At 41.5% G+C, this 115,343-nt stretch carries 97 protein-coding genes (1 of these 97 cut by a window edge); 37 read left to right on the top strand and 60 right to left on the bottom strand.

What is annotated here, in order from left to right:
• From CDH51_RS03615 to CDH51_RS03565, 11 genes are all read right to left on the bottom strand, one after another.
• A protein-coding gene (locus tag CDH51_RS03615; RefSeq protein ID WP_100627287.1) for an efflux RND transporter permease subunit crosses the window boundary here: on the bottom strand, positions 1-3,415 show its 5' portion. It extends 419 nt beyond the left edge of the window; the window shows 3,415 of its 3,834 coding nt (coding positions 1-3,415); its start codon is at positions 3,413-3,415; its stop codon lies off the left edge, out of view.
• Between the two features lie 80 nt (positions 3,416-3,495).
• On the bottom strand, positions 3,496-3,900 hold the full coding sequence (locus CDH51_RS03610; protein WP_157807033.1) for an HYC_CC_PP family protein: 405 nt from the start codon (positions 3,898-3,900) through the stop codon (positions 3,496-3,498).
• A gap of 65 nt (positions 3,901-3,965) precedes the next feature.
• Entirely contained in the window at positions 3,966-4,181 is a 216-nt protein-coding gene (locus CDH51_RS03605) for a heavy-metal-associated domain-containing protein (RefSeq protein WP_100627285.1), read from the bottom strand.
• A gap of 110 nt (positions 4,182-4,291) precedes the next feature.
• The gene (locus CDH51_RS03600) at positions 4,292-5,281 is read right to left on the bottom strand and encodes a Kelch repeat-containing protein (protein ID WP_100627284.1); all 990 of its coding nucleotides are present in this window, start codon (positions 5,279-5,281) and stop codon (positions 4,292-4,294) included.
• 81 nt (positions 5,282-5,362) lie between these two features.
• A complete protein-coding gene (locus CDH51_RS03595) occupies positions 5,363-6,214 on the bottom strand; it encodes a prephenate dehydrogenase (protein ID WP_100627283.1) in 852 nt (283 codons plus the stop codon).
• 6 nt (positions 6,215-6,220) lie between these two features.
• Positions 6,221-7,363, bottom strand: a complete 1,143-nt coding sequence (locus tag CDH51_RS03590; RefSeq protein ID WP_100627282.1) for a pyridoxal phosphate-dependent aminotransferase — start codon at positions 7,361-7,363, stop codon at positions 6,221-6,223.
• Positions 7,360-8,184 carry a prephenate dehydratase gene (locus tag CDH51_RS03585; RefSeq protein ID WP_100627281.1) on the bottom strand — a complete coding sequence of 275 codons (825 nt, stop codon included), beginning with the start codon at positions 8,182-8,184 and terminating at the stop codon, positions 7,360-7,362. Before CDH51_RS03585 ends, CDH51_RS03590 begins: the two co-directional genes overlap by 4 nt.
• Positions 8,181-9,404 carry a 3-phosphoshikimate 1-carboxyvinyltransferase gene (locus CDH51_RS03580; protein WP_100627280.1) on the bottom strand — a complete coding sequence of 408 codons (1,224 nt, stop codon included), beginning with the start codon at positions 9,402-9,404 and terminating at the stop codon, positions 8,181-8,183. Before CDH51_RS03580 ends, CDH51_RS03585 begins: the two co-directional genes overlap by 4 nt.
• A gap of 13 nt (positions 9,405-9,417) precedes the next feature.
• Positions 9,418-10,452 (bottom strand): 3-dehydroquinate synthase, encoded by a 1,035-nt coding sequence (aroB, locus tag CDH51_RS03575; RefSeq protein ID WP_100627279.1) that lies wholly within the window; start codon positions 10,450-10,452, stop codon positions 9,418-9,420.
• A gap of 77 nt (positions 10,453-10,529) precedes the next feature.
• Positions 10,530-11,630, bottom strand: a complete 1,101-nt coding sequence (locus tag CDH51_RS03570) for a chorismate mutase (protein ID WP_100627278.1) — start codon at positions 11,628-11,630, stop codon at positions 10,530-10,532.
• A 385-nt stretch (positions 11,631-12,015) separates the two neighbouring features.
• On the bottom strand, positions 12,016-13,083 hold the full coding sequence (locus CDH51_RS03565; protein WP_232724733.1) for a bifunctional 3-deoxy-7-phosphoheptulonate synthase/chorismate mutase type II: 1,068 nt from the start codon (positions 13,081-13,083) through the stop codon (positions 12,016-12,018).
• A gap of 155 nt (positions 13,084-13,238) precedes the next feature.
• On the opposite strand from CDH51_RS03565, the gene CDH51_RS03560 reads away from it, so the two are divergent.
• From CDH51_RS03560 to CDH51_RS03545, 4 genes are all read left to right on the top strand, one after another.
• On the top strand, positions 13,239-14,414 hold the full coding sequence (locus tag CDH51_RS03560) for a proline dehydrogenase family protein (RefSeq protein ID WP_100627276.1): 1,176 nt from the start codon (positions 13,239-13,241) through the stop codon (positions 14,412-14,414).
• A gap of 66 nt (positions 14,415-14,480) precedes the next feature.
• Positions 14,481-16,187 carry a lysine--tRNA ligase gene (gene lysS / locus CDH51_RS03555; RefSeq protein ID WP_100627275.1) on the top strand — a complete coding sequence of 569 codons (1,707 nt, stop codon included), beginning with the start codon at positions 14,481-14,483 and terminating at the stop codon, positions 16,185-16,187.
• A 190-nt stretch (positions 16,188-16,377) separates the two neighbouring features.
• Positions 16,378-16,920: an ECF-type sigma factor gene (locus CDH51_RS03550; RefSeq protein WP_100627274.1), complete on the top strand. Its 543-nt coding sequence runs from the start codon at positions 16,378-16,380 to the stop codon at positions 16,918-16,920.
• Between the two features lie 98 nt (positions 16,921-17,018).
• The gene (locus CDH51_RS03545; protein WP_100627273.1) at positions 17,019-19,619 is read left to right on the top strand and encodes a serine/threonine-protein kinase; all 2,601 of its coding nucleotides are present in this window, start codon (positions 17,019-17,021) and stop codon (positions 19,617-19,619) included.
• A gap of 24 nt (positions 19,620-19,643) precedes the next feature.
• On the opposite strand, the gene CDH51_RS03540 is transcribed toward CDH51_RS03545, so the two are convergent.
• From CDH51_RS03540 to CDH51_RS03530, 3 genes are all read right to left on the bottom strand, one after another.
• On the bottom strand, positions 19,644-21,179 hold the full coding sequence (locus tag CDH51_RS03540) for a thiol-activated cytolysin family protein (RefSeq protein WP_100627272.1): 1,536 nt from the start codon (positions 21,177-21,179) through the stop codon (positions 19,644-19,646).
• A gap of 132 nt (positions 21,180-21,311) precedes the next feature.
• Entirely contained in the window at positions 21,312-22,076 is a 765-nt protein-coding gene (locus CDH51_RS03535) for an NYN domain-containing protein (protein WP_100627271.1), read from the bottom strand.
• 59 nt (positions 22,077-22,135) lie between these two features.
• On the bottom strand, positions 22,136-23,023 hold the full coding sequence (locus tag CDH51_RS03530) for a dienelactone hydrolase family protein (RefSeq protein WP_100627270.1): 888 nt from the start codon (positions 23,021-23,023) through the stop codon (positions 22,136-22,138).
• Between the two features lie 297 nt (positions 23,024-23,320).
• Between CDH51_RS03530 and CDH51_RS03525 the strand changes: the two genes are divergently transcribed.
• Positions 23,321-23,887: a Pycsar system effector family protein gene (locus CDH51_RS03525; protein WP_100627803.1), complete on the top strand. Its 567-nt coding sequence runs from the start codon at positions 23,321-23,323 to the stop codon at positions 23,885-23,887.
• Between the two features lie 11 nt (positions 23,888-23,898).
• Here CDH51_RS03525 and CDH51_RS03520 read toward each other — a convergent pair whose 3' ends face one another.
• The 7 genes from CDH51_RS03520 to CDH51_RS03485 all read right to left on the bottom strand — a co-directional run bounded on the left by CDH51_RS03520 (position 23,899) and on the right by CDH51_RS03485 (position 30,886).
• A complete protein-coding gene (locus CDH51_RS03520; RefSeq protein WP_100627269.1) occupies positions 23,899-24,144 on the bottom strand; it encodes a hypothetical protein in 246 nt (81 codons plus the stop codon).
• 53 nt (positions 24,145-24,197) lie between these two features.
• The gene (gene msrB / locus CDH51_RS03515; protein ID WP_024282099.1) at positions 24,198-24,614 is read right to left on the bottom strand and encodes a peptide-methionine (R)-S-oxide reductase MsrB; all 417 of its coding nucleotides are present in this window, start codon (positions 24,612-24,614) and stop codon (positions 24,198-24,200) included.
• 396 nt (positions 24,615-25,010) lie between these two features.
• Positions 25,011-25,295, bottom strand: coding sequence for a class I tRNA ligase family protein (locus CDH51_RS03505; protein WP_100627267.1), 285 nt, complete (start codon positions 25,293-25,295; stop codon positions 25,011-25,013).
• A 201-nt stretch (positions 25,296-25,496) separates the two neighbouring features.
• Complete coding sequence (locus CDH51_RS03500) at positions 25,497-27,872, bottom strand: penicillin acylase family protein (protein ID WP_100627266.1); 2,376 nt, start codon at positions 27,870-27,872, stop codon at positions 25,497-25,499.
• A gap of 61 nt (positions 27,873-27,933) precedes the next feature.
• Complete coding sequence (locus CDH51_RS03495; RefSeq protein WP_100627265.1) at positions 27,934-29,118, bottom strand: aspartate aminotransferase family protein; 1,185 nt, start codon at positions 29,116-29,118, stop codon at positions 27,934-27,936.
• A 9-nt stretch (positions 29,119-29,127) separates the two neighbouring features.
• Positions 29,128-30,024, bottom strand: coding sequence for a class I SAM-dependent methyltransferase (locus CDH51_RS03490; protein ID WP_100627264.1), 897 nt, complete (start codon positions 30,022-30,024; stop codon positions 29,128-29,130).
• A gap of 34 nt (positions 30,025-30,058) precedes the next feature.
• The gene (locus CDH51_RS03485) at positions 30,059-30,886 is read right to left on the bottom strand and encodes an SDR family NAD(P)-dependent oxidoreductase (RefSeq protein ID WP_100627263.1); all 828 of its coding nucleotides are present in this window, start codon (positions 30,884-30,886) and stop codon (positions 30,059-30,061) included.
• A gap of 152 nt (positions 30,887-31,038) precedes the next feature.
• On the opposite strand from CDH51_RS03485, the gene CDH51_RS03480 reads away from it, so the two are divergent.
• The 3 genes from CDH51_RS03480 (at position 31,039) to CDH51_RS03470 (ending at position 33,290) form a co-directional block, all read left to right on the top strand.
• On the top strand, positions 31,039-31,881 hold the full coding sequence (locus CDH51_RS03480) for a 1-acyl-sn-glycerol-3-phosphate acyltransferase (RefSeq protein WP_100627262.1): 843 nt from the start codon (positions 31,039-31,041) through the stop codon (positions 31,879-31,881).
• Between the two features lie 76 nt (positions 31,882-31,957).
• Entirely contained in the window at positions 31,958-32,923 is a 966-nt protein-coding gene (locus tag CDH51_RS03475; protein WP_100627261.1) for a GNAT family N-acetyltransferase, read from the top strand.
• The gene (locus tag CDH51_RS03470; protein WP_100627260.1) at positions 32,916-33,290 is read left to right on the top strand and encodes a CoA-binding protein; all 375 of its coding nucleotides are present in this window, start codon (positions 32,916-32,918) and stop codon (positions 33,288-33,290) included. Before CDH51_RS03475 ends, CDH51_RS03470 begins: the two co-directional genes overlap by 8 nt.
• Here CDH51_RS03470 and CDH51_RS03465 read toward each other — a convergent pair.
• The 3 genes from CDH51_RS03465 to CDH51_RS03455 are packed head-to-tail and all read right to left on the bottom strand — an operon-like array spanning position 33,271 to position 36,076.
• Positions 33,271-34,155, bottom strand: a complete 885-nt coding sequence (locus CDH51_RS03465) for a Brp/Blh family beta-carotene 15,15'-dioxygenase (RefSeq protein ID WP_100627259.1) — start codon at positions 34,153-34,155, stop codon at positions 33,271-33,273. The two genes, CDH51_RS03470 and CDH51_RS03465, sit on opposite strands and share 20 nt — an antisense overlap.
• Positions 34,142-35,281 carry a lycopene cyclase family protein gene (locus CDH51_RS03460; RefSeq protein WP_100627258.1) on the bottom strand — a complete coding sequence of 380 codons (1,140 nt, stop codon included), beginning with the start codon at positions 35,279-35,281 and terminating at the stop codon, positions 34,142-34,144. The genes CDH51_RS03465 and CDH51_RS03460 overlap by 14 nt, the downstream gene beginning before the upstream one ends.
• A gap of 45 nt (positions 35,282-35,326) precedes the next feature.
• Positions 35,327-36,076 carry a bacteriorhodopsin-like gene (locus CDH51_RS03455; RefSeq protein WP_100627257.1) on the bottom strand — a complete coding sequence of 250 codons (750 nt, stop codon included), beginning with the start codon at positions 36,074-36,076 and terminating at the stop codon, positions 35,327-35,329.
• Between the two features lie 342 nt (positions 36,077-36,418).
• Between CDH51_RS03455 and gyrB the strand changes: the two genes are divergently transcribed.
• Both gyrB and ppk1 read left to right on the top strand, forming a co-directional pair.
• Entirely contained in the window at positions 36,419-38,377 is a 1,959-nt protein-coding gene (gene gyrB / locus CDH51_RS03450; RefSeq protein ID WP_100627802.1) for a DNA topoisomerase (ATP-hydrolyzing) subunit B, read from the top strand.
• 160 nt (positions 38,378-38,537) lie between these two features.
• Entirely contained in the window at positions 38,538-40,676 is a 2,139-nt protein-coding gene (ppk1, locus tag CDH51_RS03445; protein ID WP_100627256.1) for a polyphosphate kinase 1, read from the top strand.
• 32 nt (positions 40,677-40,708) lie between these two features.
• Here the strand turns inward: ppk1 and CDH51_RS03440 are convergent, their stop codons facing one another.
• Positions 40,709-40,984: a DUF202 domain-containing protein gene (locus CDH51_RS03440; protein ID WP_026945946.1), complete on the bottom strand. Its 276-nt coding sequence runs from the start codon at positions 40,982-40,984 to the stop codon at positions 40,709-40,711.
• Between the two features lie 40 nt (positions 40,985-41,024).
• Between CDH51_RS03440 and CDH51_RS03435 the strand changes: the two genes are divergently transcribed.
• Positions 41,025-41,909 (top strand): DUF3078 domain-containing protein, encoded by an 885-nt coding sequence (locus tag CDH51_RS03435; protein ID WP_100627255.1) that lies wholly within the window; start codon positions 41,025-41,027, stop codon positions 41,907-41,909.
• Between the two features lie 339 nt (positions 41,910-42,248).
• Here CDH51_RS03435 and accC read toward each other — a convergent pair whose 3' ends face one another.
• The 7 genes from accC to pdxA form a co-directional block, all read right to left on the bottom strand.
• Positions 42,249-43,598 (bottom strand): acetyl-CoA carboxylase biotin carboxylase subunit, encoded by a 1,350-nt coding sequence (gene accC, locus CDH51_RS03430; protein ID WP_026945944.1) that lies wholly within the window; start codon positions 43,596-43,598, stop codon positions 42,249-42,251.
• 24 nt (positions 43,599-43,622) lie between these two features.
• Positions 43,623-44,096, bottom strand: a complete 474-nt coding sequence (gene accB, locus CDH51_RS03425; RefSeq protein WP_100627254.1) for an acetyl-CoA carboxylase biotin carboxyl carrier protein — start codon at positions 44,094-44,096, stop codon at positions 43,623-43,625.
• 161 nt (positions 44,097-44,257) lie between these two features.
• On the bottom strand, positions 44,258-44,821 hold the full coding sequence (gene efp / locus CDH51_RS03420; protein ID WP_024282118.1) for an elongation factor P: 564 nt from the start codon (positions 44,819-44,821) through the stop codon (positions 44,258-44,260).
• 30 nt (positions 44,822-44,851) lie between these two features.
• On the bottom strand, positions 44,852-45,850 hold the full coding sequence (locus tag CDH51_RS03415) for a beta-ketoacyl-ACP synthase III (RefSeq protein WP_100627253.1): 999 nt from the start codon (positions 45,848-45,850) through the stop codon (positions 44,852-44,854).
• 217 nt (positions 45,851-46,067) lie between these two features.
• Positions 46,068-46,259, bottom strand: coding sequence for a 50S ribosomal protein L32 (rpmF, locus tag CDH51_RS03410; RefSeq protein WP_024282120.1), 192 nt, complete (start codon positions 46,257-46,259; stop codon positions 46,068-46,070).
• 24 nt (positions 46,260-46,283) lie between these two features.
• Entirely contained in the window at positions 46,284-46,838 is a 555-nt protein-coding gene (locus CDH51_RS03405) for a YceD family protein (protein ID WP_100627252.1), read from the bottom strand.
• A 98-nt stretch (positions 46,839-46,936) separates the two neighbouring features.
• Positions 46,937-47,971 carry a 4-hydroxythreonine-4-phosphate dehydrogenase PdxA gene (pdxA, locus tag CDH51_RS03400; RefSeq protein WP_100627251.1) on the bottom strand — a complete coding sequence of 345 codons (1,035 nt, stop codon included), beginning with the start codon at positions 47,969-47,971 and terminating at the stop codon, positions 46,937-46,939.
• A gap of 108 nt (positions 47,972-48,079) precedes the next feature.
• On the opposite strand from pdxA, the gene rsmA reads away from it, so the two are divergent.
• From rsmA to CDH51_RS03365, 7 genes are all read left to right on the top strand, one after another.
• Complete coding sequence (gene rsmA / locus CDH51_RS03395) at positions 48,080-48,865, top strand: 16S rRNA (adenine(1518)-N(6)/adenine(1519)-N(6))-dimethyltransferase RsmA (RefSeq protein WP_100627250.1); 786 nt, start codon at positions 48,080-48,082, stop codon at positions 48,863-48,865.
• Positions 48,852-50,219, top strand: a complete 1,368-nt coding sequence (mgtE, locus tag CDH51_RS03390; protein WP_026945938.1) for a magnesium transporter — start codon at positions 48,852-48,854, stop codon at positions 50,217-50,219. Before rsmA ends, mgtE begins: the two co-directional genes overlap by 14 nt.
• Position 50,220: 1 nt before the next feature.
• Complete coding sequence (locus tag CDH51_RS03385) at positions 50,221-51,150, top strand: 2-hydroxyacid dehydrogenase (protein WP_100627249.1); 930 nt, start codon at positions 50,221-50,223, stop codon at positions 51,148-51,150.
• A gap of 154 nt (positions 51,151-51,304) precedes the next feature.
• Positions 51,305-51,778 (top strand): transcription elongation factor GreA, encoded by a 474-nt coding sequence (gene greA / locus CDH51_RS03380; protein WP_024282126.1) that lies wholly within the window; start codon positions 51,305-51,307, stop codon positions 51,776-51,778.
• A gap of 68 nt (positions 51,779-51,846) precedes the next feature.
• On the top strand, positions 51,847-52,245 hold the full coding sequence (locus CDH51_RS03375; protein WP_100627248.1) for an HIT family protein: 399 nt from the start codon (positions 51,847-51,849) through the stop codon (positions 52,243-52,245).
• A gap of 92 nt (positions 52,246-52,337) precedes the next feature.
• Positions 52,338-54,029: a GMC oxidoreductase gene (locus CDH51_RS03370; RefSeq protein WP_100627247.1), complete on the top strand. Its 1,692-nt coding sequence runs from the start codon at positions 52,338-52,340 to the stop codon at positions 54,027-54,029.
• Between the two features lie 126 nt (positions 54,030-54,155).
• Positions 54,156-55,442: a prolyl oligopeptidase family serine peptidase gene (locus tag CDH51_RS03365; protein WP_100627246.1), complete on the top strand. Its 1,287-nt coding sequence runs from the start codon at positions 54,156-54,158 to the stop codon at positions 55,440-55,442.
• 41 nt (positions 55,443-55,483) lie between these two features.
• Here CDH51_RS03365 and CDH51_RS03360 read toward each other — a convergent pair whose 3' ends face one another.
• On the bottom strand, positions 55,484-55,837 hold the full coding sequence (locus tag CDH51_RS03360; RefSeq protein WP_100627245.1) for a DUF805 domain-containing protein: 354 nt from the start codon (positions 55,835-55,837) through the stop codon (positions 55,484-55,486).
• Between the two features lie 66 nt (positions 55,838-55,903).
• Between CDH51_RS03360 and CDH51_RS03355 the strand changes: the two genes are divergently transcribed.
• Positions 55,904-56,971 (top strand): acyl-CoA dehydrogenase family protein, encoded by a 1,068-nt coding sequence (locus CDH51_RS03355; RefSeq protein WP_100627244.1) that lies wholly within the window; start codon positions 55,904-55,906, stop codon positions 56,969-56,971.
• A 44-nt stretch (positions 56,972-57,015) separates the two neighbouring features.
• On the opposite strand, the gene cas6 is transcribed toward CDH51_RS03355, so the two are convergent.
• The 5 genes from cas6 to CDH51_RS03330 form a co-directional block, all read right to left on the bottom strand.
• The gene (gene cas6, locus CDH51_RS03350; RefSeq protein WP_100627243.1) at positions 57,016-57,909 is read right to left on the bottom strand and encodes a CRISPR-associated endoribonuclease Cas6; all 894 of its coding nucleotides are present in this window, start codon (positions 57,907-57,909) and stop codon (positions 57,016-57,018) included.
• 97 nt (positions 57,910-58,006) lie between these two features.
• Positions 58,007-59,104: a redox-regulated ATPase YchF gene (gene ychF, locus CDH51_RS03345; RefSeq protein ID WP_100627242.1), complete on the bottom strand. Its 1,098-nt coding sequence runs from the start codon at positions 59,102-59,104 to the stop codon at positions 58,007-58,009.
• A 5-nt stretch (positions 59,105-59,109) separates the two neighbouring features.
• Positions 59,110-60,198: an AI-2E family transporter gene (locus CDH51_RS03340; protein ID WP_100627241.1), complete on the bottom strand. Its 1,089-nt coding sequence runs from the start codon at positions 60,196-60,198 to the stop codon at positions 59,110-59,112.
• Between the two features lie 70 nt (positions 60,199-60,268).
• Positions 60,269-60,598, bottom strand: coding sequence for a DUF3276 family protein (locus CDH51_RS03335; RefSeq protein ID WP_100627240.1), 330 nt, complete (start codon positions 60,596-60,598; stop codon positions 60,269-60,271).
• A gap of 165 nt (positions 60,599-60,763) precedes the next feature.
• Positions 60,764-61,111, bottom strand: coding sequence for a 4Fe-4S dicluster domain-containing protein (locus CDH51_RS03330; RefSeq protein ID WP_100627239.1), 348 nt, complete (start codon positions 61,109-61,111; stop codon positions 60,764-60,766).
• A gap of 120 nt (positions 61,112-61,231) precedes the next feature.
• Between CDH51_RS03330 and CDH51_RS03325 the strand changes: the two genes are divergently transcribed.
• Positions 61,232-62,248, top strand: coding sequence for an acyl-CoA reductase (locus CDH51_RS03325; RefSeq protein WP_317045922.1), 1,017 nt, complete (start codon positions 61,232-61,234; stop codon positions 62,246-62,248).
• Between the two features lie 6 nt (positions 62,249-62,254).
• On the opposite strand, the gene CDH51_RS03320 is transcribed toward CDH51_RS03325, so the two are convergent.
• A complete protein-coding gene (locus CDH51_RS03320) occupies positions 62,255-64,006 on the bottom strand; it encodes a sensor histidine kinase (RefSeq protein WP_100627238.1) in 1,752 nt (583 codons plus the stop codon).
• A 96-nt stretch (positions 64,007-64,102) separates the two neighbouring features.
• On the opposite strand from CDH51_RS03320, the gene CDH51_RS03315 reads away from it, so the two are divergent.
• The 5 genes from CDH51_RS03315 (at position 64,103) to CDH51_RS03295 (ending at position 72,207) form a co-directional block, all read left to right on the top strand.
• A complete protein-coding gene (locus CDH51_RS03315; RefSeq protein WP_157807032.1) occupies positions 64,103-65,413 on the top strand; it encodes a TIGR00366 family protein in 1,311 nt (436 codons plus the stop codon).
• Positions 65,414-65,559: 146 nt separating this feature from the next.
• Positions 65,560-67,824, top strand: coding sequence for an aconitate hydratase (locus CDH51_RS03310; protein WP_100627236.1), 2,265 nt, complete (start codon positions 65,560-65,562; stop codon positions 67,822-67,824).
• Positions 67,825-67,891: 67 nt separating this feature from the next.
• The gene (locus tag CDH51_RS03305; protein ID WP_100627235.1) at positions 67,892-68,482 is read left to right on the top strand and encodes a hypothetical protein; all 591 of its coding nucleotides are present in this window, start codon (positions 67,892-67,894) and stop codon (positions 68,480-68,482) included.
• Complete coding sequence (locus CDH51_RS03300) at positions 68,482-69,165, top strand: DUF2490 domain-containing protein (RefSeq protein ID WP_100627234.1); 684 nt, start codon at positions 68,482-68,484, stop codon at positions 69,163-69,165. The genes CDH51_RS03305 and CDH51_RS03300 overlap by 1 nt, the downstream gene beginning before the upstream one ends.
• A 129-nt stretch (positions 69,166-69,294) precedes the next feature.
• A complete protein-coding gene (locus tag CDH51_RS03295) occupies positions 69,295-72,207 on the top strand; it encodes an ATP-binding protein (protein ID WP_100627233.1) in 2,913 nt (970 codons plus the stop codon).
• Here CDH51_RS03295 and CDH51_RS03290 read toward each other — a convergent pair.
• The 8 genes from CDH51_RS03290 to CDH51_RS03255 form a co-directional block, all read right to left on the bottom strand.
• Positions 72,198-73,127: a tetratricopeptide repeat protein gene (locus tag CDH51_RS03290; protein WP_100627800.1), complete on the bottom strand. Its 930-nt coding sequence runs from the start codon at positions 73,125-73,127 to the stop codon at positions 72,198-72,200. The genes CDH51_RS03295 and CDH51_RS03290 overlap by 10 nt on opposite strands.
• A complete protein-coding gene (locus CDH51_RS03285) occupies positions 73,108-74,217 on the bottom strand; it encodes an AI-2E family transporter (protein ID WP_100627232.1) in 1,110 nt (369 codons plus the stop codon). The genes CDH51_RS03290 and CDH51_RS03285 overlap by 20 nt, the downstream gene beginning before the upstream one ends.
• A 19-nt stretch (positions 74,218-74,236) precedes the next feature.
• Positions 74,237-76,267 carry a M3 family metallopeptidase gene (locus CDH51_RS03280; RefSeq protein ID WP_100627799.1) on the bottom strand — a complete coding sequence of 677 codons (2,031 nt, stop codon included), beginning with the start codon at positions 76,265-76,267 and terminating at the stop codon, positions 74,237-74,239.
• A gap of 23 nt (positions 76,268-76,290) precedes the next feature.
• Entirely contained in the window at positions 76,291-77,664 is a 1,374-nt protein-coding gene (locus CDH51_RS03275) for a tetratricopeptide repeat-containing protein (RefSeq protein WP_100627231.1), read from the bottom strand.
• 98 nt (positions 77,665-77,762) lie between these two features.
• Complete coding sequence (locus CDH51_RS03270; RefSeq protein WP_100627798.1) at positions 77,763-80,180, bottom strand: zinc-dependent metalloprotease; 2,418 nt, start codon at positions 80,178-80,180, stop codon at positions 77,763-77,765.
• A 67-nt stretch (positions 80,181-80,247) separates the two neighbouring features.
• On the bottom strand, positions 80,248-82,353 hold the full coding sequence (locus CDH51_RS03265; protein ID WP_100627230.1) for a helix-hairpin-helix domain-containing protein: 2,106 nt from the start codon (positions 82,351-82,353) through the stop codon (positions 80,248-80,250).
• Entirely contained in the window at positions 82,341-83,159 is an 819-nt protein-coding gene (locus CDH51_RS03260) for a PorV/PorQ family protein (protein WP_100627229.1), read from the bottom strand. Before CDH51_RS03260 ends, CDH51_RS03265 begins: the two co-directional genes overlap by 13 nt.
• 83 nt (positions 83,160-83,242) lie before the next feature.
• A complete protein-coding gene (locus CDH51_RS03255; RefSeq protein ID WP_100627228.1) occupies positions 83,243-84,652 on the bottom strand; it encodes a POTRA domain-containing protein in 1,410 nt (469 codons plus the stop codon).
• 91 nt (positions 84,653-84,743) lie between these two features.
• Here CDH51_RS03255 and yidD point away from each other — a divergent pair, with 91 nt between their 5' ends.
• Positions 84,744-84,968: a membrane protein insertion efficiency factor YidD gene (gene yidD, locus CDH51_RS03250; protein WP_026945913.1), complete on the top strand. Its 225-nt coding sequence runs from the start codon at positions 84,744-84,746 to the stop codon at positions 84,966-84,968.
• On the opposite strand, the gene CDH51_RS03245 is transcribed toward yidD, so the two are convergent.
• The 5 genes from CDH51_RS03245 to CDH51_RS03225 are packed head-to-tail and all read right to left on the bottom strand — an operon-like array spanning position 84,950 to position 90,183.
• Positions 84,950-86,071, bottom strand: coding sequence for a prolipoprotein diacylglyceryl transferase (locus CDH51_RS03245; protein WP_100627227.1), 1,122 nt, complete (start codon positions 86,069-86,071; stop codon positions 84,950-84,952). The two genes, yidD and CDH51_RS03245, sit on opposite strands and share 19 nt — an antisense overlap.
• A 6-nt stretch (positions 86,072-86,077) precedes the next feature.
• Positions 86,078-87,910, bottom strand: a complete 1,833-nt coding sequence (gene nadE, locus CDH51_RS03240) for an NAD(+) synthase (protein WP_100627226.1) — start codon at positions 87,908-87,910, stop codon at positions 86,078-86,080.
• Positions 87,911-87,928: 18 nt separating this feature from the next.
• Complete coding sequence (gene rnc / locus CDH51_RS03235; protein ID WP_232724732.1) at positions 87,929-88,669, bottom strand: ribonuclease III; 741 nt, start codon at positions 88,667-88,669, stop codon at positions 87,929-87,931.
• A gap of 7 nt (positions 88,670-88,676) precedes the next feature.
• Positions 88,677-89,927, bottom strand: coding sequence for a beta-ketoacyl-ACP synthase II (fabF, locus tag CDH51_RS03230; RefSeq protein WP_026945909.1), 1,251 nt, complete (start codon positions 89,925-89,927; stop codon positions 88,677-88,679).
• A 19-nt stretch (positions 89,928-89,946) separates the two neighbouring features.
• Complete coding sequence (locus tag CDH51_RS03225) at positions 89,947-90,183, bottom strand: acyl carrier protein (RefSeq protein WP_024282156.1); 237 nt, start codon at positions 90,181-90,183, stop codon at positions 89,947-89,949.
• 319 nt (positions 90,184-90,502) lie between these two features.
• Between CDH51_RS03225 and CDH51_RS03220 the strand changes: the two genes are divergently transcribed.
• The 6 genes from CDH51_RS03220 to CDH51_RS03190 all read left to right on the top strand — a co-directional run bounded on the left by CDH51_RS03220 (position 90,503) and on the right by CDH51_RS03190 (position 97,549).
• Positions 90,503-90,931 carry an IPExxxVDY family protein gene (locus CDH51_RS03220; RefSeq protein WP_024282157.1) on the top strand — a complete coding sequence of 143 codons (429 nt, stop codon included), beginning with the start codon at positions 90,503-90,505 and terminating at the stop codon, positions 90,929-90,931.
• A 2-nt stretch (positions 90,932-90,933) separates the two neighbouring features.
• Positions 90,934-92,358: a pyruvate kinase gene (gene pyk / locus CDH51_RS03215; RefSeq protein WP_100627225.1), complete on the top strand. Its 1,425-nt coding sequence runs from the start codon at positions 90,934-90,936 to the stop codon at positions 92,356-92,358.
• Positions 92,359-92,549: 191 nt separating this feature from the next.
• The gene (locus CDH51_RS20270; protein WP_232724731.1) at positions 92,550-95,306 is read left to right on the top strand and encodes a fasciclin domain-containing protein; all 2,757 of its coding nucleotides are present in this window, start codon (positions 92,550-92,552) and stop codon (positions 95,304-95,306) included.
• A gap of 93 nt (positions 95,307-95,399) precedes the next feature.
• Complete coding sequence (locus CDH51_RS03200) at positions 95,400-96,428, top strand: sensor histidine kinase (protein ID WP_100627224.1); 1,029 nt, start codon at positions 95,400-95,402, stop codon at positions 96,426-96,428.
• Positions 96,403-97,176 carry a LytR/AlgR family response regulator transcription factor gene (locus CDH51_RS03195; protein WP_100627223.1) on the top strand — a complete coding sequence of 258 codons (774 nt, stop codon included), beginning with the start codon at positions 96,403-96,405 and terminating at the stop codon, positions 97,174-97,176. The genes CDH51_RS03200 and CDH51_RS03195 overlap by 26 nt, the downstream gene beginning before the upstream one ends.
• A gap of 1 nt (position 97,177) precedes the next feature.
• On the top strand, positions 97,178-97,549 hold the full coding sequence (locus tag CDH51_RS03190) for a hypothetical protein (protein ID WP_026945905.1): 372 nt from the start codon (positions 97,178-97,180) through the stop codon (positions 97,547-97,549).
• Here CDH51_RS03190 and CDH51_RS03185 read toward each other — a convergent pair.
• The 5 genes from CDH51_RS03185 to CDH51_RS03165 are packed head-to-tail and all read right to left on the bottom strand — an operon-like array spanning position 97,539 to position 101,294.
• Positions 97,539-99,071, bottom strand: a complete 1,533-nt coding sequence (locus CDH51_RS03185; RefSeq protein WP_232724730.1) for an NFACT RNA binding domain-containing protein — start codon at positions 99,069-99,071, stop codon at positions 97,539-97,541. The two genes, CDH51_RS03190 and CDH51_RS03185, sit on opposite strands and share 11 nt — an antisense overlap.
• Positions 99,072-99,124: 53 nt before the next feature.
• The gene (locus tag CDH51_RS03180; RefSeq protein ID WP_100627220.1) at positions 99,125-99,889 is read right to left on the bottom strand and encodes an MBL fold metallo-hydrolase; all 765 of its coding nucleotides are present in this window, start codon (positions 99,887-99,889) and stop codon (positions 99,125-99,127) included.
• Entirely contained in the window at positions 99,886-100,164 is a 279-nt protein-coding gene (locus CDH51_RS03175; protein ID WP_026945902.1) for a hypothetical protein, read from the bottom strand. Before CDH51_RS03175 ends, CDH51_RS03180 begins: the two co-directional genes overlap by 4 nt.
• Positions 100,165-100,542 carry a response regulator gene (locus CDH51_RS03170; protein ID WP_024282166.1) on the bottom strand — a complete coding sequence of 126 codons (378 nt, stop codon included), beginning with the start codon at positions 100,540-100,542 and terminating at the stop codon, positions 100,165-100,167. It lies immediately after the preceding gene.
• Positions 100,539-101,294, bottom strand: a complete 756-nt coding sequence (locus CDH51_RS03165; RefSeq protein WP_100627219.1) for a response regulator — start codon at positions 101,292-101,294, stop codon at positions 100,539-100,541. The genes CDH51_RS03170 and CDH51_RS03165 overlap by 4 nt, the downstream gene beginning before the upstream one ends.
• Positions 101,295-101,339: 45 nt before the next feature.
• Here CDH51_RS03165 and miaA point away from each other — a divergent pair, with 45 nt between their 5' ends.
• Positions 101,340-102,257 carry a tRNA (adenosine(37)-N6)-dimethylallyltransferase MiaA gene (gene miaA / locus CDH51_RS03160; protein WP_100627218.1) on the top strand — a complete coding sequence of 306 codons (918 nt, stop codon included), beginning with the start codon at positions 101,340-101,342 and terminating at the stop codon, positions 102,255-102,257.
• Here miaA and CDH51_RS03155 read toward each other — a convergent pair.
• Both CDH51_RS03155 and pfkA read right to left on the bottom strand, forming a co-directional pair.
• The gene (locus tag CDH51_RS03155) at positions 102,235-102,570 is read right to left on the bottom strand and encodes a LemA family protein (RefSeq protein ID WP_100627217.1); all 336 of its coding nucleotides are present in this window, start codon (positions 102,568-102,570) and stop codon (positions 102,235-102,237) included. The two genes, miaA and CDH51_RS03155, sit on opposite strands and share 23 nt — an antisense overlap.
• A gap of 1 nt (position 102,571) precedes the next feature.
• Positions 102,572-103,546 carry a 6-phosphofructokinase gene (pfkA, locus tag CDH51_RS03150; RefSeq protein ID WP_100627216.1) on the bottom strand — a complete coding sequence of 325 codons (975 nt, stop codon included), beginning with the start codon at positions 103,544-103,546 and terminating at the stop codon, positions 102,572-102,574.
• 116 nt (positions 103,547-103,662) lie between these two features.
• Here pfkA and CDH51_RS03145 point away from each other — a divergent pair, with 116 nt between their 5' ends.
• Positions 103,663-104,553, top strand: a complete 891-nt coding sequence (locus tag CDH51_RS03145; protein WP_100627215.1) for an aldo/keto reductase — start codon at positions 103,663-103,665, stop codon at positions 104,551-104,553.
• 1,521 nt (positions 104,554-106,074) lie between these two features.
• Here the strand turns inward: CDH51_RS03145 and CDH51_RS03140 are convergent.
• The gene (locus CDH51_RS03140; protein ID WP_317045921.1) at positions 106,075-107,208 is read right to left on the bottom strand and encodes an alanine racemase; all 1,134 of its coding nucleotides are present in this window, start codon (positions 107,206-107,208) and stop codon (positions 106,075-106,077) included.
• Positions 107,209-107,837: 629 nt separating this feature from the next.
• On the opposite strand from CDH51_RS03140, the gene CDH51_RS03130 reads away from it, so the two are divergent.
• From CDH51_RS03130 to CDH51_RS03120, 3 genes are all read left to right on the top strand, one after another.
• Positions 107,838-110,015, top strand: a complete 2,178-nt coding sequence (locus CDH51_RS03130; protein WP_100627212.1) for an acylase — start codon at positions 107,838-107,840, stop codon at positions 110,013-110,015.
• 959 nt (positions 110,016-110,974) lie between these two features.
• A complete protein-coding gene (locus CDH51_RS03125; RefSeq protein WP_100627211.1) occupies positions 110,975-111,796 on the top strand; it encodes a polysaccharide biosynthesis/export family protein in 822 nt (273 codons plus the stop codon).
• Positions 111,796-114,237, top strand: coding sequence for a GumC family protein (locus CDH51_RS03120; protein ID WP_100627210.1), 2,442 nt, complete (start codon positions 111,796-111,798; stop codon positions 114,235-114,237). The genes CDH51_RS03125 and CDH51_RS03120 overlap by 1 nt, the downstream gene beginning before the upstream one ends.
• The last annotated feature ends 1,106 nt before the right edge of the window (positions 114,238-115,343 follow it).

Genomic DNA, 115,343 nt, shown 5'->3' with positions numbered 1-115,343 from the left:
GATTGATATCGCCAAGATTTAGGTCCAAGAACCAATTTTGACCGAACAGCCAAATCATCAAGAACCCACCTGAGAAGGCCATTGCCACGCCGGAGAAAACCATCAGAGCAGTGGAAGCTCTCTTAAACTGGAAATAGAGAATCAAAAAGATTAAGATGAGCGAAAGTGGAACTACGATAGAAAGTCGTTTTTCAGCCCGAACCTGATTTTCATAATTTCCGGAGAATTCAAATCGAACTCCGGGTGGAACTACCAATTCTCCAGAATCAATCTTTTGCTTCAAATATTTTTGTGCGTCTTCTACCACATTGACTTCTGCAAAACCGGTTTTTTTATCTAGTAGTACATAGCCAACGAGAAAGCTGTTTTCACCTCGGATCATATCGGGTCCTTTTCGGAAAGTGATTTCGGCTAATTGCTCAAGGGGTATGAAGCTTCCTGATGGAGTGGGAATTAATATTTCATGTAAAGCCTCCGGATTGTCGCGGTACTCACGAGCATAGCGGACTCGAATCGGATAGCGCTCTCTACCTTCCACTATGGTGCTTAAGATTTTACCTCCAATGGCTGATTCGATGAACTCTTGCACATCGGCTACATTCATTCCAAATCGGGCTATCTCCTTTCTGTTTATATCAATTTCGAGGTAAGGTTTTCCCACAATTCGGTCTGCGAATACTGACTCTGACTTTACAGAAGGAACCTCTTTCAGGTAGTTTTCTAACTTTAGACCAAATGATTCAATAGTCTCTAAATCAGGTCCATAAACCTTGATTCCGATTGGAGCACGCATCCCGGTTTGAAGCATCACAAGCCGGGTTTCAATAGGTTGAAGTTTTGGTGCTGAGGTGACGCCTGGTAGTTTGGTGACCCGTACTATTTCATTCCAAATGTCATCTGGACTTTTGATCTCCTTTCTCCACTGCCTGAAATACTTTCCGCTTGGATCAGGGATCAACAGCTTGGAATCTATGCTAGAAGGTTCATTGGAGTCTGGATCATAGCTAAGACCATTTTCCAAAACAAAGTGCCCTTTTTCATTCGTCTGGAATCTTTGTCTGTATCCGTTTTCATCAATTAAGTATTCGCTTTTGTAATTGATGACATTCTCAAACATGGATAAGGGAGCAGGATCGATGGCGGTTTCTGCTCTACCAGCCTTTCCCACCACCAAATCCACTTCTGGGATAGCCGTGACCAGCATATCGAGTTTCTGAAGGGTTTCGAGGTTTTCTTCAACTCCAGCATGAGGCATGGACGTAGGCATGAGTAAAAACGATCCCTCGTCCAATGCTGGCATAAATTCTTCACCTAAACCTGGAAAAGTATGAATCATTGAACTCCAGACATTAGTCGTCCGAATATTCCAACCCAATGCGTCAAACGTTCGTGGGATGAAACCGAATACTTGACTAAAGCCCAACCAAATACTGGCTCCTAAAAGGATGATGATTGCAGGAAAGATCAAAAACTGCTTTTTATGCGAAAGACACCAGCTTAGAATTTTTGGATAGACCTGGATAAACAGCCTAAATCCACCCAAGACAAGGATTAGTAGAACTCCTATAAAAGTGAAATTAGCAAAGGAGCTAAGCCCTACCCCCAAGGGCATCCAGTAAGTAGTCAGTAGCCAGGAAACAGCTAGGACTGTAATGCCTATCAGAATCCAATCCCTTTTAGTCTCAAGTTGCTTCGGAAAATAGTATAGGAGTAAATTGGCTGTTCCAAAGGCCAATAAAACCCAGCCAGCCCAAGCCCATACCCAAATCAAAACACTTAATCCCAAAATGATCAAAAGACCATTTCCAAAAAGGTTCCACCTTTTGCTGAGTGCATTCTTGCCAAATACCCAATGCGCTAAGGCAGGCATAATCAGCAAAGTGAAAATCAAGGCTGCAACCAATGCAAAGGTTTTGGTGTAGGCTAGGGGACCAAATAATTTCCCCTCAGCTGCTTGAAGAGTGAAAACTGGAAGAAAACTGATGATAGTGGTACTGACCGCTGTAATAATTGCTGAAGAAACTTCAGTAGTAGCTGTGAAAATCGTTTTAAGCTTAGACTCACTCTCAGGGGCTTGATCAAGTTTTTGAAGAATGTTTTCGCTGAGGATAATCCCCAAATCAACCATGGTGCCTATGGCTATGGCAATGCCTGAAAGAGCCACAATGTTGGCGTCAACACCTGTGTACTTCATCATGATAAAGCACATCAGCACTGCTAAGGGGAGAAGTGCGGAAATTAATAGCGAGGCCCGTAAGTTGTACACCATCACCACCACTACGATGATGGTGATCAATATTTGAAGGGAAATTGCTTCTGAAAGCGTACCGAGTGTTTCATAGATCAATTCTGACCGATCGTAAAAAGGGACGATGGTGACCTTAGAAAGCCGACCATCGTCAAGCGTTTTGGAGGGTAGGCCATCTGAGAGTTTGTCGATTTCAGCTTTTACTGATTCGATGACTGCCAAAGGATTCTCTCCATATCGGGCAATGACTACACCCCCAACTGCCTCAGCGCCCGATTTGTCCAAAATCCCTCCCATATTTCTTGGCTGAGGACCAATATTGACTTTGGCCACGTCTCGAATGCGGATGGGGGTATTGTTTGTGGTTTTGACGACAGCTTGGTCGAGATCGCTCAGTTCCTCTACGTAGCCTAGTCCTCTGATAAAATAATCTACCCGATTCACCTCGATGGTATTTGCAGAGACATCGATATTGGATTGTCGGACTGCATTCATCACATCGAGCAAGCTTACCTGATAGGCTTTCAGCGCTGTAGGATCAATATCTATTTGGTATTCTTTGATATAGCCTCCCACTGATGCTACTTCCGCTACTCCAGAAACCGCAGAAAGCGAATAGCGAACAAAATAATCCTGTATACTTCGCAATTCATGTAGATCCCAACCGCCCGATGGGTTACCATTTTCATCCCTACCTTCCAGTGTATACCAAAAGACCTGCCCTAGTGCAGTGGCATCTGGACCCAGTTTAGGCTGAACACCCTCAGGAAGAAGCCCTGCAGGGAGGGCATTTAGTTTTTCGAGGACTCTCGACCTACTCCAGTAAAATTCGATATCCTCCTCAAAAATGATATAGATACTCGAAAAGCCGAATGCTGAGCTAGATCGAACACTTTTTACCCCCGGCAATCCTAGCAGGGAAGTTGTTAGTGGGTAGGTGATTTGATCTTCCACATCCTGCGGTGATCTACCCATCCATTCGGTAAATACGATTTGTTGGTTTTCGCCAATATCTGGAATCGCATCCACAGGTACTGGGTCCTGAGGAAGGAAATTGATATTCCAATTGAAAGGGGCGACAACGAGTCCCCAGGCGATTATAATGATCAGGAAAATAAACGTAACTAGTTTATTTTCAAGAAAATACTTGATGATTTTGTTTAGCATGATTCATTCCTTTAGAAAAAAGAAAAAGGTGCACAAAACAGTAGTTTTGTGAGAACAGCAAAATGCTGAAGGAATGAATTCTAGATTAAGAAAACTTGGTGTAGGATGTGTAGGGAAGTGGGTAAGGGCGGACTCTCAAAATAAACAATAGCCGACAAAGGAGCCTCAAAAAAGTCTAGACCTAATAGGAATACAGGTATGAAAGCGACCAAAAAATTAATTTCAAATTTTAAGTCTGCTTTTTGAATTGAAAAATCATCTTCAACCTGAAGCTTTTCGATTACGTTTTCGCAACAAGTTTCAGGATCTTCAGAGGAAGACTCTTCCGATGATTTCGGCATATTCATACCACAATCCAGATGTTTCGGAGAAATACCGATTTCACTTTCTACCGCATGCCCCATGCATAGATGAGTAGTCTTCGCCACTCCAATGGTGGAAAAAAGTACTACAAGAGAAAGCGCTATGGATACAATTCTTTTCAAGAATTCAAAAATACGGTTTTTTCTGAAATAGGTTTATATCACTTAAAATTGATGAGATCAAAGCCTTAAGATTCAAGAGGTTTGGCAATAAAACCTGCCTTAAGCACAGTTTTGAAAACTTCCTCATGGGTAATACTTTCGGAATTGACAGTGAGGATGCGGTCATCGCTATTTAAATCTACCTCCCAGGATTCGATTTTTGTTTCCTCATCAAGCTTTGGGCTTACTTTGGAGAGGCAGTTATTACAGTTGATATTGGTTTTGAATTTGAGTGTTTTCATTTTGGTTATTTTAATGCTTAGAAAATGGCATTAGTCACGAAATTGTTCCCGGTAATCATTTTACTTGTTCGAGTTTTTGGAAGAAAAGAAATGTAAAACCTTATTCATGGTTAATTTGATTCCTTTATTGCTTTTTCCCAGTCGATCATTTCGATCGTATTGAGTTCTGGACCTCCGCCACGATTGGCAGATCCCGCAGCTACATAGATTTTTCCTTCCCAAAATACCACTCCAGTACCATGCCTGCCTTGATTCAATTTTGGGAGAAGTTTCCAAGTATGATTTCTAGTATCCAAGACTTCAACTTCTGCGTGGGCTGATTCCTGCATAGCACTTTCTCCATTCAAAATGACCAAGTAGGGGCCAATTCCCAAGTTGGAATTTCCAGCTCTTGGAGTAGGGAGGGTGGTATCAATGGTCTCCCATTTTCCAGTTTCAAAATCAAAGTAATCGATTTCTTCGATGGTGGTTTCCAAAACCTTGCCTACCGCTGCATGGGATGTTCGACCTCCTGCGAGATATAATCTATTTCCAACTATCGCCGCACTGACGTGGTCACGTGCTCGCGGAGCATCGGGAAGTTTTTCCCAAGTACCCTTCGCGGGATCCAAGACATCAAACCAAGGAACAAATCCATCGTAGTGTCCATCTTGTATGCCGCCGACTAAATAGATTTTCCCTTCTCTGACCGCTACCCCTGCTGAGCCTCTAACGCGTCCTGCGGGTAATTCAGGTCCTTTTCTCCAATTTTTCGTTTTAGGATTGAAAATCCAAGCATGAGTAATGGGTGGTTCGTGGGGATAATTCCCGGTCATGGCTCCCAAAACCCAGATTTCATCTTCAAAGCTTGCAGCCTGAAAATGGCTTATTTCCATAGGGGCATCTGCTATTTGGCTCCAGGTGGAGGTATTAGGATCAAATTCATCCACTGATCGATCACCGCGGCCTCCTAAAGCATAAAATTTACCATTGCATTCCACAAAGGAATTTTCATGCCGTTTCATGGCATTCCCTTTGGCTTGGATTTCTTTCCAGGTCTCTTGAGCAAGCGTGACATAGCCAAAAGAAAATAAGAGAAGGACGAATAGAGCGGTTTTCATAGGATTTTGTTTTCGGTAGAGAATAGATTATTCAAAAATTGAATAAATAATTGAAAATCAGTTTTTAAAGCCCATTTTTCCTTATCCTCGACCCAAGTCTAAGATGTTTCGAATTTTATTGATATCTGCCAATTCTTGGTGGATTTTTTCACCATCACTCTTTGCGATCAAATCACGGATACTGGAGAGATTGGAGATGTAGCCATCCAGTGCTTGGAGGATATTCTCCTTATTTTCTGTCAAAATTGGAGCCCACATGGATGGGCTGGATTTTGCCAATCGAACAGTCGAAGCAAAGCCAGAACCCGCCATATCAAAGATATTCCGATCATCTTCCATTTTTTGAAGGACAGTCTTTCCAAGCATAAAGGAACTCACATGGGACAGGTGAGAGACAAACGCCAAATGACGATCATGCTCTTCCGGATCCATGAAGCGTAATTTCATGTTCAAGGCCTCAAAAAGCTGGTAGGCTTTTTCTTTTAGGTGAAGATCGGTTTTGTCCATTTCACAAAGAATCATGACTTTCCCGTCTAGCAATTCTGCAAAAGCTGCTTTTGGTCCACTGTACTCGGTACCTGCTATAGGGTGGCCGGCAAGGTATTGCTTACGCTTCGAATGGTTTCCTGCGCGAGCGCAAAGATTACTTTTGGTGGATCCTAAATCGATTACAAGCGTATTTTCACCGATTTCATTAAGTGTTTTTTCCAGAATATCTCCTAAGCTATCGGCAGGAGTAGCTAAAAGAATAATATCCGTATCCGGATCTGGGTTTTCTTTTGCTTCGGTAATGATTCCCAAAACCTCGGCATCCTTGAGGTTTTTCTTAGAAATATCGAATCCAGTAATAGTCAATTCAGGGAACTTTCGACGGGCAGCTAGCCCAAAAGAACCTCCCAAAAGGCCCAATCCGATAATGTGAATCTTGTTCATAAATCTTTAATTTTTTAATCGTTTAATAGCTTCCAATATTTTGAATTCAGGTAGGCAAAGCGAAATTCGAACGTGATTTTTACCTTCTTCTCCGAAAATCTCCCCGGGGGTGATGAATATATTTTTTTCATATAAAAGCCAATCTACAAGCTCTTGAGCTGATTTGTTAGCTGGTAATTTTCCCCAAACGAAAAGACCTGAACGATCTTTAGAGAAATCCAAATCGAGAAGCGTTGCCAAGTCCCAGGCTAATTTTCTTCGCTTTTCATACTCCTCATTGATATCTGAAAACCAATTTTTGCCTAGCCTCAATGCCTCAACAGCCCCACGTTGAATTCCTAAAAACATCCCGGAATCCATATTGGACTTGATTCGGGTGATTGCTTTGATCCAATTTTCCTGACCTAGGACCATTCCAACACGCCATCCAGGAATATTGAAAGTTTTGCTCAGTGAGTTTAATTCTAGTGCAACTTCCTCCGCACCTTCAATTGAAAAGATGCTGATGGGTTCCGGATTCAGAATATGGCTGTAGGGATTGTCATTGACCAAAATGAGATCATGTTTTTTAGCAAAGTCGACGAGTTTCTGAAAGAGTACCTTGCTACCTCTATGCCCGGTAGGCATGTGAGGATAATTCACCCAAAGAATTTTCACTTTGCTCAAGTCCTGTTTTTCCAAAAGATCAAAATCCGGAGAGCCATCAGATAGCAGGGGATAGCTGATTGCCTTGCAGTCAAGTAATTCGGTCACGGACCGGTAAGTAGGGTACCCGGGATTTGGAATCAATACTTCATCACTGGGGTTCAGAAAAGCCATACTGACATGCATGATGCCTTCTTTGGAGCCCATGAGAGGAAGAATTTGCTGATCCGGATTTAGGGAAACTCCAAATTCCTTTTCATAGTATTCAGCCATTGCAACTCTCAATTCTGGGATTCCCTGATAAGATTGATATCCGTGGGAATTGCCATGATTGGCTGTATTTTGTAGGGCCTGAATCACCGAAGCTGGTGGAGAAAGGTCTGGGCTTCCGATTCCCAGATTAATGATCGGTTTTCCCGAAGCTATGAGCTGATTGACCTCTCGTAATTTTGCCGAAAAGTAGTACTCTTTAGCCTCTTCCGTGCGCTTTGCAAATCCCTTCATGCTTTTCGGTTATGGTATTCACCCAATATTTTCAACTCTCCAAATTCTGCTTTCGCTACCCGCATGGCCTCGTGGTAGTCATGGTAATTGTCAAAAACCAAATCAATAAAAAAAGCATATTCCCAAGGCTTTTCGATGACAGGAATCGATTGAATCTTACTCAAATCTAAGTGTAAATTGCTGAAATGCGTGAGTAACCTGGCCAAACTACCAGCCTTATTTTGAATGGTAATTTTAATGGATGCCTTATTGGGCGTTTGATCCTTTGGTTGAGCAGTTTTTCCTAGAAAAATGAATCGGGTAAAATTGCTCTTGACCGACTGGATATCACTCACCAAAACCTCCAAATTGTAGATTTCTGCTGCTATTTCGCTGGCTATGGCTGCTACTCCCTTTAGTTTTTGCTCCGAAATACGCTTCGCCACTGTAGCTGTATCGATGTCGTCGATACGTTTGATTTGAGGATAATGGTTTAGAAAAGCTTTGCATTGGAGCAAAGCCATGGGATGAGAACGAACCTCATGAATATCCTCTATTTTTTGACCTGGCAAGACCATGAATTGATGAGAAATTGAGAGGTAGTATTCTCCAATAATTTTCAGTCCATAGCGGTCTATAAGGTCATAATTTGGCAGAATGGCTCCGGCAATGGAGTTTTCAATAGCCATGACACCCACCGTAGCTTCTTCATTGAATACAGCTTTAGCTACTTCCTCAAAGGTCGAAAAGGTTAAAATCTCAGCTTCTCTGCCATACTCTTGAATCGCCACTTGGTGGTGGAAAGAACCTGGAATTCCCTGGATAGCAATCATTTGCTTCATGACTTCTGCATTTGAATACCCAAAGACTCGCAGTGATCCCAGAAGCTTGGGTAGGACTTATTGACCACGGATGGATCCTCCATTTTGACCTTGGTTTTGGTCAAAAGCGGCATGAATGCCATGGCCATTCGGTGGTCATCATAGGTGTGAATCTGAACTTCGCTTGGCATCGTGACCGATGGAATCACTTCGAAAATATCCGGCTCTACTTCCTTAAGTTCAGCATTGAATTTTGCCAGCTCTTCCTGTAAAGCAAAAATGCGATCTGTTTCCTTGATTCGAAGACTTTCGAGTCCGGTGAATTTCACCTTTTGACCAATGATCGCACAGGTAACTGCTACTGTTTGGGCTAGGTCCGGACAGTGAGTGAAATCAATATGAGAAATGCCTTTAACTTGCTGTTTTTCAATTAAAAGACCGCCTTCTTTGAAAGTGCTTTTGATGCCAAAATTCTCCATAATCCTTACGATTTCGGAATCACCCTGCAGGCTATCTTCTTTTAGTCCCTTTAGGAAAAAAGTGCCTTCATCAGCACAAGCCAAAAGACTAAACCAATAGCTCGCTCCTGACCAGTCGCTTTCCACTGAAAAGGTACCGGATTGGTATTTTTGAGGCTTTACGCTAATCAAATTGTCTTCCCAAGAATGCGACACACCGAATTTCTCCATGAGTTGAAGTGTCATTTCGATATAGGTGCGACTTCCAACTTTTCCTTGCAATTCAATCTCCAAGCCCAAAGGAAGAGTGGGAGCTATCATCAGCATGGCTGAGATATACTGACTGGAAACATCCCCCCGGATTTTTACCCTATTCTGGCTTTGTTCTTTCATGCCATGAATTGCGAGAGGCGGAAAGCCCTCTTCATTCATATAATGGATTTCAGCACCAATGCTTCGCAGTGCCTCAACCAAAATCCCGATGGGTCGCTGACACATTCTCGGAGTTCCGGTCATGACTTTATTCTGGTTGGTTGCTGCGGCGAAAGCGGTTAAGAATCGCATGGTGGTACCTGCATCCAATACATCAAAAATAGGAGGATTGGTCTGAAGAAGTCGGATCATAGTCTGGGTATCCCGAGCTTCTGCTAGATTATGAATTTGATTCTGACCTTCGGTCAAAGCGTCAATAATTAAGACTCTGTTTGATTCACTTTTTGAGGAAGGAAGGGGAATTTCCTTTGCTTCGAAGCGGGCTTTTTGCCCAAGTTCGAGTATTTCCATTGGGGGATTTTCGTTATAGGGATTGATAAAAAGAAAGGGCCTCAGCAATCTCCTTCTGGCTCGCAGGAATATTGTATTGGCACTTACCTATTTGGTCAAGAAGGGAGAAAAGAATGGTTTTTCCTTCATTTTTTTTGTCCTGCAGACAGAGATTGACAATTGATTCCAGCTCATTATCCAGAATTTCTGTCTTGCCATAGACTTGTAGAATAGTCTTTACGATAGTGTCAAGTTCGCTCTGATTCAAGCCACATTTCTGTTGGGACAGCCAAGCCTCGCAGATCATGCCTGCTGCAATGGCTTCACCATGAAGCAAATGCTTTTCCGAATCGAGGTAGAAGGTTTCCATTGCATGGCCTATGGTATGTCCGAAGTTTAGGATTTTTCTAAAACCACTCTCCTTTGGATCTGTGTGGACCACGTATTTTTTGATTTGAATCGAATGCTCAATGAGCTCCTTCCAATCATTTTTCTCCCAATTTTCAAAATCAAGCTTTTCAAAATAGGACTTGTCTTGAATCAGTCCATGCTTAATGACTTCAGCAAAGCCCGATCTAAGTTCTCTTTCAGGAAGAGTTTTAAGAAATTCAGGTGCAATCAAGACCATTTCGGGTTCATTGAATACCCCGAGGTGGTTTTTCAAGCCCTGGAAATCCACCCCAAGCTTGCCACCTACGCTTGCATCGACTTGAGATAGTAGGGTAGTAGGGACAGTGATGAAACGAATGCCTCTTTTGTAGATACTGGCACAGAAACCACCCATATCACCGATCACTCCACCGCCCAGGTTGATCATGATGGCCTTTCGGTCTAGACCGGCTGCAGTCATCTCCTTCCAGATCAACGAGCAGGTTTTAAGGGTTTTATGCTTCTCACCCTGAGGTACTGTGAAGTGATAGAAATCATCACCCAAAACCTCAGCAATGGCGGGAAAACACATTTTTTTAGTGTTTTCATCACTTAGGAGGAATATGGACGAGTGAGAAAGATTGGCTAACCTACTTCGTAATTCAAAAGCTATATTTTGAGTAATATGGACTGGATTCACAAACCTGAATTTTGTATAAAGTTAGCTGAAAGCAGAAAAAGGAATAATTATTCTATTCCTTTTTCCAGAATTTCCTTTTAGGCTTTTTTTACTGCGTCGGCTTCTCGAAGTTGTTTTTCTTGACGCTTCACTGATTCTTCATGAATCGAATAAAGCAATTCTTTCATGAATTTCTCACTGAGATTTTTCTTCACACCTTTTTGGGTACGGCTTTCCATCACATCTTTCCATCTTCCTGATTGGAATACGGTCAAATGATGCTGTCTCTTGTGCTCTCCGATCTGATCGATCACTGCAAAACGCTCCTGAAGCACATCCAAAAGTTGGTCATCCAGGTGGTCAACTGCACGGCGAAGATCTTCCAATCGCTCATCCGGCTTCATGTTTTCGAGCGGCTCCTTGAAATCAATCGAGTTGAGTATCTCGCGCAAAGCTTTTGGAGTCACCTGCTGCTTGGCATCAGACCAGGCATTATCTGGATCGTGATGAGTCTCTATCATCAGTCCATCCAAACCAAAGTTCATAGCTCGCTGAGAAATATCCAAGATTCCGTCTCTTTTTCCTACGATATGAGAAGGGTCATTGATGACTTCCATTCCTGTCCAAACTCGCTTCAAGTGAATAGGCATGGACCAGTTTGGCTTATTTCTGAATCTTTTGTCATAAGCATCTGAAAATCCCCGGTGGATTGCTGCTAGTTTGTCCAAACCAACTGCATGCATTCTTTCCAATGCACCTATCCAAAGGTCCAAATCAGGGTTCATAGGGTTTTTTACCATCACTGGTACATCAGATCCTCTGAGAGCTTCAGCAATTTCCTGAACAGCAAAAGGATTGACAGTTGTCCGGGCACCAATCCAAACCACATCTACTCCGTGCTTAAGAGCAAGTTCTGCATGAGCTGCATTTCCTACCTCAACGGTAATTGGGATATTCAAGTGATGTCTCACGATTTCCATCCACTTCAGGCCTTCTTCTCCGATTCCTTCAAAAGAACCTGGACGCGTACGCGGCTTCCAAATACCAGCCCTGAAAAGTTGTGGTACTGCATTCTCTGCTTTCATTTCCAGGCAGATTTTTTCGATTTGTTCTGGACTTTCGGCAGAGCAAGGGCCTGCAATGATCAGTGGGGTGGTCAATCCTAGTCCCCAATCTTTGATTTGTTTGTGTGGTTTCATACGTCTGAGCGTTTAAATGAAAAAAGCCCGACTCTTTCGAATCGGGCTTTTGTGTTTTTATATTTTGTTAGTTTTTGACTGGACAATACACAGCTCCGATTCGATTTTGCATTCGAAAGTAAAAGTAAAAGAAAGTAAAATAGATCGTTGCTGTTATTAACATGCCGTAAATGTATTCATAGACTTTTTAAATGCAAAATAATTTTTTGGTAAAATTTTACTGAATTGATAAAAAGAAGGCCGGTTTTTTTTAAATATTTTAAATAGAGCTGATTTTGATTTAGGTTTTAGAATTAATTATATATTAAACAGAAATTTTTAAAATAAAATTTTGAGAAAAATATTTTCTAAAGCAGGAAAGATTTTAGTGTGAGCTTTAGTCCATTTATTCAGAATCCAAAATCTCAGTTTGTTTTCGAATTGACTCCTGATGTAATAATCCGAAGATTTCCTGAATCAAATCTTTATTCAATCCCAATGGCTTGCCCCATTCAGGTCTAGATTCGAAAATCTCTTTCCATCGATCCAACTGAAGGACTGCTACATTATTGAGCTTTTTGTATTCCCCGATCTTCTCTACCAATTCGAATCTTCTATGCAAAGCTTCCAACAAATCATGGTCGGCTTGATCAATTTGCTGACGGATTTCCTCTAGTTGGGATTTCATCTTTTGACCTTCAAACTTCACCTTTCTAGTCTTAAGCTCAGATAGCATCTTTTTTAGATCAGCTGGAGTGAGTTGTTGCTGAGCATCCGACCAAGCATTATCAGGGTCGATATGACTTTCTATCATCAAGCCATCAAAATTCAAGTCTAGGGCTTTCTGTGCAATCAATGGTACTAGCTCTCTTTTTCCTGAAATATGGCTCGGGTCATTGATCATCATGATCTCTGGAAAATGAGTGCGAAACTCAATCGGTATCTGCCATAGAGGCGAATTGCGGTGAATGGTATCCCTAAAATTGCTGAAACCTCTATGAATCACTGCTAGGTCGGTAATACCCGCTTTTTGGAATCTTTCTACGGCGCCCATCCAAAGGCTAAGGTCTGCATTGACGGGATTTTTGATCATCACTGGCTTTCCTGTTCCTTTTAGGCTATCCGCAATCTCCTGTACCGTAAATGGGTTGACCGTGGATCTTGCACCTATCCAATAGATATCAATGTCGTATTTCAAAGCTTCCTCGACGTGTTCAGCTGAGGCGACCTCAATAGCAAATTTGACAGGATATTTGCTTTTTACTTCCTGAATCCAAGGCAATGCAATAGATCCGAGCCCTTCGAAACTTCCTGGTCTGGTTCTGGGCTTCCATACACCCCCACGGATGATTTCGATGCCCTGGTCTACCAATTGACTTACTGTCTCCTCAAGTTGATTGGGTGATTCGATACTACAAGGCCCTGAAATAATGAGCGGATTTTTATGGTTTTTCTTATTAAAGAGTTTTTTCAAAATCAAATGGATTAATAATTCCTAAATCTCTTTTTTGGTCTCAATTACGCCTGCAATTTCTATAATTTTTTGCTGCCAAGACTCTTCTCATATTTCCTAACAAAAAGGAAGTCAAAGCTGTTTTTTTGATATCTTTGCGACTTAATTTGCGCTGTATGGCAGTGAAACCCAAAATTTCTTTTGAGAATCTAGAAGTTGCCTTTGCATCCAAGACTGATGCTGAGCTTCGAAAAATGTATTTGATTTTTGCTACCCTGAATAATAATCTGATTTCAGATTTGGGGGTTGGCTTGGCAAACTTGGCCTTCAAGCTGAAGTTGCCGATCAAAGGCATCATGAAAAAGACTATGTTTGGACATTTCTGCGGTGGAGAGACCATCGACGAAACCATATTGGCTTGTCAAAAACTAGCTGATTATGGAGTTCAGGCAATTTTGGATCTATCGGTGGAAGGGAAAGGAGATGAGGAAAGTTTTGAAAAGACGACGGAGGAAATTTACCAAACCATGCTAAAATCAGCAGAGACGGATTACATGCCGTTTGGGGTTTTCAAAACGACAGGTTTGGGGGATTTTCACATCATGGAAAAAATCCAGGCCGGTCAGAAACTAACTCAAGCTGAAGAAAAGGCATTCGATCGAGTAAAAGAAAGAGTGGACCGTCTTTGCAAAGCTGCTCATGACCTCGGTATTCGGGTCATGGTGGATGCTGAGGAGTCTTGGTTTCAGGATGTTATTGATGATTTGGCTTATGAAGCAATGGAAAAATATAACAAGGAGCGCTGTGTGGTATACAATACCTATCAAATGTATCGACATGATTCCTTGGCAAGGCTGATGAAGGCGCATCAAGTAGCTCAGGAGAAAGGCTACCTATTCGGAGCAAAACCTGTAAGAGGTGCCTACATGGAAAAAGAGCGGGAGCGAGCCGAAGAAATGGGCTACCCTGATCCAATTCAGCCAAACAAAGCTGCTACTGATCGAGATTATGATGCAGCAATTAGATTCTGTGTGGAAAACGGAATTTATTTAGTCTGTGCCTCTCATAATGAGAAAAGTAACCTGGAGCTAACCGAGCTTATGGAGGAGTTTGGTTTAGATCCTCAGGATAGGAGAGTGTTTTTTTCTCAATTGTACGGGATGAGTGATAATATTTCATTCAATCTGGCCAAGGCAGGATATAATGTAGTGAAATATGTTCCCTATGGACCTGTGGAGAAAGTCATGCCTTACCTCACCCGCCGCGCTGCTGAGAATACTTCCATTGCAGGACAGAGCAGTAGGGAGTTTGAATTGGTGAAGCGGGAAATGAAGCGTAGGAAGGGCGATTGATAGCGTAAAAGTAGAAAGCCCAAAAAAGTAAATAGTGAGTAGTAATCAGAACTATAGATTGATAAAATGCAAGTATTGAGCGAACAGGAAATAGAGCGTCGTAGAGACCGGGAAGAGCTAATGAAACTGGGATTGAATCCCTATCCAGCGGAGGCTTTTCCAATCAATGTGACCGCAGAAGACATCCATCAAAATTACGAGAATCGAAAAAACGACTATAAGAATATTTCCATCGCTGGACGCTTGATGTCAAGACGAATTATGGGTTCGGCATCTTTTGCTGAGATTCAAGATTCGACTGGTCGTCTACAGATCTATGTAAGACGGGATGATATTTGCCCGGAGGATGATAAGACGCTTTACAATTCAGTCTTTAAAAAGCTCCTGGGAATCGGAGATTTCATCGGAGTCAAAGGATATATTTTTACCACGCAGACAGGGGAGATTTCTCTGCATGTAACTGAGCTTAAGGTGCTTTCTAAGGCAGTTAAGCCACTTCCAGTAGTGAAAAGAGACGAAGAGGGGAATATCTATGATGGATTTACTGACCCTGAACTTCGCTACAGACAGCGCTATGTGGATCTTACCGTCAACCCTGAGGTAAAGAAGACTTTTGTCACACGCTCCAAGATCATTTCTACCATGCGTCGGTACTTCGATGATCATGGTTGGTTAGAGGTGGAGACGCCTATTCTTCAGGCAGTTCACGGTGGGGCGGCAGCACGTCCTTTCCAGACTCATCACAATACCTTGGACATGCCTCTGTTTTTGCGCATCGCTAATGAATTGTACTTGAAGCGATTGATCGTAGGAGGTTTTGATGGGGTCTATGAATTTGGGAAAATGTTCCGAAATGAAGGGATGGACCGAACTCATAATCCTGAATTCACTTCGATGGAAATCTATGTGGCTTACAAGGATTATATCTGGATGATGGAGATGGTAGAAGAGCTGATCGAAAAAGTCACGGAGACCATTCACGAGGATACGAAAGTCAAGGTAGGAGAGCATATTATTGATTTTGCAGGACCTTATCGACGCTTGACTATGTATGATTCTATCAAGGAATATGCAGGTATAGATGTGAGTCAGATGGATGAGCAGGAACTTCGTGAAGTTTGTAAAAAATTGGCTATCGAGGTGGATGATTCGATGGGTAAAGGAAAATTGATCGATGAGATTTTTGGAGCAAAAGTCGAAGCTCATTTGATTCAGCCTACTTACATCACTGATTACCCGATCGAAATGACGCCATTGGCCAAGAAGCACCGTACCGAGGAAGGTTTAGTGGAGCGTTTTGAGCTTTTTGTCAATGGAAAAGAAATAGCTAATGCCTACACAGAGCTGAATGATCCGATCGATCAGCGGGAGCGTTTTGAAGATCAGCTGAAGCTGGCAGCTCGTGGAGATGATGAGGCGATGGCCATGGATGAGGATTTCTTGAGAGCTTTGGAGTATGGGATGCCTCCTACCTCTGGTCTGGGAATAGGAATTGACCGTTTGACCATGCTACTCACGAATAATTTCACGATTCAGGAAGTGCTTTTCTTCCCTCAAATGAGACCTGAAAAGAAAGCAGTTGCGTTGTCCGAGGAGGAGAAAATTGTATTCGAATTGATCAGTAAAAGTAGCCCGGCAAACCTTTTGGATATCAAAGAAGAGGCCGGTCTTAGCAATAAAAAGTGGGACGTCTCTATGAAAGGGCTCACCAAAAAAGGTGTCGTCAAGGTGACCAAAGAAGGTGAAACCCTTACTATCGAAGTAGTGGATTAAACCCTATTTATTTCAAACAATTAATAAGGTGAAAGATGATCAAATGTCTTTCACCTTTATTTTTTTCAGCAATACTTTTTGAATAATTAAGCAGATCCAAGAATAGTATAATTTTATTAAAATAATTTATTGATTTTTAGGCTTTTACATGCTTGAGTATTATTTTTCCTAAGCAAAAAAACTTTTGAATATGCGTGAAGTGATGATGACAGGAATGGGACCTGGAAATTTTTCGGCCATTCGTTCCCAGTTCCTGAGATGTTATGATGAATTATCGAAGATGGCAAGGCAAAAACTCCGGTCTGAGTATCAGTCTAGCACCTTGGATACAGCAGCCTTGGTTCATGAAGCTTATCTCAAAATGGACGGTAATCAGAAAGGTTACGCCGATAAAAACCATTTTCTGGCGATAGCCGCCATCGTGATGAGGAGGTTTTTGGTAGATTATGCCAGGCAAAAAAAGCGACAGAAGCGGGGTGGAGATCAGATACAGCTTACATACGGCTCTGCTAATCAGGCTGTCATGACCTCTCCAGAGGAAGTTTTGCAACTAAATGACGCTCTGAATAGACTTAAAGCTTTGAATAATCGGCATTGCCGGGTAGTAGAGTTCCATTTTTTCGGTGGCTACAAACACGAAGAAATTGCTGAGATGATGGGAGTATCGATTGATACAGTGAGAAGAGATTGGCGCCTTGCAAAAGCTTGGCTTAGTAAGGAGTTGAAAAACTGAATCGGTTTGGACTAGGAGAATAAACTTAGATTCTGTATAAAACTCCTTTTTAAAACCTGTACCTATTTGTCAAATGAATTTTTTAAAAAGTAAATAGCATGAAGAGAGGAGATGGAAAGTGGGAAGAGGTTTCAGGACTTTTTCATGAATTAACTGAGCTGTCCGAAACTGATAGAAAAGCTCGACTCCAAGAAATTGCTGAAAAGAATCCTGCTCTTTATGATCAGCTTACCGATTTGCTTGAAGCTGATTTAGAATCCCATCCTATTTTCAAGGCAGGTACAGGTAGTGTGTTTTCTATATTGGAAAACGATCACGAGCTCATTAATGAATCAATTGGTCCTTTTCAACTCAAGGAACTGGTTGGTCAGGGAGCTATGGGGACCGTATTCAAAGGTATTCGGGTGGATGGTCAGTTTGATCAGGTGGTGGCAATCAAATTGATGAAGCCATTGATGATCAATCCTGCCTATCGTAGTTTTTTCGATCGGGAGAGACAAATTCTAGCTAAGCTGAATCATCCCAATATTGCCAGACTATATGATGGAGGTTTCACTGAAGATGAAAGACCTTTTTTCACCATGGAGTGGGTCTCGGGAAATAATCTTTTGGATTACTGTAGGATTCATAACCATGGGCTCATTGAGCGATTGAAACTTTTCGGGCAGGTATGTCAAGCAGTGCAGTATGCCCATCAATCTATGATCGCTCATCTCGATATTAAGCCCCAAAATATTATTGTCAATCAGGATGGACAAGTCAAGCTGCTTGACTTTGGCGTATCTCAAATGCTGGAAGAAGGAAATGAGCAGGAGGGGAGTTTTACCTTAGCCTATGCATCTCCAGAGCAGATTGAAAGAGATCACCCAAATACCGTTTCGGATATTTATTCTTTGGGAGTTGTTTTATTTGAGTTGCTATGTGGCTATCATCCATTCAAAAAATATTTCGAAGACCCTACTGCATTAAAAGAAGCAGTGCTTGAAGGAAATAGAGCAAGTTTTAGACTTTTACTGGAATTTGGATCGGTTGCCTTTGCAGATGATCTGTCATTGATTTGCATTAAGGCGATGGAAAAGTATCCGGATGATCGCTATGCTTCTGTCGATGAGCTTGTCAGGGATTTGGAAAATTTTGAGCAAACCTATCCCATTCTTGCACACCCGGAGGATTGGACCTATCGTGCCAAAAAATACATTCGAAGAAATCGCACTATTCTAGCGGTGGTCAATTCTGCGGCGTTATTATTAGTGGCTCTTGGGCTATTTTATACTTTTCAATTAAGAGAGCAGCGAAATATCGCTTTAGCAGAGGCCAAACGGGCTAATCAGATCACTAATTTGATCACGGATGTTTTTTCGTCAGCAGACCCCAATATCGGAGGTGCTGATACTATTACGGCAGTTCAGCTTTTGGATGAGGGATTGAAAAATCTGGAAAAAAATCTTGGAGACGATCCAGCCCTATTTGCTGATATGCTTCTCCGCTTGGGGCCAGTATATTTGAGCTTGGGCCAATACGACAAGGCTAAGAATTCGATCGATGAGGCCTATCAAATCAATTTGAGCCAAGAAGGGACCTCAGTGGAAATCTTGGCAAGGAATGAGGTGTTGAAATCAAGCTCTCATTTTATGTTTGGCAAACTGGATTCGGCTGTTCTTTTTTCAGAAAAAGCTATCCAACGGCTTACTGATGCAGGAATAAATGAGGGTGAGTTATTGGCAAGTGCCTTACTGGAACTCGGAACTGTCTGCTATGATATTACCGATTATTCACGGGCGGATTCCGCCTTGACAGCAGGTTTACGCTTATCTAGATTAGCAGACCCAACTCCTAATGTCGAATTGGCCACTTTGCTCCATATGAAAGGTGCTACAGCCCGAAAACTAGACAGATTTGATTCAGCCAAAAAATACCTGACTGAATCCCTGGAGATGAAAAGGCAGCTTTTTGACGAGCCTCACCTGGAAATAGCCTATGCCTATAACTATTTTGGGAGTTTTTATCAGGACATGGACGATTATGAACAGGCGCTGGATTATGTCAAAAAATCTTTGGAACAAAGAGAGGCCATTCTAGGAATGTATCATGTAGAAACGGTAGCCAGTATGGGTAATCTGGCCAGGACTTATATAGGTCTTGGAAATCCTGAAGAAGCTATTCCTGTCTATCAATCGACAATCGTGGTTATTGACTCCATTTTTGGCAGATCTCACTACTACTATGGGGCACTACATGGGAGTTTGGGAAATGCGTATTATGCAGCTGGAGATTTGAAAAATGCCCGTGAAGTTTATGAAACCAGCTTGGAGATATTTGACGAATTGCTATCTGATAAAGACCCCCGGAAGGCTAGCCCAAGGCAGAGATTAGGAAAAATCGCAATGGATGAGGGGCGCTTTCAGGATGCCAGATTGTACTACGCCGAAAGTCTTGAAATCAGAGAAAAACTTCTTCCTCAAGGTGATATTCAAATCGCCCAAAGCCAACAAGCTCTTGGTGGGTGCTTGCTAGCGATGGGAGATTTTTCTACCGCCATAGAATATCTGGAAAAAGCTCTGGAGACTGCCAATCAGAATCCGGATGAGAATCAAAATTTGATCAATCAGTTGAACTCTTCATTGGCAGAAGCTTTTGATATTTCCGGGAATCCGGAAAAAGCTTCTTTCTATGCTTCCTCAATAGAACAAGGGAATTAGGCGGACCAATTCCCTATCTTTATTTTAACAGTTGACCTGATTGAGTACGATCTGGGTACAAAAGTTCCTTGCGGTCGTTTCCAGACATACCTGTGTTGGCTTATTGTAAATCCGGTCTCCTAGGAATTTCCAGGCGAACCCATCTTGTACCTCGACAGTCAATCGGATATCATATGCTCCTGCAGGTACTTCTTTCACCACTTTTCTGTTTTGTACAATTTCACCACTGCTGATAGCCTTGTTGGAGGGCACTCCATTTACCATAATTTTATAGGTAACAGTAAACCGGACATCTATTCCGCAGATACCGCTTCGGTTATTTAGTGAGATTTCTCTGGCTGGATGTTTCTTCTCCTCACAGGTTTGGACATCATATTCGGTTGTATATCCCAATTTTGCCGTGGTATTGTCTTTCAGATAGTGAAGTTTGTAGGAGATGGGTACACCTGGGTTGTTTCTTGAATAGACCGCGTTTTCACCCTTGATGATGTATTCCAAATCCGCGAAATTTTTGGCACTCACGGCTTCGGAAGCCACAGAAGCATTACCTCCAATAGTGACTACGGTGATGTTGGAGGTATTGAGGATGGCTTTGTATTTGGCTTCTATTGTGCCAGACACTTGGGTCAACCCTGTAGCATAATTTAACGCGCCCTCCAATTCAGCAGAGGTAGCACTGGTGGTTGTGGTCATTCGAAACATGATGATCCGACCGTAATTGACCGCCTGCACATAGGCTGGGGGAGAATCCGGCCCAAATTTTTGTTCGATTTCGGTGATGCTAGCATCCGGCCCGAATACTTGTCCAGGACTGGTAGGAGGATCCATGGTCACGGAATAGAAAACTTGCTTGAAGGACATCATGGCTACTCGTTCGGTGTTGGTGGACTGAAAGTTGAACTGGGTCTCTACATCTCCGCGAGCCCATTCCACATTCAGCCCTATATCCATACTTACCTGTCGGCTACTGTAGGATGTTCTGGCTATGTAGCTGGAATTGGCTGCATTGACATATCCTTCTTGATAGGCATTAGCATTCCACCATTCAAGTGCCTCGTCGATTTTTGTTTGTACCCCTGAGTTTGATGGATTTTCGACATTCAGAGAACCATTTTCCCCCATTCCCGGTAGGTCAATTCTTAAAGTCATGGGAGCGCGGTCAACCGCAGCAGGTGTAGGCAAACCGCCTAGCGTGGCTTCATCTGCGATAACTAAGGCACCTGGGTAGATGATCCCGTTTGTTGGCCTAAGAATGGCGATGTCCTCGAAGTTGTTCTTGAGATCATACTTGACCGTTCTGCACTCGAGAGTTCCTCCGGGAATAGCCGAGGAGTTGACCCGGTTGCTGATTTCTGTGCGCTGCGAGCCACCAGAGATATTTTGAACGTTTAAGAGACTATTATTATCAGCGGACATATTCCTCAAATAGTCGGTAATTGATTCTGCGTCAGGAGATATAAGGATAGGATCTTCACCGCCTCCTATATCACAGGCTGTAAAACTTAAGGTAAGTGCGAAGGCCAAAATCACCTTCAATTTGTTTTGAAATAATGCTTTCATGGCGTATAGATTTTTGGTTGTATATCTATAGGCGACAAAAGCGTAGGAAAGTGGTAACGGGATTTCGAAGAAAAATTGACTTTTTTTGAAAAAGTGCTCTATGAGGCTAGAAACCCACTATTTTCTTTTAAATTATTTCAACTTTACGAGTGGATAATTCAAACCATTGACCTCATTTCTGACCACGGTGTACTTATTCAGGCTCTTGAAAAGCTCAGTCAGGTTTCGAAAACCAAAGGTTCTTGGGTCAAAACTGGGGTCTATTTTACGAAGGGATGCTCCGATTTTAGCAATGTGAATTTCCTCCTCTTCATCGCTGGCCGAAATATCAAAGGCACGGTCAATCAAATGTAAATCCAGTTTGGGGTAGGGTCGTTTTGATTTTTTAGGAGTGGATGATTTGACGACATTAGCTCTATCGGTTTTCTTATCATCCTTGATTTCCTCAGCTTCATCTTCTTCACCCAGGTTTTCAGCAAATGTGAAAATCTCACAGGACTGAACAAAAGCCAATGGAGTGATCCGTCGACCTATTCCCATCACAAACATTCCTTCCTCCCGAATCCGCTTCGCCAAGCCAGTATAATCTGAGTCAGAGGATACAATACAGAATCCGTCCACTGAATTGCCATGAAGAATATCCATGGCATCAATAATCAATGAGCTGTCGGTGGAGTTTTTGCCAGTGGTATAGGCAAACTTTTGAATTGGATTGAAGGAGTATTGATTGATTACCTCCTTCCATCCGTTCATGTGCGGAGTGGTCCAATCTCCGTAAATTCGTCGAATGGTCGCTTTGCCGTATTTTGAAACTTCATCCAAGATTTCCTTGACTAGCTTGGCAGAAGCATTATCTCCATCAATCAAGACAGCCAAATTGAATTTTTTTTCTTGCATAAGATTAAGTTACTGATTTAATAAAGAAGGGGCTGAATCGCCCCTTTCATTCTTAGAGTTTATTTAAGATTTTCTTTGAAAAAGGCAATTGTACGCTCCCAAGCTAGATTTGCAGCTTTTTCATCATAGCGAGGAGTGGTATTGTTGTGAAATCCATGGTTGACGCCATCATACATATGCATCACATAATCTACCCCATTCGCCTTTAGCGCTTCTTCATAGGCTGGCCAGCCAGCATTGACCCGTTCATCAAGGCTTGCATACTGAATCATCAAAGGTGCTTTGATTTGAGCTGCTTCTTCCGCAGAAGGTTGACCTCCATAGAAGGGAACAGCTGCTTTGAGGTCAGGAAGCCTCACTGCCATCATATTCGATATCCAGCCACCGAAACAAAAGCCAACTACACCAACATTGCCATTGCAATCCGGATGGTTTTTCAAATACTCAAATGCCGCAATAAAATCCTCTAGCATTTCATCACGAGATCTTTCCCGCTGCATGGTTCTACCTTCATCATCATTGCCTGGATATCCACCCAAAGGCCAAAGCGCATCGGGAGCAATTGAAATAAAACCTGCTACTGCACATCGACGTCCCACATCTTCAATGTAAGGATTGAGTCCTCTATTTTCATGAACTACTACGATACCGGGAAATTTACCGCTTCCCGCAGGCTTAGAAAGTAAACCTCGAATTTCACCTCCGCCTTTTGGCGAATTATAAAAAACATAGTCTGAGCTTTGCATTCGCTCATCAGAAGGCTCCACCGTGGCAGTAGTCATATAATCAGGCATCATGGTACTCATGAGTGTGGTCAGCGTGATTCCCCCTACGGCATAGGCCGATAATTTTTCCATGAATGTCCTCCTGTCTAGCTGGTTATGAGCATAGTAGTCATAGAGGTCGTAGACTTCCTGCGGAATATCTTCTTTGTTGAGTTTTTTCATTGGATATAGTGGTTATTTGTAGCTAATAAAATTCCTTAAGTTTTTAAATCATCACCCTGTAGGAAGATTAATTCCTTGGTTCAGTTTCATTTTTTTGAGAAAATAGCTTAAATCTTTGAATTAATTAAGGGAAATTCTATCGACGGATAAATTCTATTCTGAAGCATGGGCTCTTTTAGAATCTTGGAAATACGATCACCTTTCCCCAAATATTCAATAGAATTCCTTGAATACTTTTATGAGAAGATGAACCTAGCTTGTCTGAATTTTATTAATTTGACCAATAAAATTTCTTTTATGGAAGAACAGGTTCCGAAGATCAAGCTAAAAGACAAAACCAGCCGTGAAAGGCAGACTTTTTTCAGAGTTACCTTCAATACCAATTCACAGTTGCTCAAAATTGCCGATAACAAGGCCAATATCGTCATTAGTATCAATGCGCTGGTTATTTCATCCATGGTGGCCTTAGTAGGTTACGGATCCGTATCGAATCAACTCGATATGCAGAATTTCATGATGCTTACCCCCATTATTTTATTTGTCTTGATGTGTTTGATCTCCACCATTTTGGCAGTCCAGGCAGCCAAACCAAAAATCGTCGGAAAGTCCGATAACTTGACTATAGAAAATAGGTCTTTGATATTTTTCGGGTCAGTCTCGCATTTCAGTAAGGACGAGTATATCCAAAAAATTCACGATGCGATGGCTTCACGTGATGCGATCATGGACCAAATGTCATCATCACTGTACTATCAAAGTCTCGTTTTGAATCAAAAATATAGACTCCTTAGTAGAGCCTATCAGGTGTTTATGCTGGGATTGACCATTGGCGTTTTGGCTTTTATTATCCAATTGGTCTATTGATCAAAGGAAAATTATTTTTTCTTGGTTTGTTTAGCTCTCGCTTTTGCACGCTCAATGGTATTCTTTCGATATTCTTCATCTTCATAATACCTTTTTCGGCTTTTGCTTAAGGTGTATTCCTTGTATTCAGAGTCTTTCTGATACTTTTCCCGATAACGTTTTCTTGTCTTCTCCCTGAATTCAGCGTCCTCTTCGTACCGTTTTTTAGCTCGGGCTAGAATCTTCTCTTTATTTTTCAAATAATATTCGGATGGCATAGTGCAATGCGTCGTTTTTAAAAAAATTAAAAAATAAAAATTTCACTCAAAAATCAACTTCCTTTAAAATCCATACTTCTGGAATTGATGCAGTAGCGAATACCTCCTTGATCTTTTGGACCATCAGGGAATCGATGTCCCAAATGCGAACCACAATTGCCACAAAGTATTTCCTCGCGAACCATGAAATGGGAATAATCCATCTGAACATCAATTGCCTCTGGTCTGACGGGTTCCGTAAAGCTAGGCCAGCCACAGCCGCTATCGTATTTTTTTGAAGAATGAAAAATCTCATTTCCGCATGCCTTGCATTCATAAATGCCAGTGTCATGATTGAGATAATATTCTCCTGTAAATGGCCTTTCTGTCCCTTTTTCGATCAGAATATGATAGGATTCTGAATCCAATTTTTGACGCAATTCTTCTTCAGAAAGCTTTACTGGATAGTTTTTTTTATTTTGATTCTTCATATGATAAAAACAAGTTAGGGGTCGCTTAGTTTGAAATCGTTTTATTTTTTGGGTTAATTCCTAGATAAAAGACGATTGTTCCAAGAAAATAACAAAAGATATCCCAAAAATCTCTAGTGTAAGTATCCGAATAAGCTGGTAAAAACCACTCAAATGCAACTGAGACGTATAAAAATCCGACGATCACTTGAGTCTTGGTAAATCGAAAATTGTCTTTCTTTGGATGAATCCATTGGAAAATCTGCAAAGTTAATCCCAAGATCACAGGCATCGCTAATAGGTCATCTAGATATGAGTATAGAAAGAGGAAGCTCTCAAATGACCAGTATTCCACTGCTTGATTGATCCAAAAAATCAGGCAGCATGTGATAAAAATCGGGTTTTTGAAGATGCGCATTATCCGGGTAAAGCCGCAATAAGCCAAAGAATAAATGTCATGATAGCCATAAAAACCGTATAGAATCCATTTCCTACTTTTTTGAAAAACTTGACCAAGGATGTATCAGATTCTTTGATGTAAAACATCCACTCTTCCTCATTCTTTTTCTTTTCGTCCTTTCTGACTTTATCTCTTTTTACTTCTACGGGACTTAGGTTTTTGCCACAGTGATCACAGGTGTCATCAATATTTTGATTCCACTCAGACCAATTTCCGCAGTATGGGCATTTTTTCTGTCCCATTCGAATTTTGTTTTATACTGTGTCGATTGCCTCAAGAATGGTTTTACTGGCAATACGATTTTTTCCTTCGATTATCAATGGAGAAGGGGCTCATCATATCGAATGACCACAAAATATAAACCAATCATTGTATGCCCCCCAATTATCTTACCTATTCTATGCTCTTCTTCTCAATTCACAAACAGGATAAGCAAGGGAAGGTTATCTCGGTGTCAAAATCAGAGCATCTTTAGCACTTTCAACTATTTCATTTTTGTCCATTAATTGATAGCGGTATTTTCCTTTTGTATAGAGGGAAGCCTGATCCCGGTAGTGTTTGCTGAATCTATTCCCACTTTGACCTGTAGGCAATACCGAAAGCGAGCGATCTACATCCATGAAGTCTAGCAAAATCCGCATAGCCGGTCCCGATGTCACTTTGTAAATACCTTCTCCATTGAGTTTAAATGCCAACTTATTTACTGATTCGTCATTTGCAGGAACTGGGTCAGTTTTTACATTGAAAATCTTGTCCAGTGGTTTTTGGCTACCTAAAGGATGTGGATGCTCCAATATCACTGCTTTTTCCCAATCCCAGGAATTTATGTTGTCCCCAAACTGGGCTTCTAGCTCTTGCAGGGTGATTTTAAGGCTCTCTGAAAAAATTTGAGATGCATTTTCTTTTTCGGGAGTGTTTACCTTATCCCACCAAGGATGGTCAAAGTTTCGAATGAAAGGCAAATTTGAACGGATCATGACAAAGGACCCTAAATAACTTTCGAAAGCTTCCTTTCCAAGCTCATCTTCCATAGCCAATCTCAAAACATGATAAAGCCATTTGTAATAAATGGTAGGAATAGAGGAGCTGAGTTCATGATTTCCATCCCAGTTTTCCAACAAGCTTTTGACCCGTTCTTTCCCTTCAAAATCAAAATCGGGAATTTGACTTAACATGATTTTGGCAATCTGGGCATGATCGGTATTCACTACCTCAAGTTGAATCGCTTTCATTTCTTGGATAGTCCATTCATCCTTGGAATTGATTGCATCTGCAATTCGCTTCCAGCGTTCTCCCGGGAAATAATATCCTGGAAAAAGTATGCCGTTTTGAAGTGTGTCGGGCTGATTATTTGCAGAGGCCACAAAACCCGATGGAGGGTTGATACTCATTGGGTTCAAACTGAATGGATACCATCCTTGCGGTATGCTTTCAGGATCAGAACCATCAGCAAAAATTTTTGAATGGACCTTTTCAGACCGGATAGGTAACTTCCCCGCTGCCCACCAGGCAATATTCCCAAGACTATCGCCATACATGATATTTAGCCCCGGAGCATGTATCAGAGATGCAGCGGCTGTCATATCCTCCAAGTCCTGTGCGTGGTTGATTTTGTAGATGGCTTCCAAAGCACGGGTTGGTTCCATCGTGTATACCCACCAGCTGCTTACAGGATTATCGGTCAAAGAGGCAATTTCAGGTACTACAGAATTTACGATAGGTCCATGAATGGTCTCTTTTATTTCAATTTCTACCGGGTCCTGACCTTTAACAGAAATTACATCTTTTCGCACGCTGAAGGGTAGAGCTTCATCGCCAAATTGATATTCATTCGAATTAGTCGGATTCAATTTGATTTCAAAAAAGTCTTGATCATCATTTTCAAACATCGTCAGTCCTACGCTGTGATGCCTGCTATGACCTACCAATCCAAAAGGAACTCCGGCTAAATGGTTTCCATAAAAACTGAATCCGGGATACTCTAAATGCGCTTCATACCAAACGGAGGGAGATGAAAATCCAATGTGAGTATCATTGGCAAAAATGACTTTTCCGCTCTTGGTTTTGCTCCCGGAAACTACCCATCCGTTAGATCCTTCCAATAAAGGGACAGGTAACTTTTCCAGTAGGCTGCTTAAACTTCCATTAGAGATGCTGTCGGGATAAAAGTTTGGGATGAAATGATGCTCGGGTAAAGTCTCTATCGAGAGAGCTTCCAGATACTCCTGTCCCAATTCACGACTCATTTTGGTGATAAGTGGATCGGTTTTTAGAGCCATTCCAAATGTAAAGGACATATAGCCAACGATTCCATGAATATCATTGAGGGTGAATTCTCTCGGTTTTTCTCCAAGTAGTAAGAATTCTATCGGTAAAGTGCCATTTTGAATAAATTCATTAACTCCGGCTATGTAGGCTTCAGTGGCATTTTTCCATGGAGAATCTGCTTGGGAATTCCAGAATTCTGTGGATGTTTGGGCATGTTCTGGAATACCGAGTGTTCTGAAAAATTGATCAATTTCGACCACATCGGGACCGAGAAACTCAGCCAAAGTTCCAGTGCCTACTCTTCGCATCATTTCTAATTGGAAAAGTCTATCCTGTGCATGCAGGTATCCTAAAGCCCGATAGGCATCCGATGCGTTCGAGGCATAAATATGCGGTACACCATACTCATCAAAATAAGCGGTGGTTTCCTCTGACAGTCCATTGATTTCAATTTCCCCCTTATATTGAGGCGAGTGGAAGAAGATAAAAACCAGAAGCCCCAAGGCAAGAATTAACACTAAGCCTCCCAAAAAGGCACCGACCTTTCTCATAGTAATCAAAGTTTTTAGAGGGTTCTAATTAAGAAAAAAATGATCAGTTTTTCGGCTATGATCAACTCAATTCTTCCACCGCTTGAAGAATAATTTTACAGGCATTCCGAATTTCTTCTTCAGTTATGACCAAGGGCGGAGCAATTCGCATGGAATCATCACAGAAGAGAAACCAGTCCGTGATTACACCGAGTTCTATCGCTCGGTCAATGATAGGCTTCAATACCTCGAAGGATTCAAATTCCACAGCCATCATCAGGCCTTTATTCCGAATACCTTTGATCTTTGGATGTACCAAAAGCTTTTTAAATAGATTCGCTTTTTCTTCTACTTGATCTATGAGCTTTTCTTCCTGCAAAATCTGAATAGTTGCTAGAGAAGCTGCTGCACTGACAGGATGTCCTCCAAAAGTGGTGATGTGACCGAGAAGTGGGTTGTTTTTGAAGGCGGCCATAATTTTCTGATTGGCTATGAAGGCCCCAATTGGCATTCCTCCTCCCATTCCCTTTGCGCAGACTACCATATCGGGTACTATTTCGAAATGTTCAAAAGCCCAAAACTTACCTGTTCTACCGAACCCTGCCTGAATTTCATCCAAAACCAACAAAGTTCCCGTTTCATCACATCGTTTTCTAAGCGCCTGAAAGTATTCTTTGCATGCCACTCTGATTCCCGCTTCTCCCTGAATCGTTTCTACAAAAACGGCTGCTGTTTTTTCAGTAATCCGATCGAGATGAGAATAAGCACCATACACGATATTGCTGATACCAGGAAGTAGGGGACGATAAGCTCTTTTGAAAATCTCATTGCCGCCAATACTCAATGCACCGTGAGAGCTTCCGTGATAAGCATTCACACAGGAGATCAGTTCTGAGCGTCCCGTATATCTCTTGGCTAATTTCATCGCCCCTTCAATCGCCTCCGAACCACTGTTGACCAAATACACATTGTTCAAGTGATCTGGAAGGGTATCACAGAGGGCCTTTGCTAGAAGTGTCTGCGGACTTTGGACATACTCCCCATACACCATAAGGTGGAGGTACTTGTCCAATTGTCCCTGAATAGCTTGAAGAACCTTGGGATGGCGATGGCCTACATTGCTGACACCAATTCCTGAGATCAAATCAATATATTTCCTGTCCTCAGGACCGTATAGGTAGATCCCTTCAGCTTTTTCTACTTCTATCAAAAGCGGAAAATCCGTGGTTTGGGCTAGATGACTAAGAAATAGTTGGCGGTGATTCATAGATGATAATTAGAAACTTCTAAAGCGGTAGAAAACGCCAAGCGGAAGTCTTTTGCCAAAGGAGTCCTTGAGAAAGAGCTCTCCGTGTTCGGCATTTTTAATGTTTTTGAAATTTGATTGAACCAGATTTACAGCAATCAGGGAGGAGAAGCTCAGTGAATACATGTTCAGAAGCAAGAAGTTGTTCACAGGATCCAATATTTCCGAGCAGATTTTCAGCATCTCATTGATCTGCTCCTCCAAAATCCATTTTTCTCCATCGGGTCCACGGCCATAGGCAGGTGGGTCAAGAATAATTCCTTGATAGATATTTCCTCTTCTTGCTTCTCTTTTGATAAATTTCAATGCATCATCCACAATCCAACGAATTCCATCAAGGCCAGATGCCTCCATATTGTGTCGGGACCAAGTCACAACTTGTTTGACAGAATCCAAGTGCGTGACATCAGCTCCTGCTGCCTTTGCTGCTACTGATGCAGCACCGGTGTAGGCAAATAGGTTCAACACCTTTGGTTTTTCTCCAGGAAATGACTGAATACTCTCATACAAGTAATCCCAATTGACTGCCTGCTCTGGAAATAGCCCAATGTGCTTGAAAGAAGTCTGAGCCAGATTTAATTTCAAGTCTAAGCCTTGCTGATTTTTATAATTAATCTGCCAGTTGTGAGGCATTTTTTTCAGTTGCTGCCAACTTCCTTTTTCAGGATTGTTTTTCTCTTTGGCAAAATGAGCATGGGCCTGCTTTTTCCATTCAGAATCAGGCAAGCTTTTGTCCCAAATGGCCTGAGGCTCTGGCCGGCTTAAGATAAAATCTCCAAAGCGTTCCAGTTTTTCGAACCCACCGGTATCTATCAATTCGTAATCATTCCAAGCTCCTGGGCTAAGGGAAAGTATTCGTTCTTCCATGTTTTGTCAAAATCTGAGGACAAAAGTAAGGGTTTTAGATCAGTCCCAACTTTTCGAGGGTCTTTTCACTGAATTCCCAGAGCTCTTCGGCATTGCTAGCGCTAAGACCTGCAGAATTCGGACTCTTCAGTTTCTTCCTCACGTAATAGCCTCCATTTTTTAATTTTGTAGAATCAGTTTTTGCCAGGAAAAGGGAGTTTTCGGCCCCTTTCTGTGCTGAGATAAAAAACAACTGTGTGGCCCGAATAATTGCTTTTGTAATAGGATCCGTCTCTGACCCAAAGGCTGTTTTTACCGCGCCGGGATGGAGACTAAAAGCCGTAATTCCTTCTTTTCCATATCGCTTGGCCAGCTCTTTTGCCATCAAAATATTGTATAGTTTGGCTTCTCCATAAGCTGTGATGGTACTGCTTACACTTGAAAGTCCAATATCATTGGATCTGAATTTCCCCAAGCGGTGTGCTTCAGAGCTCACCTGAATGACTTTTGCTTTTCCTTTGATAAGGGAGGGGAGAAGCTGATGAGTTAGCAAGAAATGACCCAAATGATTGACAGTAAAAGTCATGTCCAGACCCTTGTTATTTTTCTTTCCTCCAGGAAACATCCCACCTGCATTATTGATCATCAAATCGATCTTTGGAAAGTCCTTGTTGATTTTTTGGCTTGCTGCCTTCACCGATTCGAGGTCCGCAAGGTCAAATTCATAAAGTTTGAATTTTTCACGATTTGGAAATTTGGCGAGTTTGGATTCAGCCTTCTCTAAATTGCGCACCGGCAGGATAAACACTTCAGAATGGTCAAGTAGACCTTTTAGCGTTTCGAATCCTATGCCTGAAGTGCTTCCTGTTAGTACTGTGATCATATTAGTTTTCAATTTGATAAAAAATACTCATTTGGTACTCAATTAGATGAATGAAGCTTAGGCTAATATTGTTTTGGCTATGCTTATTTTTTAAATGAGAAATTGTATTTTTCCAACTGACCAACTCTTAAATCCCGCTAATTCTAAAATTCATGTCGAAAAAATTCATCGATATCGAGAAGGCTATTCATTCCAAAAATCCAAAACTCCTCAAGTGGATGCCGGGCTTTTTACTTTCTTATATCAAAAATGTCACGCATGAATCTTGGATGAATTCAGTCATGGCCCGTATCGGACATCTCAAAGGGCTAGATTTTGTAGATGCACTGGTCAAAGAGTTTGAGCTGGATGTGGAGCTGAAGGGTGCTGAGAAGATTCCCAAATCAGGAGGGATTATCATAGCTGCCAACCATCCCCTTGGTGGGATGGACGGGATAGCACTGATGCATGCCATCGGGAGACATCGGAAGGATTTTAGGTTTTTGGTCAATGACCTACTCATGACTTTTGATAATTTTGACCCTTTATTTATTCCTGTAAATAAGCACGGGCGGAATTCGGCAGATACCATGAAGAAAATCGATGAAGCCTATTCGGGAGATGGCGTGGTTTTGATTTTTCCGGCAGGCTTAGTCTCCAGAAAGTCAGATGAAGGAGTGAGGGATTTGACTTGGAGAAAGAGTTTTGTCAACAAGGCGAAAAAGAATAAGAAAAACATTATTCTTTGTTTTATTGAAGGTAAAAATTCTAAATTCTTTTATAATCTCGCGAGTTGGCGAAAAAAACTGGGGATAAAAGCTAATTTAGAAATGTTTTATTTGCCTGATGAAATGTATAAACAGCGAGGTCAGAAAGTGACGATCCATTTGGGTGATGTGGTTTCTTTCACGGAGTTGTCGGATGAACATTCAGATATTTATTGGGCAGGAGATTTAAAGAAAAGGGTGTACCAAATCGGAGAAGGTAAAAATCACCACGCGAAGCAAAAAAGCTAGATATTAACAGCTTGCTTCAAATTAGTAGACGACGGTTTGAAAATGAATTTACAAACAGGTGAAACTGGAGCAAAAAATGAGTAAGGAAGAAGCGATTATTCCTGCAGTAGATAAGGATATTTTGAAGTCAGAGCTTAGCCCTGATCGGTTTTTACGATATACCAACAATGGAAATAATCTAGTCTATCTAGTCAATCATCATAATTCGCCCAATGTGGTGCGAGAAATAGGACGATTGCGTGAACTTACTTTTCGAACAGCAGGAGGAGGGACAGGAAAGAGTCTAGACTTGGATGAAAATGATATTTGTCCTAATTGCTACGAGCAACTGATTACCTGGAACCCTGAAGATGAGGAAATCGTCGCAGGTTATCGGCTGATTCATTGCAAAAACGCCGTTTCCGAAGGTGGGAATATCAATCTGTCGACATTCCACCTTTTTGACTTTTCAGATGAATTTGTGAAAAATTACCTGCCCTACACCATTGAATTAGGAAGGTCGTTTGTGCAGCCTAAATACCAACCCAGCATCGATAATCGCAAAGGGATATTCAGTTTGGATAATCTTTGGGATGGGCTAGGAGGGGTCGTGCTACTGCATCCTGATGTCAAATATCTATTTGGTAAGGTGACCATGTATCCCCATTACCACAGGGAGGCGAGAGATTTGTTGCTTGTTTTTCTGAATCATTATTTTCCGGATAAAAACAACCTGGTCAACCCAAAGAAGGAAAAGACACTTACCTGCGATACTCATATTGGTACAGATCCTGATCCATTCAATGGATTGGGTTACAAGGAAGGCTACAAGTTGTTGAATTCACGAGTCCGGTCTTATGGAGAAAATATTCCCCCTTTGATCAATACCTATATGAATCTTTCTCCCACCATGATGACATTTGGTACGGCGTTGAATGATGAGTTTGGGGAAGTCGAGGAGACCGGTATTTTGATTACTTTGGATGATATCTACGAGTCCAAAAAGCATAGACACATGGATACATTCGAGCGGGATCGAGAATTTGGATCAAGAGATGTCTGAAAAGAAAATTACATTAATCGTTGGCGCCACGACCAATCCCTCTCGATATGCTTATTCGGCAGCCCAGCTTTTTTATGAAAAAGGAATTGAGTTTATCCCCATTGGAATCAAATCGGGTCAGGTATTTGGAAAGGAAATTCTAGACCTTCGTAAAAAACCATCTTTAAACGAGATCCATACTATCACATTATACATTGGTCCTCAAAATCAGGGCGAATGGATAGATTATTTGATATCATTGAAACCGCAGCGTATCATTTTTAATCCAGGAACAGAGAATAGGGATTTCGCCCAAAAGGCAAAAAATGAAGGGATTGAAGTTTTATTTGCCTGTAATCTCGTGATGCTTAGTACCGGGCAGTTTTGAATTTTTTGATGAAGTGATCCATGTAAAATACATGGGGAAAAGAGATTAAGGAGATCAAAATAAAAAACAGGAGCAAAAGCTCACTTTGATCCAAGAATCGCATTCCAAAGAGCAATAAACCGGAAATTCCAACTAGGCTTAAAAGGGTGAAGGGAATTAATTGTTTGGCGAATTTGAGTAGACTATTGTATTGGGGAAAGCGGTTTAAGAATTCGTATTCTAGTCTCATACTTGGTAAGGCATGCCAAAACCCAAAGTAGACTACGAAACTGATAAATAGTGGAGCCATGTAAAGAAGCGGAGCCAAAATGACAAGGTCTACTAAGCTTTCGAATTTAATTTTTCGGAAAGTCCAATATTCGATACCTATTGTCAAACTCAGGGAAACTCCCATTACCACAAATGAATAAGTTTCCAGAAAGGACACATCGACGATGGGGTCCAAAATGAAAGTTGTCATTTGAAAATCCCCAAATAAGATTACCGAAAGGAAAAAAGATCCTCGAGTGATGAATAACATTTTACTTCGAACATCCGAATTTTCAATTTTCAGAAAATGTGTTTGACCGAAATGGTAAGCCGAGAAGGCAAGAAAAATCACGAGTGCTACTTGTGGTAGAAAGTACCAAACGACTAGATAAGCACCAATTAGTGACAAATAACGAACTAGAAAAACAATCAAACCCTTAAAATCAATCGTTGGTTGGGAGGTTAAGTGATCAATGGCTCCATGTGGGATTCCAACGAATAATAAAACCAAGCCTGCAAATCCAAACTCGATATATTGTGGTAATTCTGGGATCAGTGAAAAGCCCAAACAAACCACCAATCCCAATATTTTGAACAAAGACTCAGTGCTTTTCATAGTACCAGAGGCTTTTTAGGTAAGGGGCAAATCGTACTTTTCGTAGGAGGTTGATTTCCTCCCAAAATGAGGTTTTGGCTTGAAGGAAGCGAAGGACATTTTCTGTGGAATTGACAGTAAATAAGTCAAAGAAGACGTTTTCCAGTTGCTCGGGCCATTTTTTTGCAATGTTTAGCAGGATGTTGTCGTAGAAAAAATGCCTGCTGGGAATTGATTTTTTAGAAAGTGCTAAGTCTAATTCCAGCTCATTGACGAGCTTTTGGCAATGTTCCTGGATAAATTGAAAAGTATAACCAGTGGAAGGTCTTGACCAGCCTGCTCGTGTCCCGATGGGAATCCATCTTTCATGAGTCTGAACAGTTTTATACTGTGTGCTCATGGGGATCGCTCCGGTCTCTTCAAAGTATACCGAATAATCCACGTTTTGAAGGTGCTTTTCTAAATATGAATCAAGAGAAGCCTTAAGGTTTTCTTTAGGAATAGCTTCCTCCGAATAGGCTGTATATTCTACCAAGGCATGCTTGGAGTCGTAGGGTAAAATGTATCCGAACGAGAAGTTTTTTTGATCCTGTGGTAAAATATCCATCAGGGTGACAGCAGAATCATCGAAGAAAGGTTGTTCCGTTTTTATTTTCCAACCGACAAATTGCTGCTTAAGGATTTTTTGATTTTGGAAGTCACCTTCTTCCAACCTTGAGTCTAGTAAATAATCACAAGTGAATGATTCTCCTGAATCTGTTTCGATCTCAAAATTTTGAGAAGTAGGGGAGATATTTGTGATTTTTTCTTCTAGGAAAGTGATAGAAGGGATACTAGAGAAATAAGCTTTCAGCTCTTTGAAAAAATTGCCAGCCTCAATGTGGTAATAATTTAATTCACCTAGTGGAAGTGTCAATTTGCTTCCATTTTTGGAGAGGTTTAGCTTGTTCCAAAATTTGGTTTCGGATTCAGGCTGGATTTCAAGTGGGCTTTTTGCCCAATAGCACCATGTTTTGTTTGGGAAGTTATCGCCCATGGGATCGATGACCAAAATTCGCTTTGACTTCAATTTACTTTTCGAAAGGTAAAAGAGCATGCTGTATGCTGCGCAACCTCCTCCGGCAAATATGTAGTCGTAGTGAACCATAGTGCATAAATTAGCCTCTCCCCGTGAAGGGAGAGGCGAATCTGATTAAGCAGTGGCAGTTTTGTTTTTAGATGATTCAGTAATAGCTACGTAGTAGATCACTAAGCCAAATCCGATTTTGTTGATAGCATCGGCAAGGTTGTAGAATAGGTCAATTGAACTTACTTCAAAAGCACCTGAAAGTAGGTTGCCAGGAAGTACCATGTATCCGATTGGATAGATAGACCATCCTAGTGTGATGAAGATCTTCAACAAGAACATTGCTCTTCCCATTGCAGGGCTGTCGCTTTCTTTTGCAAGCTTGGCAACGTCACCAGCGAATACTTCATAAACGATGTACAAATAACCTAAAGTGGAAATAATACCCCACATGATGTTACTGTCAATTCCTGAAGTTTCTCCAATGTAACCAGTCACAAGCATTACTAAAGAAGCAATGATCAATTTGAAAAGCGTGCTTCCTTTTGCTCCAAATGGCTTGGTAAGTAGGTAAAACTCAACGCACATCAATGGAACAGTCAGAGTCCAGTCAACATAACGGAAAGCTGTCGGACTAGAACCAGTCTGCAGGTAAAAGTCCCGCATGTAGTAATAGTGTACAGCCGCAATTCCGGTGATTAGGCCGGAAACCAATAGAGAAGTTTTCCACTTCCCATCTACAGAACCTCTCTCAACAAAGAAGAATACTGAGGAGGCAAACATGGCCATGTAACCAATAAAGAAGGTGATGGCGATCGGGTCTGAATTGATGATCTTGTCAAGACCGATCAACTCTGCTGCTAAGGTGATGTTCATTTGGTTATTATTAAGTTTGGTTAAATGATTTTAGATGTAAAAGATTTTAGAATTAAATTTGTTTAATCTTTAATACTAAAAATTGAACAAAAAGGTATAAGTGGTTCAAAAACAGGTATTAAATGATTATTATCAAGTATCAACAGGTGTAAAAAAATGTGATAAAATGGTTTAATTCAGAATATTATTTTGAATATTTGTTTAAATTCAGAATCAGGCCTAATCTGAAATGGAGTCTACATATTGCGTGCTCAACTCAGAATTTTTGCTTATCTTGCCGAATCATTTGAAACTTAAAAAATCACCGATTAAGCCTATTTGAAGGCTTTTTTTTCAAAAAATATGAGCGAAGAAAATGCGAAGAAACCGTCCGAATACGGTGCGAGTAACATCCAGGTTTTAGAAGGTCTTGAAGCAGTAAGGAAACGTCCAGCAATGTATATCGGAGATGTTGGCATCAAAGGACTTCATCATTTGATTTGGGAAGTTGTAGACAATTCAGTCGATGAGGCACTTGCAGGACATTGTGATACCATTAAGGTGACAGTCCATGAGGATAATTCGATTACCGTGGAGGACAATGGTCGGGGCATTCCTACCGATATGCACGAGAAAGAAAAGCGTTCTGCTTTGGAGGTTGTTTTGACAGTCCTTCACGCTGGAGGTAAGTTTGATAAAGACACTTACAAGGTATCAGGTGGTTTGCACGGTGTGGGTGTATCCTGTGTGAATGCACTTTCTACCGATTTGAAAGCTACGGTACATAGAAATGGAGTCATTTTTGAGCAGGAATTCAAAATTGGTGTTCCTCAGTACCCCGCTCGAGAAATAGGGAAAACGGAAAAGCGAGGAACTATCATTCATTTCAAACCTGATGATAGTATTTTCACTGTCACAGAGTTTCGCTATGAGACCATAGCAACCCGTCTTCGGGAAATGGCTTTTTTGAATGCAGGTATCCGCATATTTTTGACTGATCTTCGGGAGATTGAAGAGGATGGTAAGCCAAAGTCTGATGAATTTTATTCAGAAGGCGGACTCGTTGAATTTGTTCAATATCTGGATGAGACTAAGGAGAAAATTATTTCTGAGCCGATTTACATCGAATCACTAGATCAGGATGTACCGGTTCAAGTGGCAATGAGCTACAATAATTCTTACAGTGAAAATGTAGTTTCCTACGTCAATACGATTAATACTTACGAAGGAGGTACACATGTCACAGGTTTCCGAAGAGCGCTTACACGAACGCTGAAATCCTACGCAGACAAGTCCGGAATGCTTGATAAGCTTAAAATTGAGATTTCCGGAGATGACTTTAGAGAGGGATTGACTGCGGTCATTTCCGTTAAAGTAGCTGAGCCTCAATTTGAAGGTCAGACTAAAACTAAACTTGGTAACTCCGATGTAGTTGGAGCGGTTGATTCTGCAGTATCGGAAACCCTTCAATTTTGGCTCGAAGAGCATCCTAAAGAGGCCAAAACCATTGTAGGTAAGGTGATTTTGGCAGCTCAAGCCCGTCATGCTGCTCGAAAGGCCCGGGAGATGGTGCAGCGAAAGAATGTCCTTGGCGGCGGTGGTCTACCTGGTAAGCTAGCGGATTGTGCCAATAGTGATCCAACCGTATGTGAACTTTATCTAGTGGAGGGAGACTCTGCAGGTGGGTCTGCCAAGCAAGGTCGTGATCGTGACTTCCAAGCGATCTTACCGCTGAAAGGTAAAATCCTTAATGTGGAGAAAGCTCATGAGCACAAAATCTACGATAACGACGAAATCAAGAATATTCTCACCGCATTGGGCGTGAAATTCGGAACCGCTGATGATGATAAAGAATTAGATCTTTCTGGTCTTAGATATCATAAAATCATTATCATGACGGATGCTGATATTGACGGTTCACACATCCGAACCCTGATTTTGACGCTGTTTTTCCGGTACATGAGAAACCTCATCGAGAATGGGTACGTGTACATCGCATTGCCTCCTTTGTATCTTTTGAAGCGGGGTAAGGATGAGCGCTACTGCTGGACCGAAGAGGAAAGAAAGACTCTGATTGCCGATATGGCAAAAGACGGGAAAGAGGATAGTGTCAATATTCAAAGATATAAGGGTCTTGGAGAGATGAATCCTGAACAACTTTGGACCACTACCATGGATCCTAATATGCGGACCATCAAGCAGGTGACTATTGACTCTGCGGCAGAAGCAGATCACTTATTCAGTATGTTGATGGGTGATGAAGTAGCCCCAAGGAGGGAATTCATCGAACGAAACGCCAAGTATGCGAAGATCGATACTTAAAACATCGCAGAAGGGCTCCATCAGAGCCCTTTTTTGTTAATGATTAAATAAACAAGGCCCTATTATAGAATTATTATTTTTAAGCTCTTGCCAATTATCAATATTTATTTGTGGATAAATTTGGGGAGGAAAGGGCCTATCATCAAAAAATCAGTAAAAAATGAAACAAGCAGTCCGAGAGCGATTTGATTCAGTGATTCACAAAAGTGATTTGATCAGTAGAGATTTAAGCTGGATGAAATTTAATGACCGAGTATTGGATCAGTCTAAAAAAGATCATCGCTCGATTTTCGAAAAGCTCAAGTTTCTGGCCATTACTGCATCAAACTTGGATGAGTTTTTTATGATCCGAGTAGGGTCACTTTACAACTACCTCGATTATGACAAAGAGCGGATTGATTACTCTGGATTAAGGGAAGAGCCTTTTAAAGCTACCTTGATGGAAGAATGTCAAAACTTTCATCATGCCCAGCACGAGCATTTTCTCAATTCTATCTTGCCAGCCTTGCCCAATGAAGGCATCGCTTTATGCAATACATCTAAACTTACTGACGGTGAGCGAAAGAAGGTGAAGCAATATTTTGACCGGGCGATTTATCCGATGTTGACCCCAATGGTTTATGACGGGTATCGTACTTTTCCGATCTTGATGAATAAGCTGTTGATCTTTGGGGTCGTGACTACTACGCCCGGCGAAAGGAAGGACATGCGTAAACTTTCCTTTGTTCAGATCCCTGCTAATATTCCAAGATTCTTTGAAGTGGAGCGGGGGAATACCTTGTTTTTGGTGCCTATTGAAGAAGTGATTCGTGAAAATATCGTTTCCCTATTTCGAAATGTGGACATTCAGTCTATCAGCCTTTTCAGAATTACCCGAAATGGTGACTTTACTCTTGAAGAGAGTGAGGACATGGATGCCAATTTTCTCGAAGAGGTGAAGCGAAAGCTGATGGAGCGAAAGACTGGTCGAGTGGTGAAGATTGAAATCGAAGAAGGCTACAGTAAATGGATGCTGAATTCTCTTCTGGAGCGGTGGAAATTAGGCTCAGACTCTGTTTTTCATGTCAAGCGCGAAAGCATGATCGATTTCACCGGGCTTTGGCAAATTGTAGGAAACAAGCAGTTTCGTGACCGATTGCCACAGATGCCGGCTCCAGTAAAGCCTTTATCTTACCAAGATGAAGGAAACGCAGATATATTCGATACGCTGAAGGAGAAAGATATACTGCTTCATCATCCATACAACAACATTGATTCAATTCTTGATCTGATCGAAAAGGCAGCGGATGATCCAGGGGTGATGGCTATCAAAATGACTATTTATCGCTTAGCTAAGGATAGTCAGATTACTAAAGCCTTACTAAGAGCAGCCGAAAATGGAAAACACGTTTCTGTGCTTTTTGAAGTGAAGGCTAGATTTGATGAGGAGAATAATATCCGGGAGGCCAAAAGACTTCAGAAAGCCGGTTGTTTTGTGATTTATGGAATTACTCACCTTAAAACACATACCAAGCTACTCTTGATAGTCAAAAAGGATGGGGAAAAAATCACAAGGTTTGTTCATTTGGGTTCGGGTAATTACAATGAGGATACTGCTAGACTTTATACAGACATTGGGCTATTGACCACAAATGAGGTCTTGGCAAATGATGTGTCTGAGTTTTTTAATGTAATCACGGGACATTCGATGCCGACCAACTATCAAAACCTGATCACGGCGCCGAGAGATATGCGAAATCAGCTCATCCACTTCATAGAGCAGGAAGCAGAAAATGCTCGAAATGGATTGCCAGCGGGAATATTTATCAAAGTGAATTCCTTGGAAGATTCAGAGACGATTTATGCGCTATACAGAGCTTCTCAATCTGGAGTGACAGTGAAGCTAGTCGTACGAGGAATCTGCTGCCTCAGACCAGGTAGGGTAGGACTTAGTGAAAATATTGAGGTGATATCCATCGTTGGGGATTTCTTGGAGCACTCTAGGATTTACCATTTTCATAATAATGGAAATACCAGAACCTATGCCGGTAGTGCAGATATGATGGTGCGGAGTTTTGATAAGCGTCTTGAGAGTCTTTTCAAAGTAGAATCTCCTCTCTTGGAAAAGCAACTGATGAATATTTTGGCTTTCAACCTTCGAGATAATTTTAATGCTTACGTAATGCAGGAAGACGGGTCTTACATTGCTAAGAAACCGGAGGGAGACGAAGAGGTCTTTAATGTTCACAAGGAGTTTTTCAACTTGGATCCTGAAAAAGTGATGCAAGTCGAACTGATTCCTACTTACAGCAATCAATAAAAATGAAAACCGCGTTTCCTCGCGGTTTTTTTTTACATTTTTTGATAGTGACCCTTTTGTAGTCTCTTTTTTACCTTGAAATAATTCACTATCCCCACGAGAAGAAATATGATGCTTAAGGCAAAAGCTAAATAGCCCAAATTTCTTACATGGTCCAATTCCTTCACTTGGAAAAGGGCCGTGCCGGAGACAAGGAAGTATAGGGCCGTTCGAATGTAGGATAAAAGCGTCCGATCATTGGCTAAGGTTGTTCGCTGTCTTGCTAAAAAATCTCTGACTATCAGCTCATTTTCCTTTTCATTTTCCATATTTTTGAAGCTTGATTTAATATTTTAAAGAATAAATACTATGAAACGACTATTTACCCTTTTCATTTTCTGTTTTTCATCGAGCCTATTGTTTGCCCAGGAAGAAACACCCAAAGATACCACCTATTGGTTAAAAGAGATCGCAGGCGGTATCAATTTGAACCAAGGCTCATTTAGTAGTAACTGGACCGGTGGTGGTGTCAATTCCGTGGCTTTGGGCTTTTACCTGAATGGAAGGGCAAATTATAAAAAAGATAAGTGGACCTGGGACAATACAATGGATTTCATCTATGGTATCGTCAAAAATCAAGATGAGGATGCAAGAAAGTCTAATGACCGGATTTTTCTAGACTCCAAAGTAGGTTACAAAATCAGCGATCGATGGAATCTTTTTACTTCCTTGAACTTCCTTTCGCAGTTTGCTCCGGGATATGACTTTTCTGATGGAAATCGCACATTGATTTCCAAATTTGCAAACCCTGCATATTTGATGTCTTCATGGGGATTGGAATACAAGCCTAATTCAGAATTTATGCTTCGTCTTTCTCCATTTTCTCCAAGATTTACCTTTGTGACAGATACAGACCTCTATCTCACTGTTCCGGAGAATTATGGTGTACCTATCGGAGATAAGGTTAGGTCCGAGTGGCTGGCTTTTAGCTCCCTTCTAGAGTATAATAAGAAGCTATCCGAAAATGTCACCCTACTCATTCGCCATCAAATGTTTATTAATTATGAAAATTTGGCATTTGATGAGATTGATCACCGACTTGACGTGGCCCTTACAGCCAAGGTATCGAACTTAATCAGCGTCTCCTTGACCAGCTTGAGCATATATGATTTGGATCAGGACGATAAAATACAATTTAGCCAAGGACTTGCTTTGGGGATATCCTTTAGCAGAAGTACATTTCCAAAGGAATAAATAATTTTAACAAATTTTTATTTTGTGTTTTGATTTGAAAAGAATTGTATTATTTTTGAAATCATTGTGGTAGTTAAATAATAGTTGGTTTAGTTTTCAAATAAAGGGCAGGAGATTTTCTCCTGCTTTTTTATTGCCTTTATTTGAAAAGTCCAATATTTTTAAAATTTGAGTTCAATTGAAAGGAGGGATCCGGCCTGATAGGAAGAATTGGGATATAGATTCAAATTTGTACTTTAGAAAGATGACTTTTTCGATTTTAACGAATTACCCAGAATAGAATTGACCATAAAAAAAGCCATGCGTCGGCATGGCTTTCATTTTGGAGGGTAAATTCCCTTATCCTTTCACAACTGAAAAATCAAAAGTCTCCAGGAATTTGGTTGTAAAGTTTCCTTCTTTGAATTGCTCGTTTTCCAGCAAAGCAATATGGAACGGAATGGTGGTTTTGATACCATCAATCACAAATTCTTCTAATGCCCTTTTCATTCTCACAATCACTTCCTCTCTAGATTGTCCACTTACGATGAGTTTGGCAATCATGGAGTCATAATTAGGCGGAATTACATAGCCTGCATATACGTGTGAATCGACCCGAACTCCTCTGCCGCCTGGAAGGTGAAGATTATTGATTCTTCCCGGACTAGGGCGGAATCCATTTGCAGGATCTTCTGCATTGATTCTACATTCCATTGCAAAGAGCTTTGGATAGTAATTTCTACCGCTGATTTTTTCTCCTGCGGCTACCTTGATTTGCTCTTTGATCAAATCGAAATCTGTTACTTCCTCCGTGATAGGATGCTCCACCTGAATTCGGGTGTTCATCTCCATGAAATAGAAGTTGCGGTTTTTATCCACCAAGAATTCGATTGTACCTGCGCCTTCATATCCGATTGCTTCGGCACCTTTGATCGCAGCTTCGCCCATCTCATGTCGGAGTTCGTCTGTGATGAAGGGTGAAGGAGTCTCCTCGACTAGTTTTTGATGTCTTCGCTGAATAGAGCAATCTCTTTCAGAAAGATGACATGCCTTTCCATTGCTGTCTCCTACGATTTGAATCTCGATGTGACGAGGCTCTTCAACGAATTTCTCTAGGTAAAGACCGTCATTTCCAAAAGCAGCTCCAGATTCCATTTTGGCGTCATCCCAAGCTTTCTGGAAGTCTTTATCTTCTTTTACGATTCGCATTCCACGGCCACCGCCACCCGCAGTTGCCTTTAGGATCACCGGATAGCCCATTTCATTGGCTAGCTTCAATCCTTGCTCTACGGAGTCTAGAAGTCCCTCTGAGCCGGGGATTGTAGGTACTCCAGCAGCTTTCATGGTAGCTTTTGCAGTCGCCTTATCACCCATTCTATCGATCATGTCAGGAGATGCTCCGATGAATTTGATTCCGTATTCTTCACAGATCTTGGAAAATTCGGCGTTTTCGGAAAGAAACCCGTAGCCCGGATGGATCGCATCAGCGTTTGTGATCTCAGCAGCTGCAATGATACGAGGGATGTTGAGGTAGGAGTCCCTACTTGGAGCAGGACCTATGCATACAGCCTCATCCGCAAATCTGACATGAAGACTATCCTTGTCTGCAGTTGAATAGACAGCAACCGTTTTGATGCCCATTTCCTTACAGGTACGGATTATCCTTAGGGCGATTTCTCCTCGGTTCGCGATTAATATTTTTTTAAACACAATAAGTGGGTTTTGGTGAAAAAATTAACCAGCTGGATCTACAAGGAAAAGTGGCTGATCATACTCTACAGGGGTAGCATTGTTGACAAGAACTTTGACGATTTTGCCGGATACCTCTGATTCGATTTCGTTAAAAAGCTTCATTGCCTCAATAATGCAGACTGTCTGACCAGCTTTCACGCTATCTCCAACATTCACAAATGGATCGGAATCAGGGTTTGGAGTGGTGTAAAATGTACCAATCATTGGAGACTTGATTTCGATCAAGTTTGAGGAAGACTCTGCAGCTGATTCTTTGGGAGACTCAGCAGGAGCAGCGGGTGCTGATGCTTGAACTGGGGCAGGTGCAGGAGCCGCAGGAGCTGCTTCTACTGCTCTGAAGCTTTGGTCTGCATATTTTTTGATCGAAAGTTCAAACTCGTCTGTTTTGATTTTAACTTCGGCAAGACCAGAATTTGAGATATAATCGATCAGCTCTTGAATTTCTTTTGCTTTCATGTTTTTTGAGTTTTTAAAGGTTTTTAATCATCTGGATCTTGCATACCTACTGATTTGCTTTAGGTAATTGGACCTGATTTCAAAATTCCTTTTTGTTTTAGCTTCTTAGACTGGGGTTTTCAAAATAACAAAAGCTATGAGAAGAACTCATAGCTCTATTTTTATTTAACTCGCTCGGAATAAGAACCGTCTCGAGTATCCACTTTGATCATAGTATCTTGATCTACGAAAAGTGGAACCATTACTGTAGCTCCTGTTTCCAAGGTAGCAGGTTTAAGCGTATTAGTGGCTGTGTCACCTTTGATTCCCGGCTCCGTGTAAGTAATCATCAATTCTACAAATGGAGGTAATTCTACCGCAAGTGGAGTTTCTGTTTCATCGTGTACAAGAATATCCACGAGTTGACCTTCTTTAAGCAACTCAGGTCTTTCAATCAATGATTCTTGAATCAAAAGTTGCTCGAATGAATTGCTGTCCATGAAATTGTACCCCATGTCATCTTTATAAATGAACTGGTGTGGACGTTTTTCTACCCGGGCAGTAGTTACTTTCTCACCTGCATTGAAGGTTTTGTCGAGCGTTTTACCGGTTTTTAAACTTTTTAGCTTAGTTCTTACAAAAGCTGCCCCTTTCCCAGGCTTGACATGCTGGAATTCTACAATGCTCCAGATATCATTATTCATTTCTAGACAGAGTCCATTTTTAAAATCTGCTGTCGACGCCATATTAATTATTTGAGTTTATTCTTAATGAAATTACTTCGGGTCATAGGCCCATTTGACATAGATCGCACCCCAGGTGAACCCTCCACCAAATGCGGCTAGAATGAGATTATCTCCTTTTTTCAGTTGCTTCTCATAGTCCCAAAGGCAAAGAGGAATAGTTGCTGCTGTGGTATTGCCATAGCGCTCAATATTCATCATTACTTTCTCAGGTCCTACACCCATTCTGTTTGCAGTAGCATCAATGATGCGCTTGTTGGCTTGATGGGGTACTAGCCAAGCGACATCATCTCCTTTAAGACCATTTCGCTCCATTACTTCTGCACTGACGTCTGCCATATTGGTTACAGCGAACTTGAACACAGTAGAACCTTCTTGGTAAGCATAATGCTCGCGGGCTTCTACTGTCTCGTGCGAAGCTGGCCTTCTGCTTCCTCCTGCTTTCATGTGGAGAAATGGTTCGCCTGAACCATCAGACCTCAATATTGCATCTCTGATTCCCAAGTCTCCCTCGGCTGGCTCCAATAAAACTGCTCCAGCTCCATCACCAAAAAGAATACAGGTAGTTCTGTCTTTGTAATCTACAATGGAGGACATTTTATCTGCACCTACCACAAGTACTTTCTTATGCGTACCAGACTCGATAAATTGTGAGCCAAGCTGTAAAGCATACAAAAACCCTGAGCAGGCTGCGGAAATATCAAAGCTAAAGCTGTTTTTCGCACCGATTTTATCAGCGATTATGTTGGCAGTAGCAGGGAAGGGCATGTCCGGAGTCACTGTGGCACAGATGACTACTTCGATGTCTTTGGGGTCAGTATTGGTTTTTTCAAGGAGCCCTTTAGCAGCTTCAATCCCCATCACTGAGGTTCCTTGGTTTTCGCCTTTTAAAATTCTTCGCTCCTTGATGCCGGTTCTTGAGGTGATCCACTCGTCGTTAGTTTCGACCATTTTCTCAAGTTCCTTGTTGGTCAACCGGTACTCAGGTACATAGCCTTGTACGCCGGTGATCATGGCTTTTATTTTCTCCATTCGAATTGGGTTAAAAAAGGCGATCACTCGCCTTATTCATTTTTGGGTTTGCCCCTTTTTTGTAAAGAAGGTCAAAAATATCATAAATGCCTCTTACCACCAAAAATATTCCATTTGTAATATCTTAAGTGTTTGATAGCGAGGGTATTGAAATTTTTGGCATAAAAAAAATCCAAACTATAAATAGAATGGATTTATGATTCAGTGAAATTTTGGCTTATGCCATTACTTCTTTTTCGATGATTACCTGTCCTTTGTAGTACAATTTGCCGTCAAGCCAAAAAGCTCTATGAGGCAAGTGCATTTCACCAGTAGTAGGACATTTTGCCAAACCAGGAGCTTCTAGCTTGTAATGAGTTCTTCTTTTATCTCTTCTGGTTTTGGAAATCTTTCGTTTAGGATGTGCCATTTTATGCGTGATTTAAGAGTTCTATTACTTTTTTTTATTTAGATTTTTTAGCTTTTCCCAGCGGGGATCTACGTTTACGTCTTCATCATCAGATTCCTCTGATTCTTTTTCAGAATCGATGTAGACATAAAGCCCGTCCAATTCATCTTCCTCATCATCGAGTTCGTTTCGATGGTCAGGATGAATTTTTTTTGCCGGTAAGGCTAAAAGAATGAATTCATAAATAAGCTGAGCCACATTTACTTTTGGCGTGTCTCTGGTGATCATGAAAACATCCTCGTCAATTTCTTTTTCTTCTGAGCCATATTTAAATATCATGGTTTCCTCGGATTCAAGCGGAGAGTCAAACTCTTCCAAACTTCTATCGCAGGTGAGCCTAACGCTTCCCTTGATGTGGAAATCCATTTCGATCAAATTTGCTCCTTTGTGCATGCTGACCCTTATGGTCAAGTTGCCATTTTGAACCAGATCATTCTCACCGAATTCTCTGAAGAATCGATCATTAACATCAAATTCTAATTCATGTGTCCCTTCTGGGTATTTAATTACCTCAATGTCAAAGTTCTGCAGGAATTTCACGACGTCTCTTATCGATTTTAAGACCGCAAAAATAGGTAATTAATTGGAAAGATTAAAATGAAAGAGAATTATATTTTCCTTTCACCGCAGGGCTATTTTTATTCTGCGTCCTCTGTTTCTTCCTCTAAGACTTGGTGAGCCCTAATTACATCCAAAGCCAGAAATAATGCGGCCCTGATTGAACCTTCATCTGCTAGTCCTTTACCAGCAATATTATAAGCTGTCCCATGATCTGGGGAAGTTCTGATAATCGGAAGCCCTGCTGTGAAATTAACCCCATCGCTAAACGCCATGGATTTGAAAGGAATCAATCCTTGATCATGATACATTGCTAGAACTCCATCAAATTTGGTCTGATGCATCATACCAAAAAAGCCATCAGCAGGGTAGGGACCAAAGACTAATTTATTCTGATCTTTCAGTTGGTTGATTGCTGGTTTAATGACCTCGATTTCCTCTTTACCAAGCAGGCCATCTTCACCTGCATGAGGATTTAGACCTAGAATCGCAATTTTTGGTCGATTGATGCCAAAGTCTTTTTCTAAACTTGAAAGCATGAGATTAGCCTTCCGCTTGATTCTTTCCACGGTGACTGCTTGACTCACCTGAGCAATTGGCATATGTCCTGTTACCAGTCCTACGCGCAGTTTGTCCGATACCAAAAACATCAGACTGTCCTTGGCATTGACTGCTTCGCTTAGGAATTCCGTGTGGCCAATGAATTTGATCTCTTCGCTATTGATATTGTTCTTGTTCAGGGGAGCGGTCACTAGCGCATGGATTTTTCCCTCTTTCAGGTCTGCAACTGAGGTCCGAAGTGCTTCCAAAGCCAATTTTCCTGCCTCTTGGGTTTCTACGCCGGGAATAATTTCCGGGCATTCCTCCATCACATTGATCACATTGATTCGTTTATGCTGGATTTCATCGATGGATCTGATCTGTAAAAAGTTGAATCCTTCCAGATCTAGCATTTTTTTATAAACACTGAGCACTTTTCCATGCCCATATATCAGAGGCACAAAGTCTTGATGAACTCGGGAGTCCTGAAGCGCTTTCATCACTACTTCCGGGCCTATTCCGTTTATATCTCCGATACTGATCCCAATTATGGGTTTATGTTGCTTTGCTGTCATATTGCTTTGCTCAAAAAAGGCTACTTACAATCACTGTCGAACTTAGGCCTTTAGGAATATTGTCTTAATTTTAGGCTGCAATTTATAAAAAATTACCGGAGCTATTCGATGGAAAAAGTCAGACCCAAAAAACATCTGGGACAACACTTCCTGACGGATTTGAGCATTGCCAAGCGAATAGCTCAAGCTGTCACAGGACATGGTGGTGCCCAAAAAGTCCTCGAGATTGGCCCTGGTATGGGCGTACTCACAGATTTCTTGCTAGAAAACCCACAGGAGCTCTATTTGGCAGAAATTGACCAAGAGTCAATCCGATATCTCGAGGCAAAATACCCACATTTGGTTGATCATATATTGGAGGGGGACTTCCTGAAAATGGATATTTCAAAAGTTTTCCAAGAGCCTTTTGCCATTGCGGGTAATTTTCCTTACAATATTTCAAGCCAAATCTTTTTCCGAATCCTTGAGTTGCGCCATCAAGTAACCGAGGTGGTATGCATGCTTCAAAAAGAGGTAGCACAGCGAATCGCATCTCCAAAGGGAAATAAGGATTATGGGATTTTATCGGTTCTACTGCAGGCCTTTTACTCGATTGAATATTTGTTTTCGGTACCCCCAGGAGTCTTTAATCCTCCTCCTAAAGTGAATTCAGGTGTCATTCGCCTGATACGAAATGAGACCAAAAGTCTAGACTGTGATGAAAGTTTATTTATCAAAGTGGTGAAAGGAGGCTTTGGTAATCGCCGAAAAACCTTGAGAAATTCCCTAAAATCCTTCCAGCTTCCAGAATCACTTCAAGGCCATCCTATGTTGGACTTGCGAGCCGAGCAATTGGATGTGGCTGATTTTGTGTTTTTAACCCAGAAAATCCAAGAATCCCGTGGACATCATTAAGCAATTTGAACTCTCCAAAGAGTACCTAGAAAGCCTACAGCACGGTATCGAAAACCGAGATCTGGATTTTATTCAGGAATCACTGGATGGGGTGAATGAGGCTGATATTGCCGCTATTTTGGATGAATTATCCTTAGATGAGTCAATCTATGTCCTTCGGGCACTGGATAAGCAAATAGCAGCAGATATTCTGATCGAATTGGATGATAATACGCTCATCAGAGTATTTCGTGAACTGGAGAATCCGGAGATCGCCTCATTCATCGAATTGATGGATTCTGATGATGCGGCGGATTTACTTAATTTACTGGGTGAGCGGGAACGTGAAGAGGTCATTGCCAATTTTCAGGACAGGCTAAAGTCTGATCAGGTACTTGACCTTCTGCGATATGAAGAAGATACTGCCGGTGGTATCATGGCAAAGGAATTTATCCGAGCCAATAAAAACTGGAATGTCATTCAAACTATCAATGAAATCAGAAGGCAGGCCGAAAATGTCGAGAAGATTTTTTCGATTTATGTAGTCAATAACCGACAGCAGTTGCTTGGTCGTGTTTCGCTCAAGAAAATAATTCTTGCCGGAGAAAATACTCGGATTGAAGATATTTATGAACCAGAAGTGATTTCTGTTCCTACTTACATGGATCAGGAGGAGGTTGCTGGTATCATGCGAAAGTATGACCTTGAGTCTGTTCCTGTCGTCAATGCCAAAAACAAGTTGGTCGGACGAATTACTGTTGATGATATCTTGGACGTAGTACAAGAGGAGGCAGAGGAAGATATTCAGGCCATGGCAGGTATTTCAGGCGATATTGAAGAGTCTGATTCCATCTTTATGATTACCAAAGCTCGTCTTCCTTGGCTACTAATCGGAGTAATCGGAGGATTACTAGGTGCTAGAATTATCGGCTTTTTTGAAGATGGATTGAATAAATACATCGCATTAGCATCCTTTATTCCCCTCGTAGCAGCTACAGGGGGAAATGTAGGCATACAGGCATCCTCTCTTATTGTACAGTCCTTGGCATCTAAATCAGTTTTTGATGATACGCCCTTAAAGCGTTTTATAAAAGGCTTTCTTGTTGCAGTTCTAAATGGAGTTTTACTTGCTTTTTTCGTGTTTTTGGTAGTGGTTTTCATTTATGGATTCGAACCGATTTTCGGGATTACCGTGGGAGTGGCACTTTTCTGCGTCGTCCTTCTGGCTTCCTTTATGGGAACGGTCACACCTTTGATTTTAAATCATTTTGGGATCAACCCTGCAATTGCATCTGGACCATTCATCACTACCACAAATGATTTGCTAGGTCTAACCGTTTATTTTGGGATCGCGATGTTACTCTTGAATCTTTAGAATGAAAATACTTATTATCGATAAAATGCACTCCAGCATCATTCCTTTGCTGGAGAAGGAAGGGCATCAGGCAGATTATAGGCCCAATATTACCCGCTCAGAGATTATGGAAGACCTCACTTTGTACGAGGGTTTGGTCATTCGGTCCAAAACTCCAATGGATAGAGCTCTTTTGGAAAAAGCTCATAACCTTAAGTTTATTGCCCGTGCAGGGGCAGGCCTGGACCAAATTGATCTGGAATATTTGGCGGAAAATGAGATTCAGCTTTTTCATGCTGCTAAAGGCAATCGGGATGCTGTGGCAGAGCATGCGATAGGGGGGCTTTTAGCGCTTATGAATCATCTCATCAAAAGTGATAAGGAGGTGCGGAAAGGAATCTGGGACCGGGAAGGCAACCGTGGCTATGAACTCAAAGGAAAAACCGTAGGGATCATGGGCTATGGAAATATGGGAAGAGCATTTGCCAAAAGGCTGAAAGGATTTGGAGTGGATGTCTTAGCCTACGATAAGTACAAAAAGGATTTTGAAGATAATTTGGTCCAGGAAGTAATCTGGGAAAAACTGAAAGCAGAATCTGATATTTTGAGCTTGCATGTTCCTTTGACAGAGGTAACCCGGAATTTTTTCACTTTTGATGAATTAGAAAGCTTTGCCAAACCTTTTTGGTTGATCAATACGGCTAGGGGAGAGGTGATAAGTTTTGAAACATTGAACAAAGCGCTGGATGCAGGGATATTGAGAGGTGCGGTGCTAGATGTGCTCGAGAATGAAAAGTTCAACCGCTTTAGTTCAGAACAGAAAGCTGAATTTGAAAAGCTAGCAAATCGCGAAAATGTGATTTTTACACCTCATGTGGCTGGATGGACATTTGAGTCTTATGAAAAGATCAATGAGGTACTGGTCAAGCAAATCAAAAAAGCATTTGGATGATCGATGAAAATAATTTGAACCTTAAAACCTAAAATTTGTATCTATAGGGGGATTTCTTACTTTTGTAAAGAAATAAAGCCAAGCTTAAAAAAGTAACGGTCTCTCCTGCGCGACCGTTACTTTCTTTTTTAGCAGGTACTAACAATCGCTAACTATGTCGAAAGTACAATATTATACCGAAGAAGGTCTGAAGAAACTGAAGGATGAACTTCAGGAGTTGAAGACAAAAGGAAGAGCAGATATCGCTAAGCAGATTGCTGAGGCAAGAGACAAAGGTGACTTGTCAGAGAATGCCGAATATGATGCGGCAAAGGATGCACAGGGCTTGTTGGAATTGAAGATTGCAAAGCTTGAAGCAGTAGTAGGAAATGCCCGTGTACTGGACAATTCCAAAATGGATCAATCCAAGGTGGGGATATTGAGTACCGTCAAGATCAAGAACGTAAAAAACGGAATGACGGTGACTTACACCTTGGTGTCTGAGGAGGAAGCTGATTTGAAAGCAGGAAAGATTTCCCTTGCCTCACCATTTGGAAAAGGCTTGGTAGGAAAATCAAAAGGCGAGATTGCAGAAATCAATGCCCCTGCTGGAAAGTTGCAGTTTGAAATCCTGGATATCTCGTACTAAGAATTATTCAACATTTATCTTTTCGATCAATCCCGGGAAATCCTCGGGATTTTTTTATTTTTGATGCTATGGCAAGCATTTTTACAAAAATCATCAACCGGGAAATCCCTGGACATATCATCGCTGAAGACGAAAATAACATCGCTTTTTTGGATATTATGCCCTTGGTGAAAGGACATGTATTGGTGGTCCCAAAAAAGGAGGTCGATTATATCTTCGATATGGCTTCTGAAGACCTGACAGCGCTTCATCTTTTCGCCCAAAAAGTGGCAAAAGCAATGGATAAAACCATCAAATGCACACGAATTGGTGTTGCTGTGATAGGTTTGGAAGTCCCTCATGTTCATATCCATCTAGTTCCTCTCAAGACCATGGATGATATTAATTTCACTCGCCCGAAATTGAAGTTAAGTCAGGAAGAACTAGGGGAAATAGCCGATACGATTCGAGGAGGTTTTGATTCCTAGAAAACCCAGCTGTTTCTTATTTCTGATCAAGACCTGGAGAGGTTTTTTAAAATTTTTATAAAAGTCAGAAAAGAATCGCTTATTTTTCAATTATGAATTCTCATCAATATGACGCGATTGTTGTCGGTTCTGGCATCTCCGGAGGCTGGGCTGCGAAGGAACTTTGTGAAAAAGGTTTAAAGACGCTGGTTCTTGAAAGAGGTAGGCAGGTCGAACATCTAAAAGATTATCCTACCATGACGGCGGCTCCTTGGGAAATGCCTCATCGCAACCAAATCCCTTTGGAAGATAAGAAAGCGAACCCCGTCGTCAATCGCTGCTATGCATACAAAGAAGATACAGCTCATTTTTTTGTCAAAGATCAAGATCATCCCTACGTACAGGAAAAGCCTTTCGACTGGGTAAGAGGCTATCAAGTGGGAGGAAAGTCCCTGATTTGGGCAAGGCAGACACAGCGGTGGAGTAAATATGATTTTGAAGGGCCTGGTCGAGATGGCTTTGCAGTTGATTGGCCAATTCGCTATGAGGATATTGCTCCATGGTATAGTTATGTTGAGCGCTTTGTTGGGATTTCGGGAAGCTATGAAGGTTTGGATACCTTGCCTGATGGAGACTTTTTGCCAGCATGGGAAATGAATTGCGTTGAGAAGGAGATTCAAGAGCGAATTTTGAAAGCTTACGGAGACCGTAAATTTATTATTGGACGCTGTGCGCACCTGACTCAACCTAAGGATGTGCACCTGCAGCAGGGTAGGGGTCAGTGCATGGCCAGAAATCAATGCTATCGAGGATGCCCTTTCGGAGGTTATTTCAGCTCTAATTCTTCCACCTTACCAGCCGCTGCAAAAACAGGAAATTTGACTCTGCGGCCCGACTCGGTGGTACATTCGCTCATTTGGGATGAAAAAAAGGATAAAGTCACAGGGGTAAGAGTCATTGATCGTGTCACTAAGGAAGCAACTGAGTATTTTGCCAAAGTCATTTTTTTAAACGCTTCTGCACTTAATACCAACCTTATTTTACTTAACAGTACCTCGAGTCGATTTCCAAATGGCTTGGGAAATGATTCGGGAATATTGGGAAAGTATATCGCTTTTCATAATTACCGTGGTTCCCTCAGTGCTGGTTTCGAAGGTTTTGAGGATAAATATTATTTCGGACGTAGGCCCACAGCTGTGATGCTTCCCAACTTTCGAAATGTGCATAAGCAAGAAATGGATTTCCAGCGAGGGTATATGAGTTTTTACTCCGCAGGAAGAGGTGGCTGGGGAGGTGCCAGAGATATGAATTTTGGAGCTGATTTTAAGGAAGCAAGTGCCAAGCCAGGACCATGGCATGTCTTTATGATGATGCAGGGCGAGACTATTCCAAAGGAAAGCAATTTTGTATCACTCAGCCAAGATCAAAAAGATGAATGGGGTATTCCTCTGCTGCAAGTGTCTGTGGATTACGATGAAAATGACGAATTGCTTTTAAAAGACTTTTTGGAGCAAGGCGAAGAGATGCTCAGTAAGGCAGGATGCTTCAATATCCGTAAATCTGATAGCAAGCAATCCCCAGGTTTGGACATTCATGAAATGGGCGGAGTTCGAATGGGTCGAGATCCTGAAACTTCACTTTTGAATGGATTCAATCAAATGCACTTGGCACCTAATGTTTTTGTGACCGATGGAGCTTGTATGACTTCCACTGGCACTCAGAACCCATCCATCACCTACATGGCTTTGACAGCGCGTGCGGTGGACTATGCAGTAGCTGCTTTGAAGAAAAATGAGATAGGCTGAATTAAGAATAAAGGTGTTTTGGGTTGTATTCAGCTTTGGCTGAAAAAAATGATTTGATTTATCATTTTATTTTTTCATTTTGAAACAATAAGATAAAAAGTCAAAAAATTATCCGATAACCCAATCATGCAAAAACCTCTCTTCCTCATCCTATTCGTCCTTTTTTCTTTCACGGCCTTTTTTGCCAAAGCCCAAAAAAACACCGAGACTAAGAATTATTCAATCATTATTGATGGCTTTGATTGGGGTCCGGCTGTCAGTAAAGTGATTTTGCCATTGGATGAAAGTCCAGAAAACTATAAGGCTAATGATTTTGAGATTTTTGTAACTCGAAGTTCGACGGATGGTCAAATCCCACCTACTCAGAGTTATGGAAAGCGAAATATTATCCTGTCTTATCCTTCTGATGCCAAAGGAAATCGACTAGAAGAAGGTAATCATCTTACCCTAGTACTATCTGTCGCTCCAAATATGCCTCTAGGGTCACCCATTCAATATATGAGAGTGGGAAATAGGGGTGGAAATTTTTGGATTGATTATCAGCTTCAAATCATTCATCAGCCAAGTGGGACTATTTGGAATAATGAGTCGGAAAGGATAAGACCAATTGTAGATGAATTTGACCTCGAAGGTCAGTTTACACATCAATCGACTACTCTTTCTTATGCCTCCTGGATACCAGAGCAAGTGGAGGGAAAGATTCCACTGATTATCTGGCTGCACGGAGGTGGGGAAGGAGGAACTGATCCCACCATTGCACTCATGGGAAATAAGGCTTTTAACTATGCATCTCCTGAGATCCAAGCGCTTTTTGGTGGGGCGGCCGTATTGGTTCCGCAGGCTCCCACTTTTTGGATGCAGGCTTCAGAAGGGATGACCCGAGGTCAGACGAACGATATTTACAATGAAGCACTTTTTGCTTTGATTGATGATTTTGTAAAAAATAATCCTTCTATCGACGCCTCTCGAATCTACGTAGGTGGATGTTCAAATGGAGGGTACATGTCTTTAAAGCTGATTTTGGAGCATCCGGATTACTTTGCTGCAGGATATATCAGTGCCTTAGCTTACCACAATGAGTTTGTTAGCGATCAGCAAATCAAAGAAATTAAGAATGTTCCCATCTGGTTTGTTCATTCGAAAGATGATCAGACGACCAAGCCAGACGAAACTGTCGTACCGCTCTACAAAAGGCTAAAAGATGCCGGAGCAAAAAATGTAGTTTTCTCTTACTATGACAATGTAACCGATATTACCGGCTTCTTTGGCGGAGAGGATTTTCGCTATAATGGCCATTGGTCTTGGATCTATTCTCATGCAAATACTGCAAGAACAGACTTTGATGGCTCTCAAGTAATGATGGACGGAAAGCCAGTCACAATCATGGAATGGCTCGCCGGCCAAAAAAACTAAAATGCACTAAGCTTTAGCTAGCATTAATTTGAAATGACAGGCTAGACTACATCGGTTTTTCTTGGATCAGGACCATATTGATTTGGTCCTTTTTCACCTTTTTCCCAAGCTAGCCACACAAACCCGAAAAAGTTGACGGGTGGTGGAATTAATAGGTATAGGGAATATTTCCAGTCTAGCCCGATATCATGCAATCTTCGAATAGCTTGAACTAAGAGTAAAACGATCGATCCTATGAGAAGAGTCCCAAAAGCATAAAAGGAAATCCAAGCCTCCAATTGATAAGCCTCGAAAGCTTTGGCTAAACAGATTAAATTCACAAAATAAAAAAAGATGAAAAGGCTTAAATATTTTCTTCTTGATATTCTACCTTCGGTGTTTAAGATGGATTTCATAACTATTAAACACGGTAATAGGCAAAATGTTTAAAATGAAGCCTGATTGCTAATTTTTGGAAGGAAATGGATTATATATTTTCCGCCGAACAGGCGAAAAAAGCTGAGAATCTTGGGGCACTTCTGCCGGAATGGCTTGAAGAAATTTATGCTCAGAAGTGGTTTAAACTCTTTGTTCCCCAAGATCTTGATGGCTTGGAATTGGGTCTAGCAGAAGCTTTAAAAATAGAAGAGCGACTAGCCAAGATGGACGGAAGCTTGGGTTGGACTGTGACTCTTTGTGCAGGAGCAGGTTGGTTTGTCGGGTTCATGGAAGAGCAGCTGAGAAATGAGGTATTCGAGAATCCCAAAGTCTGTTTGGCTGGTAGTGGGTTTGTAGGAGGAAAAGCTGAATTAGTGCCGAATGGGTATGAAATTACTGGGGAATGGACTTATGCATCCGGAGCTACTCATGCCACGCATTTCACAGCCAATTGTGAGATTTATGAAAAGGGAAAACCAATCGTATCAGTAAATGGAGCTCCTATCGTAAAAGCCTTTCTACTCAAAAGAGCGGAGGTGGAGATATTGGACAGTTGGAAATATATGGGAATGGTTGCTACAGGGAGCCATGCCTTTTCAGCAAAAGGATTGAAAGTTCCAAGAGCTAGATGCTTTGAAATTGTGCCTGATCAGGTTAAGCTTGAAAACCCAATCTACCGGTTTCCTTTTTTACAATTTGCAGAGGCTACACTTTCAGCCAACATCCTTGGAATCACACAGCATCTTCAATCTTTGATAAATGAGTCTTTTTGGTATAGGCATGAACTAAAACCATTCAATCAAAAGAAAATTGAATTCTTTGAAGAAAAGGCTAAAAAAACCGCGGAGCAATTGAATTTATTTCGATCGGAATTCTACTCTAGCGTGGATCAAGCTGAATCTGAACTCAGCAAATCAGGATTTATAAGTGAGTCTAGCTTGGAGTCTTTAAGTCGGGTCTGTCGGACTATGACTCAATTCTGCCGGGAAAGTAATGCATTACTTTATCCTTTTGCAGGTTTACATGCAGCTGATCCAAATTCGGAGTTGAATCGGGTCTGGAGAGATTTTTATACCGTCAGTCAGCACTCTTTGCTGACATTTCCATTTTAGCCAAAAAAAATCCCCAACCTGTTGAGATTGGGGATTCGATTATTTTAATCGTCGCTTTCTTGAGTGTTTTCTTCTTCACCTTCTTCAGATGGAGCCACATTCTGTCTGACTCTTTCTGTAGGTCGGTAAGGAACAAAACCCTCACGCTTGAATTTGTAAGTCGTGGTACGAGTCCCTGAAGGATGATTGGCCAAATCTAGCATACCAAATCCTTTGTGAGTAAATGCTCCAAGTCCGCACTTGAAAACAAAATCCTGAACTTCTGGAGCAGCATACAAGGTGAATGGTAGGGTGTATCCTCTCACTTCGTATTTGACATCCATATCATACACAGAATAAATCCTCGCAAACTTTTTCTGCTGTTCTTTCAGCTTGTTTACGTAGTTCATATCTGGTACAACTTGAAACTTGTAGAAGGACTCCATTTGCTCTGGCGTATACCATCCTGATCTTTCCATTCGAGTCAATGTTGATTCGTATAGAAGATCAGAGAATTCGTCACTGTCAGGGCTGATGAATCTCTTGCCAATTTCCTCATTGAATGCAGGGGTGATCAATACAAGAGGAGAAATACACACAAACTTATTTGAAGTCTCTAGCTCTGGTTCGTTTTCGAGCTCAGTGTATTCAGGCGATAAGATGAGATTTCCCAATTCAATTTTTGGAGTAGCGAAAACTTGCTCCAGCAGGTAGTCCATAAAATCCTCACTTTGGGAGGAGAGGACCAGGGTGACCAGACTGGAATAGTAGTGCAGTCCACTTCTACTTACTTTGGTCTGACCTTTCAGTCCAGAGAAGTTGAAGTAATTGTAATTGAAGAATTCTTCTCGACCACCTTTGACAATAAGGCCTTTTAGAAATTGGGCTAAGATGTACTGGTGGTGGAAAGGCAAATAGGAGCCTTTGTTTTTTAAGGAAAATATTAATCTAACTCTCACGATGTTTTAAAAATAAATGAGACAATTATTTATAAAATACTAAACGCAATTTTGGGTGGATAAGCAAGGCAAAAGTACAATTTTTTTTGAAAAAATGTTAAACATTAAACCTAAAATGCATTATATCTCCATCTTTTACAATGTACTCCTTCCCTTCAATGGCTATTTTCCCGTTTTCACGACATCCAGCCTCGGACTTAAATTGCTGGTAATCGGCTAGTTTGATTACCTCTGCCTTGATAAATCCACGCTCAAAATCAGTGTGGATTACTCCTGCAGCTTGTGGTGCTTTCCAGCCTTTTTTGATGGTCCAGGCACGTACTTCCTGAGGGCCAGCTGTGAAATAAGTGATCAAATCCAAAAGTGAATAAGCGGCAGAGATGAGTCTATTCAGTCCGCTTTCTTCTAGACCGTATTCAGATAAGAAAAGAGACTTTTCCTCAGGATCATCGAATTCTGCAATTTGTGATTCAATCGCTGCACAGAGTACAATGACTTCAGCATTTTCTTCACTTACCTTTTCCCGAAGTGTTTCGACGTATTTGTTACCTGTGAGAATACTGGATTCATCTACATTGGCTACATAAAGAACCGGCTTGATGGTCAGTAGGTGAAGATCACGGACTGCTTCCAAATCTTCTTTTTCAACCTCGATTGCCCGGGCATTTAAGCCGCTTTCTAGTCCTTCTTTGAATTTTAGAAGTATTTCTAGGTCTTTCTTCGCTTTGGCATCACCGGATTTGGCTACCTTTTCGATCCGGGCAATTTTTTTAGCGATGGATTCCAAATCCTTTAATTGGAGCTCCGTATCAATGACTTCCTTGTCAAAAATCGGATCAACGCTACCGGCTACATGGACAATGTTTTCATCTTCGAAGCATCGAATCACATGAATGATCGCGTCAACTTCACGGATATTTGCCAGGAATTTATTACCCAATCCTTCACCTTTACTCGCACCCTTTACCAAGCCCGCGATATCGACAAACTCAATTACCGTAGGCAATACACGCTGAGGATTAACAAGCTCCTCGAGTACATTGAGTCGCTTATCAGGAACAGTTACTACACCGACGTTTGGTTCGATGGTACAGAAGGGGAAATTTGCCGCTTCGGCTTTGGCACTCGAGAGTGCGTTGAACAAAGTGGACTTACCTACATTGGGTAGTCCTACAATGCCACATTGTAATGCCATTTATTCTAGGATTTGATTTTGAATATTTGATAGGAGCGATAGCCTTGGTAGAATTCCATGATCGAAACCCTGAAAATCGTATAAACAGGGATGGCGAAAATCATCCCCAGAACCCCGGCTATTTTTGCTCCGGCAAAGATAACAACAAATATTTCAAGGGGATGCGCTTTGACGGATTTTGAGAAAATCAGCGGTTGTAAAAGTATGTTGTCCGTAATCTGAACCACGGCAAATACAGACAAGATTCTGAAAATGAGATAATTGATCTCTGTACTTCCTGCATAGTCTCCGGTAGATATTCCTACGATTATTCCAAAACTTGCACCTAAAATCGGGCCTGCATATGGGATCAAATTAGCTACTGAAGCAAAAAGGGCTATAGTCAGTGCGTATTCTACTCCTGCAAAAGTGAGCCCTAGACTTGCTATCGAAAAAATCACTATGACTTGAATAAATAGGCCTGTCAGGTAATTGGATAGTAATTTTTCGACTTTAGTAAATGTGGCTACAGAAAGTTCAAAGTATGGATTCGGTATGAGATTCAATACATTTCTTCTGAAAAGTCCATTTTCCAACAAAAGGAAAAAAGTGATAAAGGCAACTGCTAAAAGTCCAATAAATAGACTACTTGCTGTATTGATAATCGAGCTGATGAATTTTCCTATATCTATCCCTGCTATGGTTTCCAGCAGGGCTTTTTGAATCTGATCAAATAACTCGCCACGCGGAGAATCTATCAGCTGGAAATTGATCAGCCAGTCTTCCAGCCTCGAAATAGGGATCTTGGCCTGTTCGTAGAGTTCTTCATAATCAAGCGAACTCAGGATGGAGATTTGATTATTAATCAGTGGGAAAAATAGCAGTCCAATGGATACTAAAAATAAAATAATGGCGATGTAAGAAACCAAAATGGCGGTCCATCTTGGGATATGCTGTCCCATGACATGGAAGTCGTTGAGCCGGTTGGTAAGAGGTCTCAGTAAGGCTGCCAGGATAAGAGATAAAATCAGGTAGAGGGTGATATTGGAGAAATACCAACCGAAAAGCAGAAAGACTGCAATGAATAAAATCAGATATATAAAAAAACGCTGCATACAACACAAAAGGAGGCCAAAGCCTCCTCTAATATACTATTTCAAATTTTGAAACAAACTCAATCAAAACTTACTCCCATCGGAGTTCATCCCGATAGCTGTTTTCCTCTTCTTCGTTTTCATACTGAGAAAAATCCACATCTGGGAGAAGTTCATTTTTTACATGCTCTATAGATTCGTTAAGCGCTTCTGCAAACTTGAAAAAATCTTCCTTGTAAAGAAAGATTTTGTGTTTTTCGTAAGAAAAAGAATCTCCGTTTGTTTTTCGCTTACTTTCAGTGATAGTCAGGTAATAATCATTTCCTCTGGTACTTTTGATGTCGAAAAAATAAGTACGTTTACCTGCTTTTACTTTTTTCGAGAAAATATCTTCCCGATCATAACCTCTTCGATCTTCCACAATTCAATTAATTTTTTGGTGCTGGGTATTTATTTGCAACTAAGATAGGCAAAAGCCTTCCTAGTTTTCAAAGGATTGAAATAAAAATTTTTTAGAAATGGTCAAAAAAAGGTAATAAACTGCTGTTTATCAGAAACAAATGAAAAAAGGAGGCTAAACCTCCCTTTATTCTGCATGCAAAAATGCTTTCTTGGCCAAGAGCTCGTCTTCGCTCTCTCGGTGCTCAGGATCGTCTACACAACAGTCCACAGGGCAGACTGCCGCACATTGAGGTTCCTCATGAAAACCGTTGCACTCGGTACATTTTTCAGTGACGATGTAGTAGAACTCATCTGAAACAGGTTCTTGCTTTTCATTAGCATCTACTACAGTGCCATCCGGTAAAGTCACTTCCTTGAGAGAAGTTCCTCCTCCCCAAGTCCATTCTACTCCACCTTCATAAATTGCTGTATTTGGACATTCTGGCTCGCAGGCACCACAGTTGATGCACTCGTCCGTAATCATAATTGCCATATTAATCGAAATTTATTCCCAAAATTAACAAGGGAAACACAGACCCACAAAAAAAAGTTGTCATGCTAACTAATTTAAAATAATTCTATCCAGTTTACCGCAATCTGGTAAATTTGTAAGATGATTTCTCCAGAAAGACGTATCCAAGCCTTTGTCCAACTAGGGCACAAAATCCAAGATTTACTTAAAGAAGAAGAAAACGAATTGTTTTACCGAGCGCAAAATCAAAACAATTGGTTTACGCTGGAAAACTGTAAACGGGCTTTCGAAGGCTTAGCCTTTATGCTTGAGGAAAAGTCAATTCGGGCTTGGTTGGAAAAATATAACCTTCCGACAGAGGGAGCATCCAAAGATGTGGGAGTTTTGATGGCTGGTAATATTCCGGCAGTGGGTTTTCATGATTTAGCCTGCGTCTTGCTATCAGGTCAGACGATCAGTGCCAAGCTTAGTTCTGCTGACACGGTTTTGATGAAGTGGCTGATTGATCAACTCATCATTTTAGAGCCTTCCTTCGAGTCCAATATTCAAATATCTGAGATGCTAAAAGCTAAGGATGCTTACATCGCTACCGGAAGTGATAATTCATCCAGGTACTTTCATTATTATTTTGGAAAATATCCCTCTCTCATACGTCAGAACAGGACTTCTGTAGCCATTTTGACTGGTCAAGAAACTGATCAGGAGATTCTGGATTTGGGTAAAGATGTGTTTTTATATTTTGGACTGGGATGTAGAAATGTATCTAAGGTTTTTGTTCCTAATGCTGACACTCTTCAGAGGGTGCTCGGGCTCTGGGAAGTGTATGCATCTGTTGCTGACCATCACAAGTACCATAATAATTATGAATACAATAAATCCATCTATTTGGTCAATAATGAGCCTCACCTTGATAATGGATTTCTACTTCTGAAGCAGGATTCACAACTAGTATCACCTATTTCGGTGCTGTTTTATGAAGTGTATGATGGGATGGAGGAATTGGAGCGGCTTATTTCCAGTCAGTTGGATAAAATTCAATGCGTCGTAGGAAATACGGAAGTTTTTAAAGGAGCCATTCCTTTCGGGAAAGCTCAGAGTCCAGGTCCGGAAGATTACGCTGATGGCGAGGATACACTGAAGTTTTTACTCAGTTTGTAGATTGAATCAATCTGCTAGCGGTAAATACACACAGAAAGTACTTCCATTGCCTTCTTCACTTTCTATTTCAAGTTTTCCTTTATTCTTAAAAATGTATTCTCTGACAAGAACTAGTCCCAGACCGGTTCCAGTCTCATTGTTTAGACCTCTGGTAGTGAAGGATTCACCTTGTTGAATCTTTTGAATATTCTCTCTGCTGATTCCAACTCCAGAATCCTTGATACAGATTTTTGCTTGGTATTTTTCTCTAGAAGCACTTAATAAAATACGATCTCCTGCCCGAGAAAATTTTATGGCATTGGTTATTAAGTTTCGGAGCACCAAATCAATCATATTTCGATCCGCCGAGACTCTTATTGACTCTTCGATATCTATATCAATTTTGACTTTCTTGTCCTCTGCTAGGCGACTCAAAAGTTTCTTTTGCTGGTTGACCAGTGGCAATATGTCAAACTGCTGAATATCTACCTGTTCACCACGAATCTGACTCGAAGCCCAAGCCAGCAGGTTTTCCAGTAAAATGGCGACCTGCTCCATATTTTTAGACACTTCAGGCATCATATCTAGAAATTCTTCTTGACTGATGAGGCCAGTTTGTGTCATATGAACAAGTTCCTTGACTCCGAAGATGGGTCCCTTTAGATCATGAGATATGATACTAAAAAACTTATCTTTCAAATCATTCAGTTGCTGAAGATCTTCTTTCTGCTTCTGTAATTGCTGATTGGTTTTGATCTCTTCTGTGATATCATCGATCAGCAGGATATTTCCCAAGTCATCCATTTCCTTATCTCTGATAGGAATTATTTCAACTCGGATTGTTGTATCCCCAAAGCTTGGTTTGTGGACGATAGACTTTTGCTCAAAACTATTGAATAGCTCAAGGATTGCTTTTTCTTTCCAGAAAATACTCTCAAGAGTAGCTCCAATTCTAATTTTCTTAGGTTCAGCACAGAAGGCTCTAGCCGTAGGGTTAAAATCAACCACTTTATTGGAGCTATTAAATACCAGCACGCCTTTCGTCAGCGCTTCCATGATTTTGCCTTGTGCAATGGGCTTGATACTGAAAAGCCCATATCGTAGAATTGCTATCCCTAACACTAAATAAGTAAATAAAAAGGCAAAGGGGGTTAAATCCACATAGCCAAAAGGCTTGATTACCCCTGTCTGATAAAAGAGGTTGAAAACTATTGGAAAAGCACCCGCAGCGATCAGGAGTTTTGTCTGATTCTTAAATAGTGGATCAGCTTTTTCGAAGCGTCTCCAAAGAATTATCGTTCCAAGTAAGAATGCAGCGTAGGAGTAAATTACATGAATGATGTAGTAAGGCCCTTTCTCCATTCCCATGACAGGAAAAGGACCGTCGAGGACTAGAAACGTTTTTTCATAATAAAGTCCATGAAGTCCATTTGATATAACCATCAAAAGGGTGATTGCTGGAATAGTAAATGAACCAATCAGCACCGGTGGCTTTGCCCAATTTCGATATCCGGTATATTTCAAGGTGAAAATCAGCCACAAGGCGGGTGCAAAAGAGATTCCGATGTACTCAAAATTGATCCAGAGTAACATGTCCTTTAAAGTGGTGGAAGCAAGTTCCAACCCATAAAAAAATCCCCAAACTGTGATGAAAAACATGGTCATGGCTATCCATCGGGTAGTGGTATCCAATCGAAATGCGATTGAAGCCGATATACCCATTACAGCCAAGCTGCTGATTATCAAGGAAACAGAAAATGCATTAAAGCTAAAATCCATCGATTTAGGTCGTCTTGGGGAACCCTTTCCTTTTTGTTTTGAGTGATTATCAGCTAATATTACAGTAAATATTTCTAACTCCGAAACTATTTGGTATTGAAAAAAAACACAAAAGGCTTCCCTTTCCCAAGCCCCTTTGATATCGTACTTATTTTGACAGTTTTTGTGTTTGCTGGGGCTGTAATCCTGTCGCTGAAAAATGGGAATGATTTTCTTTCAAGTATTCAGCAAACCGTATTTTCCTGGAAGGATGGTTTTTTTAGTCTTTTGGAATTCACCCTTCAAATGATGATTATTTTGGTTTTTGGCTATGCCTTGGCCTTGGCTAAACCAGTTCATTCGTTTTTGAAGAAAATATCCAAAATACCCAATACTTCTCTTCAGGCTGTTTTATTCACAGCCCTAATTACCATGGGTGCTGGATTGTTAAATTGGGGCTTTGGTCTTGTGGTCGGAGCGTTGCTGGCGAGGTTTGTTTCATTGGCGATGGAAGAAAAGTCGATAGCCTGTAATTCTGCACTTTTAGCATCGGCCGGGTATCTGGGAATGGCAGTTTGGCACGGAGGTCTTTCAGGGTCAGCTACCTTAAAAGTAGCAGAGGAAGATCATTTTTTAAGAGATTCCATCGGTCAAGTGACAGTAGACCGAACCATTTTCTCTTTAGAAAATTTGCTGATTACCGGAGGTTTGGTGGTGGTTTTTCTTTTCATACTTCTATGGCTCAATTCAAAAAATCAAACGGTAGAAAAACCAAAATATAGCCATCCTCTCCGTCCTATTCCGGTGGGAGGTTTCCTGTCCAAAGGCATGATAGTAGGTCTCCTTTTTCTACTGGTTTTCATTTCCTTGATATGGTCTGAATCAGGTTCTGGATTAGGTTTTCTAAACCTTAACTTGGTGAATTTTCTACTTTTCGGTTTTACGCTTTTCGTCTATCGAGACTTGAATAGGTTCAGTGAAGCGGTGGGGGAAGGAATCAAAAGCGCCACAGATATTTTTATTCAGTTTCCTTTCTATGCTGGAATCTTGGGAATGGTGACTCAATCAGGCATGATTGATTTGTTGGCCTCTCTTTTTGTAGATAATGCAAATTCAGATCTCTTGGGCGTCTTTACCTTGTTTTCAGCCGCCTTTGTCAACCTTTTGATCCCATCGGGCGGTGGGCAGTGGGCTGTTCAAGGCCCGATCATCATGCAGGCATCTCAGGCCTTGGGGATTGATCCTGCGAAGAGTATTCTAGCCTTTGCCTACGGAGATCAAATCAGTAATTTACTTCAACCATTTTGGGCATTGCCACTATTGGCAATTACAGGAATCAAAGCATCTCAATTGATTCGATATACGGCTTGGCTTTTTCTGGGAGGGTTCATTTACCTGATGTTTTGCCTTTTCTTCTTTTTCTCCTAAAAAACCAATGAGCTGCACTCTTTGGATTGGTTTCAAATAAGGATAGACAGCTTCTTTCGCTATTTGGTTGGTTTCCGATTTTTGACCTAAATTCCTATATTTGCTCTAATAATTTAGAACCTTTTATCCACCTAAAATCCAATTAAATGGCTTTTGATATTGAAATGATCAAAGAGGTATATGCCCGGTATCCGGAGCGTATTGCTGCAGCTCGTAAGGCTGTAGGGAAACCCTTGACTTTGACTGAAAAAATCTTGTATTCTCACCTTTCTGACGGGCCAGCCACGGCAGCTTACGAGCGGGGAAAATCGTATGTGGATTTTCAGCCCGATCGAGTAGCTATGCAGGATGCCACTGCACAGATGGCCCTTTTGCAGTTTATGCAAGCTGGTAAAGACCAGGTAGCTGTACCTTCTACAGTTCACTGTGACCACCTGATTCAGGCGGAAGTAGGTGCAGCGAAAGATCTCCAGAAAGCAAACGATAAAAACAAAGAGGTTTATGATTTTTTGGCCTCTGTATCCAATAAATATGGAATTGGATTTTGGAAGCCAGGAGCCGGTATTATTCACCAGGTGGTTTTAGAAAATTATGCCTTCCCGGGAGGTATGATGATTGGAACAGATTCTCACACACCTAATGCTGGTGGTCTAGGTATGGTCGCGATCGGTGTAGGTGGTGCAGACGCTTGTGACGTGATGGCTGGTTTGCCTTGGGAACTGAAATTTCCAAAATTGATCGGTGTGAAGCTGACCGGAAAAATGTCAGGTTGGACTTCAGCAAAAGACGTAATCCTTAAAGTTGCTGGGATTCTTACCGTAAAAGGAGGAACTGGAGCGATTGTAGAATATTTTGGTGAAGGAGCCCGCTCTCTTTCTGCGACGGGTAAAGGAACCATCTGTAATATGGGTGCTGAAATCGGTGCCACCACTTCCATTTTCGGATATGATGAAAAATCTGCTGCCTACCTTTCCGGTACAGGCAGATCTGATATCGCTGAATTGGCCAATGGTATCGCTGAGCACTTGACAGGAGACGATGAGGTATATGTAAACCCTGAGCAATACTTTGATCAATTGATTGAAATCAACCTTTCAGAGCTTGAGCCACATGTCAATGGACCATTCACGCCAGATTTGGCTTGGCCACTTTCTAAGTTTGCTGCTGCCGTTAAGGAAAACAACTGGCCGGCTAAACTAGAGGTTGGTTTGATCGGGTCTTGTACCAACTCTTCCTACGAGGATATTTCCAGGGCAGCGTCTTTGGCACAGCAAGCTGTGGACAAGAAATTGGTCGCTAAATCCGAATTTACCATTACGCCTGGTTCAGAGCAGGTGAGATATACGGTAGAGCGAGATGGATTTTTGGGCACCTTCGGTAAAATGGGAGGAGTAGTCCTTGCAAATGCCTGTGGACCTTGTATCGGTCAGTGGGCACGTCATGGAGCTGAAAAGCAAGAAAAGAACTCCATTATTACTTCCTTCAATAGAAACTTTGCGAAGCGTGCAGATGGTAATCCGAATACTCATGCTTTCGTGGCATCTCCAGAAGTGGTGACGGCTTTGGCCATTGCAGGGGATTTGACTTTCAACCCAATGACTGATTCATTAATCAATGAAGAGGGGAAAGAAGTAAGACTAGATGAGCCAAGAGGTTTGGAAATGCCTACCAAAGGATTTGCAGTAGAAGATGCTGGATATCAGGCTCCTGCTGAGGATGGTTCTCAAGTTGATGTAATTGTCGATCCAAAATCAGACAGACTTCAACTATTGGAGTCATTCCCTGCATGGGAAGGAACTGACCTGAAAGGCCTCAAATTGCTTATTAAGGCAAAAGGTAAGTGTACTACAGATCATATTTCCATGGCTGGTCCTTGGCTGCGATTCCGAGGTCACCTGGATAATATTTCCAATAATATGTTGATCGGAGCTGTAAATGCTTACAACGACGAAACCAACAAGGTTAAGAATCAAATCACAGGTGAATATGGAGAGGTACCTGCTACACAACGGCATTACAAGGAAGAGGGTGTCGGAACTGTAGTAGTTGGTGATGAAAACTATGGAGAGGGTTCTTCAAGAGAGCATGCGGCTATGGAGCCTAGATTCTTGGGAGTTAGAGCCATTTTGGTCAAATCATTTGCCAGAATCCATGAAACCAATCTTAAGAAGCAAGGAATGCTTGCCTTGACTTTTGATGATCCAGCTGATTATGACAAAGTTCAGGAAGATGATACCATTGATATCTTAGGCTTGACTGAGTTCGCACCAAACAAACCACTTACGGTTGTTCTAACTCATGCCGATGGAACTAAGGATGAGTTCCTTGTAAATCATACCTACAATGAAGGTCAGATTGAATGGTTTAAGGCAGGTTCTGCTTTAAATTTGATCAAGGCAGGAATACTTTAAGCTTAAAAACCTTATAAAAAATTAACCGTTGCCAATCTTTGGTAACGGTTTTTTTATTTTAGAGAAAATGATAAATCCAATCTTAAGAATAGTACTCCTTGGCGTTTTAATCCTTGCGCTCCCTCGAGTTTCATTTGCTCAAAAGAAAATCGAACAAGAGAAAGGCGTCAAAAAAAAGGATGTCCCTTCGGCGGCTGTTGACTGGCTGAACGATGCCTTTGAAGGGAAGAAGAAAGTAAAATGGTATGAGGAGTTTTCAAATGAAGGCAGAGCTTATGAGGGAAAGTTTTGGTGGGATAAAAGATTCCATAGCGTAAAATTTGATACCCTTGGAGCAATTGTAGATGTAGAGATTGAAATTCCCTTTGAGGAGCTAGATGAGTCTATTCGGGCTAGTATTACAGACTATTTACAGTCTGAGTTTGAAGATTATAAAATAAATCGCCTACAAATTCAATATTCGGGTGAAAGCGATGATTTGGAAGATTTTTTTGATGAAGACGAAAATGAAGGAATAGTTATCAGGTATGAACTTGAATACACCGGAAAGCTAAAAGGGGAGATTAGTAAGTTTTGGGAAGGGCTTTTTGATCACACCGGCGCATTTATCTCTCAGCAAGAAGTAGAAGTTAGGATAATGGATAATTTGATTTTTTGATGCGAAAATTAGTATTGATTTCATTGATGCTGGGTTTTGTAAATCTATCAAAGGCCCAAGAACATGTGTTTTTTACTGGATTTTTCCCTGAGTTTGCTGCTACGAAAAGCCTTAAAAATGGACAAAAGCTAAACTTCAAAGTAGAAAATCAGGAGATAATTTTCAGAAATCTGGATGAGGAGTCTGAGCGCTGGCAGTTTAGACACTATCGGACAGACTTGATGTCTTTTTATAGTTGGTCACTCAGTCCAGTCAGCAGTGTTGCTGGTGGTATTTTTTATAGATTCCAAGATGGAGCAAATGCTTTTCGTGTGGTTCAGCAATTTGCCTTTCTAGACAGAAACAGAACCTTTCGTATTGCTCATCGATTCCGAACTGACCAAACTTTTACGGATGGAGAAGCTACAGAATTTAGACTTCGCTACCGCTTGGCTGTTGATATTCCACTTCAGGGAGAAGATTTGGACCCAGGTGAATACTACTTGGTCTTGTCAAACGAACCGATTTTTTCACTCCAAGGAGGAGATTTTGACATAGAAAACCGCTTAGTTACCACAATAGGAAAGCTGATCTCCAAACAGCAAAAACTGGAATATAGCATTGATTACCGGACAGACGGATTCTTTCGGGATGGCTTTCGAACTCGCTTATGGGCAAAAATCGGATATTTTGTAAATTTTTAGAAAAATATTTGATTTGAAAAGTAAAAAATTTGCTATGAAATGCAAATTGCTGTATGTTTACGGCTCGATTAGGCTTTTAATCACCCAAATCAAGAAAATTTAGCCTTTAAGTCGTCCATCCTGTCAAAAATGAAAGAAAAAGGGATCAACAGCACGTTCAAAAAGCTCATCTTTGAGTCATCAGAGATGGTGTTTTTGGCTGATGATACCTATCCTTATAGTATTTTCTACTCCAATGAATCCTTTGAAGAATCCATCGGCTCTAATCTGAATGATAAAAGCCTCATAGGATTGGGCTTAGATATTAGCAATTATATTTTCAAAGAGGAGCTTCAGCTAGTTCATGATGGTCGTGAGTTTTCTTTTCGGCTAGAACTGCCACAGGATGCAGGGACAAATTATTTTCTTTTTTACAAAGGCAAGGAATTGAAAGCAAAAGGCCTTCCTTCAGGACCTGAGATTCAGCAATTTTTCAAACGTCAGCTGGATTTATTGGCTGTCGGAAAGCATGATTATTTAACCTATCTCAATCCTGCTGTGCTTCCCGTACTTGGTTACCATGCGGAGGAATTATTGCAGGGAGATCTTTGCTACCTGATTCATCCGGATGATCTGACAAGGGTTAGGAAGATTTGGAAAAAGGGGAAAGCTCAGCAAATGGAAACCTTTTTCCATGCTAAGATCAAAGGAAAAGATGGGCGATTCAGATATTTGGAATTCTCTGTTCAGTTTTCTGAGAATAACTTCAATTTGATAGCTCGGGATGTATCGGAAAGCTTGGCTGAGAAGGAAGCCATTAAAAAAGAACTGGAGCTTCAGCAAAAGGCGGCTATCCACGGACCAGCTGTTGCCTTTCATTTTGATGCTACTGAACATAAGATCGACTGGGATAAAAAAAGCCTCTCAAAATTTGGGATTTCTTCCAAAAAGGATCGAAAGTCGCTCTTGGAGAAGATCAAGTCTATTTCCGAAGAAAGTATCAACATCGATAAGGTAGAAAAGAAATTTGCTTGGGGGCAGCGATTTTTTAGTCTTTTGATGAATAAAGAGGAAGGAGCTGATGGAAAGGATCTTTGGGTTGGTGCCTTGATTGACGAAACTTCCCAAAAGCTTCTTGAAGATGAAAAGGATTTATTCAAAAGCTTCCTCGAACTGTCAGCCGAGCCTATTTTGGTTGTAAAAGGAGACGGAGACTTTTTTTTCCAAAACCAGATTTTTTCAAACCTGCTTCATACTGAAGATTTTGAGATTAAGAGTTTGGATGACCTCTGTCAAGTTTTTGAAGAATGTAGTCTATTGCAATCTTGGTTTGCCTCTCATCAGGATGGCAATGAAATCAAACCATGGCTTGGAGAGGCGAGCTTTCCAAACGGTAAATCTGTAGTTTTAGAATTATCCTGCAAGCTGCATCAGACAGCTAAGGACTCCTATCGGATATATTCATTCAAAGATGTTACTGAGAAGAGTTCCCTTGAGAAAACGCTGGAGGAGAGTAGCAATTTCTTGATCAACTTGACCGAACAAGTGCCTGGTGGGCTATACCAGTTGGTTTTGGATCAAAATGGGAAAATGAATTTCTCATTCCTATCAAAGGGAATTTCATCTGTTCTTGGAATATCCGAGTCAGAAATCGAAGAATTCAACGATATCACCTCAGCCCTTACTAAGGTACACACGAAAGATATTCCAAATCTGGTCATGAGTACTGTGGCTTCTGCTCGTAAGCTGGAGCCTTGGCAGTGTCAATTCCGAGTTAGAGATGAGAAGGAGCCAAGCGGATTCAGATGGGTCATGGGTGCAGCCCGTCCTCAGGTTTTGGAAAATGGGGATATGGTTTGGTACGGCTACCTGACTGACATAAGCAATCAAAAAGAGTTTGAGTCCAAATTGGATGATGCCCGTCAAACTGCTGAAAAGGCGAGTCAAATCAAGTCAGACTTCTTATCAATGATTAGTCACGAGCTTCGCACTCCTTTGAATGCCATTTCGGGATCTGTCTATTCGTTGAAACAAGAGAATCCAACTGATTCCCAGTTGAACACGCTTCAGACAATCAGTTTTGCAGTGGATAACTTGATCATCATGATCAATGATCTGCTCGATTTCCAAAAAATAGAAGCAGGTAAATTATCCATAGAAAATGCTCCTTTCCATCTTTCGGAAACGATCAACCAAGTCTTGAAAGGACTTGCTTTCCACGCTAGAGATAGTAAGAATCAATTGAATCTCGATATAGATCCTAATCTCAATGTGATCGTAAAGAGCGATAAAACCCGTCTTTCTCAAATTCTAAATAACCTGATTACCAATGCTTTGAAGTTTACCCATGAAGGTCAGGTAGATGTTAGAGCTAAATTCTTGGGACAAAAAGGAGATCGAATCAAGATTCATTTTGAGGTGCAGGATACAGGAGTAGGAATTGCAAAAGAGCATCAGGAAAGAATTTTTAACGATTTTGATCAAGTTAAGCCTAGTTTCAATTCAAAATATGGAGGCACAGGCCTTGGGCTATCTATAACCCGAAGACTTTTGAAACTCATGGGATCAAACATTTCCCTGGAGTCCGAAGTAGGAAAAGGATCTGTCTTCTATTTTGATATGGAATTTGAACTTGATCAAGATCAAACTCCCAAAGGAGTAATCCTTAATGGATTTAACCGTGATTTTTCTACGCTGCATCTTTTGATGGCGGAGGATAATGACGTGAATGCACTAGTCTTGGGCAAAATCATTAAGAAGTGGGGCTACACCTACGACAGAGTACCCAATGGAAGCTTGGCAGTGGATGCAGTTCAATCCAAAAATTACGATTGTATTTTGATGGATATCCAAATGCCGGTCATGGATGGCTTTGAAGCTACTGAGCGCATCAAGGCTATAAAAGATATCCCGATTATAGCCCTTACAGCCGCAGCAAAGCTTGAAATCATGGAGCGAATTGAATCCAGTGGATTTGATGGATTTGTAGCGAAGCCGATTGACGCAGCAGAACTATTGAAGGCAATCAAAGAAGTGGTTTCCGCAAAAAGCCATCAATTCTGAGCTTTCAGATAATATTCCTCTAATAATTCCATTTCTGGATAGTCTTTGTACAGAGGGTCTAGAAGTTGCCTAGCTGAAATAATATCCTCTTTCAAGACATAATAAATACCCTTATTGCGAATAGCAAATGGGTTGTCCTCCTTCATTTTTAAACTTCGGTTGATAAACTCTATTCCTTCCTCCAGATCTCCCAAATACAAGAGATAAAGACCTTTATTATTATAAAAATAAGGCTGGGAGGTATTCAATGAAATAGCTTTCTCCACGTCCTCAAGAGCTTCTTGGTAGTTTCCTTTTTCAAAGGCAATCAACGATTTGACATTATGAAGATTCGGCTCCAAAGGGTTGATTTCTTGGGCTTTATCCAGCAATGAATCAGCTTTTGAGAAGTCTTTTTGGTAGTAAAAAATTGTAGCCTGATTCACGAGCAGGTCGCTATTTTCAGGGTTTAGCTCTAAGGCTTTCCCAAAGGAATCGATAGCCTTGTCAAACTCGCCGAGTTTTTCAAAAACCAATCCTCCCAAGAAGAATCCTTCCCAATTCTCCGCCTGATTCTCCTGCATCCAAAGGGCATCTTCTCGGGCTTTGTAAAATTCACCATTATCCAAGTAGGCTAGGCCTCTCTGAAAATAGGCTTGATCCTTCTCCTCTAGGTATCGAATGGCTTCAGAAAAATCCAATGTTGCTTCCTGAAATTGACCTAGCTGGATATGGGCCATAGCCTTATTGTACCAGGCGTCTCCATAAGTTGAGTCAATTGAAAGTGCTTCGGTATAAAACTGAATGGCAGATCGAGGGTCGTTTTCATCTAGCTTTTCATTTCCTTTTAGTAGAAAACGACCTTTTTTATCCTCATCCGTATCACAGGAAACTGCGAATAGGAATCCTATCAGCAAAAAACTAATCTGCAGGTATCTCATCTTTTGGTTTGGGCTTTTCCTTTTTATCACTTTTATCTTCGCCCAACATAAATGCGAACGGCTTTGTTTCCTCACTCAGATCAAATATTTCTCTTAGAATCGCCAGGGTAGGTATGACCAAGATCATTCCAGCTACTCCCCAGATGGTTCCGCCTATCAGGAGGCCCAAGAAGGTGATAAAGGCATTGAGATTGACATTCCCTCCGACGATTTTTGGGGTAAGGAAATTTCCCTCGATCACTTGGATAATCTGATAAATGACCAGAACAGCAATCGGGTAGAATAGACTGTCTTTGGTCAGAAATGAATAAACGATCGGAAGAAGTACTCCAAAGAAAGGACCTACGTAAGGAATGATGTTAAGAATGGCACCTAATACCCCGAAAAAAATGGCGTGCTTGATTCCTAGAGCGGTGTAGGCTGACACATTCAAGATCGCCAAAATGATCATCACCTTCCCCACACCAACGATGTAGTGCTGGATGACTTTTCGAAGGCTTGTAATTCGCATTTTAACCAGAGTAGGATCATGATCTCGATAGATCATAATCATCATTTGCGCTAGATGGTCTCGATAGAGAAGCAGAAAAAACATAAAAACAGGAATCAAAATAATTCCCGATAAAGAGCCCACTGTTTTCAGCGCAAAATTGGAGATGCTTGAACTATTCTCGTCAAGAATATTTTTGATGTATTGCAGATCCGCTTTCTCTTGGATGGCAAAATCCATCCCTAGGGTTGAATTCGTCCATTCATCTAAATCATGGGCATAGTTGGATATTTTATCCGATACATTATCAAAGTCATTAGAGAAGGCAGCTACATTCCCAATTATGAAATATAAAAGTCCTCCGACTACGAGCGTCATCATCAAAAGAGAAATAAAAGAGGATAGGGTGCGAGGGACTTTTTTTGACTCGAGCCAATTACTGATCGGAGTGAAGAGAATGGCGAAAAATCCTCCCATAAACAGCGGTACCAAAATGCTCTTTCCAACGATTAAAAAGAAAACCGTCACAATGATGAAAATCATTACCAAAAGTGCCTTTACGTAGGCTGGGACCCAGATTCCTCTTTTCTTCATATTCATGATGCTTAGGTTTTGCTATTTAAATCAGACCTGCCCTTTTCAATAAGGCATCTGGTTTGGGTTCCCTTCCCCTAAATCGCTGGTAAAGTTTGGAAGGGTGTTCTGTTCCACCTGCTGAAAGGATATTTTTAGCGAAGGATTCGGCAGTCTCAGGATCGAAGACTCCTTTTTCCAAAAACAACTCAAAAGCATCCGCATCTAGTACCTCAGCCCATTTGTAACTGTAATAACCAGCAGAATAGCCTCCTTGGAAGATATGTGAAAAGGCCGTACTCATAAGGGTGTTTGGTACTTTTGGTAGTAAGTCCGTCTTTTCCATGACATCCTTTTCAAAGCTTGCTATATCTTCGATTTTGGATGGAACCTGATGATGGTACGCCATATCCAAAAGTCCAAAACTGATCTGACGGACAGTTTGATAGCCTTGTTGGAAGTTTGCGGCCTTTTTGATTCTATCGATTAATTCTTGAGGGATTTTTTCTCCAGTTTCAAAGTGAACCGCGAAGAGGTCCAAGCATTCTTTTTCGTAGCACCAGTTTTCAAAAATCTGGGATGGTAATTCCACAAAATCCCAATACACGCTCGTACCGGAAAGAGAAGAGTAATTACTTTTTGCTAGCATGCCATGCAGCGCATGTCCAAACTCATGAAACAAAGTCGTTACCTCATTGAAGGTCAGGAGGCTAGGCTTAGTTTTGGTTGGTTTGGTAAAGTTGCAGACAATGGAAACATGGGGTCTGTGATCTTTTCCTCCTAATTGATATTGGCCCTTGTAACTAGTCATCCAAGCGCCATTTCGCTTTCCAGCCCGAGGGAAAAAATCTGCATAAAATACAGCTAGATGCTTTCCATCTCGATCTTTGACTTCATAGGCTGTCACATCTGAATGGTAAACAGGAATGTCCTTGTTTGGTGTAAACTGAATCCCGTATAGCTTTCCGGCAGTTTGGAATACTCCATCTACGACCTTCTCTAATTGAAAATAGGGGCGGAGTAGCTCATCATCCAACTCATATTTTTCCTTTTTGAGCATCTCGGAGTAGTAGGCAAAATCCCATCGCTCCAATCTTTCGATTCCATCCAGTTTTTTGGCAAAAGCCGCTACTTCAGATACATCTTCTTCTGCTTTAGGTTTTGCTTTTTCTAGCAAGTTTTCCAGAAACTCCAATACCTCTTTTGGAGTTTTTGCCATCCGCTCTTCCAGCACGAAATGAGCATGTGATTGATAGCCGAGTAGTTTGGCTCGTTCATAGCGAAGTTGGAGGATATCCTTTATCACCGATTTATTATCCAATTCATCGCCTTTAGAAGATTTGGTGTTGTAGGCGATGAAAAGTTCTTTACGCAATTCACGGTTTTTTAAATAAGTCAGGGCCGGGACATAAGATGGATAATCCAGCGTAAATGCCCATTGTCCTGCTTTTCCCTTTTCTTCAGCAGTCTGTGCTGCAGCCTCTTTGATACTATCCGGAAGTCCCGCTACCTCGGATTCATTTTCTACAAATCGCACATATCGATTGGTTTCAGCTAGCACATACTCTCCGAATTTCAGAGAAAGCTGAGCCAGTTCCTGATCGATTTTGCGAAGCTTTTGAGAGTCTTCCTCATTGAGATTTGCTCCATTTCTCACGAAAGACTTATAAGTCTTTGACAAAAGCGTCTCTTGTTCCGGGCTCAAGTCAAGCTGCTCTTTTTGAGAATGAACCTGCTCAACTCGTTCGAAGAGTGCCTTGTCCAATAGGATATCATTAGAATGCTCTGTCAAAAGTGGGGAAATCTCCCTTGCAAGCCTTTGGATCTCCTCATTGGTTTCTGCAGAATTCAGATTGAAAAATATTCCTGCAATCACTCCAAGCTTTTCCCCAGCCCGGTCCAAAGCTTCAATAGTATTTTCAAAAGTTGGTAGAGGGGCAGCTTTGATTGCTTTTATTTCATCCTTGGCAAGTTCGATTGACTTTTGGATAGCGGGCAGGAAGTGCTCAGTCTTGATTTGGTTAAATGGTGCTGTTTCAAAAGGTGCTTCAAATTTGTCCAATAAAGGATTATTCATATTCATCGAGTCTTTTTTATAGGTTAATCAGGAGCCTCCCATTTGGGTTCAAGTAAATGCCCCACTTTTTTCAATTCGACTGCTAATTTATCCATTTGTTGATGAAAGCTGTCAACTTGCCAGGGATGATGTGGGATTTTTTCAGCTTCCGCTAAAGCAATGCGGTAGGTTTCGAAATCCCCCAAGCCATAACTAGCCTCTGCTTTGTTGACCTGAATCCAATATTTTTCTGCTTGATAGTATTCTTTGAGTTCTTGGCCGTCCTTATTCCCATTTTGCATCCGTTGGAGATCTCCGGCTTCTTTTTGATTGATTATCGGCCAATCTCGTTCGCAGAGAAATAGTACTCGCTGCCAGGTCCTCCGTGCAAAAACCAGATCTGCAATCCTCTCCTGATCATTAGTGGCAATATTCGAAGTAGCTCGATAGAGTAAGGTCAGGGCGAGATTTACACCATTATATCGATTATTAAGCAGGTAGTAACTTCGCTGATAATATAAAATCGCATTTTCCAAATGCTGATTCCCTTCACCCACCTCGTATAACTTTTTCTCAACTGCTCCTGCCAGAGAAACTGTTTCAGCATCATTCGTATGGGCCAAATTGATGGAATTCAATAAATCGAGCGACTTATGCAAGGAAGAAACGGTATCGGGAAGGGCTGCCTTGTAAGTACAAAATGCCAATCGATGGATGATGTAACTATCGTTTTTTTCCCCTGAAAGGGTTCTTACGGTCTCAAAAAGCTGCTTTGCCTTTGCAAACTCTTTCACCTCGATTGCATCTTCTGCCTCCTGAATCAGCAAGGAAGTAGCTACTCCCAAATTCTCTGATGCCTTTTGTGGGGTTTGTGCAGCTTTTGCCCGGCCAATTGCAGCATCTATTTGCTCCTGCACCTTGGGAGGTACCAATGAGTTTAAGAAAGTATAAACGGGACTGTCGGTTTTCTTTTTCCCTAATACCGTATCAATCAGCTTACCCAGTGCTTCTCTAAAGCGATGAACTTCTTCAAAATCAATAGCATCTCCTAAATGCTGATAGCTAGAAATGGAAAGGTGATTAAGATTAAATGGATTGACAAACTTATCCTCGGAAATGACAATCGTGGTAAATGGCCTCAAGGCATGGCGTACTCCTAATTCGTAGAGTGCATTTGGATTGGCCGTCGAAAGATCCGCGATGACTAGATCCGCCTCAAGCAATTCCTGATACATTTTCACATCGATATTGCCCGAATGAGGGATCTCATCAGCTCGGAAACAATCAAGACCCCTTGATTCAACCACGGGTTTGACAAGGAGGCGATAGGATTTATCCAGATTGAGCTTTCTGCCATTGACGTAGTCGGTCTTGATCCCAAAGCCCATCACTACAAAACATCTTTTCTTTTGTGGCATAGGTTAAAAATGAATGTAACTATCTGAAATATAAATTTTTATTGTGATTTTCTTTTATAGAAATAAAAAATCCCGAATTTCTCCGGGATCTTTTTGATTCAATATTCAAAGTCACAACTCATACTTTCCATCCCAATTGGGGCACCATCTGGAATTTTGAGGGCTTCTGGCGAGGATATTTCCTGTGGAAGCTCGAGGAAGCTTTCAATCTTATCAGAAAGGTAATCGCGATGCATGGCAAGCATACCATTTGGTCCGCCCATTTTGGAGATTTCTTCTAATTCTGCTCTCACAATAGCTCTAACAGAATTCGAAGCATCCCGATTTTTGGACAATGCGATTAAGTAATCTACATATTTTGCTTCAGTCATCATTTTGATTTCCTGCTGTAAATCCACGCGGTTAGTGTTGGAAAACAGCTGAGCAGTCACTTTGTCCAAAACAGATTCGAGACTCGGAAGATCAGCATTTTGCATAGCCTGTAGGTGAAGACGATTGGCTCTACCGCTTTCCAAAAGGAAGGTGAAAACCGCATCTGTCACACTCTCTGCCGGAGCGATAGGATCGAAGACTGGGCCAGTACGAGAGACAAATGTTTCTCTATTTCTGCCATATCCATAAGGTCTTGGTGGGATCAAAGCCAATATATGTTCTGGCACTTCCAATTCACGCGGACTGATTGTGCGAAGTAGGGCATCAAGAGCTTCTTCTTGTTGAGATGCTGGAATCCAGGTGTGATTTGGCTGATTATCTCCCTTGATTTTATAGGTATAGTCCAAGCCACCAATCAGTTTGCTTGTCGCCTCCACTTGATAGCGATGCATGAGAAACAAAGGAACGAGCACTTCTTCCAGCATAGCATGTGGTGTACCTTCTGGGATGGCATTTAGTCCAAAAGATGCTAGTTTGTTTTTTCTAAGATTTAGCATCCTGTTAAGTTCTTCTGCTGCCGAAGCACCATTGTCCCACAGATGGGAGCGGGGATGGGCTCCACTTGGGTCTCTGGAATCAGAATCTGTGATAAACTCATATCCTGCAGCGTAGGTGTCTTCCAAGGTTTTTTCCAAAAACTCTTCCTCACTTTGTCCTTGAGCCGGAGTTCCGTAGCCATATTTGATCGCCCACTTATCCCATTCGCCAATTTTGTCATCATAAGCTTGGGAAAGATCAAGTTCTCCATTGGATGCTTGAGTAATGTAGGGATGAGGATAATCCATGACAGAAGATCGACCTTCTGCGGATGTAGCATAACTGTGAGCCAGACCAATGGTATGTCCAATTTCATGTGCTGAAAGCTGGCGTAATCTTGCCAAGGCCATTTCTAGCATTCTCGGATCTGCTGGTTTTCCGTCTTCAAATGGTTGCAAAAGACCTTGAGCAATCAGGTAGTCTTGGCGTACTCGCAAAGAACCCAAAGAAACCTGTCCTTTGATGATTTCTCCTGTTCGAGGGTCTCTGACACTACTTCCGTAGGACCAGCCTCGGGTAGAGCGATGAACCCACTGTATGACATTGTAGCGTACATCCATCAGGTCCATTCCTTCAGGAGCCATTTCAACCCGGAAGGCATTCTTGAATCCTGCTGCTTCAAAAGCTTGACTCCACCAGTTGCCGCCTTCTATCAGTGCTGAAGCTACAGGCTCAGGAGTTCCTCTATCCAAGTAATAAACTATAGGCTCTACAACTTCCGAAACAGCCGCATTAGGGTCTTTCTTTTCCAAGCGATGTCTGCTAATGAATCGCTTCATAATTGGATCAGAGATCGGGGTAGTGAAATCCATATAGCTGATCGAGAAAAATCCACCTCTTGGATCAAATTCTCGAGGTTGGTATTGATCATCAGGAAGTTTGATGAAGGAATGCCGCTGTCTCACGCTCACTGCATCCGGACTAGGTGTGACGGATCGAATCAATCCACCTGTAGCATTCCCGGTGAGGGTGATGGTCGCTTCTACCTCTGTGTTCTCAGGGAAGTTCTTGATCATGTCAAAGTAGAGGCCTGATCGAGAATTATCAACTCGGTAGGTTCCTTGTCGTCTTTGGCTCAGTCTATCTCCAACTCCATGGACATCCTGCATGTAGAAGTTGGTGGCATCTACTATTAGGCTTTCTCCATCTTTTTGGCTGATCTCAAATCCCCATAAAATTGATTCTGCAAAAGCATCTTGAATCGATTTGACCTCATAGGAATTATCCGAATAGGCTCTGAAATCATAGTTTTTGTGAACTAGGAAAATCTTGTTGCCCGATCGTCGGAATTCTACAATTCTCGTGTTTCCGAGTTGGCCGCGATCGAGTCCGATGTCATTGGACCCTACGCCTGCTGTGAGTGAATTGACATATAGAAACTCTTCTTCCAAGTCCTCGATTTGGAGATAAATTTTACCTTTCTCCCGATCGAGATAGAAGTCTACAAATCCTTCATTCTTTTCAAACTTGCTAAGATCCAGCCCTTGCGAATAGGTCAAGGAAATACTGAACAGCAAGCTGAAAGTTGTTAGTAATATTTTGTTCATAAGGTTTGATGGTCTTTTATGGAAAATTATCAAAAATGAAGGGACATTGCCTACCATTGATGGAAATTTAGCGATTTAAATAGTATCGAAGCAAAAGTGTGGTCTCAGTTTGTCGGCTGCCTTGAATTTCCTGTAGTCCAGAACTGATTTTTTCCCGATCAGTAAATGAAGTTCGGGCAAATCGAAAATATAGCCTAAGCTTTCGACTCAAATCATACTCACCCAAAAGATAATAGCGCTGTCCCTGGCCAGAAAATGCCGGAATGGAAAAGGTCCAAAGCACATGGTTTTCAAAAGCATAAATTCTGCTATCGAAGTCATCCGTATCAAAAAGTGCATAGCGACTGGTGATTTTCCATTTTTCTCCAGCAAATCTTAAATCTTGGATAATCATAAATCCATTGCTTGAATTACTGCCAAAATCAACTCCTGTCCACCAAATCCTGCTTCGAGTAAATAGATTTTTGGTCAGTTGAATATCCAAGTTCAAAAGGCCTGTTCGTCTTCGTATGGCTTGACTGCGGTAGGGGGTAGCCGGCTCATTCAAATCTGGAAGATTTCGATCTTTTTGCTCTTCTCTGAATTGAACAAAAGCATTCAAGGTACGTGATGGACGATAACTCAATCTAGTCAGCCATTCATAGCCGGTTGAAGGGTTGTATAACCTAAATCTCAGCCAAGGAAATCTGAAAAAATCATAGTAGGCGTTTAGCTTCCATTTCTTGTCAGGACGCACTTCCAAGCCCATGTAGACTCCCCGCTCATTGATAGGGCGGGTACTTTCTGCAAAAGCATTCCCATAAAAGCTATGGAAGTTTTTCCCGTAATTTCTCCACAGGAGGGAAAAGTCAACTTTCGGACTAAGACTGGAAATCATTCCGATCACGGTGCCATTTCCTCCGGAAGCTGAAAAGGCACTTTCTCCAAAAAAGAGAAAGTTTTTCCAATTGTAATTGAAATAAAAACTTCCCAATTGATTACTCCTTCCCCTGAATTCAAACTGATTGTAGCGCCTCTGTTGTGGTATCCAGGTTCTATCAAAAGCAGTGTGGAGAAAAGTAGCACCTATCTGTGCCCTAGAAACTGGCTTGTACTGAATAGCACCTCCTAGACTGAGTTCACGGAATTGATTTTTGGTGGCTAGTTCGGAGGGAGTACGATGAAGCCCGCTTTGATTGAATGAGCTAATAAGGTTGCTGGTGTCTTCAAGGCTGTCAAGAGCTTCTCTAGTACGACCATCACGAGGAGCGAAGGACGCCAAAGCAGTAAATTCCCATTTTCGATGCTCATAGGTCGCGGCAGCACCTCGAAAGAATCCAAACTCCAATGCGGCTGTGTAAGGGAGGATTCCCACGCTACTACGCCGGACAGTAGGCACTGTTTCTGCACCTTTGCCTAAAGTGTACCCTGCGCCATAGACCAATCCCTGACCGAATGAGGCTTGAAAATCTCCCAATGCCAGGGTTTTCCACTTACCAACTTTGTAGCGTTGAAAATGGAAGGAGAAAAAATTGAAGCCGTAGCGGCGGGTTGTTGGATCCCAAGTGAATTGCTCGCCAGCATCTTTGTCTAAAGTAAATCCAAGACTAAAATCCCTCGCATGCTGAATCCGAAACCTCAGGTATAGGTCATTTGGATCACCCAAATACCGGGAAGAAATACGTCCTGTACTACTCGTGTCCGCTGGACTAAAGCCTCTCCTTTGCTCCCAGACTCTTCTGTGCCTAAAAATGAAATAGGCTTGTTCTTCTTCAGATAATCGCTGCCAAAAACCCTTTGTTCGTTGATTTTTTTCCTCCAATGTCACAAAGGGAAGTAAACGCTCAATAGTGACAGGGTCAAATTCAGGAATTGCCTGAAGTTCATAAAGGGAAATCAGATCGCCATGTTGGTCTCGGTATTTGAAAAAGCTCTCGATCTGATTTGGATTCAGAAGGTAACTCGCCTGCAAGCTTTCATAATCCGCCCGATTCAGATTGATCGGGTTGAGGTAGAGTTGGAGCAGGACTTCGTAAATACTTTCATAGTCAATATCATCCTCAGGAATGGGGAAAAGACGTTCGATGAGATCTTCCGGGTTGATTTCAGGTTTTGGAGGTGTTTGAGCAAATGCAATTTGACCTGAAACGAATAGAATTAAGGCCGATAGTCCGATTTTCCTCAGTCGTTCCATCGGTAGAAAAGGCTAAGGTGATGTGTGTTTCCTAGGGCTGATTGATTGCCATAGGAATAGTCAAAACCGTAAGATTCTTTTTGAATTCCAAATCCAGCAAAAATCTTGGCTGGCTGAGAATTCACACCCGTTCGAAGGATCACCCACTCTTTCAACCGATATTCGATTCCAGCCTTCACGATGGGGTCTTGAAGGATATCCTTTTCAAACTCCAGTAAAAGACTGACAGACTCGGAAGGGAGATAATGAAGTCCCAATTGCACCGAGGTAGGCATTCTGCTTTCGCTTTCTGGGCTGATCTTTCCTCGATTGATATTGCTGATATGCGCTCCTAGGAAAAGGGATGGACTCAGCTCTGTCACGCCTCCAATGCTGACTACCAATCCCCCCGCACTTCCAAATCCTTCGATTTGCGTTTGCGCCCATTCCAGCTTTATTCCAAAGCTGCTGATCCCAAGCGTATTTGAATATCCCACACCCAAAGTTTGCTGATTGAGCAGCGGACCACCAAAGCGGCTAATTCCTGCACCAAAAGTTCCCCAAGTATTCCGAAAACTTCCAGCTAGACTAAAGGTGGAAAGTTCCTTGAGATTGTATCGGTGATCATAGCCAGCCACCATTCCCGTGTAGCTTGCCCGGTCCAAAGCTCCGATATTATTGAAGTAAGACCAGGTGTCCGGAAGGTGAACCCGCATATTTCCCAAAGCGATCATTCGGGCGCCGTGAGTTTGGGTCAGAGGGTCGTTTTGTGCAAAAGCAAATTGAATAATCCCCCAGGTCAAAATAAAAGTCAGGACCTTTTTCATCGGAGTCAATTAAAAGTCTCCTTTGAATTTAGGTTAAAAAATAAATAACTACAAATACTTGTAATTACTTCCTTCTCAGAGTTTTAGAAAGGAGCTTTGATATTTAGGAAAAGATTGCCCTGTCCAGAGTTGTTAAGTGAATATTCCAGTCTGAAAACAGCATCATAAAATCCCACCAAGTCAATCCCTAACCCATATCCATAGAGATATTGATTGGTCAATCGTGCGTTTTCGGGAAGTTGGTTTCTATCCTTCACATAGCCATGATCGAAATTGGCACTGAGGTAAAAGCGAAATGGAATCGTGCTGAACTGCTCAAGGGGCATGATGTTCGAAATATCGATCGCCCAATCGAGGAATTTCCAACGGAATGAGTTTTTGTGAACATACAATTGCTGTCCTTCGATGACATTCAGTTCATAGCCTCGTATGAAGTTCGGGTTATATCCCACACCTCGTACAAGCGTGTAAGGCTGATTGGGACTCAAAAACCAGTTAGCTGTTAGTCCTGTGGCAAAATGAAACTTGTCATTGATGGGCAAATACTTATTCGCCGTAATGCTAACTTCTATCTCATCAATATCATCAGTATTGAAAATACCATACTTGGTTGCTGTTGCTTGAAGCAATTCTCCTTTGGTCGCATAAGCAGCAAGGTCACGATTATCATGACGGAAAGTATAACTCATGTAGAGATAGCGGAGCGAGTTCTCACCGTGGACAAAGTAGTTGGGATTCTCGTTTAAAACGTCTTCATCCACTGTATTGGATGAATAGCCCAATGTCAAAAAATGAAAATTATAGAATGTTCGCCGATAGGTATACTGAACGGCAGCCGTGAGGCTTTTTCGAAGAATGTCCTCAGTTTCATTGGTGAAAAAGACCTGCCGGTTATCTGCCGATCGAATGGCCAAAGTCTTTTGCTCAAAGAATGTGATCTGTGTGGCAAGTCCGTGTTTTTGATTTTTATCGATGTATGGCTTGCTATATCGCAAGTCCAATGCTCGAGTAAAACCAAGTTGCCCACTGAATCTCAACTTTTCATTTCTACCTCCCACGTTTCCATGTGATACTCGGAGGCCATAATTTACTCTGGAAAGATCCCTGTTTTGGTTGGTCCACCACTCCGAGAAGTTACGGTCCGCCAATTGAAAAATGATGGAAGGAATAATATACCAACGCTCCTTTACCCGAATCAGGATTTCCACCTGATCATCTTCCGTGAAGAGCGGCGTAATCTCCACAGAGGTGAAAAGCCTAAGATTGTAGATTTTATTTTGGTCAGCTTGTAAGATTTCTAGAAAAGTATCCCAATCGTAATAGTATCCACTAGCAAAGTCAAGCTCCCGAAGAATGATATTCTTTTGCGTTTTTTCATTCCCGATGATGAATATATTGTTCACATAAACACTGTCAGGTGGACTTTGCCGCGCAGGGGCTAAGCTAGTATCCTGTGCACATAGTTCATGGCTCCAGCCTAAAGCTAGCAGCATAAAAATGAAAATATGTACAAAAGGATTTTTCACCGGGAATTTTCAATCAATAGTTTTGGTTTTCAAATCAATCAGACCAATAAAACAACACATGTGGAAAAACCTTGTTAGAAAGATCGCCATTTTTCCGGTATTGGTCTATCAGTATACGATATCGCCACTTTTTCCTTCCTCCTGTCGGTATACACCCACTTGTAGTCAATATACGAAAGAAGCTATCCTCAAGCATGGACCCTTGAAAGGGGGATGGCTAGGAATCAAGCGAATTTCCCGTTGTCACCCTTGGGGTGGTCAGGGTCATGATCCTGTTCCCTGATCTTTGAGGGGCTTGAGTCCGTTTTTCAAGGCTCTGATGATCAGGAATATCCCTCCAAGTACCAATGGAATACTCAGGAGCTGACCCATATTGTATTGAAGACCCTCTTCAAATTCCACTTGGTTTTCTTTGAAAAACTCCCAAACGAAGCGCATTCCAAAGACAAGGACTAGGAAAAGCCCCAAAAGAAGTCCTTCCGGTACCTGTTCTTTATATTTCCACCAAATTCCTAATAGAAGGAGGAAAATGATAAAGTAGGTCACTGATTCATAAATCTGTGTTGGATGTTTGGCTTTACCGAAGGTTTTGACAATTGCGATAAAGCTGTCTCTATCTTCCTCAAGTGTCAAATTGAGCGGTGTTTCCAAGGGTTCTGCAAAATACTTTTTGGAGCTATTAAACTGCGTGAGGGCATACTTCACGTCACTTTGTAGGGTGTTTTCTAAAGTCTCTTTGCTGAAATCGCCTTTGCTGATTTCGATTCTTACATTTACTGGGACAATCCCATTTCCGGTGAGTTCATCACTTCGATCATCTGGTTTGTAAGCATCGATAGAAATAATGGGTACTCGCAAGGATTCCAGTATTTCTTCCAAATCTCGTGCATAGACGATTCCTTGGTCGCTTTCCATGTCCTTTCCACCGATCTCGGAATTCATCAAATTTCCTAAGCGAATAAGTGCTCCCGTCATGGCAGTGACGATGACAATCCGATCCACTACCCAGAGGTAGCTTTGGCCGGGCGTTTTGCGCGCATACATCCAAAGCGCGATCAAAATGGCTATCGCTGCTCCGTGAGAAGCAAGTCCACCTTCCCAGACTTTCAAAATATCAATCGGATTGCTCAAATATCTGGCAGGCTCATAGAACAAAACATGTCCTAGCCGGGCACCGATAATAGTAGCCAACACCATGTAAATGGTAAGTTTATCGACCAATTCCTCCTTATGCCCTTCTTTTCTGAAAAAGTAGACCATAAACTGTTGGGAAATAATAAAGCCAAGGGCAAAAAGAAGACTATACCATCTTAGTCGATCAAATCCGGGGATTACAGCCGGGTTTGGATCCCAGACGATGTAATTTAAAAACTGTGTCAAATTCATGGGATATTAAGCTTTTTCCAATTGTGCGAGTTCTTCTGAGAATCCTTGGGAAAGGATAGGGAATCGATACCAAGTTTTTGGGTCAACATTGAATTGATCCAAATGAAAGGAAGGAGCGAGTCTTTCCCGTTTCCACTGATTCCTTGCCCAAAGTTGAAAGAATTTTTTTACATAACCTTTCAATTCTTCTGGATTCAGGTCCAGTTCTTCTTTCAAGAGCCAATAAATGTCCATAGGGGATCGCCTATCCCGAATCGCTAGTTTTTCAATTTCCACAATTAGCGAGTAGGGCATCAAATCCTTTTCATCCGTTTGCCTTCGTTCACTTGGTCTAAGTTCGGCAGTAGGCTGCAGTGAGTTGACTTTTTTAAGTCCCGGCCGATTGAGGTTTTCCTCTGCCCATCTTAACCAATGGAGCACGAAGTATTTATCAACTGCTGCGATAGGGGAAATACTTCCGCTCGTATCGCCATCCATTGTCGTGTAGCCTACATCGCCTTCCGACCGGTTGGAAGTAGCTAAAAGCAGTGCATTGTTGATATTGGCTAGCATCCAAATAATAGGAGAACGTGCCCTTGCCTGAATGTTTTGCAAGGTGATATCATCCTTCTCCCAAGTCAGCTTCCTTCCCAAGGCATTTTCAATCTTGGAGGTGTAGGAAGAAACCTCCTCATCGATAGTCCAATGGTAAAACTTAGCCCCAAGACTTTCAGCCAAGGATTGAGCGCTTTCTAGCGTGTCTTTGGATGAATTGGAAGTACCTTGGTAGGCGGTGGTTAAAAGTTCATTAACCAGGAGTTTTTCGGGATCTTTTGAATAGTTTTCCCAGTCATTCAAACCGATCTTTTGACAGAATGCTTGTAATCCTAGCTCCTCGAGACCTCTGCGGACCATCTCTGCAACCAATACAGCAATGGTCGAGGAGTCTGCTCCACCGGAAAGTGAAAGTACAAAGCCTTTGCTTTTACTTTTTCTTAGGTAATCAAAAAGACCCAAGGCAGAAGCTTGAGTAAACTCCCACTCCTTGGGATGAATTTCTGTAATTTCTTGCTCCTCATCCTTGTAGTCGAAGGTCATGACCTGATAGTCTTGAAAGGAGAGAAGTTGATTTCGATAGAGAATTTTTCCTGATTTGGCGAAAAGCGCCTCTCCATCAAAAATCATCCTTCCGGATTCATTTCCAAGAAGATTTACATAGGCATAGAAGCAGTCAAAAATCCTTGAGCTGTCTTCGATTAATTGCTTGCGCTCAAGTGTTTTGCCCATGGCAAAATGGCTTGCACTGGGACTGATGATCAAATCTACTTTTCGATCACAAAGTCTATAGCCCGGTCTTTCTTTTCCTCTCCAAGCATCTTCACAGATCTCAAATCCGTAATGAATTCCTTCTTTTTCGAAGGTGATATCGCCAAAGGGGATTTTCGCTCCAAAGAAATCAACTTCGATCTGTTCATTAGCTTTCCAGGGAGTAAACCAGCGGAATTCATAGTGAACGCCGTCGATGGCCATAAACTGCTTAGCTACAAAGCCTTTCAGCTTACCATTCTCAAGCAAGGCCATGGTATTGTAGACCTTGTCTTGGATTCGGTAGGGGAGACCCACGGCTATCGTTACACCTTGGCTATGAGGGAGCAGCAATTGGAGTTGGTCTAAAGCTTTTGCAGGGTACCAATAGCTGAGAAATAGATCCTCTGAGCCATAACCAGTAATACAGAGCTCAGGAAAAAAAATAAGTTTTGCACCTTCTTGCTTGGCTTGGTCGGTCGCAGCAATGATTCGCTGGAGATTTCCCGTCCAGTCTAGCGGTGTCTGATTGACTGTGGCAAGTGCTAATTTCATACTGATTGAAGGGGAATTCTAATGGGGGATTTTTAATTGTTCGCAAGCAATTTTGGAGGCCTCCTGTTCTGCTTTCTTTTTAGTGGGACCTTTTCCAATGGCTACGTCTCGATTTTCTATTCTCAAAGCTACAACAAACTCTTTGTACCGCTGGTTGCCATTGATTTCAATTATCTTAAAATCCACCTCCTTATTTTCTTTTTGAGTCCACTCGATGATTTTTGATTTGTAATTGGAGGTGGTTGCGATCATCCCTTGGATATCAAAGTGAAGGAGGATGCGCTGCAGGATAAAATTCTTGGTGAAAGCATGACCCCGATCAAGATAAATGGCTCCGATCATCGCTTCCAAAATATCCCCATAAAGAGATTTATTCGCAGTAAAGGGCCTGTCCTCAATATACTCCCAGAGCATATTTTTGATTCCGATTTTGATTCCGGTCTGATTTAGGCTTTCCCGATTGACAAGTTTGGAGCGAGTTTCGGTGAGGAAGCCCTCATCCCGTAAGGGGTATTTTTGGAAAAGGTACTCGGCAATGACTGAACCGAGAACGGCATCACCTAAAAACTCCAAGCGCTCATTGCTTACTCGATAGCCTTGTGGGCTTTCTTCCCCCAAAGCCGCCGGAGTCAAGGCCAGTTGATAGAGGGAAATATTAAAAGGCTTGCCTCCAGTCATCATTTTGATGGAGGAGGCAAGCCTTTTGTCTTTTTTACTCAGAAATAAGTTTTGAATTCCCAGACGCTTCAGCAAATTCAACTGGTAATCAGTTTATTTTCTTAAAGATGACAGAACAGTTGTGTCCGCCAAAACCGAAGGTATTACTCAATGCAACATTTACATCACGCTTTTGAGCCTGATTGAATGTCAAATTAAGTTTGGGGTCAAGGGTTTCATCGTCCGTGAAATGGTTGATCGTCGGAGGAATAATCCCATGTTTGATAGCCATGATAGAAGCAATTGCTTCGATAGCTCCAGCAGCTCCCAATAAGTGACCAGTCATGGACTTGGTACTGGAGATATTGAGCTTGTAAGCGTGTTCTCCGAATACTTTTTGGATCGCTTTGGTTTCACTCACATCACCAAGTGGAGTGGAGGTTCCATGCACATTGATATAATCAATATCCGCTGGACTAAGATTAGCATCCTTCAGTGCAGATTCCATCACTTCGCTAGCTCCTAATCCCTCAGGATGTGGAGCGGTAATATGATTGGCATCCGCTGACATTCCACCACCGACTAGCTCTGCATAGATTTTGGCACCTCTCGCTACTGCATGCTCATACTCTTCAAGTATAAGAGCTCCGGCACCTTCACCCAACACAAAACCATCTCTATCCTTATCAAAAGGTCTAGAAGCCGTTTCAGGTGAATCGTTTCTTTGCGACAATGCCTTCATCGCATTGAATCCTCCGATTCCTGCTTCAGTTACCGCTGCTTCCGAGCCACCTGATATGAAAATATCAGCTTTGCCCATTCGGATGTAATTGAATGCATCGATTAGCGCATTAGTGGCAGAAGCACAAGCCGAAACAGTGACGAAATTAGGACCTCTAAATCCATATTTGATGGAAATAAAACCTGCACTGATATCAGCGATCATCTTAGGAATAAAGAAAGGATTGAATCTAGGCGTTCCATCTCCTAAGGCGAAGCTAGTAACCTCGTCTTGGAATGTACGCAATCCACCGATTCCTGATCCCCAAATAACCCCTGCACGTGCTTTGTCAATTTTGTCCAAATCCAATCCTGAGTCAGCCATCGCCTCATCAACGGAGATCATGGCATACTGTGTGAAAGGATCCATTTTCCTTGCCTCTTTTCTGTCGATAAAATTATCTACATCGAGATTTTTGATTTCGCAGGCAAATTGGGTTTTGAAAAGTGATGCGTCGAATTTGGTAATAGGTGCAGCGCCACTTACGCCCGCTGTCAATCCCTTCCAAAATTCTTCGGAAGTATTGCCAATGGGAGTGATGGCGCCTATACCCGTTACTACAACTCGTTTCAAATTCATAAAATGAATGAAAGAATGATTATTTTACGTTAGCCTCAAGGTAAGAGACAGCTTGACCTACAGTGCCAATTTGCTCAGCTTGGTCGTCTGGAATAGAAATGTTGAATTCTTTCTCGAATTCCATGATCAATTCTACAGTGTCAAGAGAGTCAGCTCCCAAATCATTGGTGAAGCTAGCTTCCATAGTCACTTCAGATTCTTCTACGCCAAGTTTGTCTACGATGATGGCTTTTACTTTTTGTGCAATTTCAGACATTTTGTGATCAGTTTAGTTAATAACACTCCGCAAAGAAATATATTTAAAAGCGAATAGGCAAAGAAAAGGTCTAAGTAAATTTTTTACCAACTTTGTCGCTCAACACAGAAATTTAATTAAAATCTTCAAATTTCAGGGTCAATATTCCCAGTATTTGAGGATTTTTCAATCTTTGTCGAAGAAGCTAGCCTTTTGATTGGTTTGTTGTTAACTCTTTTTTTTAGGAGCTTATTTTCTCAAAAAAAATCTGAAAGAGGTGCTACTTCATTTTTCGTCATTTTTTTATTTCTAACTTTGAGCTAAGTCTTGCCAAGCCTAAATGAAGAAAGTCAGATTAGAAATTGAGCATACCTATGATTTTGAGCTTTTGGGTATTGTATCTCCTGTAAAGGACTACAAAATGGCCTGGCTGATTAATCGTGCGCTCCATTTAGATCTAACGCGGGAGGATGATATCGAATTGGAGTTTTTGTCTGCACCCAATCTGAAAATTAGCCAATATTTCCTTTCTTTACCTCATGGATTTATTCAGCTTCTGAAAAACAAGGCAATCACCTCCGAAAGAAATGTATCTTACTTGATTCCCGAACTTAGGACCATGGATTATTTTCTATTGGTACAAGATGAAACAGAGCTATTGGACGCTCAAATTTTTGTTTCCAATCTCCGGCAGATTCCTTATGTACAAAATGTCATGAAGCTTGATATCTCGAAATTAAAATCAAAAGAAAACCTATTAACCTATTAATAATGAATCAATTCAACAAGACCAAAATTCTTGCTACCATTGGACCTGCTTCCAATAATTATGAAACGATCAAAAGCTTAGCAGCTGCTGGGGCCAATGTATTTCGGCTAAACTTTTCCCACGGTAGCCATGCTATCCATAAAGAGGTAATTGAAATTATCCGAAGAATTAATAAAGAAGACAATTTACACCTAGGCATACTGCAGGATCTTCAGGGTCCAAAAATCCGTGTAGGAGAGGTAGAGAATAACGGAGTTGAAATTGTTCCTGGTGATAAAATCACGATTACCAATGACCCTGTAGTGGGAAATGCTTCCTTGGTTTCTACAGTTTATCAAAACCTGCCTAATGATGTGGTTTCTGGCGATCGTATATTGATTGATGATGGTAATTTGGAACTGATCGTGGAGGATACCGACGGCAAAAATGTAAACTGTACGGTAGTTCATGGGGGTATTTTAAAGTCCAGAAAGGGGATTAACCTGCCTAATACAAAGGTATCTGCACCTTCTCTTACCGAAAAGGACCTAGAAGATTTAGTCTTTGGTTTGGAGCAAGAGGTAGATTGGATTGCGCTTTCTTTTGTAAGATCAGCGGATGACATCACTGATTTGCGAGAGCGAATCCAAAAAGCAGGAAAAGTCTGCAGGATTGTTGCAAAAATCGAGAAACCGGAAGCTTTGGATAATATCGATGATATCATCGAAGCGACAGATGCCATCATGGTAGCAAGGGGAGATCTTGGAGTGGAAGTACCTCAAGAAATCGTTCCTTTATGGCAAAAGAAAATGGTAGAGAAATGTAAGCTTGCTTGCAAGCCAGTCATCATCGCCACTCAAATGATGGAAAGTATGATCTCCAATCCACGACCTACCCGGGCAGAAACCAATGATGTGGCGAATGCGGTTCTTGATGGTGCGGATGCGGTGATGCTTTCTGCCGAAACAGCCTCAGGAAAATATCCTGTGAATGCAGTAAAGGCTATGTCTAGCATTATCAAGTACTTAGAAGATAACTCAGATATTTATCACAACCTCTACAAAATCCCAGAAAGTGCACCAACTTTCTTGAGCAATAATCTCATCCTGATGGCTTCCAGACTTTCAAGAAACGTCAAGGCAAAAGCTATCGTGGGGATTACTTCTTCAGGTTTTACAGCTTTCCGGATTTCTTCTCATCGTCCAAAGGCAAGTATTTTTGTTTTCACCCGAAATCAGAAGTTGATCACTCAAATGTCTTTGGTCTGGGGAGTGCGCGCTTATTACTATGAGAATCAAATTTCCACAGACGCTACATTCGAAGATATCGAGAATACCCTGAAGCGTGATGACCATGTAAATCCTGGAGATATCATTATCAATACTGCCAGTATGCCACTCAAGGCCAAAGGCAAGACCAATATGTTGAAAATCCATATAGTGGATTAATAATATTTTAAGCCATCCTATTTACTGATTAGTCAGACTTTTATTTAAAATTTAGATAAAGCCCCTCGGGGCTTTTTTCAATTCAGGGTGAAACTTCTACAGTTCACAGTGAAAAATCTACAGTTCGCGATTATTCAGAAATCAATTCGTGTCTATACAGAGTTTTGAAAGCAAACTAACCATAACATGCTATGACAAAACTCTTAAAGTACCTTTTAGTCGGGGTCGTCTTTTTTTCATTCGTCGCTTGTGAGAATGAAGACTATCAAGGCCCTTTACCTTATCCCACGCTCATAGAAGCAGCTGAGGATGCTGGTTTGACCACTCTTGTGACATCCATCCGAGCAATACCTGGGTTGGAAGCGACTTTGCAAGCGCAAAACGCAATTACTGTTTTCGCACCAACCAATGATGCCTTTGTGAATGCTTTGACTGAGTTTGGAGCGACAGATTTGAATGATTTGGTAGAAAAAATTGGAGGTCCAATGAATCTTGAAACCATCCTTGGTTTTCACGTTGTGCCAAACACAATTTTCTCAAATCAACTTAATGAGACTAATGTTGTAACCACTTTAGCTGGTCAACAATTAGTAGTAAACCGTGCTCCAGGTATCGTAACTGTTATCGATGCTGCCGGAAACACTGCGCGTGTCGTACAGGCTGATGTAGAAATCGAAAACGGAGTAGTCCATGTGATTGACCGTGTTTTGATTCCTTCTATTGACTTGCCTGCTCCTAATTTGGTAGAAGCAGCTACTGAGGCTGGTTTGACTACCTTACTTGATGCGGTGACTGCAGTTGATGGATTGGCAAATACTCTGCTTTCAGCGGGAGCCATCACTGTTTTTGCTCCAACCAATGAAGCTTTTGCAGCTGCTTTGGAGGTTTTCAATGCTGCTGACTTAAATGAGTTGGTATTGAAAATTGGAGGTATCGAAAACTTAGAAACTGTACTTGGATTCCATGTAGTGCCTGCAGTAGCCTTTTCTGGTGACCTACAAGCTACCAATACTTTTACTACACTTTCTGGCCAGGATATCACTGTTGAAGTTGCTGGTGGTACTGTGACTGTTATCGATCAACTTGGACGTACAGCTCAAGTGGTTGCAGCAGATATCGAAATTGCAAATGGTGTAGTCCATGTGATTAACGGTGTGATGCTTCCTGATTTGATGCTTCCAAATGTGGTAGAAGCTGCTCAAAGTGCCGGATTGACCACGCTTATTGATGCTGTTACAGCTGCCGATCTAGGTGGAGCCTTGTTAGGAGCAGAAGCAATGACTGTTTTTGCGCCAACCAATGATGCTTTTGCTGCTGCTTTGGCCGCTTATGATGCTGAGAATTTAGACCAATTGGTTGCTAAAATCGGAGGAATCGAAAATCTTCAAACTATCCTAGGTTTCCACGTAGTACCTGCAGTAGCTTTCTCTACAGATTTAGAAGCTACCAATACTTTCACAACTCTAGCTGGTCAGGAATTGACTGTTGAAGCTAGCGAAAGCGGAGTGACTGTAACAGATGCTTTGGGTAACACAGCAAATGTAGTAGTAGCAGATGTTGCCATTGAAAATGGAGTTGTTCACGTGATCGACGGAGTTCTATTACCTGAGTTCTCGCTTCCAAATGTAGTAGAAGCAGCTACAGCGGCTGGTTTGACTGTTCTTTTGGATGCAGTAACTGCAGCTAACCTTGGTCAAACCCTTCTTGATGCTGAAGCTATCACAGTATTTGCCCCAACCAATCAAGCTTTCCTTGATCTTTTGGCTGCATTGAACCTAGGTTCTCTACAGGAATTGGTTGCTGCTGTTGGAATTGAAGAAGTTACAAGAATCCTTGGTTTCCACGTAGTGCCTGCTACTGCCTTCTCTTTTGATTTGGCTGAAGGAGCACAGACTGTTCCTACTTTGGCTGGTGAGGACTTGACAGTAACTCGTACAGGTGCCAATGTGACCGTGACTGATGCTAGAGGAAATACCTTTAATGTAGTAACTGCTGACGTAGCGATCGAAAATGGTGTTGTTCACGTAATCGATGGAGTGGTATTACCTACTGCGAATGAGCCAGATGTACCGAATCTAGTTGAAGCTGCAGAAGCTGCAGGTCTTACTGTTCTTTTGGACGCTGTTACTGCTGCCGGTCTTGGTCAAACACTACTTGATGCTGATGCAATCACTGTATTCGCACCTACCAACGATGCTTTTGTAAATCTATTGGGAGCTCTTGGAGTAGCTGACCTTAACGAATTGATCGATGCGATCGGACTTGAAGGATTGCAAAACGTACTTGGTTTCCATGTGGTACCTACCGTTGCATTCTCTACAGATTTGGCTGAAGGAGCTCAGACTGTTCCTACTCTTGCAGGAGAGGATTTGACTGTTACTCGTAATGGAAATGCAGTAACTGTTACAGATGGAAGAGGTAACACTTATGATGTGGTAGCTGCAGATGTAGAGATCGAAAATGGAGTGGTTCATGTCATCGACGGAGTACTACTGCCTGAGGAAGATCTTCCAAATGTAGTTGAAGCTGCGACAGATGCTGGTTTGACAATCCTACTAGATGCGGTAACTGCTGCTGGACTAGGACAAACTTTGCTTGATGCAGATGCTATCACAGTATTCGCTCCAACCAATGATGCCTTTGTAGATCTTTTGGGCACACTTGGAGTAGCTGATCTTGATGAATTGATCGATGCAATCGGATTGGACGGATTACAAAAAGTACTTGGCTTCCACGTAGTTCCTACAGTTGCTTTCTCTACCGACCTTGCTGAAGGCGCTCAGACCGTGCCTACACTTGCTGGAGAGGACTTGACTGTGACTAGAACTGGAGCGAATGTAACCGTAACAGACTCAGCTGGAAATATCTACAACGTAGTAGTTGCTGATGTTGCAATCGAAAATGGCGTAGTCCATGTCATCAGCGGAGTATTATTACCGACACTTTAAGAGAATTATTTAACCACCATATAGCAGGGGTAGGGCATTGCCCCACCCTTGCTTTTCATTCATTTATCTTATCAGGGGAAGAAATCAGCGGGCATGTTTAGCCATAGATATAAATTCATTTATCCGGGACTTTTGGGATTGTATTCCTTTTTCAATATTCTCATATTGGACGGGGATAGATTATTCCAGGCTGCTCTTCCTAAAAATCAACTTTTTCCCTTAATCATCATTCTGTCTTACCTCGTTTGGTTTGCGAATTACTTAATCGAAAAAAATACCCTTCCACTTTTCAAAAAAGTCCATCCTTTAGCAGTTCAGTTTTTGTCAAGCTTCGTTTTGATCTCCGGACTAGCTCTGATTTCTGTAAAATCAACCGGATTAATATTTGGAGGTCCTTTTGACCTGACCAAACAAAACTTCCTCTTGACCCTGGGATTTCTCTTCAGAGTAAATCTCTTCCTCAACTGTGTCAATGCGATCTATTATTTCAATAAAAAATTCAGTGAGAAAAATCTAGAGGCTGAAAAGCTTAAGCTTTTGAGTGCTGAGGCGAGATTGGAATCACTCAATACACAACTTAACCCCCACTTTTTCTTTAATAATCTCAGCGCTTTGTCAGTGCTGATTCATGAAAACATTCAAGTGGCTGATAGCTACTTACAAAAGCTAAGTTCTATCTATCGCTACATGCTCAATAATAAGGTGAATGAACTCATCACCTTGAAAGAAGAGCTTAAATTTTTATATGATTACATGGATTTGCTTTCTATTCGATTTGATCAATCGCTTTCCTTTAAAGTGGAAATTGAAGAGGAAAGTAAATCGAAACTTATTCCACCTGCAGTACTTCAATTACTGGTAGAGAATGCTGTCAAGCACAATTACTTTACAGAAACAGAGCCGCTACAGGTTGAAATATATACCAAGGGTGACTATCTTATAGTGAGTAATCCCAAGCAGCCAAAAATGGCGGTAGAAGAATCTACCGGAATAGGTCTTCAAAACATTTCTGAAAGATATAGGTTTTTAGATCATTCCATCGAGATTCTTGATGGGGAAAAGATTTTTGAAGTTAAACTCCCTTTGATAGGAAGCTATGAGAATACTGTTAGTCGAAGATGAACCCTTAGCCCAGAAGCGAATCAAATCCATCGTTTCTCAAAATTTTTCTGATTGGAAAGTCATCGATTCTGTTCAAAGTGTCCGCGAGTTTAGGTCCAAATTGGAAAATATCTCCAATTACGATTTGATCCTGTGCGACATACATTTGGCAGATGGCTTGAGTTTTAAGGCCTTTGCCGGGATGGCTGATTTGAAAATTCCCGTAATTTTCATAACAGCTTATGATGAATACGCACTTCAGTCTTTTGACCATAATTGCCTCGATTATGTACTTAAGCCAATAGATGAACAGAGGTTGGTGAAAGCTCTTCAGAAGGCTCAGAAATTCAATCCAAATTCTGAAACTCCATCGCTGGATCAGAGCTTTATTAATAACATCGTAAAACATTATACATCAAAAAGTTATAAGAAGAGGTTTTTAACTAAACTGGGCAATAAATTTGTCTTTATTCCGGTTGAAAATGTGGCTTATTTCTATGCAGAAGAAGGCTTGACCTACTTGGTAGAAATAGGTTCTTCAGTGAGATATGTAATCGATCATTCCCTGAGTGAATTGGAGTCCGACTTGCTAGATCCGTTAAAGTTTTATAGAATTAACCGTTCAATGATTATTCATTTAGATGGTTTGGTCGAAATCAAGCCTTATCTTAACGGACGATTAGCCCTTGCCATGAACGCCAAATCAGAAGATGCCTTGGTAGTGGCAAGAGAGCGTGTAAACGAATTCAAAAGCTGGATTAATCAATAGTATGAGTCGGTTTTTTATTGCAGTGACTTTTTTGGGCATATTGTCCATGTCAAATTCCTGGGCTCAAAGTAGCTCCCAACAGGCCAATTTGGACTCCTTGAGAAGATCTATTGTCCAGATGGATCAGGAGTTATACGAGGTCCAACTCAATCTACATAATTCCAAAAAGCAGTTAAAGACAGGGATTTTTATTGCAACCATTGGGTACACGGTAACTATCATCGGAGGTCAGCTTTTAGGCAGTAATCCAGATGCAGGCAAAGCTCTTTTGTATGTGGGTGGGGCTACAGGGATAGTTGGCACAGTAGTCCTTGTCAATGGCTTCAATAAAATTTCTCTTCGAGCTCCTGATCCTCCGCGAATCAGTCCTTGATATCCCCCGAAATTTCTTGATTTGGGCCCTCAGGCTTCACCAAAAGGGTTTTTTCTCGGTCCACCATGACCGAACCTGGAGCAGAGCCTTTGATCTTTCTCACATATTTGGCTTCCGTGTAGATCACAGGAGCGAGACTTTCATTCTTTAATTTAGAATAGTAAGCTGCCAGCGATGCAGCACGCTCCAAAACGGCATTTGCTATCTTGTTTCCTGCTGGATTTCGGATGATGGTATGCGACCCTGGAGCCTGCCTTGCATGTAGCCAAATATCATTTTTATGTACAAACCTGCGTAGCATCTCATCATTATCCTTGGATGATTTTCCAACCCAAACTTCCAATCCAAAAATATTGAATTGTCTGAAAGGCAGACTTTCTTGATTTTTAGCGTCTTTGATTTCAGATTTATGATTCTTTTTAAACTCTTTCAGGTCCCGAAATCCTTCCATCAGCTCCACCTGCTCTGCCAAGTGTCGCAATTCCGATAGCCTTTTCTCTTTGGAGTCAATCGCCTCCTCCAATTGCTTCCATTCGATCTCTCGGTTTTTACTTTTTCGATAAAGGGTAGCCGCTAATTCTTGAGGTTTCTGGTTTTGTTTGAGGGTAATTTTGATTTCGTCCTGTGTATAAAAGTTGAAAAGATTTTTACTCAGTACTCCATCAGAAAATTCATGAAGATTAGCCATGATTACGTCTGCAATCTGTGCAGGTGGAGGTGACTTTTGGAGTTCTTCCAATTTAGCCTTGGCTTTTTGGATGAAATTTTCCGTTCGCTTGATTTGATCAGCATAATTTTTGGCTAGCTGCTTCTTTTCTTTTTCCAAAGCCCCAATCACCAAAGCCTTGTGAAAAAGGGCATTTAAAGCTTCCAAAGGGTCAGAATACTGACCGATCGCATTTTCGCTGGGAAGGAGGGTAAGATGGACATCCTCATCCTCTTGAACCAAAGTGAAAAGCGGACTGTCTAGCATGTCAATCATTTCTTGCATTTGACTCCACTTTTCCTCCAAACTTGCCTCAGGATAAGCCTGTTTGAGCAGAAATGCTCTGGGGATTTTGCCCAAGGTGGGGAGAAACTTAGAAGCATTGCCTTGGAGCGCTTCAAATTGGGCTTGACTAAGATCTAGGGATTTCTCTAGCTCTCTCCAATTCAAGGATTTATCTTCCAAAAGCGCATTTCGGAATACTCGGGTTGGAAATTCCTGATTGGGTTCGTAGAGCAGAATATTGCTTCGGTTACCATGGAGTTTGAGAAGCAATACCATGCCTGATTCCATTTCGAAATAGAATGCTCTTTCAAAACTCAAAACCTGACAGGACTTTATTTTTTCACCAATCAGTTCAGGGAAAAGATCAATGGAATTTCGTTTGGCCCGCTGAAAGTTTTCGGGGAAAGAATAGTAAATCTGCGGAGGGAGTAAGTGTGCACGCAAAAACCGCGTCTCCTCTTCTTTTTTCCATTCGATGACAAGCTCATCTTTGTTTTGCGAAAAGCAGGCTACTGCCACAAAACCTTGCATTGTTTCCTGAAGCCGAGGGCAAAGGAAGCGAAGAAAATGATAATTTAAATGCATCAAGGCAAAGATAGCATCAAACCATCATAAGCTAGATGAATGCCCTCAGAGAGCTCACTTTCTACCTCCCGATGAAGTCCCAACTTGTGGGAAATATGAGTGAAATAAGTTTGCTCAGCTCCCAGCATTTGTGCCATTTCGATGGCTTCCTCTAGGGTGAAGTGCGAAAGGTGGGGAGTTTTTTGAAGAGCGTTTAAGACCAAGATTTTTGATCCTTTGATTTTTTCTTTGGATTCTTCAGAGATGTAGTTAGCATCGGTAATGTAGGTGAAGTCACCCACTCGGAAACCCAAAACCGGTAATTTATGATGCATCACGGGAATAGGATTGATGGTAATCCCTTCCACTTCAAATGGCTCTTCGTCAATTTCAATGGGCAAAACCTGAGGGATTCCAGGGTATTTTTTCTCCGAAAAAACATAGGAATACTCCTGTCGAATCTGATTGAGTACTTGGCTTCGACCATAGACAGGCATGTCTTTCTTCTGGCGAAAATTAAAGGGACGGATATCGTCTAGTCCAGCGGTGTGATCCTTGTGCTCGTGGGTATAGATGACTGCATCAAGTTGGTGAATATCGGCTCGAAGCATCTGCATCCGAAAATCGGGTCCCGTGTCAATTACCAAGCTTTTGCCTTCTGTCTCAATGTGAACAGAGCATCGAAATCGTTTATCTCTGAAATCTACCGACCGGCAGACCACGCAGTCACAGCCTATGACTGGAACTCCCTGTGAGGTACCGGTACCTAAAAATCGAATATTCAAAATTTCAGTTGGGTTTGTTGTAGTTCCTTTAGGAAGTCCTGAACAGATTTTTCCTTAAAATCTTGAGGGTTAAACTGCAATTCGCCAAGGATGTCTACCAATGCATTGATTTTACCTTCCAGGGGAAAGTATTTGTTCACAATCACAATTTTGGTGTCTTTCAAGATGCAATATCCTGACTTGAAACTTCCCTTCTCGTATCGTAGAATATACTCAGAGGAGGCGAATAAGTTTTCAAGTTTGTCCAAAAAATGTCTTGTGTACTTGATTGCCATTTAACTCAGGAATTTTTTGACGGTAGCCAAAAGGCGGTCATAATCAAGAGGCTTCTGAAGAAAATCGTCAAAGCCGGCCTTTCGGAATTCATCGTGGGTCATGTTATGGATATTGCCGCTGATGGCAATGATGGGTACTTTTGCTTTTTTTTCGTCGGCCATCTGACGGATTTCCTTGGTACAAGCAATTCCATCCAAGACAGGCATGCTGATATCCATTAGGATCAAATCAAAGTCTTCTTTCTCAAACTTTTCCAAAACCTGTTTGCCATTTTTGGCAGCAGTCATTTCGTAGTTTTCGAATGCGAGTACACTTTTGGTTAGATTGATGATAATTGAACTGTCTTCACCGACTAATATTCTTTTTGTTTCGCTCATGAGTTAAAAATAGTTTCTTCTGATAAATATTTCCTAAATCTGATGATTTCTTTCTCCATTTCAGCCAATGATTTATCAAGGGAGGAAATTTGATTTTGTCGGCTTTCTTTTTCCGCTTTTGCGGCAGCAATATACACTCGATTGATTCCGAGTGTGCCGGCATTTCCCTTGATGATGTGGCAGTGTTTGCTGACTTCTTCGTATAGCCCATCTGCAAAATCACTATTTATAGCGGGAAGGAGTTGATCAGCTTCCTCCATGAAGTCACGGTAGATTTGTTGTATAGTTTCCGGTTTATTGTATTTACTAAGTTGATTGAATATTTTCTTGTCCAATATCAAGTCATCTACATCCAGAGGGCTTTTGGCTTTGGATACCTTTGGCTTTTCCCCGTTGATGGTTTTTTGGATTTGCAGGATGAATTCTTTTGGACGAATGGGCTTGGTAATAAAGCCATCAAAGCCTTGACTCAAAAAGGAATCCCGTTCACTTTCATCCGCAAAAGCTGTTACCGCAATGACAGGACTGAGACTCAGGTTTTTTTCTCGAATTCTTTTTAGGGCTGTGATACCATCGATTTCTGGCATCTGGATATCCATCAGGATCAAATCAAAATCCCTTTTTTCTAATTTTTCGATGGCTTCACGTCCGTTGAGAGCACTTTCAAACTCCCAGATTTGACCGATCAGATTTTCGAAAAACTTCCGGTTCAGATCGTTATCCTCTACGATTAGTATGCTTTTGCTTTTCATTCTATAAGTTTGGACTTTTGAAAGTAAATCAAAATTCCTGATCCATTGTCCGAAAATCCGACCCTGATTTTGATAGTTGGTCCTACTGCTGTGGGCAAAACAGATTTGTGTCTAAAACTAGCCAAAAATTTTAATACAGAAATCATATCCTGCGACAGCAGACAGTTTTACAGAGAACTATCCATTGGAACAGCGAAACCTACTTCCCTTGAATTAGCGGAGGTAAAACACCATTTAATCGATTCTGTTTCAATCTCAGAAGACTATGATGTCAAAAAGTTCGAAAGCGATGCCCTGCGAATTTTAGAGGATCTGTTTTTGGAGAAATCAGTAGTCATCATGACTGGAGGTTCGGGGCTTTTTGCAAAAGCTATCACCGATGGCTTAGATGATATGCCGGATATTCCGGATACTTTCCGAAAGGAGGTAATTCGTGACTACCAAGAAAATGGACTGGAATTTCTGCAACAAGAACTCAAGAAAGCGGATCCAGAATACTTCAGCCAAGTGGATACTCAAAATCCACAGCGATTGATGCGCGCATTGGAGGTGATTCGGGGTACAGGAAAACCTTTTAGCGCTTTCAGGAAAAGAAAAAAAGTGGAAAGACCCTTTAGAATTTTAAAAATTGCACTTGAGCGAGATCGAGAAGAACTCTATCAACGGATCGATCAGCGAATGGATCAAATGATCGCCAATGGACTTTTTGAGGAGGCGGAGCAGTTTTTCGAACAGCGTCATTTGAATGCTCTTCAAACTGTAGGCTATCAAGAAATATTCAGATACCTGGAAGGAAAGTACGATCGGGAAGAAGCTATCCGGTTACTTAAGCGTAATTCAAGACGCTACGCCAAAAGACAGCTGACCTGGTTTCGAAAAGAATCTGATTATCAGTGGTTTCACCCAGATGATTTTGAGCAAATTCTCAAGTGGATCAATTTCAAATTGGCCGAAAGCCACTGATTTTGGCGACCCAATTGTAAGGAGCTTTTTTGATCAGTTTGTTGTATTGCGATCGATTGACTTTCATGTCTCTGAGCAGCTCTAAAACCTCTTTTTTGGTTTTAGGATTCAATTCAAGCCCGGAGATTTGTTTTAGAATCTGCTCGCTGCTAGTCAACTCTTCAGATTTCCCCTTCAACTCAGGGAGCTTTTCCCCAAGATTGAAAAACAGTTCTTTTTCAAGCGCTATTTTCCGTTGAAAGGTATTTCTTACGGTAAGAAAAAACAGGAGGCAAGCACCTCCAAGGGTAAGGAAAATCGGGATAAAGCCCATATTAGATACTTAAGTACTCAATTAATTTCAGGTGATCTTGGATCAGGGGTTTTTCTTTTCCGATGCAGTCTCCGAAAGGCGTATATACGACCTCTTGGTTCATGATGCCAGCCATGCAGGCAAACTTGCCTTCAAGCAATCCTTCCACCGCTGCCATTCCACATCTTGATGCTAAAACCCGATCTCGGGCCGTAGGGTTTCCGCCACGCTGAATATGACCCAAAGTAGTCACTTTAAACTCCTTCTTTTTGTCTTTGATTTTATCCTTGACCTTATTCATGATTACCTCAGCGCTGCCCTCATCGTCTCCTTCAGCCACCACGATAATGCTTGAAGTTTTGGTTTTTCGGAGATTTTTAAGGGACTTGACGACTGCGTCTAGATCTGTGGCGGTTTCTGGCACCATGACAAATTCGGCACCGCTTCCAATTCCTGACTCTACTGCGATAAAACCTGCATCACGCCCCATCACTTCGATAAAAAATATCCTGTCATGTGCTGCTGCCGTATCCCTGATTTTATCAATAGCATCCAAAGCAGTATTCACCGCGGTATCAAAACCTATCGTATAGTCGGTGCCATAGATATCATTATCAATTGTCCCGGGACAGCCAACTACCGGAATGCCGAATTCCTCATGAAAAATCTTTGCTCCTGTGAAGGTTCCATCTCCTCCGATGGCTACCAAACCTTCAATTCCATGGGCTTTAAGATTTTCATAGGCCTTTTTTCTGCCCTCGGGAGTTCGAAACTCGGTTGAGCGAGCAGACTTTAGGATGGTGCCGCCTCTTTGTACAATATTGCTGACGGAGTAGGTGTACATCCGCTTGATATCATTCTCAATCATCCCCTCATAGCCTCTGTAGATTCCGTAAACTTCCAAGCCTTTGAAAATGGCTGTACGGACCACTGCACGTACACAGGCATTCATGCCGGGGCTATCTCCTCCTGAGGTAAAAACTGCGATTTTTTTCATTTTAATAGGTTCTAAGCGTCGCAAAAATAGCTATAAATGGCAGAAAGAATCATTTTCCGATATGAATAAACCATAAATTTTGAAAACTTGGGGATAAATCAAAATGACAAAATGTGATGAATAAAATACAGCTTCCCAAAACCGATTTTCAAATTCCCGAAATAAGCCTGGGCTGTATGTCCCTTCCCGAAAACACAAAGGAAAGCTTGGAAATCATTCATCAGGCCTTGGATTCTGGGATCAATTTGCTGGATACAGCCGACTTATATCAAAAAGGAATCAATGAATCGAATGTAGGAAAGGCCATAGCAGGACGGAGGGATCAGGTGTTGATTTCCAGTAAGGTGGGGAATGAATGGCGTCCGGATGGATCAGGGTGGGATTGGAATCCAAAGAAAGCCTATATTTTGAAAGCTGTGGATGAAAGTCTCAAACGACTTCAAACTGATTATTTGGATTTTTATCTCCTTCATGGAGGTACCATTGATGACCCTTGGGATGAGACTTTGGAAGCTTTTGAGATTTTGAAAGAGAAAGGGAAAATCAGAGCCTTTGGGATTTCCTCAATTCGACCCAATGTGGTGCGGCATGTACTTAAGAAAAATCCTCCCGCACTTTTTATGTCTCAATACAGTCCATTGGATAGAAGGCCAGAAGAGTCAATTTTTCCAATGATAAGAGAGAGTGAATCAAGGGTTCTGGTGAGAGGTAGCTTGGCGAAAGGCATTTTATTGGATAAGCCTCGAAAGGAGTATTTAAACTTTTCAAAAGCAGAGGTTGAGGAAATACGAGAGATAATCCATGGAAGTGGGTTTGATCCTCAGGCTGTTTTGATTCGTTTTGGCTTGGAAGAGCCTGCTGTTGCATCGCTCTCAGTAGGTGCGAGTTCGGTAGAGCAGGTGAGTCGCTTGGCGAAGGCCTATGAGTTAAGCCAAGAAGTTCCGAGTAGTTTGATTCAGGAATTGCGAGATAGAATCCCCGTTTCAAAGTATGAGGCCCACAGATAAGGTGGAGTGCAATTCTAAATTAAAATGTCAATCGAAAAGAGTGCATTCAGAGAAATATTTTTAGGTCAAAAAAGGCATAGGACGTATCGAAAATCTTACCCCTTCAATTCAGTAAAGGAATAAAAGATAGCTTCGCAGATTTAGAAAGATATGGCTACACCAAGATATAATGCCTATCTCACTGACTGAAAAGAGGTGTATCTTTGGAGGCGAAGCCGATTATATTTCGCGACTGAAAGGAGCATATTTTTGGCTCGTCGCCGTTCGTACCTACCTTCTGTAGACAGGTCATCACGCACCGAATTTTTTTCAGGCTTTTACTTTCTCTTGCTGGGACTGTAGTGCCATTTCTAAATCAAAGATTAAGAGCCAGCGCTGGGGTCAATTTGTGATTTCTAAACCCCTGTGCTAGGTCCCCGAACTATCACGGCAGGCTTACCAAGAGCATTTATAAGTCGTGCCTTCAACACTCTCTTTTTCGCTGTTTTTGGGTGCCTGTATTTATAAAGAGTTCTCCATGCATTGCCTTACCTTTCATAAGTAGGGTGGGATTTTTAGAGTATTTGGGATGGCCTACGGGATTTTCGGTTTTTGTAAGGCGAGGAAATCGTTAAGAAAATGGGCTAGCTCTGAACCTGTCTACCGCCAGGCAGGCTTGTTTCAGAGACGCCCATTTTTAGATTTCAGAGTCCTTCAAAAATCAAATCGCAATTAAATTTTTGCCTTTCCGATTTGTTAGAGGCGATTTGAAGAAAAGTCCGGGCCAAGGCCTTTTGGATACTTTTTGGCTAAAAAGTATCAAGAAAGAACTCGCAAAAATCAACTATGACGGGTTGGTCTATAAAAATGTTTACTGTTAAACTCCTTTCCGTCTTGCTGGCATATCATTTCTACTTCTAACTCAAAATCAAGGGCCAGCGCTGGGGATGAAATTTTATCCTTAAACCCCAGGTTTCGCTTCGCCTCGTACCTCGTCTTGCTTACCTGGGGCTATTAATAGTTTGACCCCTTCAGGGTCTTTTTACCTTCGTGAATTTCTCCTTTGACACCATTTCGCTCTTCTTGGCGCAAGCCTGCCTGCCGGACGGGCAGGTCTCAGGATTTACCTGCCTCAGGTAGGCTTGTGCCTTGAATAATGCAGTCTCCTGACTGCGTTTTTAAATCCTTCTCCTTCTTGCTATCAATTTAAGATGATTTCAAAATTAAGAACTGAGGGCTAGCGCTGGGGTAATTTTATTTCTTTTTTACCCAGCATTTCGCTCATCGTTCCTCTTCGCTCATACTGGCCTGCCTGCCTCTGGTAGGGCTGTAATAAGTCGTGTCCGCCGCGACGGACGGGCACTTCAGCACTTTTACTAAATTCGAGACCTGATTGCAGCAGGCAACTTCGATATTCATCATTCAAAATTCATCATTCGACATTAAAACTACCGAGCGAGAAGAAGAACTTTAGAGGAATGATTTCAGTTCAATTGAGGCAAAATGCCGTATTTCGTAATTCGTACTTCGTAAATCGTCGATTCAAAAACTCTTCTTTTCGGCATGATCCACCCATTCTCCAGTCAAGGTTAAATATGCGCCCATCGCATCGGCGGTCATACAAGAGTGAACAGGAAGAATTCCTATGAGATCTCCCACTTTTACTTGCTCCAATAATTCTTTCGAAGCTTTGATCAAGCCATGTTCCTGAGAAATACTTTTGACAATGCTGGTTTCACTTGGGATTTCCCAACCTTTTTCATTCAGTAGCACTACTTCTCCAAAGATCTTTTGACCATCTTCTCTTTGTAAAAAATCCTTCGCCAAATGAACACCTCCTCCATGGACTAAAATTTCATTTCTCTCAGGAATGATATCCACCACAGGAACTGCAAGAGCAACGGCAATATCCGATTTTTCGCAGCTTTTCAAGTCTGCTTGCATTAAATCATAAAAGACGAAATTTCCCGGTCCCATCTCATCGATATCTCCGAAATCATTTGCCACAGCGCAGCCGGGAGTATCCCCGATTCGGGTTTTTAAACTTTCAAATTGAGCCTGATATTTAGATTTGAGCATGGCTAATGCCTGTCGGGTCTCATGATAGATTCCTTCTTTGTCTGGCATGTAATAGGTGTGCCCAGGATGTATGTAGAAGCCAATAAAATTCAATTTATCAGACCCCGCTGCGATCCGAAGAATTTCATCAATTTTCCCAAAATCACTCATGTGAACTCCCGTTCTACCATATCCGGCATCTATTTCAATCATAAACCCGATGGGATTTTTTAGTTCTTCGGCTAGTTTGGAAATGGTGACGGTATTGACGATCTGCACAGAAATGGACTGGCTTTCTGTGAGTTTATTTAGGGTTGGTATTTCCCTTACATTGAAGGGGAAGGCAATGTGGATATTTTCCCAACCCTGGTTGCTCATGTAGGCAGCCTGTTTAATGGAAGAGGCCGTGATTTGCCGAATGCCGTAATCTTTTGCCCAATTGCCAATTGTCCTTGACTGGGCAGTTTTCCAATGGGGAATCAGCTCCATTTGGTGAAGAGATGCTTTATCCGCCATTTTTTTAATATTGGCACGGCAGATTTTTTCATCAATCAAAAGAGTAGGAGAGGAAATCAAAGATCGGTAGTCCATTGCATTGGTTTGTTTATGATTGTTCAAAGGTAAAATTTTGAATAGAAAAATGAAGTCTTACAAAATTTTCCAAAATATCGAGTGGTTTTTTAATGTTGCCTTAGCTATTGGGATGCAATTCCGAATCCATATCTTAGGATTTCCAATCCGGCTTGTTACAAGTCGTGTCCACCACGGCCTGGCACTTCAGCACTATTTATTTCACCGAACGGAGTGAGGTGTATTTCACATGGTGTATTTCGCGAGGTATATTTTCTTCATTATTGAGACTGCTTCTCCCGATCCTCGGGATCGCAGTGACGGTAAGACCAATATCTCGCTAAAAGTAGTGAAGCATATTTCACCGAAGTTATATTTCTTACTTTTCTCCTTTGCGGGAGAGATATCGTTGCTCCTTGGAATGAGATGGAAAAACCGCCCTTCAAATTTTCTAAGCCAAATTTCCCAATTTTCGCTTTATTTAAATCCGGACTATGCATTAGGATCAGTAATGAGAGTTCAAAAGGCAAGAAAATCAAGTGTTTAGCGAGTGAAGCATAGCATCGCTACGGTGATCGAGCTAAATACAGCAAAGCGGTTGATTTTGAAGCTTTTTGTACTCGTAATAGGATGTTTAATGCATATTTCGGATTAATCTTTCACCCAAAATCAAAAACATGCTCCGATCTACCTTCTTCTTAGCTGCTTTTCTTTTCTTCGTTTTTGCCTGTAAGGCTCCGACTGAAATCGATAATTGGGAAGCCCAAGCGGAACGGGTGGAGATCATCCGGGATGATTTTGGAGTGCCTCATATTTACGGAAAAAGCGATGCGGATGCAGTTTTTGGATTGCTTTATGCCCAATGTGAGGATGACTTTAGGAGGGTAGAGCGAAACTATATTTGGGCTACCGGTAGATTGGCCGAACTCGAAGGAGAGGAGGCGCTTTACTCTGACTTGCGGGCCAATCTTTACATGACTGAAGCGGAGGCTAAAGCAGCATATGAAAAGGCTCCTGATTGGTTGAAAGAGCTTTGTCAGGCTTTTGCTGATGGGGTCAATTATTACCTGCACACCCATCCTGAAGTGCAAACTCAAGTTATTGAGCGCTATGAACCTTGGTTTCCCATGTACTTTTTTGAGGGTTCTATCGGAGGAGATATAGAGCAAATTCCTACCTCCCGAATCAGAGCATTTTATGAACAAAATAAGGCTTTGGCCTATTCTGAATTTGGGGATGGATTGAATCACCCTGATCCATATGAAGAGCCGAAGGGAAGTAACGGAATTGCCATCCGTGGGGATATGACCGCTTCTGGCAATGCTATGCTGCTAATCAATCCTCATACCTCATTCTATTTTCGACCTGAAGTTCACGTGGTAAGCGAGGAAGGACTAAATGCTTACGGAGCAGTAACCTGGGGGCAATTTTTTGTTTATCAAGGATTTAATGAGAAAACGGGATGGATTCATACCTCCACACGAGTGGATTTTATCGATGAATTCAAGCAGGAGATCACTGAAGAAAACGGCAAGTATTTTTATCAATATGGAAATGAAAAGCGTGAAATTGAGGAAGTTCCTGTGACACTCTCCTACAAAACCTCGGAGGGGCTCAAGACTAAGGAATTTACCATGTACCGAACTCATCAGGGTCCAATTACCCACAAACTCGAAGATAATTGGGTAGCAACACGAATCAATTGGGATCCAGTGAATGCCCTAATTCAGAGTTATACCCGGACCAAGCTGGATAATTATGATGAGTTTCGGGAGATGATGGATATCCGGACAAACTCGTCCAACAATACTGTATTTGCAGATGCAGAAGGAAATATCGCTTATTTCCATGGGAACTTTATCCCAAAAAGAGATCCCAAATTTGACTATTCCAAGCCCGTGGATGGCTCCGATCCTGCAACTGACTGGCAGGGTTTACATACTGTGGATGAGAGTATTACCATTTTGAATCCTCCGACCGACTGGATTCAAAACTGTAACTCAACACCTTTTACGGCAGCCGGTGAATTCAGTCCCAAAGAAGCCGATTATCCTTTTTACATGGCTCCTGATCGTGAGAATTTCCGGGGAATTCATGCGGTAGATGTGTTATCGAAAGCTGAAAACCTAGATTTGGATTCCTTTATTGATTTGGCCTATGACCCGGTAATTCCTGCTTTTCAACGTTTGATTCCACCATTGGTGAGGGCTTTAGAAAAGTATGGGAATAGCACTGACCTGCAAGCAGCTACTGAAATTTTGAAGGATTGGGATTATAAAACATCCAAGGAATCTGAAGCTATGACCTTGGCTCATTTTTATGGGATTAACTATCAGCGGCAATTCCGGGATTTAAATGATTTGGTAGAAAATGAAGTGCTGGAATCCCATTCTCAAGCGGATGTTCAGAAGGAGATGGCTCGGGTTTTCGAAGAGACCCTTGAGCAATTGAAAGAAGACTATGGAAAATGGAACTTAGCCTGGGGAGAAGTAAACCGGTTTCAGCGGCTTAGTGGAGATATTGATTTGAAATACGATGACTCCAAACCATTTATTCCGATTGGTTTGGCTTCTGGCAGATGGGGCGCTTTGGCTTCCTATGGTGCAAGTCGAAAAGAAGGAACGAAGGCATTGTATGGAAGTTCGGGCAATAGCTTCGTAGCCGTGGTGGAATTTGGAGAAAAGGTAAAAGCCAAGAGTATTTTGGCAGGGGGTCAGAGTTCCGATCCCGAATCCCCTCACTTTCTTGATCAAGCCCAGCGCTATGCAGATGCTAATTTTAAGGATGTAGCCTTTTACAGAGAAGACGTAGAAAAAAGAATGGAGGAAAGGTATCAGCCGGGGAGGAGGAAATAATAGTCGCCTTCGGCTCCTAAGGTACACCTCCTTTCAGTCGGTGAGATAGGCCTTATATCTTGATGAAGTCATATCTTCACCTATCTGCGAAGCTATCTTTTAAAAAATTTTCACTGTGTCCAAAAAGATACCTATCACTTCGTTAGGAAAGATATAGGCGGCTTCGCCTCTTGAGATATACCTCCTTTCAGTCGGGGAGATACAAGAGTGCTGAAGGCACGAAATGTTTTAGCCTAGGGTTTCAACCCTAGGTAGAAGGTTAAAATTGTTCCCCCAGCGCTGGCCCATGATTATTGTTTGGAAATCAATATTAAGTGCCAGCAAGAGGGCCTAAAAACCTTTGATTAAATGCCGTGCGTGATGACACGAACGGCAGCGACATTAAAAAGCCATGCGTGGAGACACGCACGGCGGCATTAGACTTGTACAAAGAGTGCTGAAGGCACGAAATGTTTTAGCCTAGGGTTTCAACCCTAGGTAGAAAGTTAAAAATGTTCCCCCAGCGCTGGCCCATGATTATTGTTTGGAAATCAATATTAAGTGCCAGCAAGAGGGCCTAAAAACCTTTGATTAAATGCCGTGCGTGATTACACGAACGGCGGCGAGAAATATGCTCCTTTAAGTCGCGAAATACACTCCCTCCGGTCGTGAAATATAGTCGGCTTCGCCTCTTGAGATATACCTCCTTTCGGTCGGGGAGATAGGTTTGACCAATTTCTTGGCATACGCATATCTTTGCCTATCTGCGAAGCTATCTTTTTTAAAACTGCTATCCTTCCCTAAAATGTGATCCTATATTTTATTCTCATCTGCATTTTTTTGTATTCAAAGTCAACTCTTGTTCAAAATCGAACTTTTTTAACATCTAACTAGTGAATTTGGTGATTTAATTTTGACTGATTTTAGGCCATTTTTTCCTAAGTTTGCCCAAATCCTTTAAATTATATTTCATTCACCCTATGACTAAAAGACTGACGATCACCGTCATTGCCTCACTTTTTCTAGGTCTTTTTTCTTGTGTATCAAACGAAAAAATTATCTACCTCCAAAACCTAGAGGGTAACAAACCAATTGAAGAAGGCGAACTGATTGAATATGAGGTTCCTGATTATCGCCTGCAATACAATGATATCATTGATGTCAATGTACAAACAGCCCAGGATATTATTGAAATGGGCTTTGGAAATAGAATGCCGACAGGAGGAAATCAAATGGGGCAAATGGCAGGTCAGTCAGGGGGAGATATTTATTACATGACTGGTTATTCTATTGATAAAGATGGTTTTATACGACTTCCTATAGTTGGAAATATTCAAGTGAAAGATTTGACTCTTGAGGAGGCTCGAATCAAAATAGAAGAAGAGCTTCGCGCTTACCTGAAAAATGAATTATATGTCAAGGTAAAATTAGGGGGGATTCGATATTCTGCCTTAGGTGAATTTCGGAGACCAGGGAAGTTTGTAGTTCTTCAGGATAGAATGACTATTTTCGAAGCCATAGCCAATGCCGGAGATCTTTCTACAATAGCCAAGCGAGATGAAATTCTTTTAATTCGTCAATATCCTGATGGTACCCGACTACATCGAGTCAATCTAATTGATAGAAACTTGGTAAGCACTCCATTTTACTTTATACAACCAAATGATCAGCTTTATGCTGAGCCCATGAAAGTGAGGGAGATTGGAGCAGGAGAAAACGCAGCTCAATCCATTTCTCTTGTGATCTCAGCGATTACTGCTACGGCCTTAATTATCAACCTTATTATTGTGCTTAATAGATAATGTATCCCAATTCAGCTTCCAATCCTCAAAATCAGCCGAATCCTTTTCTAGCACAGAAAGAAGATGATTTGGACTTGAAGGTATTGTTCTTTAACTATCTTCAGTATTGGCCACTTTTTGTATTATTTATATTTCTTGGGTTGGTCTCTGCCTACTTGGTTAATCGCTTCACAACCCCAATTTTTCGTGTAGAATCCACCGTTTTGATTGTTGACGACCGACCTACATTAGGGGCAGATCTTTTTGAATCAGCAGGCTTTGGGTCACAGGGAAAAAGCAATATTGAAAATGAAATAGGGATTTTGAAATCCTATTCAATGGCAGAATCCACCATAAAAAAAATGGATTTGAATGTGTCTTACTATGTGGATGAGGTTTTTAAACCAAGACAGATTTATGGTAATGTTCCAATTTATGTTTCTGTTGATTGGGATATTCCGCAGGTAGTTGGAGGACTTTTTCGTTTGGAGGTAATTGATGAGGATAATTTTGAACTTACTGTAGAGGAGGAGGGATTTGCGATCTATGATCCAAAAGACCCATTCTACAAGAAAAGTGCACAGGGATTTGGTTTAAAAAAATCAATTTACTCCTTTGGACAGGAAATTTCTGGTGACTTTTGGAGTTTTACCGTGAATAAAGTTTCTGTTCTTCCTGGAGAAGTTGTCTTCTTTAAGCTAGTTGATACACCTAGTCTGGCTTTGCAAATGAAAAATGCACTTCAGGCCTCAACCCTGAATAAGCAAGCTTCAATTTTAACACTTTCCTTAGAAACACCTCTTCGACGTCTTGGTGAAAACTACATTAACACCATGATGGAGCAATACCTTCAGCGTGAATTAGATGAAAAAAACCAAGCCTCTGAGAACACCATTAAGTTTATAGAAGATCAACTTAGAGGTATTTCTGACTCTTTGGAGTATTCAGAAAGCCAATTGCAGGAATTCCGATCTAAAAATAGGATTTTCAACCTTTCTCAAGAGGGCTCTATGATTTTTGAGCGTCTCACAGACCTGGAGCAGGAGAGAAGTCAGATTGAGTTAAACCTTAAATACCTACAGACATTACAATCCTATTTGGATAATAACCAATTGGGAGATTTGGTAGCTCCTGCTATTGTAGGTGTTACCGATCCTCTTTTGACTTCTTTAGTAGCGAGTCTTTCTGAATTGCAGGCAGAGCGGGTCCGGATTTCAGCTACTTTCAATGATCAAACTCCACAAATGCGGGATATCAATTCCCGAATTCAAAGCACTTCAAACGCTTTGAAGGAAAATGTACGCTCGGCAATTCAAAACTCAAGAAACACGCTGTCTGATATTAATGGTAGAATTCGATTGATCGAGCAGGATATAAATTCGCTGCCAGCCACTGAAAGAAGTTTATTAAACTATACAAGACAGTTTACAATCAATGAAAATATTTATGTCTATTTGCTTCAAAAGAAAGCTGAGGCAGAAATTACCATGGCATCCAATATGCCGAAAAATAAAATTTTAGATTTTGCTAAAGCAGGAGGCGCCCCAATCGCTCCAAAAAGAACAACGAATCTGCTTTTTGGGATGATTATAGGACTTATCATCCCAGTAGCATTTATTACGATCAAGGATTTTTTGAATACAAAATTAGAAGATCCTAAAGAGCTCGAAAAAGCAATTAAGGTTCCTTTGATTTCAATGATTGGGCGAAGTAATACAGAAGATAGTTTACCTGTCTTGCTTAATCCAAGATCTACGGTAACAGAATCATTTCGGTCACTTCGGGCAGATATGTCTTACCTGAGTCCAAATAGAGATAAATTGACAGTGCTTTTTACTTCTTCTATTTCTGGTGAGGGAAAAACTTTTGTATCGATGAATATGGCATCTGTTTATTCGCTGATGGGTAAAAAGACCATTTTGATCGGATTGGACCTTCGAAAGCCTAAAATTGCCGAAGAATTTGGATTGATTAATGACAAAGGAATGAGTACTGCTTTGAGTTCGGATACTTCCTGGAGAGAAGTAGTCAAGTCAACTTCTCATGAAAACCTGGATATTATCCTATCAGGTCCTATTCCGCCTAATCCAGCTGAATTATTGCTTCAGGATAAATTTGGGCAGATCATTGAAGAAATCCGTCAAGAGTATGAAGTGGTAGTATTTGACTGTCCTCCAGTTGGACTTGTCTCTGAGACAAAAGAACTTTTCAAGCATGCCGATATCAGCTTCTTTGTATTCCGTCAGGGCTATTCCATGAAGGGTAATGCTGAGGTTCTCAATAACTTGGTTGAGAAAGGTGGAGTCAAGAAAATCTATGGCATCCTAAATGATGTACATATTGATAAGGGTTATGGATACGGCTATGGCTATGGCTACGGATACGGCTATGGAAATAACTCCTACGGCTATCATGAAGAAGTCCAATTACCTTGGTGGAAACGAGCTTTGAGGAGGAAATAGGCCTTTGGGGAAATACACTTTGTGAAATACACTTCGTGAAATACGCCTTCGGCGAAATATATTCGGCTTCGCCTCCTGAGATATACCTCCATTTAGTCGGTGATATACGCTTCACTTCGTTTCACGAATTACTAGTTTTACCGTCACTGCGAGCCGCGTAGCGGAGTTGCAGTCTCAAAAATAAAAGAAATACGCCTTTGGCGAAATATAGTCGGCTTCGCCTCCTGATATACACCTCACTTCGTTCGGTGAAATAAAAGAGTGCTGAAGTGCCAGTCCGCCGTGGCGGACACGAAATGTTTTAGCCCTACCTGAGGTAGGCAGGCCTGGGTTTCAACCCTAGGTAGAAGGTTTAAAATGTTCCCCCAGCGCTGGCCCATGATTTTTATTTTGGAAGTGGGAATTGGGTGCCAGCAAGACGGAGAGGTATAAAAAAGCGGTCAGGAGATGGCATTATTTTTGGCACAGGTCATGAGACCTGCGCCATTTTAGGGTGTACGTTTAACCCAATTTCTAGGCGCAGCCATATCTTCACCTATCTGCGCAGCTATCTTTAAAAAATCTTCACTGTATTCAAAAAGATATCCCTCACTCCGTTCGGAAAAATATAGTCAGCTTCGGCTCCTGAGATACACCTCCTTTCAGTCGGTGAGATAGGCTTTAAATTGATCCAAGAGTTACTGGTTTTACCGTCACTGCGAGCCGCGTAGCGGAGTGGCAGTCTCAAAAATAAAAGAAATACGCTTCGCGAAATATTGTCGTCTTCGACTCTTGAAATACGCCTTCGGCGAAATATCCTTCACTTCGTTTAGAAAGATATAGTCGGCTTCGCCTCCTGAGATAGACCTCCTTTCAGTCGGTGAGATAGGCCTAATATCTTGGCGTAGCCATATCTTCCTATCTGCGAAGCTATCTTTTTTAAATCCCTTGTTTCTATGGTTTTAGATAGCCTTTGGCATCAATTATATACATCCTGCAGGTTGTCAAGAAATTTTCTGTCCAGGATTTAACCCCTTAATTTTGTCACTAAAAATTAACCATTCATCAATCTTGGATTTGAACTATTCTAATATCTATTGATATTTGGGGCGTAGTTTTGTTATTAA

The organism is Algoriphagus formosus (assembly GCF_002807035.1).
In the GTDB taxonomy this organism is placed as follows: Bacteria; Bacteroidota; Bacteroidia; order Cytophagales; family Cyclobacteriaceae; genus Algoriphagus; species Algoriphagus formosus.
Note: the sequence above shows the minus strand (reverse complement) of the source record. Positions and strands in the feature narration are given on the sequence as shown.

Excerpts from the sequence above, each read along its gene's own strand:
- CDH51_RS03525 (WP_100627803.1), top strand. The coding sequence starts at position 23,321 with ATGGAAGAACAGGTTCCGAAGATCAAGCTAAAAGACAAAACCAGCCGT.
- CDH51_RS03130 (WP_100627212.1), top strand. The coding sequence starts at position 107,838 with ATGCTCCGATCTACCTTCTTCTTAGCTGCTTTTCTTTTCTTCGTTTTT.
- CDH51_RS03310 (WP_100627236.1), top strand. The coding sequence starts at position 65,560 with ATGGCTTTTGATATTGAAATGATCAAAGAGGTATATGCCCGGTATCCG.
- CDH51_RS03415 (WP_100627253.1), bottom strand. The coding sequence starts at position 45,850 with ATGGAGAAAATAAAAGCCATGATCACCGGCGTACAAGGCTATGTACCT.
- CDH51_RS03175 (WP_026945902.1), bottom strand. The coding sequence starts at position 100,164 with ATGGCAATCAAGTACACAAGACATTTTTTGGACAAACTTGAAAACTTA.
- pdxA (WP_100627251.1), bottom strand. The coding sequence starts at position 47,971 with ATGACAGCAAAGCAACATAAACCCATAATTGGGATCAGTATCGGAGAT.
- CDH51_RS03505 (WP_100627267.1), bottom strand. The coding sequence starts at position 25,295 with ATGGGACAGAAAAAATGCCCATACTGCGGAAATTGGTCTGAGTGGAAT.
- CDH51_RS03480 (WP_100627262.1), top strand. The coding sequence starts at position 31,039 with ATGTCGAAAAAATTCATCGATATCGAGAAGGCTATTCATTCCAAAAAT.
- CDH51_RS03365 (WP_100627246.1), top strand. The coding sequence starts at position 54,156 with ATGCAAAAACCTCTCTTCCTCATCCTATTCGTCCTTTTTTCTTTCACG.
- CDH51_RS03475 (WP_100627261.1), top strand. The coding sequence starts at position 31,958 with ATGAGTAAGGAAGAAGCGATTATTCCTGCAGTAGATAAGGATATTTTG.
- CDH51_RS03340 (WP_100627241.1), bottom strand. The coding sequence starts at position 60,198 with ATGCAGCGTTTTTTTATATATCTGATTTTATTCATTGCAGTCTTTCTG.
- lysS (WP_100627275.1), top strand. The coding sequence starts at position 14,481 with ATGCAAGTATTGAGCGAACAGGAAATAGAGCGTCGTAGAGACCGGGAA.
- CDH51_RS03260 (WP_100627229.1), bottom strand. The coding sequence starts at position 83,159 with ATGAAAAAGGTCCTGACTTTTATTTTGACCTGGGGGATTATTCAATTT.
- CDH51_RS03325 (WP_317045922.1), top strand. The coding sequence starts at position 61,232 with ATGATTTCTCCAGAAAGACGTATCCAAGCCTTTGTCCAACTAGGGCAC.
- CDH51_RS03280 (WP_100627799.1), bottom strand. The coding sequence starts at position 76,267 with ATGAATAATCCTTTATTGGACAAATTTGAAGCACCTTTTGAAACAGCA.
- CDH51_RS03570 (WP_100627278.1), bottom strand. The coding sequence starts at position 11,630 with ATGAAACCACACAAACAAATCAAAGATTGGGGACTAGGATTGACCACC.
- CDH51_RS03440 (WP_026945946.1), bottom strand. The coding sequence starts at position 40,984 with ATGGAAAATGAAAAGGAAAATGAGCTGATAGTCAGAGATTTTTTAGCA.
- CDH51_RS03200 (WP_100627224.1), top strand. The coding sequence starts at position 95,400 with ATGTTTAGCCATAGATATAAATTCATTTATCCGGGACTTTTGGGATTG.
- CDH51_RS20270 (WP_232724731.1), top strand. The coding sequence starts at position 92,550 with ATGACAAAACTCTTAAAGTACCTTTTAGTCGGGGTCGTCTTTTTTTCA.
- CDH51_RS03485 (WP_100627263.1), bottom strand. The coding sequence starts at position 30,886 with ATGATCACAGTACTAACAGGAAGCACTTCAGGCATAGGATTCGAAACG.
- CDH51_RS03300 (WP_100627234.1), top strand. The coding sequence starts at position 68,482 with ATGCGAAAATTAGTATTGATTTCATTGATGCTGGGTTTTGTAAATCTA.
- CDH51_RS03355 (WP_100627244.1), top strand. The coding sequence starts at position 55,904 with ATGGATTATATATTTTCCGCCGAACAGGCGAAAAAAGCTGAGAATCTT.
- CDH51_RS03185 (WP_232724730.1), bottom strand. The coding sequence starts at position 99,071 with ATGCAAGGTTTTGTGGCAGTAGCCTGCTTTTCGCAAAACAAAGATGAG.
- CDH51_RS03120 (WP_100627210.1), top strand. The coding sequence starts at position 111,796 with ATGTATCCCAATTCAGCTTCCAATCCTCAAAATCAGCCGAATCCTTTT.
- CDH51_RS03530 (WP_100627270.1), bottom strand. The coding sequence starts at position 23,023 with ATGAAAAAACTCAACAAAGAAGATATTCCGCAGGAAGTCTACGACCTC.
- CDH51_RS03600 (WP_100627284.1), bottom strand. The coding sequence starts at position 5,281 with ATGAAAACCGCTCTATTCGTCCTTCTCTTATTTTCTTTTGGCTATGTC.
- rpmF (WP_024282120.1), bottom strand. The coding sequence starts at position 46,259 with ATGGCACATCCTAAACGAAAGATTTCCAAAACCAGAAGAGATAAAAGA.
- efp (WP_024282118.1), bottom strand. The coding sequence starts at position 44,821 with ATGGCGTCGACAGCAGATTTTAAAAATGGACTCTGTCTAGAAATGAAT.
- CDH51_RS03360 (WP_100627245.1), bottom strand. The coding sequence starts at position 55,837 with ATGAAATCCATCTTAAACACCGAAGGTAGAATATCAAGAAGAAAATAT.
- CDH51_RS03585 (WP_100627281.1), bottom strand. The coding sequence starts at position 8,184 with ATGAAGCAAATGATTGCTATCCAGGGAATTCCAGGTTCTTTCCACCAC.
- CDH51_RS03295 (WP_100627233.1), top strand. The coding sequence starts at position 69,295 with ATGAAAGAAAAAGGGATCAACAGCACGTTCAAAAAGCTCATCTTTGAG.
- CDH51_RS03225 (WP_024282156.1), bottom strand. The coding sequence starts at position 90,183 with ATGTCTGAAATTGCACAAAAAGTAAAAGCCATCATCGTAGACAAACTT.
- CDH51_RS03330 (WP_100627239.1), bottom strand. The coding sequence starts at position 61,111 with ATGGCAATTATGATTACGGACGAGTGCATCAACTGTGGTGCCTGCGAG.
- CDH51_RS03580 (WP_100627280.1), bottom strand. The coding sequence starts at position 9,404 with ATGGAAATACTCGAACTTGGGCAAAAAGCCCGCTTCGAAGCAAAGGAA.
- CDH51_RS03145 (WP_100627215.1), top strand. The coding sequence starts at position 103,663 with ATGAATAAAATACAGCTTCCCAAAACCGATTTTCAAATTCCCGAAATA.
- CDH51_RS03535 (WP_100627271.1), bottom strand. The coding sequence starts at position 22,076 with ATGCAAGAAAAAAAATTCAATTTGGCTGTCTTGATTGATGGAGATAAT.
- CDH51_RS03370 (WP_100627247.1), top strand. The coding sequence starts at position 52,338 with ATGAATTCTCATCAATATGACGCGATTGTTGTCGGTTCTGGCATCTCC.
- CDH51_RS03590 (WP_100627282.1), bottom strand. The coding sequence starts at position 7,363 with ATGAAGGGATTTGCAAAGCGCACGGAAGAGGCTAAAGAGTACTACTTT.
- CDH51_RS03245 (WP_100627227.1), bottom strand. The coding sequence starts at position 86,071 with ATGAATTTGACACAGTTTTTAAATTACATCGTCTGGGATCCAAACCCG.
- CDH51_RS03470 (WP_100627260.1), top strand. The coding sequence starts at position 32,916 with ATGTCTGAAAAGAAAATTACATTAATCGTTGGCGCCACGACCAATCCC.
- ppk1 (WP_100627256.1), top strand. The coding sequence starts at position 38,538 with ATGAAACAAGCAGTCCGAGAGCGATTTGATTCAGTGATTCACAAAAGT.
- CDH51_RS03190 (WP_026945905.1), top strand. The coding sequence starts at position 97,178 with ATGAGTCGGTTTTTTATTGCAGTGACTTTTTTGGGCATATTGTCCATG.
- fabF (WP_026945909.1), bottom strand. The coding sequence starts at position 89,927 with ATGAATTTGAAACGAGTTGTAGTAACGGGTATAGGCGCCATCACTCCC.
- CDH51_RS03560 (WP_100627276.1), top strand. The coding sequence starts at position 13,239 with ATGGCAGTGAAACCCAAAATTTCTTTTGAGAATCTAGAAGTTGCCTTT.
- CDH51_RS03125 (WP_100627211.1), top strand. The coding sequence starts at position 110,975 with ATGACTAAAAGACTGACGATCACCGTCATTGCCTCACTTTTTCTAGGT.
- CDH51_RS03500 (WP_100627266.1), bottom strand. The coding sequence starts at position 27,872 with ATGAGAAAGGTCGGTGCCTTTTTGGGAGGCTTAGTGTTAATTCTTGCC.
- CDH51_RS03540 (WP_100627272.1), bottom strand. The coding sequence starts at position 21,179 with ATGAAAGCATTATTTCAAAACAAATTGAAGGTGATTTTGGCCTTCGCA.
- msrB (WP_024282099.1), bottom strand. The coding sequence starts at position 24,614 with ATGAAGAATCAAAATAAAAAAAACTATCCAGTAAAGCTTTCTGAAGAA.
- CDH51_RS03275 (WP_100627231.1), bottom strand. The coding sequence starts at position 77,664 with ATGCCACAAAAGAAAAGATGTTTTGTAGTGATGGGCTTTGGGATCAAG.
- CDH51_RS03435 (WP_100627255.1), top strand. The coding sequence starts at position 41,025 with ATGAAACGACTATTTACCCTTTTCATTTTCTGTTTTTCATCGAGCCTA.
- CDH51_RS03455 (WP_100627257.1), bottom strand. The coding sequence starts at position 36,076 with ATGAACATCACCTTAGCAGCAGAGTTGATCGGTCTTGACAAGATCATC.
- CDH51_RS03220 (WP_024282157.1), top strand. The coding sequence starts at position 90,503 with ATGAAGAAAGTCAGATTAGAAATTGAGCATACCTATGATTTTGAGCTT.
- rsmA (WP_100627250.1), top strand. The coding sequence starts at position 48,080 with ATGGAAAAAGTCAGACCCAAAAAACATCTGGGACAACACTTCCTGACG.
- pfkA (WP_100627216.1), bottom strand. The coding sequence starts at position 103,546 with ATGAAAAAAATCGCAGTTTTTACCTCAGGAGGAGATAGCCCCGGCATG.
- CDH51_RS03270 (WP_100627798.1), bottom strand. The coding sequence starts at position 80,180 with ATGAACAAAATATTACTAACAACTTTCAGCTTGCTGTTCAGTATTTCC.
- CDH51_RS03320 (WP_100627238.1), bottom strand. The coding sequence starts at position 64,006 with ATGGATTTTAGCTTTAATGCATTTTCTGTTTCCTTGATAATCAGCAGC.
- CDH51_RS03170 (WP_024282166.1), bottom strand. The coding sequence starts at position 100,542 with ATGAGCGAAACAAAAAGAATATTAGTCGGTGAAGACAGTTCAATTATC.
- CDH51_RS03605 (WP_100627285.1), bottom strand. The coding sequence starts at position 4,181 with ATGAAAACACTCAAATTCAAAACCAATATCAACTGTAATAACTGCCTC.
- CDH51_RS03465 (WP_100627259.1), bottom strand. The coding sequence starts at position 34,155 with ATGAAAAGCACTGAGTCTTTGTTCAAAATATTGGGATTGGTGGTTTGT.
- CDH51_RS03550 (WP_100627274.1), top strand. The coding sequence starts at position 16,378 with ATGCGTGAAGTGATGATGACAGGAATGGGACCTGGAAATTTTTCGGCC.
- CDH51_RS03155 (WP_100627217.1), bottom strand. The coding sequence starts at position 102,570 with ATGGGCTTTATCCCGATTTTCCTTACCCTTGGAGGTGCTTGCCTCCTG.
- CDH51_RS03595 (WP_100627283.1), bottom strand. The coding sequence starts at position 6,214 with ATGAACAAGATTCACATTATCGGATTGGGCCTTTTGGGAGGTTCTTTT.
- CDH51_RS03290 (WP_100627800.1), bottom strand. The coding sequence starts at position 73,127 with ATGAGATACCTGCAGATTAGTTTTTTGCTGATAGGATTCCTATTCGCA.
- CDH51_RS03285 (WP_100627232.1), bottom strand. The coding sequence starts at position 74,217 with ATGAATATGAAGAAAAGAGGAATCTGGGTCCCAGCCTACGTAAAGGCA.
- CDH51_RS03545 (WP_100627273.1), top strand. The coding sequence starts at position 17,019 with ATGAAGAGAGGAGATGGAAAGTGGGAAGAGGTTTCAGGACTTTTTCAT.
- CDH51_RS03305 (WP_100627235.1), top strand. The coding sequence starts at position 67,892 with ATGATAAATCCAATCTTAAGAATAGTACTCCTTGGCGTTTTAATCCTT.
- CDH51_RS03520 (WP_100627269.1), bottom strand. The coding sequence starts at position 24,144 with ATGCCATCCGAATATTATTTGAAAAATAAAGAGAAGATTCTAGCCCGA.
- CDH51_RS03375 (WP_100627248.1), top strand. The coding sequence starts at position 51,847 with ATGGCAAGCATTTTTACAAAAATCATCAACCGGGAAATCCCTGGACAT.
- greA (WP_024282126.1), top strand. The coding sequence starts at position 51,305 with ATGTCGAAAGTACAATATTATACCGAAGAAGGTCTGAAGAAACTGAAG.
- CDH51_RS03255 (WP_100627228.1), bottom strand. The coding sequence starts at position 84,652 with ATGCTGCTAGCTTTAGGCTGGAGCCATGAACTATGTGCACAGGATACT.
- yidD (WP_026945913.1), top strand. The coding sequence starts at position 84,744 with ATGTGGAAAAACCTTGTTAGAAAGATCGCCATTTTTCCGGTATTGGTC.
- CDH51_RS03460 (WP_100627258.1), bottom strand. The coding sequence starts at position 35,281 with ATGGTTCACTACGACTACATATTTGCCGGAGGAGGTTGCGCAGCATAC.
- CDH51_RS03265 (WP_100627230.1), bottom strand. The coding sequence starts at position 82,353 with ATGGAACGACTGAGGAAAATCGGACTATCGGCCTTAATTCTATTCGTT.
- CDH51_RS03385 (WP_100627249.1), top strand. The coding sequence starts at position 50,221 with ATGAAAATACTTATTATCGATAAAATGCACTCCAGCATCATTCCTTTG.
- nadE (WP_100627226.1), bottom strand. The coding sequence starts at position 87,910 with ATGAAATTAGCACTTGCCACAGTCAATCAGACACCGCTAGACTGGACG.
- pyk (WP_100627225.1), top strand. The coding sequence starts at position 90,934 with ATGAATCAATTCAACAAGACCAAAATTCTTGCTACCATTGGACCTGCT.
- accB (WP_100627254.1), bottom strand. The coding sequence starts at position 44,096 with ATGAAAGCAAAAGAAATTCAAGAGCTGATCGATTATATCTCAAATTCT.
- ychF (WP_100627242.1), bottom strand. The coding sequence starts at position 59,104 with ATGGCATTACAATGTGGCATTGTAGGACTACCCAATGTAGGTAAGTCC.
- CDH51_RS03165 (WP_100627219.1), bottom strand. The coding sequence starts at position 101,294 with ATGAAAAGCAAAAGCATACTAATCGTAGAGGATAACGATCTGAACCGG.
- CDH51_RS03195 (WP_100627223.1), top strand. The coding sequence starts at position 96,403 with ATGAGAATACTGTTAGTCGAAGATGAACCCTTAGCCCAGAAGCGAATC.
- gyrB (WP_100627802.1), top strand. The coding sequence starts at position 36,419 with ATGAGCGAAGAAAATGCGAAGAAACCGTCCGAATACGGTGCGAGTAAC.
- CDH51_RS03490 (WP_100627264.1), bottom strand. The coding sequence starts at position 30,024 with ATGGAAGAACGAATACTTTCCCTTAGCCCAGGAGCTTGGAATGATTAC.
- CDH51_RS03495 (WP_100627265.1), bottom strand. The coding sequence starts at position 29,118 with ATGAATCACCGCCAACTATTTCTTAGTCATCTAGCCCAAACCACGGAT.